We start from the raw sequence: 110,988 nt of genomic DNA, 5'->3' as shown, positions 1-110,988 counted from the left end.
GATTGAGGCGAATCCCAATACCGCCAGAATGAAAAGGGGAACCACCTCAGCGCTCGGCCAAGCAGTCAGCTCGCTTTTTGTGATGACTGTATTTCCAAATCTATCGCGAAACCTCATAAAGAAAATCTGGTGCCCAGCAGAAATGTCGATCGGTGTGGATTCGGCGCTGTAGCGGCTATTTCGAGACAATTCTTCAAAATCCACATTCGACCTAGCCGCAATAAAATCGAATTGTCCGTGAGGTAAACTTTTTGCAAGCGATCGATCGAGTTCTGTATCTACATATTTCGGGAGCAACTTATAGAACCCGCTCAGAAGCACATCTCCGCCGGACAATAGACTTGCAAATTGCTTCCACCTCTCTGCCGTGCTGGTTGCGTCAATGTTATAGCCAATTGAGACATTGGGGTATATCCTATATATTCCGCTATCTCCAACGATCCATAGAAGATCCCCAAATGATTTAAGTTGCGGTCTTGCAAGTTCGATGTTTGGGACGCGGTCAAATCTCTTTTCCTTAGCCGAGTATACGTAAACTGAAGTTTCTGTCGCAACCCAGACATCGTGACCATTTTTCAATATTTGGGTTGATTCGGACTGGCTTCGACTTAGGCTTGACTCGCCCGGAGATAGACCTTCCAGGGCCTGCCTCGGAGCATTCGTATCGATTTTTTCGAAGGCATCATTGGAGATTCGGTATACGCCTGACGCTAGAACGGCCAGAAACTCCTCCTCACCAGAGAGTTGGATTAGCAATACGTTTGTCTTCTTCGATAATTTCGCGTCGCCGTTAAGCTTGCGAATGGCGCCGTTGCGGATTCTATAAAAGCCTTCGCTACCAAACACAAATGCGTTGCAGGCTCTCCCGACGGCGTCAGGACTAAGAGCGGGCTTGGAAGCACTTCCACTTTCACTCGCATTGCTAATATGAAGTATCTCATCGTCATCGTAACCCGCGATCGTCAAAGAGCTGTTGACCCCAGGAACAGCCAGCGAATGTTTATTCGCCTTGACGTCCCAAATATAAACACCGTCAATATCGTCAAATATTTGAAGATTAACCCCCTCGGCGCATTGAGCCTGGGTGTTAACTGGTATAGCATTGGCATCCTCGATCACGAGCCGCCCGTTCCGATGAACCTCCAACGGCGATGGACGCGGACGATCCGTTTCAGTCGGCGGCGTTGATTCTGTTCGTTCCAATTCCGAGAATTCTGGCCTTTGCCGCTGAGAAGGATGCTCGGTGGTCGGGCTATCTTCCTGCGCTAGTGCTTGCCACACCTTCTTCTTATTTGCGTTGTCGGACTTTGCTACTTGCTTTAAATTTTCGGACGTAAGGCTAGAGTACTTCAAGAGTATGGCGAGGATGGACCTGTACTCCGTTGAATCTGCAAGGGCGGGCGTTTCAAGCATCTGGTCGGGTGCGAATGGGCCTGGAATATCGGTCTCCGCTGGATAAGGACTATCTTGGATCTTATAACCGATCATCCCAATAATGACATATATCCCGTCGCTTGCCACAACCCAGAGAATTCCATTAAGCCTCTTGGCCGAGAGAATTCTTCGTTCAGACTGATTTGGCTTATTATCCCAGCCGTTAAACACAACCCGCTCGGAATCTGGCAGCATTTTGTCAGAAGTTGCTGGCTCTAGGTCACTTAGTCTTATTAAGAAATCGCCATCTTTGTACCTCGTCACCACCCAGAGCGCTTGCTCTTCCATATCTGCAATTCCACTGTAAGTATAGGTATCGGTCCATCCATGGGCGGAATGGTCACTTCCCACTCGACCAAAGCCGTAGTCAGTTGCATTGAACCAGAGATGTGTTCCGAGTTTCCAAAGCTTATTTATGCCCCTTTCTTCGTTGGTGTCCGAGGCCTTCTCGTCTCGTTTCTTGCTTGGAAAGCATCTCTTCTCTGTCAGAACTGGACGTAGTCTCCCCATCCAAAGATAAAATAGACCATGGTCTGTGCCTACGTACCATCGATCGTTATATTCGACCAATGCAGTGACTTTATAGTCGGTCCGAGGCATTCGTATCATTTTGCCTTCATTGGCACCCTCGCACACGCCAAGATCTTGTTCGGTTGCTATAAAATTGTCTATTCGATATATTTTGTTGCTAACAATCCAATAATTTTTATTTTCCGCTATTATTTGAGTATCTTTATATTCGGTTCTATCGGGTATAAGATTCTTCGAGGACATTCGCGGCGGTTCGGTGTTATCAATTTTTATCGCAACATGTGCCATGGATGCCGAAGGCATACATAAAATTAAAAATGCCAAGTACAGTGCTTTATCCCGGATGATCGCCATCATGTCCCTTTGAGCGGTGAATTTTCGGCTTTCAAGGCCCTACAAAGCGAGTTTTCTTGCATGAGTGTCTTCGGCAGATGGGGTCACGCACATTTGGTGAAGGTGTTTTTGGGGTTTTATGCCGCGGACGAAGCTCGGAAGTTCAGGCATCGTCTAGCTTTAAAGCCCCTCATCGCCGGACGCCTGCGTTGGGATGTCGTTTTCTTGTGCCACGTATGACCGTGGGGAACTTGCAGGTCTCATAGTCAAGGGCATGAGCAAAGCAAAGGACTCAGTTCGATGGTGACCACACCGCTTTCGGCCGCGGTTTTAAGCAGCGAGCAAGGTGAGGGTCCAGCGATAAGCTGTCGGTCCACCTCTTGCTGGTCACCGTACAGCGGCAACCGGTGCGTCGGCGGCGCAGGCCTCAAAGGTCAGCGGGCCCGTCAGTGCGTCGCGGAGCTTCCCCGGGAACACCTTGTCGCTCTCAGCCATCGAGATCCCCTTGCATTGGCGAGGATGCGCAATGGTGGGCGCGTCAGCCGCCTTCGTCAACGTCGTGCGGTGGTCGGCATGCCACCCGCCGGTTTTGCTTTCCGATATGTGCCTCTGAACAATTCGCGCGGCGAGACCGCTATTGCAGGAGCCGAAGGAAGGCTGTGGGTCGAAACCGCTAGCTCGGGTCGCGCCGTTGGACGACCGGAGTCAGGTCTTGACCTGCCGCACGATTGGCGCGACCCAAGGACCGTTCATGGCCGACACCGCCATTCCAAGGTGGTTCCAGGAGGCTGCAGTTCGGCTGGGCCGCAGGGCAGCCCTGGGAGAACGGGCAATTCGACCGATCGCATCCCTGACCTCTGCGATCGACGGCATGCCCGATCGATTTCCGCCCGGATCAGATTTCGGTTTGCTCCGAGATTTCCAAGGCGTCGTCCACCTCGAAGCCGAGGTATCTCACCGTCGACTCCAGCTTGGCATGGCCAAGCAGCAACTGCACGGCCCGCAGGTTCTTGGTGCGGCGGTAGATGAGCGTCGCCTTGGTTCGCCGCATCGAATGCGTGCCGTACTCAGCCGGATCAAGACCAAGTTCCTCGACCCAGCCCTCGAGAATTCGAGCGTACTGCCGTGTGCCCAGATGCGATGAAGCGTGGACGCGGCTTTGAAACAGGAAATCCTCGGACCTCAGTCCGGATTGCTTGATCCACTTCTGCACAGCTTCGCGCGTCACCGGCGTGATCTCGAACTGTACGGGGCGCTGGGTCTTGTGTTGCATCACTACAGAGCGAGTTGCCACTTGGTCGCCGTGGCAGACGTCTCGAACCTTAAGACTGACGAGGTCGCAGCCACGCAACTTGCTGTCGATTCCCAGATTGAAGAGGGCAAGCTCGCGCACTCGGCTTTCCATTTGGAGGCGCACTCGGAGTGCCCAGATGTCCTTGATCCTGAACGGAGCCTTCTGCCCGACGATCTTGCCCTTGTTCCACGGCTCGCGATGAGGAACGTTGAGATTGGATGCCATGATGGACTCCCATCAAGTTGAGGGCCACCTAGGTTGCGCGTTCGGGAGCTCGAAGCAGTCGTCTCGGACGACCACGCACGGTCATGAGAGGCGGAGGCTTCATTCGAAGGACTGCTTCCTGGACCAGCTGCGCACTCACGGATCCGGCCCGGAGCCGCCAATTGACGGTGCTCCCGAAAGTGGCCCTTCCAGCATTCGCGACAGTCCTTCCAACTCATCGGCGAGCGCTTCCTGAGTCGGCTACGGCTTTCGTCTTCGCGTCTTGGTCGCGGCAGGTGGGCTGGCCTGCTTCAAGGTCTCCTGCGCCCAGAGGGTAATGGCACGTTCGGTGCTCCGTCCTTCCTCGACAAGCCACGCGCGGAATTCAGCGATCACCGCGTTATGAGCCGACGCAGGCGAAGTATTGGCGTAGTAGTGCCGATGCATCGCACCTTGCAAGCCAAAGGGCGCGCACAGCTTCCCTGCCACGATGTCGTCTGCGACCAGGAAAAGCGGCACCAACACCACACCAAGTCCCTCCGATGCAGCCTGCAAGGCGAAGTACATCTGTTCGAAGTGGAGCGTGCCGACTCCCTCGATCTTCTGTAGGCCCGCCGCCTCGAACCAGGTCGACCACGGGTAGGGCTCGGTGGTGTAGCGAATCAGCGTATGTCGTGACAGGTCCGCTGGGCTGTGCAAGCCTCCCGACTCCACGAAGTCCGTATGGCAGACCGGAACGATGGTCTCGGTCATGAAGGGCACGGAGTCGCAACCAGCCATCGGCTCCAACGCCCCCCGTATGGCGATGTCGTACTTGTTCTCCTGGAAGTGCACCGGTGCGATCGATGTGGTCAATCGCACTTCCACGCCAGGCCGCTTGCGCTGATAGGTCGATAGTCGCGGGATCAGCCAGCGCATCGTGAAAGTTGGCGGGGCACTCACGTTGATGGCCGACGCGGTCTGCGTGGCCTGCGCCGTTGCGACAGACAAGCGATCGAGAAGCGATGTGAGTTCCTGCGCATAGGCCCGGCCGCTGTCCGTCAGTCCAATCTGCGAGGCACTGCGCTGGAAGAGTGCGACGCCCAGCCAATCCTCCAGCAGCGTGACCTGCCTGCTGACCGCGCCGTGCGTGACATGCAACTCCTCCGCAGCCTTGGTGAAGCTGACATGGCGTGCGGCGGCCTCGAAGGCTTTCAAGGCGTTGAGCGGCGGGAGCTTTCTCATGATGGCACTCGCAAATGTCGCGGCGTCCGGGCGTGCGCAGCGCTGTGAGATTTTCTCACGCCGAGCCAGTTTTGATCGATTGCCCAAAAGGCGGTGGAAAAACAAAATTCTCCTACCGAAACGAGACAAACGAACAGACCAGCAGGAACGCAGCAGCACAGGAATGTGAGATTTCCTCGGGCCGCCACTGACCGTGCTGACCTGCTCCCCCATCCGAAGCAACCAACCCGCGTGAAAACATGAAAGCAGCACCCTTCGACTATGTCCGCGCGGAATCCCTGGAGCACGCGCTGGACTGCCTGAACCAGTACGGCATGGATGCCAAGGCGATCGCCGGTGGACAGAGCCTGGTTCCCATGATGGCGATGCGCCTTGCAAGGCCCACTGTGCTTCTGGACATCTACCGGCTTGCCGATCTGCGACAGGTCAGCATCGAGGTAGACAGGGTCCGGATGGGCGCCACCACCCGGCAACGGACGGTAGAGCACGGGACCGAACTTCATGCGGCGCTGCCGCTGGTTCGCGACGCCCTGCGCTGGGTGGGACATATCCAGACGCGCAACCGCGGGACGGTCGGCGGTAGCCTCGTTCACGCGGACCCATCGGCTGAGCTGCCGCTGGCGGCAACGGTGCTCAATGCGACGCTGCGGCTGCAAAGCCAAGCCGATGGCGAGCGCCAAATCTCCGCACAAGACTTCTTTCTCGGCCCCATGTTCACCGCGACCGGTGAAACCGAATGCCTTGTCGAGATCGAGTGGCCGGTGTGGCAAGGCACCGTCACCACAGCCTTCGATGAAACCGCGATGCGCAGTGGCGACTTCGCCATGGCCTCTGCGGCCTGCCAGATCGAACTGGATGCAGACGGCGTCTGCCGCCGCGTGGCCTTCGGCGTCGGCGGGGTGGACGGCACGCCAAGGGCATTTCCGGAGCTGGCCCAGCAGCTCGTCGGCTATCGCATCGATTCGGCCATGGCCAAAGAAATGGCCCAAGCCGCCCTGCAGCAGACCGAGCCGGGATCGGACCTGCATGCGAACGCCGACTACCGGCGTCATCTGGGCGTCGTGATGCTCACGCGCGTCCTGCTCAAAGCCGCCCAGGCGCAGAGCCCCGCATCCACCCTTCAACACTGAGACAAGAAAGCAATCGCCATGTCTTCCTCCCTTGTGACAGTAGAAATCAAGGTCAACGGCGTCATACAGCCGCGCGCCATCGAAGCGCGCACCACGCTGGTCGACTTCGTGCGTGACCATCTGGGCCTCACCGGGACCCACGTGGGGTGCGAACACGGCATCTGTGGTGCGTGTTCCGTCTTGCTGGACGGCGAGCCGGTGCGTTCCTGCTGCATGTTCGCCGTGCAGGCCGATGGCATGTCGGTGACCACTGTCGAGGGCCTGGCGCCGCAGCGCGGATGCCTGTCGAAGATTCAGGACGCCTTCTGCGAAACGCACGCGCTGCAGTGCGGCTACTGCACGCCGGGAATGCTGGTCGCCTGCCATGCACTGGTGGAGCGCACGCCGCAACCCAACGAAGCCCAGATCCGTGACGCGATAGGCGGCAACCTCTGCCGCTGCACCGGCTACCAGCAGATCGTCGACGCGGTGAAGTTGGCCACCTCGCCGGGATACGAGGCCAAGGAAGCCCAAGGCAAGCGCGAGGAGGTGGCCCATGGCTGATCCGAAGCACCCTGCCTACCAGGCTTTCAAGTACATCGGCCGTCATCGTCGGGCGGTGGAACACCGTCGCTTCGTCACGGGCAAGGGGCACTATGCGGCCGACGTGGTTCCGGCGGGACTGCTGCATGTGGCCATCGTTGCCAGTCCCTATGCGAGCGCCCGGATCCTGTCCATCGACACATCTGCCGCGCTGGCCCTGCCTGGAGTGCACGAGGCACTGACCGGCGAGGAACTCAATGACGCCATTGATCCCATGCTCCCTGGGGTCGACGCGCCCAAAGTGGCCCGCTATCCCCTGGCGCGCGGCGTGGTGCGCTATGCCGGCGAGTGGGTCGTCGCCGTCGTGGCAGAGTCCCGCGCCTTGGCCGAGGATGCCGCCGAACTGGTGAACGTCGAGTACGAGCCCGCGCCCCATGTGGTCGATCCCGAGAGGGCGATGGAACCCGATGCCCCCAGGGTGCACCCGGCACACGGCGACAACATCATCTGGAACCGCAAGTTCACCTGGGGCGAGGTCGAAGAGCACTTCGCCGCGGCCGAGCACCAGTTGAGCTACCGGGCGCGATGGGCGCGCAGCTCCACCGTGCCGATCGAGACCTTCGTTGCCACCTGCAGCTGGAACGATGCGACTCAGATCCTGGATGTCTGGGCCTCGATCCAGATGCCCAAGTATCCCGACCTGCTGGCCACGTGCCTGCGACTTCCCGGCAACGGGGTGCGCGTGCACTTCGACGTGGACGTGGGCGGCAGCTACGGCTTGAAGCGAGGACTCAAGCACACCATCCTGGTGGGCTTCCTCGCTCGCAAGCTGGGCCGGCCGGTGCGCTTCCTGGAAGACCGCCTGGAGAACATGCGCGGTGGCGACATGCAGGGGCCGGATCGAATCTTCGAGGTCAGCCTGGCCTTCAATGGCGATGGTGCAATCAAGTCGATGCGCATGCGCGCCATCGACGACATCGGCGCGTACTCCGGACGCTCCCCCTTGCAGCTCGGCAAGCCAGTGGGCGCCATCGTGGGGCCGTACAAGATCGCCAGCGTCGAGTACGACGCCTATTCGGTGATGACCAACAAGACGCCGCAGGAAGCGGTGCGTGGCTTCGGCCAGGCACCGACCAACTACGCCATCGAGACGGGCATCGACAGGGTTGCCCGCTACCTCGGCATGGACCGGGTGGAGCTTCGGCGCAAGAACCTGATCCACAAGGATTCGTTCCCCTACCTGATCCCGAGCGGTACCTACTACGACTCGGGCGACTTCGAGGCCGTGATGGACAAGGCGCTCGCAGCGGCAGGATACGACGAACTGGTCCAGCAACGGGACGCGCTGCGCGCCAATGGCTTGCTGGCGGGCATTGGCGTGTCCACCTGCCTGGAGCCTTCGGGCGGCAACTCCGCCTTCGAGCCCCTCTTCAATCCGAAGAACGAGACCACGACGTGGATGGATTCATGCCTCATCCGCATCGACCTCAACGGTGCGGTGACCGCCTTGATGGGCACGTCCACCTCAGGGCAGGCGCACGAGACGCTGGTGTCGACCGTGGTTGGCGAAGTGCTGCAGCGAGAGCCGGACAGCATCCGCGTCTTGCATGCGGATTCGCTCAACGCGCTGCCATCGAACAGCCCGGTGGGCAGCCGCATGGCCATCATGCTGGGGGGCGCAGCAGCCGGCGCCGCGAAGATCCTCAAGCACAAGCTGCTCACGATCGCTGCCCACAACCTGGAGGTGCCCGAGGAAGACCTGGCCTATGAGGACGGCAACGTCGTCGTGCAGGCCGATCCGGATCGCCGGATGACCTGGAACGAGCTCGTACAGATCGCGCACCGCAAATACCACTGCATGCCTCCGGGCATGGAGCCCGGACTGCAGGAGAAGTTCTGCTGGGAAGTGCCCACGGGCGGGAAGATGCCGACGGAGGATGGGCGCGTGCAGATGTACCCGTGCCACTCCTTCGAGTCGCATGTCGTCCTCGCCAGCATCGACCCGCAAACAGGCAAGACGCACCTGCATCGCTACGCCGTCGGCCACGACTGCGGCGTGATGATCAGCCCGGACGTGGTTCACGGCATGACCTACGGCGGTGTCGCCCACGGCCTGGGCGCAGCATTGCTTGAGAAGTTTGCCTTCTCCGAAGAAGGGCAACTGCTCTCGGGCACCTTCATGGACTACCTCCTGCCCAGTGCGGAAGAGGTGCCCTCGATCACCATCGTCGACCACTGCACGCCATCGCCGCTGACGGTGTTCGGCCAGAAGGGCTCGGGAGAAGCAGGCTATCTCGGCGGCCCGGCTGCGATCGCCAGTGCCATCAACGATGCGCTGGCACCTGTCGGCGCAAACATCAACGAACTGCCCATGACGCCGCAAGCCGTCTGGCGCGCCCTGCGCGCCGCCGGGGTGAAGGAATCCGAATGACGAACACAAACATCCAGCAGCGCCGTGTGCGCGGCCACCACGGAGAACTGTCCGTGCGTCTGCAAGGGGATCCGAAAGACCCGGCAATCGTCATGACCCACTCCATTCTTTCGTCCGGCGCCATGTGGGACGAGCAGGCGGCACTCCTCGCCGAGCAAGGGTGGTATGTGCTGCGCATCGATACCACGGGCCACGGGGATTCACCACCGCCGATGACTGAAGCCGTCACCATGGACGGCCTGGCCGCGGACACCATCGCGGTGCTGGATGCGCTGGGCATCGCGAGGGCGCACTACGTGGGGCTCTCTCTTGGCGGCATGAGCGGCTTCGGGCTGGGCATCCAGCATGGTGAGCGGATCCTGAGCCTCGTGTTGTGCGCCGCGAGAGCGGACGCACCGCCTGCAGTGGCTGCTCCCTGGGACGAGCGCATTGCGCTTGCCGATAAGCACGGGACTTGCGCACCGCTTGCCGGACCGACGATCGAACGCTGGTTCGGCAAGGAGTTCGTGGCAGCGAACCCCGAGACCACTGGGCGTCTTCAGGCCATCGCGGCCGCGACCTCGGTCAGGGGATTCGCCGGATGTGCCCGCGCCATCCAGGGCCTGGACTATCTCGCGGACGTGGCACGCATTGCAACGCCCACGACGCTGATCGTCGGCTCGAACGATGGCGTGCTGCCCGAGGCGATGCGCGGCCTGCAGCAGCGCATCGCGGGCGCAGCGCTCGAGACGATTCCTCACGCGGGGCACCTGCCCAACGTCGATCAACGCACGGCGTTCAACGCGGCGCTGCTGCGCCACTTCGAGCAGATCCGCAATCAACCCCTTACCCACTGACCCACGGAGACTTTCATGCACCCCCATCTCATCATCGAACAACAGGGCCGCCTGTTGTCAGTGACGCTCAACCGCACTGACGACAACGGCGTTTCGGACAGCATGGCATCGGCACTGTCGCAACTGCTGGCCACGGCCCACCAGACCTCCGATGCCGTCCTGCTGCGCAGCGCCGGCCCGGACTTCTGCACCGGCCGGATTCGCGACGCTGGTCCCACGCCCGCGGCCTCCGAGGCGTATACCCGCCGCGACGAATACGACGGCATCTTCGGAAGCTACCAGGCCATGCGTGGGGCGAAGGTGCCGATCATCGGTGTGATCAAGGGGCGTTGCATGGGCTTCGGCACGGCAATCGCCTCCTTGTGTGACGTCAGCTTTGCCAGTGACACCGCTACGTTCAACATTCCGGAGATCGGCCACAACGTGATGCCGACGATGGTGATGTCGGCGGTGTACGACCGCATGAACCGAAATGCCATTCTCTGGATGGCGTACTCCACTGATTTCGTGGACGCGCAGCGAGCCTTGGCCTACGGACTGGTGAGCCAAGTGGTACCGGCCGAAAGGCTCGACGCCGAAGTGGATCGCTTCGTTGGTGTGCTGTTGTCTCGCCCGCGCCCGGCGATCCTGGGCCTCAAGGAATACCTGCGCGTGGCGCCTCGCATGGATGAGCAAGGTGCCATCGACTATGCGCGCAGCCTGCATTCCATGGTGAATACGGCTGCTTCCATGAAGAAAAATACGCATTGAGGCAGTCATCATGGAAATCACCGGTACACAAACCATCGCAGCGCCGCGCCAGCGGGTCTGGGATGCACTGAACGATCCCCAGATCCTGAAGATGAGCCTGCCCGGCTGCGAGTCTGTCGAGCGGACATCCGCGGAGGAATTCAAGGTGATTGTCGCCGCCGCCATCGGCCCGCTGCGTGCGCGCTTCAAAGGGCTGCTCAAGATGTCGGATGTCGATGCGCCCGGGTCCTGCACCATGCTGTTCGAGGGGCAGGGAGGCGCGATCGGCTTCGGCAAGGGCAATTCCTCCGTCAAGCTGACCGAATCCAACGGCCAGACGGAGCTCACCTACACCGCCGAGGCGCAGGTGGGAGGCAAGCTCGCCCAAGTGGGTTCGCGGCTCATCGACAGCGTTGCGCGCAAGATGGCCGACGATTTCTTCAAGGCATTCAAGGCGCAATTGGGCGACGCGCCTGCAGCGACAAAGACCTCACTCGTGGCGGCGCCCACTGCGAAGACTTCCGCAGGTCAAGCAGGCAACCCTGCACCGAAGGCGCCAAACCTCGACGACGCCGGTGCTGTGCTGGCACCTGCAGTGCCAGCAGTCCCCATCGTCCAGCCGACGGCTAGTGTCCCTACGGGGGTGCTGGTGCCCGGTTGGTGGCTCGCCATTGCGGCAGCCATCGGCTCCTTCGCAACGCTGGCAGGCGTCTTGTTCGCACGCTGAGCGGCGACCGCTTCCACTACCCACTGACAGATCGAGATGGAGATAGACATGAAGAATGCTGGAATCAGTCGGCGCAGCCTCGTCCTTGCCGCTGCAGGCGTCAGCCTCGCCGGGGCAACACGCGCTCAGCTTTCCAATGGATCGCAGGTCGTGAAGATCCTCGTCGGATTTCCTGCCGGACAGGCCACCGACATCGTGGCCCGGCTGCTCGCAAACAAGCTGCCCGCCGTGACCGGTGCCAACTATATCGTCGACAACAAGCCGGGCCAAGGTGGAAGTCTCGCCATGGGGGCGCTTGCAAAATCCCCGGCAGATGGGAGCGTCATGATGCTCACGCACATGTCCGCCGTCGCGACCAATCCGCACATGTACAAGTCGGTGCCCTACGATTCGATGAAGGACTTCGAGCCGGTGGGACTGCTCGGCGACCTTCCTTTTGTGCTGGTATGCAATCCATCGATGCCGTTCAGCAGCGTGGAGCAGTTGGTGCGCTATGCCAAGGAGAATCCGGGCAAGTTGACGAACGCGTCGTCAGGCAACGGCACCGTGTCTCACCTGGCCATGGAAGACTTCAAGCGCCGTGCGGGCATCGATATCTTGCATGTGCCCTACAAGGGCAGTGGCCCCGGCCTGACCGACGTGGTCGCGGGTCAGGTGTCTCTGGCATTGGAGACGGCAGCGGCAGTGCAGCCGTTCGTCCAATCCGGTCGCCTCAAGGCGCTGGGCGTGGGCACGACCACGCGGCTGAGCACGATGCCGAGCGTGCCAACCATCGCGGAGCAAGGCTTCAAGGACTTCAGCGCAGTGACGTGGCTGATGCTCGTCTATCCTGCCGGCACAAACAGCCAGTTGGTGGCGAGCACGTTTGCAGCGATGAACAAGGCCATGCAGACGCCCGAGGTCGATGCGCGAATGCGGCAGATCGGCACTGTCCCGAGGTTCAGCAAGAGCCCGGCGGAAGCTACGGCTTTCATTCGGAGCGAGTACGCCCACTGGGGCGAGGCAGTGAAACGCAGCGGAGTTCAGCTCGACTAGATGCGAGGCACGTACCGGCGTTAGACGTCGATGCTTCGAACGAAGGCAGGTGTCTCCGTCCATGCTCCATGCTCGAGCTCGCGGATTCACGCCCCCGCAGCCCCGCAGCCCCGCAGCAGGTCGGATGAGGGGGATGCGGCGCGAGCGCAACCGGTCTCCGGGGTGGAGGAAAAGGACTTCCGTGACCGGCGCGAGTGGCCCAGGTGATGGCCGCGCTGGGTCCAACGCGCACTCGATTCTGGTGGAGTTGCGTCAGTCTTGGCGACAGACGTACTTGAGTTCTAAATAGTCCTCGATGCCGTGTCGCGAGCCTTCGCGGCCGATGCCCGACTGCTTCACGCCGCCGAAGGGTGCCACCTCGTTGGAGATCAGTCCGGTGTTGACCCCCACCATGCCACTCTCAAGCGCCTCGCTGACGCGCCGGATGCGACGCGAGTCCTCGGTGAAAAGATAGGCGGCGAGCCCGAACTCGGTCGCGTTGGCCATCGCAAGTGCCTCCGCCTCGCTCTCAAAACGGAACAGCGCGGCCACAGGACCAAAGGTCTCCTCGCGCGCGACCATCATTTCCTGCGTCATCCCGGTCAGCACCGTTGGCTCGAAGAAGCTGCCGCCGAGCGCGTGGCCGCTACCTCCAGCCTGCAATGTCGCGCCTCGGGCCAGTGCATCGTCGATCTGCTCGCGCACCTTGGCAACCGCGCGGGCATCGATCAACGGACCTTGCGTGACGCCGGGCTCCAGCCCGTGGCCCAGGCGCAACTGCTGAACCGCCTTGACCAGCCGACGCGTCAGTTCGTCGTAGACGCCCGCCTGCACGTAGATCCGGTTCGCGCAGACACACGTCTGGCCCATGTTGCGGAACTTCGAGGCCATGATGCCGTCGACGGTGCGGTCCAGGTCGGCGTCGTCGAAGACGATCAGAGGCGCGTTGCCCCCAAGTTCCAGCGAGAGCTTCTTGACGGTCGGTGCGCACTGCTGCATGAGCAGGCGACCGACGCCGGTCGAACCGGTGAAGCTGAGTTTGCGCACGGCAGCGCTCTCGCACAGTGCGTCGCCGATCGCGACGGCATCGCCCGCGAGGATCTGCAACACTCCCGCAGGAATGCCTGCCTCCTGCGCCAGCGCGCCGAGGGCGAGGGCACTGAGCGGCGTGAGCTCGGACGGCTTGACGATGATCGTGCAGCCGGCGGCAAGCGCCGGGCCAACCTTGCGCGTGATCATCGCCGCCGGAAAGTTCCACGGCGTGATCGCTGCACAGACGCCGATGGGCTGCTTCAACACCAGCATCTGCTGGCCATCGCGCTGCGGCTGAAGCAACTCGCCATCGACGCGCTTGCCTTCTTCCGCGAACCATTCGATGAAGGACGCCGCGTAGGCGATCTCGCCACGGGCCTCGTCCAGCGGCTTGCCCTGCTCGAACGTCATGAGTCGCGCCAGGTCTTCCTGGTGCGCCACCATCAGGTCCGACCAGCGGCGCAGGATCGTGGCCCGTTCGCGGGCCGTGCGCATGCGCCAGCCCGGCAGCGCGGCCTGCGCGCCGGTGATGGCACGCTCGGCTTCCGCGCGTCCCATGTGCGGCACCTGGCCGAGCAGTTCGCCGCTCGCGGGATCGCGGACCTCGAAGGTGCGTCCGTCGTCGGCGGCGATCCATTGGCCGTCGATGAGGCAGGCATCCTTCATCAATTGCGGGCGCGTGAGTCCGATGTCTCGTTGCGGGCACTGGGGAAGGAAGTCGCGCATCAGGCCAGCATCGCGAGGCGTGGCGGGCAGGCGTCGGGCAGAGAGTTCGCTATTGGGGCTCATGGCAGCTTCGGTGAAATGTGGATGCAAGGATCTGGTCGAATGCGGAACCGGCCTTCTGGGAGGATCCGCCTTGCTCGAACGGGTACAGCCGATTCACTCGGCCCCCTGAGTACCGGCTCGGCGACTGCCTGCGTGAGGCGATCCGTCGCGCCGCGACGCGCGAAATCGCGAGAGGCGAAATGCGTGGTGTCCGACCGTGGGCACGACCTCTCGCACCAGTTCGGCCAGCAGTTCGCCAGCGGCGGGACCGATGCCAAAGCCGTGCCCGCTGAAGCCGGTGCCAATGAAGAAGCCAGGGATGGCATCCACCGCCGAGATCACCGGCAGGGCGTCAGGTGTGACGTCCATCATGCCGCCCCAGGCATGGGCCACTTGCGCACCTTCGAAGGCCGGGAACGCCTGCTGCAGTTGCCGAAGCGCGGCGTGCACGGCGCCCACGTTGGGCCCGGGATCCAGGATGCGGGTCTTCTCGAACGGCGTGGGCCGGTCGAGTGCGAAGCGCGTGGGCGTCAGCAGCTCTTCGAAGAACCGCCGCCCGAAGCGGATCTTGAGATTTTGCCTCTGCGCCATCCACGCCGGCAGGAAGAGGCGCATCAGGCGAATGCTGTCGGGCGTGACGTCTGCCACCGAGGCGGCGAGCCTGGATACCGTGTAGCCACCGTCCGCGCGGGGGCGACAGGTGAATTGCTTGCCATTGATCGCCAGATCCAGGTCGTTGGGGAGGGCCGCCGTCCGCAGCGCCGATCCGTGCACCTTGAGTTGCGGCAGGAAGACGCCGGTGTTGCCGCACATCAGGCGGCTCCACGCGCCCCCGGCCAACACGACACGATCCGCGCCCACCCGGCCATGCTCGGTGATGACGCCAGCGGTCCTGCCGTCGACGATGTCCAGGCCCCGCACGGCGCACTGTTCAAATATCTGACAGCCGGCGGCCTGCGCCAATTGCGCGATGCCCGCGGTCGCCAGGTGGGGCTCGGCCACGCCGTCTTCGCCGCTGTGCAGCGCACTGGTCCAGGGGCGCTGGGATGGTTCGGCCAGGAGCTTGCGCACCGCGTCCCCCGTGAGCAGGCGCGCGCCCGTCGGATGTAGCCGCGCCGAATCGAGCCACTTTTGAAGCTCGACCTGGTCCGCCGCGTTTTCGCCCAGGTAGGCCAGGCCGGTCTGGCGGTAGCCGACGTTCACCTGCCGCTGGATCTCGCGCCACAGACTGTTGGCGCGGTGGGCCAGCGGCAACTCTGCCGGGTCGCGGCCGATGCTGCGGATCCAGCCCCAGTTGCGCGACGATTGTTCGCCTGCCACAACGCCTTTTTCAAAGACGGCGACCTTCAGGCCGGCCTTGGCCAGTGCCCAGGCGGTGCTGATGCCGATGATGCCGCCGCCGATGATGGCGACGTCGACTTGCTGCGGTAGTGAGGGGGACATGGTGCGAGCGATCCAAAAGAGAGGATTGAAGAAGGGGCGGCGGTGGGGGAGGGTGGTGCGGCGCGACGGCAAGGCGACGCTTGTCCTCGCCGCGCGCGCAACGCGGCGGCTCGTGTATCGGGTGTGGAAGTTCAAGACCCTGCCCGACGCCGCGTCAGCCGTGCAGCGGGCCCAGGCCGATCAGCCGGGGTCGCCCATCGCGTCGCGCAGCCGTTGCCAACGAAGTGCGGCCGAGGCACCGACCGAGAGGTCCCCGAACCGGGCGAACAACACGGTGTCCACGACCTTATCCAGCTTGCGTGACGCGGCGCAGGAAGTCCCGCATGCGCTCGTTGCGAGGCTGGGCCAAGACCTGCTCGGAGGGACCCTGCTCGGCGATGCGGCCACCATCGAGGAACAGCACGCGGTCAGATACCTCGCGGGCGAACTTCATTTCGTGGGTGACGATGACCATGGTCATGCCCTTCTCGGCGAGCTTGCGCATCACGCCGAGCACTTCGCCGACCAGTTCCGGATCGAGCGCCGATGTGGGCTCGTCAAACAGGATGGCGTCGGGCTGCATGGCCAGCGCCCGGGCGATCGCGACGCGTTGCTGCTGCCCACCCGACAGTTGGCTGGGGTAGTGAGCCATCTTTTCCGCGAGGCCGACCGATGCCAGGATGTCGCGCGCACGCTCCGTGGCCGCGGCGACGCTCTCCTTCTTGACGTAAATGGGCCCCTCGATCACGTTTTCCAACGCGGTGCGGTGCGGAAAGAGGTTGAAGCGCTGGAACACCATGGCCACGCGCTGGCGGATCTGCCGGATCCCGGCCGAACTCGCGTTCACGCGCTCACCGTCAATGGTGATGCTGCCGCCCTGGTACTGTTCGAGGCCATTGATACAGCGCAGCATTGTCGATTTGCCCGAGCCGGAAGGTCCAATCAGACAGACAACTTCACCGCGCCGGATCTCGGCGTCGATGTTCGACAGGACCTGGTGCGTGCCGTAGGCCTTGCTCAGTTGCTCGATCCTGATCATTTGCGGCTCCCGAGGCGACGCTCGAGCTTGCCCACGGCATACATCATGGGCAGGCTCATGGCGAGGTAGATCAGGGCCACCAGCGTGAAGATCGTGGCGCTCTTGAACGTGGCTGCGGCGATCAGCTTGCTTTGCATGGACAGTTCCACGACCGTGATCACGGCGGTCTGGGACGAGTCCTTGAGCATCATCACCAGGTTGTTGCCATACGGGGGCAGCGCGATCTTGAACGCTTGCGGCAGGATCACGCGGCGCATGAGGAGGGCGCGCGACATGCCCAGCGATTGGGCGGCCTCGTTCTGGCCGACGTCCACCGCGTCGATCCCGGCGCGGAAGACCTCGGCCATGTACGACGAGTAGGCGATACCCAAGCCCAGCGCACCGGCCTGGAATGCGTTCAAGCTGACGCCGAGTTCGGGCAGCACGAAGTACATGTAGAACAGCACGACGATGATCGGAACGCCCCGGATCAGGTTGGTGAGAATTCGGCTCGCGTGAGCCAGCGGGCCGATGCCCGAGACTCGGAGCAAGGCCCAGAACAGACCCAGGAGTGTGGCAATGAGGAGCGCCGCGACCGTGATGGCGATGGTCGTCAGCACCCCCTGCATGAGGACCGGAAGATACTCAACCGCATCGCTGAAAAAAGTGTCAAACATTTGTGAACCTCGGTGAATGCGAACGGGGTCTGTGCGTCCCGGGCTCCCGGAAGGGGAGGGACGCCCAGCGTCTGGGTGGTCGCATTTACTGCGGCACGCCCCATTTCTTCAGGATGTCCGCCAGCACGCCGTTCTGCTTGATCTTGGCTATGGCCGCATTGATCTTGGCCAGCGTCTCGGTGTCGCCCTTGCGCACGGCCAGGGCGATGTCGGTGGCCAGCAGGCTCTGATAGGTGTCGACGAGGCGTACCTGCTTCGAAGCGGACATGCGAACCTGGTAGGCCACGACCGGGCCATCGCCAAAGCCCGCTTCCACGCGGCCCAGCGCGATGTCGCGCACCAGGTCGGCCATGGTGTCGTACATCTTCAATTCCTTGAATCCCTGGACGGCCTTGAGCGGCTCGACATAGGAGGTGCCCATCTGTACGCCCACGATCTTGCCCTTGAGGTCGTCGTAGTTGCGGTAGGCCTTGGTGTCGTTCATGGGCACCAGAAGGGCCTCCTTGTAGGTCAGCACAATGTCCGAGAAGTCCACGGCTTCGGCCCGTGCCGGGGTCTTGGCGAAGGCCGACGAGATCAAGTCGATCTTTTTCGTCTGCAGCGACGGGATCAACGTGGCGAAAGGTATCCCGGCGATCTCCGGAGTGACGCCCAACTCCTTGCCGACCGCATGGGCCACATCCACCATCACGCCTTCCAAGGTGTTGGTCTTGGGATTGAGGAAGTTGAAGGGCACTGCGGTGGGCGTGGCACCTACTTTGATGACGGGCTGCTGCGCGTGGGCGGAAGACAGGGCGAAGGTCAGGCAAGTGGCGGCCGCCAGGGATTTCAGAGCGATCTTCAACATGGGAGCTTTCAGTGTTGGATCCGTCGCCGCCCGGAGTGACGACGCTGGATGCCTGGTTGGGAAAGACTGTTCGGGTGAGTGTTGGTATCGCTATACAATACAAGCAGATCGTATTGCGATGCACGTATATTAGGCGATCGTCGCTGACTAAGGTCCAGCACGTTTCGAGCGATTTCCTAGGGCTTTCCCTTGGTTTGGGCGACTTTTCCCGGATTTCGCGGCTGGCGCCACGGTGCCTTCACGTATTTCTATACAGTAGGCTCGTATCTTTAAACGATTTGATCTTTTGACTTGGCGGCCGCTGCGCCTGGTTCTGGATGTGACACGATGACCTCAGCAAACCCGGAATCTTCCACTCTGTACGTGCAGTCGCTGGCCACCGGCATGTCAGTGCTGAAGGCGTTCAACACTCAACGCTCCTCGATGAGCCTGCCCGAGATCGCCTCGGCCGTCGGAATCTCCAAGAGCGCGGCGCAGCGGTTTGCTTTCACGCTGGAAGCGCTGGGGATGCTGAAGAAGGATCCGTATTCGAAGCGGTATTCGCTTTCTTCGTCCAATCTGGAATCGGGCTACCACTATCTTCAGTCCCACCCTTTGCTCGAGCGCGCGAACCCCTATCTGTTGGACCTGAATCAGCGCACCGGCGAGACGGTGAATCTGGCGGAGCCCGCAGGCGACTGCATGGTGTACATCGGGCGCTTCTCGAGCTTGGTGCGGCTGATCATGCACATGCCCATCGGGCAACGTATTCCGATGTTCTGCGCCTCAACGGGGCGCGCGTATCTTTCTGGCCAGCCCGACGAAGCGGTGCGTGCAATCCTGGAAGGCAGCGACCGCGTGCGCTATACACCGCAAACCGTCACTGATGTGGACGCGCTGCTTGCGCTTGTGCGGCAGGCCCGCGAGGACGGATTCGCGTGCTGCAACGGTGAGTTTTATCGCGGCGATCTGGCCCTGGCGGTGCCGATACGGGACACGGCCGGCAACGTCATTGCGGGGCTCAACCTTTCCGTATCGTCGACGGCGTGGACCGTCAAACGCGCGATCAGCAAGTTCGTGCCTTCGATGCTGGAGACGGCGCGCTTGATCTCCACAACACCGCCCAATCCGGCGGCGCAGCGCCCGTTTCGCACCGAACTGCGAATGCCACGTGACGAGGCGGGCGGTGACTCGGTGGCGTTGCCTCAGCCTGGCAGCTGAGCACTGAACGGCGTTAGGGAATTCGCCCCGGCGCTACAGCAGAAATCCGGGTTCAAAGGATCGTCAACGCCCTTGCATTTGGTCAGGAGCCAGGGGGATGGTCCTGCCATCCCACGCCCAAAGCGCCGCCCGCGGGACAGCCTGATGCTCGTAGCAGAAGCGACGCGGTAGCCGACGTCGTGCAGGCCTACGACCACAGCAGTGGTGTAGTTGAAAAGCTCTGGGGTCTGCTTTCCTCGATCCCCATCTTCGACAGCGCGAACAGCGTGACATCGGCGCCGTGTTCTTCGCGAGCTTGCGGTACGCACCTTGTTGAAGCCGAACTGCGACGAAACTCAGGTACCGTTCGAAATGCAAGGGGCTGAAGGGAACGTCCGGTACTGAAGCACAGGCCCGTGTCAGCTCGCTGGGGCTGGGCCTGGCGGCGCGGGCTCAGCATGTTGCGCAGCCGGCGTTCCACACCTTCAGTTTGATTCGGTGGCAGCGTAGAGATGCCATTGCCCAGGGACCCCCTTCAGTGAATGGACGCCACGATCCTGAAAGGCCATTCCCGAGCCAGCCACGAGGTCCTTCACCGTGCTCGACACGAGCACTTCGTTCGGGCTTGCGTGGCTTGCGACTCGCGCGCCGATGTGCACAGCAATGCCGCCTATCTTGGTACCGATGACCTCGCACTCGCCCGCATGCACGCCAGCACGCACTTCCAGCCCGAGCAAGCGGACGCCGCTTCCGATGGCGGCGGCACATCGCACGGCCCGTGCGGGCCCGTCGAACGAGGCGAAAAGACCGTCTCCTGCGCTGTCGACTTCGTGCCCTCGAAAGCGCTCCAGTTGGCGGCGGGCAACGCTGTAAAACCTGTCGAGCAGGCCATGCCATCCCGCGTCACCCAGTCGTGCAGCCTTCTCGGTTGACCCGACGATGTCCACGAAGAGGATCGACGCCAGGATGCGATCCGTCTCGACCACATGGCGCTCACCAGTCAGGAACTCCTGAACATGATCGAGGTAGGCATCCGCATCCCCCACCCAGAAGAAATGATCCACGCCAGGCAATTCCAGGAGCTTGGCCCCAGGTATGTGTCTCGCGAAGTAGCGTGCGTGCTCGACCGACACCATCCGGTCGCCGGTGCGATGCAGGATGAGGGTTGGGACACGGACTGCAGGAAGGACGGAGCGGACGTCGATCTCGTAGGCCATTCGCGTTGCCGCCGCGGCCGCGCTCGGGCTGGCAGCCCTGCGCTGCAGCCGCGCCCACGCGTCACGCGCCACCGCATCCCCGGCCAGCGAGGGTGCAAAGGCGGTCAGCAGCACACCCTGGCCCCATCGCTGTTCCATCCGCTGGAGCATTCCTTCGTGCAGTTCGAGCGAGGCGCCAAACGGGTGGTCAGGTGCCCAGGCGATGCGTGCGAACGCGCCGATGAGCACGATGGCCGAGGTCCTTGCGGGGTGGCTGGCGGCGAACAGAAGACTCAGCGGTCCACCCTCCGAGACGCCGACGAGCGCCGCCTGCCGGGATCCCGCCGCGTCCATGACCGCCCGCACGTCGTCCATGCGCTGCTCCAGAGTGGGAAACTGGCGCACAGGCACCGGATCCGACATTCCGGTGCCGCGCTTGTCGAAGAGGATGACTCGCGCGAACGAGGCGAGGCGCCTGTAGAAGTGCGCCAGCTGGGGATTCTCCCAGCCCCCCTCGACGCTGGATACAAAACCTGGAATGAAGACTAGATCAAAGGGGCCTTTGCCGATGACTTGGTAGGCAATGTGGTACTCCCCGCTCCGGGCATAGTGAGTATCCGGCATGTCGTCCATGAACTCTCCCGGGTTGCATGCAAGTCGTTGTCGCGCGAAGAAATGCGCTTTCCGGAAATCGACGCCGTCTGAAGTCGGTGCAGCATCGGCTCGATCTTCACCGTGTTCAGCGCCGTCGTCCAGCGTTCCAGCGGATGCCGACAGCCTGCTGCAGTGCGCCAGTCAACGTTACGAGATCCGCTCCGACGGCAACCCCAGCGTCTCGGGCAAGGCCAGCGGCTTCATGATCTCGACGGAAGGCGGCAAGGCGTTTGCAGTGACCGAGCGCTGCAGCATCGAGCCGCAGGCACAACTGGCCTGGCAGCAAACGACTTCGACGACGTGCTCCTTGGCGGCGCGCGCGTGCAGCAGGCTTCACGCGAACATCGCGGCGATGCGACTCTTTTCATCGGGCCGGCCGCATCGACCGTCTTCGCGAGAGAGGCAGCTACGGCGCGAGCGAAGTCGCCGCGCGCGCGACCCTGGCGCTGACACCCGCGGCGAGCCTGTACTGCGAAATCGGCACCTTGTGGAATATCGGTGGCGGCAGGCGTGAGTCCTCCTTGCAGGGATCACTGGGCATCAAGGTGTGTTGGTAGCCACGCACTTGATGCCCGTCAAGCCGCAGGGCAGCGACCGTCGGTTCGGCCGTTCCGAGCCGGAGAGCAATCAACGACAGGTGTGCGGATGAGGCCGGTCGTAGCAGGCGGGCGTGCGAGACCGGATATGGCCGTTGAGAGCCGACTGAACCACGCCTACCCCTAACATTTGCTGCACCGCACACCCCCAAGAAATGGATGGACTCCGACAAGAACGGCCCGGCCTTGCCAGCCAGTTGGAATGCCCCGACCCCAGCCGTAGCGCTTTGCCGGAAACCAGTAATCGTGCTTGCGCAGCATGGAATCTCCAGAACGAATCTCCAAAAATCTTGACCGATCTGCATTGCAGCCAGACTTGGCAGCAACGAATCTGCCCGCAAGGCGTCGCTCTTGCCCACAGTGTCCCTCGCGCGGTTAGCCCGGCCCAAAACTTGCCACTAGCGCACAGCATCCCCCAGAATGGCGATGCGCCGCAAAAGCGAGGGCAGCAAGATGGGATCAACCAACGATGACGTCTCGTGGTCCGAGTTACGGGCTCGACGAATCATCGTGGTCGTGGATGTCGTCGAATCCGTTCGGCTCATGTCAGAGGGGAGCGGCAAGTCGGCCGGCGAAATCAGGAGCGCCATCAAGTTCGAGGTGAGAGGGTCAGAAGTCGCCACGGCACTCGTGAGCCGCCACGAAAGTAAGAAAGTAAGCGTGCGGCCGAGGTGCCCTGTTGAACGCGACGTACTGTATGAAGACGATCGTGTGATCGGCTGTGAGCGTGCAGTTCCTAGGATTTGGTCTCGTACGGCTCTTTCGTGGTCGACTGTCTTCAAGATCATCATCTCGAGGCGACTTTCGTACCAGACGAATTGTTCAGCCTGCGCCAACAGAAAGTAGCCAGGGACGTGTTTTTGATTGCGATGAGCTCCCGGTGTACGGACGTTCTTCAGCTTAGCTAGGTTGATTTTTCCAAGCAGTTCGAGCTCGCGGTCTACGATCCGCTGTCCTCTGCCTTCAGCTGCTGAAATGTGACTGAGGTTTAGGACGCTTTACTGAAAACTTCAATGATTCCCTACAACGAGCCGTAGAGCAAGCGCGCCTCGCTCTCGTAGTCGGGATACGAAGCCTTCATCACAGCCCCATTGAGGATCATCTCCGCCACCAGCTCGCGTGTGGCCGCGTCGTACACGCGGGTGCGCACCCAGACCGATTCGGTGCGCGCACTTTCGCTGAGCGCGATGATCTCGCGCTCGAGTTCGTAGTCCTGGTCGACGAAGAGCGGTCCATTCAGAAGGCGGATCTCCTGGCCGGCGAACAGGCCGACCGCCGGCTTGCGCCCGCTCAGCCCCGACTGCGCCGATGTCGAGCCGAGCAGCACGCTGATCATTTCCGTCGGAATGATCGGCCGGCCCCAGGGCGACTCGCCGCCCGACTCCCGCGTGTACCACGGGCTCGGTTCGGTGATGACCTTCAGCTTGTCGGCCAGCGTGAAGGGATAGTGGTCGCCCATGTGGGTGTCGAAGCCCATGCGGATCTTCTCGACCACCGCGCCGCGCTGCCCGACCCGGAGATCACGGTTGATGACCAGGCCCGTGGGCGGCCGGAGCTTGGCGATGCGCAGCTGCAGTTCGTGAGGAAGGCCCGTGGCGTCGCCGATGGACGCGGTGCCGATCAGCACCGGCGTGCCGTCGCGCTTCTCCGCGTGCAGACGCACGACGCGAGGCTGCAACGGATCCCGCTCGACGAAGGCCCGTACTTCCTCGCCTTCGACCACCATGTTCTGGTAATGCGCGCTGATGCATCCGGTCTCGAACCAGGCCGGGCCGAACACGTGGTAAAGCAGGGGGTCGAACTGGCTGAAGTGGGTCGGCCCCTCGATCGGACCGGCGCGCAGCCCCAGCCCTTCGGCCATGGCGTCGTCGTGGATCGACTTGTGGCCGTCGTAGCGCTGCTCGGCCAGCATCTGGCGCGGCTGGCGCAGCGGCCCGCAAAGGGTGGGTGCTTGGGGGAAGGCTTCGGTCATCGGGCGGGCCCTGGCTGGAGGTCGGCGATTCTAGGACGCCGAAACCCGAAGCCGAAGTCGCCCGCGAGACCGAGCCGGTCAGTCCTTGGCAGCGCGCGCTGCGTTGCGCAGGTCCCGGATCTGGTCGTGGTTGCGCTGCGCGCCCGCCGCCTGGCGTTCGACCAGGCTGCGCACGTCGGGCGGCAGGTTCTGCTTCAGCGCCTTGCGGTAGCGCGCGATGGCCGTGTCTTCGCCGCGTTCGCAGGACTCGAGGATCGACAACTCGCTGTTGGCGCCGAGCGATCCCTTCACGTGGACCCAGCCGCGGTGCAGGGCACCCGCGGCGGTGCCGCCATCGGCCGGCTTGCCGCCGTAGGCCGCGATCATTTGCAGCAGTTCCGCCTCGGCTTGGCGGCAACCCTCGGCGCGGCTTGCGAACAGTTGCTTTGCAGCCGGGGATTCGACCTCCTCGGCGCAGGCCAGGAATCCGTAGCCGCCATCCCGCGTGTTTTCCAGGAGATCGTTGAGGACATCGACGACCTCGTCGTTGGCCAGGGGTTCGCCGCGGGAGTCGCGGGGGTCGAGCATGTCTTTGTCGAGTGCCATGGTGTCAGTCCTTTCAAGAGCCTTCAGGCGAAGAAGGCCGGTTGAGAACTCGAGGAGACTTCCTCGAGACTTGGGCTCACCATCGCAGCGATGCCGGGCCCGGGCCGTCAGCCGCGGGGCACGCCGCGTGTAGAGCCTTCCCCTACAGCGTCTTGGTCAGGATCAGGATGAAGCGGGTCGCGTTGGGCGAGTAGGTGGTCTGGCCGATCGGAGCGATGGGCGACGGGATGCCGGGGCTGACGACCGCAGTGAAGGCGCTCTGCTCGTTGCCGCCCTGGACGTAGCCGCCGAGCGACAGGCCGCTGCCGAAGTCGTAGGCGGCGCCGACGTTGAAGTCGAGGTAGTCCTTGTAGCCAAGGCTCCTGATGTCGCTGCTGAAGAAGGTGTAGCCGACGGCCGCCTTCAGCGTCACCTTGGGAATGATCTCCTTGGTGTAGGCCAGGTTCAGATAGCCGGTGTTCGTGCCGTCGAGGCCCGAGCCGCCCCTGTTGCCGGCGTAGTTGAAGTAGTCCTTGGACACGGTCCAGGAGTACTTGGCCGTGAAGGCGCCGAAGGACTCGTTGCCCCAGGTGCCGGCGCCGTAGATCTCGGTCGTGTTGCCGGCGGTGTTGCCGGGGTAGACATAGGTCAGCACGCCGACGTCCCAGTCGATCGGGCCGCCCTTGAATTTGTAGCCGCCGTAGAAGTCCATCTCGATGGAATTGCCCTTGAGCCAGTTGACGCTGGAGTTCCAGTTGCCGACATAGAAGCCGCTGTCGCCGAAGGCGTAGTCGAGGCCGCCCTGGAGCGCCGGCTTGAAGTAGCTGTTCTTGGCGAAGTCGTCCTTGCCGAGCATGTCCTGGTCCTGGCCGCGGAACTTGTAGTTGGTCGTCAGCGCGACGTTGCCCGCGAGCTGGGCGCTCGCGAGCATCGGCAGGGTCGTCAGGGCGGCGATCGAGAGGGTCCTGGCTATCACGTGGTGCATGGGTCGAAGAGCGAAATGAAGAAGCGTCGAGCCTACGATCGCGTGCATAAACACCGCGTAAAGAACGAGGCACTCCGCGTAAGGAATCCATCGGGAAAATCCGGGTGTCTCAAACACGACGAACCGGCGGCGCCGCCTCGAAAGAAGGAGTACAAATACGTCGGGGGAAGAGGAACTTGCAGACGCCTCTTCAGCGCAGGGACCAGTGAAAGGAGGGCAGTCATGGCCAGACATCTAGCGGTCGGGGACTCATCCGGGCCGCTCGCGATCGCGAGCGCCAGCTACTACAACCCGACCGGCGTGCTGCTGGCGCCCGGCGAGACCTACGAGATCGCCGCCGACGACAGCCGATGGGTCGACTGGCACCTGGCGTCCAGCGCCGACGGCCGGATCGAGCCCAGCCTGATCCAGTCGATGGCGCATTGGGCGCTGCGCTGCAAGGAGGGCCGATGGTTCCAGCTGATCGGGGCCGTCGGGCGCTCCGACACCTGCATGTTCCCGATCGGCATGCATGCCGCCTGGACCTACACCGGGCAGAGCGGCGACGCCGATCCCGAGCTGTGCCTTTTCGCGAACGACGCCTGGTTCGCCTACCTCAACAACCACGGCTCGGTGAAGGTGACGATCAAGCGCGTCGGCTGAATCGCCAGGTCCGGCCCGGCGAGGGCTGATCGATAGAATCCAGCCGGTTTCTTTCCATTCACCGGACCGGAGGATTCGAACATGACCGTGCGCCAGGGGGGTAGATTGCTTGCGGTAGCCGTCGCGGTACTGGCCGCGGCTTCGGCGCAGGCGAGGCCGTTGAACCTGTTCAACGCGATGCGCGACACGCCGATCACCCGATTCAGCAGCGCCGATGTCGACCTCATGACCCGGACGGTCCACCAGGCGCTCGATAGCGGCGCGGACGGCGTGGCGGTCACGTGGGAGAACCCCCGCGGCACCAGCGGCGGCAGCGTCACGCCGGGCAAGGACCCGCAGGACAGGGCGAATTGCCGGACGGCGCGCATCGAGAACCGCCACCGCAGCCTGGAAAACGCCGGCAGCTATCTGTTCTGCAGAAGCAAGGGCCAGCCCAAGGGGGCTTGGCAGGTGATCGAACTCCTGCCCCGTTGAGCCATGGGGCGCGAGTTGCTTAAAGACGACTCCATTGCCAATTTTTCATCTGAATTGAGGATCGGCGTGCCGTTGCGTATTGCGCTCGGGCACGGGGCGTCTTAACTTGCAATCATGGCCGGCAATGCCGCCGGATGCGACAGTCACGTTTGCTGCGAGGCTCCGTCATGTTGATTGCAATGCTCGTCTTGATTGCCTTGGCCCTGCGCGCCATTTATCTGGAGGCCTGGCTGGCCAGGTCGGTCCCGATCCGCAAAGACCGACAGGGCTGGCTCGGTGTCGAGGTGCGGCGTCGGGTCGGCATGCAGGAGATACCGGGACACGTCTCGGAATTCCCGGTGCCTCGCGAAGAGCGAATTCGGGTGTTTCGCCTGCTCGGGGTCGCGATTTGGCACGACGAAATGAGCGTCGCCCTGCCGAACACGGCTTGCGAGTGCTTCGACAATATCGCGCCGCAGGACTTCGACCGGCAATTCCCGAACTGGCTGCGGCTGGCGGGGCATTCGACCTAGGCGCATACTGATGCGGCGTGGCGCCATGGCCGCCATGGCGCGCTTCGACCCGTCCGAGGACTCACATGCCGCTCTTCATCATCGAACGCAATTTCGCCGAGCAGCTCGAAATCGACAGTGATGGCGTGGTCGCCATCACGAGGATCAATGGCGACGTCGGCGTCAACTGGCTGTTCTCGTTCCTGAGCGCCGACAAGCGCAAGACCTACTGCCTCTACGAAGCCAAGGATCCCGAGGCGATCCGCGAGGCGGCGCGGCGGGCCAACGTGCCGGCCGACGTGATCGTCGAGGTCTCGCAGGCCTACGGTGCGGCGATCGACGGGCTGCGGGCCCAGGCATCGGCGGGCGCCTAGTCAATCCCGGCCGCTGGCCGATGGTCAGGTCTGACTATTTGCGTCCGGCCCGGCGGAGCCTACAACCGGGGCCGTGGTTCACGTTCTTCCGGACGTGCCACCCACCGGAGATCCGACATGCTGAACCCAGACCGACTGACCCAGTTTTCCGCCTCGCTGCGCGGGCGCATCGTGCAGCCCGGGGACGCCGACTACGATGCCTCGCGCCGCGTCTACAACGCGATGATCGATCGCCGTCCGCGCCTGATCGTCCATTGCCGCGACGTCGCCGACGTGATGCACAGCGTCGACTTCGCCCGCGAGCAGTCGCTGCTGCTGGCCGTGCGCGGCGGCGGCCACAACGGGGGCGGCCTGGGCACCTGCGACGACGGGCTGGTGATCGACCTGTCGGGGCTGAACGGCATCCGGGTCGATGCCGCGGCCCGAACCGTGCGGGTCGAGGGCGGCTGCACCTGGGCCGATGTGGATCACGCCACGCACGCCTTCGGCATGGCCACGCCCTCCGGCATCATCGGCACCACCGGCGTGGGCGGGCTGACGCTCGGCGGCGGCCTCGGCCACCTGACGCGCCGCTGCGGCCTGTCGATCGACAACCTGCTCGAAGCCGACGTGGTGCTGGCCGACGGCACGCTGGTCACCGCCAGTGCCGAGCAGCATCCTGAGCTCTATTGGGCGCTGCGCGGCGGCGGCGGCAACTTCGGCGTCGTGACCTCCTTCCTGTTCCGGCTGCACCCGATCGACACGGTGGTCGCCGGGCCGACCTTCTGGGCGCTGGAGCAGGCCGGCGACGTGATGCGCTGGTACCGCGATTTCATCCTCGCGGCGCCGGAGACCCTGAACGGCTTCTTCGCCTACCTGACGGTGCCGCCGGTCGATCCCTTCCCCGCCGCGCTGCAAGGCCGGAAGGTGTGCGGTGTCGTCTGGTGCTACACGGGCGAGCTGGCGGAGGCCGATGCCGTCTTCAAGCCGGTCGCCGAATTCGGGCCGCCGCTGATGCACGGCGTCCAGCCGATGCCGTTCCCGGCGCTGCAGGGGGCCTTCGACGCCTTGTTCCCGCCCGGCGACCAATGGTATTGGCGGGCCGACTTCGTCAATCAGCTGAGCGACGCGGCGATCGCCGAGCACCTGCGCTTCGGCCCCGAGATGCCGACCCCGCAGTCGACCATGCACCTCTATCCGATCGACGGTGCGGCGCATCGGCCGAAGGCCTCCGACACGCCGTTCGCCTACCGCGATGCGAACTGGGCCGAAGTGATCGTCGGGGTGAGCCCGGACCCGAAGGATGCCGCCCGCATCACGGCCTGGACCAAGGACTACTGGAACGCCCTGCATCCGCATTCGGCAGGCGGCGCCTACGTCAACATGATGATGGACGAAGGCGACGAGCGGATCCGCGCCTCGTACCGCGACAACTACCCGCGACTGGTGGCCGCCAAGCGCCGCTACGACCCGAAGAACCTGTTCCGGGTCAACCAGAACATCCGTCCCGAGTAGGCTACGGCTTCAGCAGGCCCTCGCGGTTGGCGAAGGCCGCCGCCTCGGTCCGGTTGGCGGTGTAGGTCTTCTCGAGGATGCTGCGCACGTGGTTGGCCACGGTGTTCGGACTGATCCCGAGCACCTGGCCGATCTCGCGGTTGTTGCGGCCCATCGCGATCAGGCGCAGCACGCCGACCTCGCGCTCGGTGAGCCCGCAGGGATGGCCGGCGGCCGGCGCGGCGACCGGTTCGTCCAGCGATTGCGCCAGCGCCTCGATGCGCGGCGTCAGCGCGTTCATGCCCAGGGCCACGCTGTCGGCGAGCGCATCCGCGAGCAGGGCGCGGGCCCGGGGCAGGTCGCCGGGCTCGGCCCGCCGATGCAGCATCAGCGCGTAGTCATGGCGGCTGTGGGCGAGCCAGACCCGCGAGCCGGTCTGGCGGTCCATCGACAGGGCCGCCTCGAAATGGAGCTGCGCGAGGTCCCACTGCCCGATCACCGAGGCCAGGGCGCCGAGCAGCCGGTCGGTCGACCCCATGCAGGGACCACTGGAGTCGCCGAGCAGGTTGGCGCCCGCGTGGCCGCGCAGCTGGCCGTACATCAGGGCCGCATGCTCGGCATGGCCCAGGTAGACGCAGAGCTCGGCCGCGAAGATGACCAGGGTCAGCGTGCCGCCATCGGTGGGCGGCCGGGACAGGCGGGTCCAGGGGAGGGTGTCGAACACGGCCTGGCACTCGTCGCGCATGCCGAGTTCGGCATACAGCAGCGCCAGGCCGGGCAGCCAGGTCTGCGCGGTCGGCGTTTCGCGCACGAACTGCTGCAGCATCGGCAGCGCTTCGCGCAGGCGCCCCTGTTCGCGCCGCAGGCAGAACATCTGCATGCCGAAGGCACCGACGGCCTTGTCCTCGGCGACCCGCCGGCCGACGTCCAGCGCCCGGTTCGCCCAGCGCTCGGCGTCCTCGAAGCGCCCTTCGTTGAGGGCGACCAGCACCTCGATGTGCCGGCAGAGCGACAGCCAGTAGTGGGCACGCCACTGCGCCGACAACCGCAGGCCCTGGTCGCGCACGCGGCTCAGCACGGCGACATCGCCGACCCGGACGAGATCGCACAGGTAGAAGGCCAGCAGGTTCGGGATGCGTTCCGGCATGGCGAGCTCTTCGGCGATCGCCCAGGCCTCGGCCGCCGCCGCGATGCGTTCGCCCAGCAGCTCGGGCCAGTAGCCGGCCGCAGCAATCGCGGAGAGCGCCAGGTAGAGGCTGCGCATGTCGTCGATCCGCCGTGCCAGTTCGACCGCACGCCGGTGCGCCTCCTTGGCCTCGGCGGAGCGATCGCAATAGATGTAGGCCACGCACAGCCGGCTCAGCAATTCGACCCGCTCGGCGTCGTTGCCCTGGTGCAGGGCGATGGCCTCCAGCAGGAGGGCCACGGCGGCTTCGCCCGATTGGCCGGCCTGCGTGCTGCTGCTGGAGAAGCCGATGGCGGCCCGGGCGAACTGGGCGCTCAAGCCGCACTGGCGCGCCAGTTCGGCCGCCTGCCGATAGGAGGCGACCGCCGTTTCCGGCACGTCGCACCAGAGCTCGGCATCGCCGAGCGCCGCCATCACGTCGCAGCGCTGCACCAGGTCGTTGGGAAAATGGCGGTCCAGCAGTTGCAGCGCCAGCCGGAGCAGGCGTGCCGCTTCCTCGAAGGCCAGCAGCCGCGCCGCATGGCCGGCCGCCCGCCGGGCATAGGCGAGGGCCTTGGTCGCCGCACTGCCCGGGCCGGCCTCGCTGAAGTGATAGGCCAGCTGCGACCACACCATGCCGTCGTCGCTGCCGTGGTGCTGCTCCAGCGTCTCGCCGATGCGCAGGTGCAGGCGCGCGCGGCGCATCCCCAGCATCTCGTCGTAGAGCGCGTCGCGAATCAGGGCATGGCCGAAGCGGAACTGCTGCGTGTCCGGCACCGCTTCGATGATCTGTTCGCCCATGGCCTCTTCGAGCGCCTGCAGCAGTTCGTCCTCGGACTTGTCGGCTTCGAGCCGCGCCAGCAGGGGCAGGTCGAAACTGCGCCCGATGCAGGCCGCGGTCGACAGCAGCCTGGCCGCCGGCGCCGACAGGCGGTTCAGTCGTCGGCCGATCACTTCGCGCACGCCGGTCGGGACCTTGGTCAGCAGCCGCGCATCGTCGATGGCCGCATGGCCTTCGTGCGGTGCCCGCGCCGAGATCATGTAGCGCAGCATTTCCTCGAGGAACAGCGGGTGCCCTTCGGTGCGGGTGTGCAGTGCATCCACCAGGTTGGCGCTGGCCGTGCCGCCGCTGGCGGCGACCGCGAACTCCGCGGTTTCGCGTGCGCTCAGGCCCTGCAGTTCGATGCGCTGGCACACCGGCGAGCGGGCGAGCTCGGCCAGGGTCTCGAACAGTGGATGCTGGCGCGACAGCTCGGTGTCCCGGTAGGTCCCGACCACCAGCATGGCGCAATCGTCCAGTTCGCCCGCCAGGAAGGAGAACAGCCGAAGCGAGGTGGCGTCGGCCCAGTGCAGGTCTTCGAAGATCAGCAGGACAGGCGCGCGCTGCGCCGCGCGGCGCCAGAACCCGGCGATCGCATCGAACAGCCGAAAGCGCGATTGGGCCGAATCGACGACCGAGGCGTCGCCCGGCGGGGTGGCGAATTGCTCGGCCACCTCGGGCGCGATGCTGCCGATGTCGGCCAGCCCGGCACCGAAGGTCTGGGCCATGGCCGGGTCGCCGCTGCCGCGCAGGTAGCTGCGGATCAGTTGCCGCCATGGCCAGTAGGGGGGCGCCCCGGCCTCCTCGAGACAGCGGCCCCAGAGCACCAGCGTGCCGCTGTCCTGGGCATGCAGGGCCAGTTGCTGCGTCAGGCTGGTCTTGCCCATGCCGCTGGAGCCGGCCAGCAGGACGATCCGGCCGAAACCTTTGCGAGCGCCCTGGAGCGCGCTCTTGAGCTGCGCCAGCTCGGCTCTTCGGCCCACGAACACGCCGGACGGCCGCGGGCTGGCGCGGGGCGGGGGAGCGGCCGCCGGTGCCTCCGCGTCGCGGCCCGGACGGACCACGAAGGCATGGATCGGGCGCGCGATGTTCTTGAGCGGCTGCTCGCCCTTGTCGGCGAAGCTCGCATCGACCCGGCTGCCGACGGCGCCGCGCACCGCGTCCGAGACGACGATGCCGCCGGGTTCGGCCAGCGCCTGGAGCCGGGCGGCGACGTTGACCCCGTCACCGTAGACCGTGCCGTCCTGCTTCTCGATGACGTCGCCCAGGTGGACGCCGATGCGAAACGGCATCCGCGGCCGGGAAGCAGTGTCGGTGGCGGCCTGCGCGAGGTCCTGCTGGATCGTGATCGCCGCGCTGACCGCGCCGGTGGCGGTTTCGAAGACGGCCAGGATGGAGTCGCCCGCCATGTCGATGACGCGGCCGTGGTTCGACTCGATCCGGCCCCTGAAGAGCTCGCGCGCGGCGTCGAGCGCCGCCAGCGTGGCGTGCTCGTCGCCGGCCATCAGCCGCGAAAAGCCGGCGGCATCGGCGCAGAGGATGGCGATGAGTCGCTGCCTGACCGAGGAATCGTCCATGGCTATGCGGCCTTCGTCGTTGCAAACGGGAACTGCGGTATTGAAGCACGTCGACCGGCGCTTGCGGCGGGGATTCCCCGGCCCCGTCCTTGTGAGAAGATTTCCTGCCTCGCCATTGCCCTACACGGCCCGCATCCCGAGGCTCACAGTCCGGGCCGCCGCGGGCATCGACAGTACAGGGAACGCAACAAAGGAGCGACGCCATGGAATCAGACAACGTCAAGACACCCGCCCAACTCGCGGAGGAAGCGCGCCAGGTCGGCCGCGATGCGGTCGAGGCGGCGCAGGGCTACGCCGCCGAGGCCCGGCGGGTCGGTGCCGACGCGATGCAGTCGATCCGGCCGAGCATCGAGGACGCGAAGGCCACGGGCCGCGAGGGGCTCGACACCATGCGGGGCATCGCGGGTGATGCGCGGGACATCGCGGGCGATGCGGCTGCCACCGGCCGTGCCTATGCCAAGGATGCGGTCAACGCCGCCGGCAAGAAGCTCCACGACGCCCAGGGGCGCATGCAGCGCACCCGGGATGCGTGCACGCAGTTCATTGCCGACGAGCCCGTGAAGGCGGCGCTGATCGCGGCCGCGTCCGGGGCGGTGCTGACCACCTTGCTGATGTCGGCGCTGCGCGGCCGGCGCCGCGACTGACCGATTGCCCTGGATTGCCCTATTGCACCGGCACCAGGATCGCGTCGCCGGTCGCCACCAGCTTGCGCGCGGCACCGGGTGCCTCTTCGGCGAACAGCTCGGCAGAGGTGAACATCTGAGTGCGCCCGGCCTTGACGACCCGCGCCCGGGCCACGAATCGCTGGCCGATCGCGGGCCGCAGGCAGTTCACCGAGAAGTGCGAAGCCAGCACGCGGCCGGCAAGGGTGCTGGCGGCGAAACCGCAGGCGGTGTCGATCAGCGCGCCGATCAGCCCCGCGTGCAGAAAGCCGCTGTATTGGCCGGCCTCCTCGCGCCAAGGCATCAGCAATTCGACGTCGCCGGGGCTGGCGCTGAGCACCTCGAAGCCGGCCCAGCGGTTGAATTTCGCGCTGGCGTTCACGGCCTGGATGGCGGCCAGCAGCGCCGGCCCGGTGGCCGGTGGGGGGATCGTGGCGTCGGTCATCGGCATACCTCTTGAATGCAGTGATTTGATGTAGACCAGTCTATATAATTCTGCATTCAAATCCAGACACCTCAGGGACACACGCGAATGGCTCAGGCGCCCAGACACCGGAAAGCAATCGTCGAGACGGCGGCCCGCCTGTTTCGCCAGCAGGGCTTCGCGGCGACCGGCTTGAACCAGATCGTCGAGGAGAGCGCGGCACCCAAGGGGTCGATCTACCACTACTTTCCCGAAGGCAAGGAGGCCATCGGCGCCGCCGCGGTGGCCTGGGCCGGTGAACGCGTGGTGCACACGCTGGCCGGCCTGGCCAACGAGAGCGACGGGCCTGGCGAACTGCTGCGCCGCTACGCGGCGCTGCTCGGCGGCTGGATGGCCGATTCGGACTTCAGGGATGGCTGCCCGATCGCGACGACCCTGCTGGAGACCGCGCCGCGCTCGGGTGCGATCCGCGACGCCGGCGCGGTGGCGCTGGCGGCCTGGGCGCGGGTGTTCAGCGATGCGCTGCAAGCCCGGGGCGCCGAGCCGCTGCGCGCGGCCCGATTGGCGGCGCTGGCGGTCGCCTCGATCGAGGGGGCGCTGCTGCAGGCCCGGGTGGCCGAGAGCCGGCAGCCGCTGGTCGACGCGGCCGAGGAACTGGCGCTGGCCTTCGAGGCCGCGATCAGGGCTTCACGAACTTGAGCACGAAGTCGTCTTTCGGCTGCGGCGGCTCGGGCGTGTTGCGATCGCGCGGGTCGTTCGGATTGCGCAGGAAGAAGCCTTCATCGGCAAACCTGAAGCCGGCCTGTTCGACCTCGGCGCGCAGGAACGATTCCTCGATCCGGTGCAGCGTGCCGGATTCGGAAATGCCGGTGCCGGGGCGGCCGGCATGGTCGGCCAGCACGTAGAGACCGCCCGGCTTCAGCGCCGCGAAGACGGCGCGGTTCAGCTGAGCGCGGTCGGCACCCAGGTGGCCGAGGTCGTGGTAGTTGAACATCAGCGTGACGAGGTCGAGGCTGCCCGGCGCGACGTCGGGTGGCACCGGCTGCTCGAACGGCTGGACCACCGCCACGATGTGTCCGCTGCGCAGCCGTTCGGCGCGGCCCGCCAGGCCCGCCGATGGCGGTCGCGGCGCGGGGGCGACAGCCATCGGCGGCGCGCCGCCTTCGGGTTGGGCCGGCGGCGGGCCGGTCCGGCGCGGCGGGGTCTGCCCATAGACACGCCCCGACGGGCCAGCCGCGCGGGCCAGCAGTTCGGTGGTGTAGCCGCCGGCGGCACTGATGTCCAGCGCTTGCATGCCGGGCTTGACGCCGATGAACATCAGCATCTCCTGGGGCTTGCGGCGCTGGTCGTTGGTGCGATCGGCTTCGCTGCGCTCCGGGTCGGCCACCAGGGCGGCGACCTGGTCGCGGGTTAAGGTCGGGGCGCGGGTTGCGCAGGCAGTCACGGCCATGGCGAGCGCGACGGCCGCTACGGTGATCAGTGGCCGAACAATGCCCGAAGGGCGGGGCAGGGGCAGGTGGAACGCCATGTCAGGACTCCTCGCAACGCGCGAAACATGCAGTCTGCCACTGCTGCACCGCGCTAGAATCCTCGATGAAATTCATTGAACTATTCATTGAACAATTCATTTACATCCAAAGTGCAGGGCGAAGCCGAGCGGGTTGCGCTGGTGCGCAGCGCACTTTCCCAGGGACCGCGGTCATCGGTGGAACTCCTGGCGATGCTCCAGGCCAGTCAGCCGACCTTCTCTCGAACTATTCAAAAGCTGGGGCCCGAGGTCATCCGTTTCCGGGAGCCGGGGGTGCGGACGCCGCGCTACGCCCTGCTTCGCGCGGAGCCGGTTGCCTCGCCGCAACCGATGTTCCGGGTCGATGCGGAGGGCCGGGTCGCCGAGATCGGCTCGGTCAGCTTCCTGCGCGGGGGCGGCACGTGGGTGGACGCGCCTCGTGGGACCACTTCTTTCCATGAGGGTCTTCCTCCGGCGATGGCGTTCGCCGCGCCGTCGGGCTATCTGGGTGCCCGCCTGGCAAGGGCCGTGGCGGCTGCGTTGGGGGTGCCACCGTCGCTGCGGGACTGGTCGGACGATCATCGCGCGACCTTCCTGTGCCGCCTCGGCGCGGACGTCGGCGGGGCGCTGATCTGGGGCGCCGATTCCTTTGCCTTGCACATGGCATCGCGCCGAGCCGCGGCCGTGCCGGCGCCGGACATTCCGCGTGTGTATCGCGACCTGGCGACCGGGACCGCACAGACCGGTGCAGGCAGCAGTGCCGGAGGGGAGCAGCCGAAGTTCACCTGCGAGACCGAGGCGCGCGGCCACCTGATCGTGAAGTTCGCGCGCCGTGCGAGCCGCTCGGCCGAGTTGCTCGTCCTGGAGGAACTGGCGCTGCGGTCCTTGTCGAAGGCGGGCATCGCGGCGGCCCGCGCCCATTACCTGGAACTGGACGACTACGGCTACCTGGAAGTCGAGCGGTTCGACCGAGTGGGCCGTTTCGGCCGGCGCGGGTTGATCTCCGCAGGGGCGGTCGACGACGAACGGTTCGGGATGAGAGACAACTGGCCGGCCTTCGCGCAGCGATGCGAAGAGGCCCGGATCCTCGATGCCGACGCCCTGCGTTGCGTCCTCGTCCTCGCCGCCTTCTCGGAACTCATCGGCAACGGCGACCGTCACTTCGAGAACTTGTCGTTGCTGACCGATGACCACGATCGGCCGAACGCGCTCGCGCCGGCCTACGACATGCTGCCGATGGTCTATGCGCCGGTGGGCGGCGGCATCGAGCCGGAGCTCCGCCGCGTCGCCCCTTCGTTCCTCGGCCTGGGCGCGAGGACCGACGTCTGGCAGCCGGCGTTCGAGGCCGCCCGCAGCTTCTGGGCCGCGGCGGCCGCCGATCGCAGGCTGTCCGCGCCGATGCGCGCCATCAGCGGCGCCAATGGCATGCATGTGGCCGAGGTGGTCGCCCCGTTGCTGCCTGCCGCGCCGACGCGCTGAACGTCTTTGCGCAGGGTCTTGCGCAATGCCGCCCGGCCTCTATGATCGAGTGGCGCGAAATAGATACTTTTAGATACATCTAAAGTTCTCTTTTTCGACCGACTCCCTCCGACAGGCTTCCAGAGGAATGCAAGTCCGATGAGATCCCGCCTGCGATCCTGCACAGCGTCGGCCCTGCTCGGGGCCTGCGCCGCCCTGGCGCTGCCGGGCTGCGCGCTGGTCGTGCGCGGCACCCAGCAGGACATCCAGGTCGACGCGGTGTCCGCCGACGGCAAGGCGCTCGACGGCGTCGAGTGCCGCGCAGGCGACGCCGTGGCGGCGGCACCGGCGGGCATCTCCGCGCCGCGGCTCACGGTCAGGCGCTCGGGCGACGACCTCTCGGTTCGCTGCCTGTCGCAAGGCCGCGTGGTGGCGTCCGCCAAGGTGATCTCGCGCTCCGACATGGGGCTCATCAGCCTGGCGGTGGGTGGCGTGCTCAGCGCGACCATCGACCATCTGTCCGGCGCGGCCTTCGCGTACCCGGGCTGGATCACGCTGGTGGCCGGCGAGGAGCGCAGCTACGACCGCCGGGACAGTGCCGATGGGCCTTCGGGCGGCATCTTCGTCAGCCGGCTCGGTGCCGGTGCGCCTGGTGCGTCCGGTGCCGTGGCCCTGACGGTCGCTCCCGTCATGCAGGGCCCCAACTACTACCGCGCCAACTACAGCGTCACGGCCAGCCAGTTGCTGCGCCCCGGTGCCCGCCGCACCGGCCGCGATACCTACAACGCCGAGAAGCTCGCGCTGGCGATGCAATGCAGCGCGACGCCGCGCGCGGTGCTGATCGAGCGCGGGGCCGGATTCGAGGTCCACCGGGTGCCGTGCACGGCCAGGGTCGAACTGTCGGTGCGCTGCGAGTTCGGCAACTGCCGGGTGCAGCCCGCCGCCTTGCCGCCGGCCGGCGCGATCGCCGGCCTGTCGCCGGATCAACACCTGCCAGGGCCTTGACGCCAGGCGGTCGAAGACCTGCCGGGTGGCGTCCGTTGGATTTCAGCCCGGCCTGTGGTCCCTGGCCGCCTCGTCGAGCAGTTGCCTGATCACCTGTTCCGACTTCGCGTACTCGCCTTCGCCGAAGTGGTGGAAGCGCACGCGCCCCTGTGCGTCGACGAAGTACAGCGCCGGCCAGTAGGTGTTGCCGAACGCCCGCCAGATCGCGAAGTCGTTGTCGATCGCCACCGGGAACTCGATGTCCAGGTCGGCGACGGCCTTCTTCACGTTCGCGATGTTCTTCTCGTAGGCGAACTCGGGCGCATGCACGCTGAGCACCACCAGGCCCTGGTCCTTGTATTTGCGATGCCATTCGCGCACGTGCGGCAATGCGTTTCGGCAGTTGATGCAGCCGAAGGTCCAGAAGTCGACCAGCACCACCTTGCCGCGCAGCCCTTCAGCACTCAGCGGCGGCGAGTTGAGCCAGTCGACGGCGCCGGCGAGCCGCGGCAGCGTGCCCTCGACCGGCAGTTCGAGCCGCGCCGCGCTGCCGCGCTCCGGCGTCGGCGCGTCGGCAGCGGCGAGCGTCGGTGCGATGCCGGCGAGCAGCGACAAGCCGCCGATGGCGAGAATGCGGCCGACGCGCGCGAAGAGAAAGAGCAGCATGGCAGGCCTCTGCGACGGCGCGGTGGCGGCTACTTCTTCATCTCGTCCTTGCCCATCGCGTCCTTGGACATCGCATCCTTGGACATCGCATCCTTCTTCATGGCGTCCTTCGCCATCGTGTCCTTCTTCATGCCGCCCTTGGCCATGGCGTCCTTGGACATGCTGTCCTTGGCCATCGAATCCTTGGCCATGTCGTCCTTCTTCATCTCGTCGGCGGCGAAGGCCGAGACCGAGCCGATGGCCAGGCAGGTGGCGAGCAGTGTGGCGGAGAGCGCATTCATGTCAGTGGTCCTTCAAGAGAGTCGTTTGCGGAAAAAAAGGGCTCGGTTCCGAATGAACACGGCCGCGCGTTCCAGCAGCGCCGGGTCGCCTGAGGCGACTCAGCTGCCGCCGAACCAGTTGTAGCCCTGGTCTTCCCAGTAGCCGCCAGGGTAGGTGTTGGTGACGAAGATGGCCTGGATGTGCTTCGGGTTCTTGTAGCCCAGCTTGGTCGGCATCCGCAGCTTCATCGGGAAGCCGTACTTCGGCGGCAGCGGCTGGCCGTCGTAGCTCAGCGTCAGCAGCGTCTGCGGATGCAGGGCGGTCGGCATGTCGATGCTGGTGTAGTAGTCGTCGGCGCACTTGAAGCCGACATACCTGGCGCCGGTGTCAGCGCCGACGCGGTGCAGGAAGTCCGCAAAGCGCACGCCGCCCCACTTGCCGATCGCGCTCCAGCCCTCGACGCAGATGTGGCGCGTGACCTGGTCCTGCTGCGGCATCGCGCGCAACTCGGCCAGCGTCCAGCGCCGCCGGTCGGCCACCAGGCCGGTCACCTCGAGCGTGAAGCCTTCTTCCGCGACCGTGCGAACCTCGTCCTCGCCGTAGTAGGCGTTGAAGGGGAAGGGCCGCGTGATCATCGACTCGGGGTAGGTCGGCGCCAGCCGCGCCGGATCGAAGATCAGACCCTGCACCCTGTCGTTGAAGCGCGAGACCGCGCCGAGCGCGGCTTCGACGCTGTCGTTGTCGCTGATGCTGCAGCCGGTCAACAGCGACAGGCCGCCGAGCGTGAGCGAGCGCTGCAGGAAGGCGCGGCGCGCCGGCTGCGCGACGCGGCGGCCGATCAGCACGCGCGCCTCGGCCAGGGCCGCCTCGGCGTCGACGGTGTCCAGGGCAGGGCGCTTGAAGAGCTTCATGATTCGACTCCGGAACGGCTGCCGAGCATGGCGAGCAGCGAGCGCGGCACCAGCGCGACCATCACCAGGTGCACGGCGACGAAGGCCACCAGCGCCGCCATCGCGAAGAAGTGGATGCGGCGGGCGAATTCGTAGCCGCCGAGCAGATCGCGCAGCAGGCCGAACTGCACCGACTTCCACAGCACCAGCCCGGACAGCACCAGCAGCACGATGTCGCAGATCACGAACAGGTAGGCGAAGCGCTGCACGCTGTTGTAGTGGCGCGGGTCGGCGTGCGAGAGCCGACCGCGCAGCGCCGCCAGCGCGTCGTGCCAGATGCCGGAGATCGACAGCGGGAAGAACTTGCGCCACAGGCGGCCGCTCGCCAGGTTCAGCGCCAGGTAGACCAGGCCGTTGGCGGCCAGCAGCCACATCGCGGCGAAGTGCCATTGCAGCGCCCCGCCGAGCCAGCCGCCGAGGGTCAGCGCGGCGGGGAACTCGAACGGGAACAACGGCGAGGCATCGTAGATCCGCCAGCCGCTGGCCACCATCACCAGCACCGCCAGGGCGTTGAGCCAGTGCGTGATGCGCAGCCACAGCGGATGGATCGGGGTGTCGCGGTTCATGAGGCCGGATTGTTGGGCGCACCCGGTGACCGTTTCATCACGAAAAGTTCAATTAATCGTGATAACTCGGGCCCCGCGGAAGCGGGAGAATGGGCCATGGATACCGCCAAGCGCGTTCTGATCGTCGAGGACGATGCCCATATCGCAGAGTTGCTGCGCATGCACCTCCACGACGAGGGCTACGCGGTCACGCACGCCGCCGACGGTCACGCCGGCCTGCGCGAACTGGAGCGCGGCAGCTGGGATGCGCTGGTGCTCGACCTGATGCTGCCGGGCATCGACGGCCTGGAAATCTGCCGCCGCGCCCGTGCCATGACGCGCTACACCCCGATCATCATCACCAGCGCGCGCTCGAGCGAGGTCCACCGCATCCTGGGCCTGGAGCTGGGCGCCGACGACTACCTGGCCAAGCCCTTCTCGGTGCTGGAGCTGGTGGCCCGCGTGCGTGCCCTGCTGCGGCGCACCGAGGCCATGGCGCGCAACGCCCGCATCGACTCCGGCCGGCTCGCGCTGGCCGGGATGGGCATCGATCCGATCGCGCGCGAGGTCGAGGTCGACGGCAAACCGATCGAGCTCACGCCGCGCGAATTCGACCTGCTCTATTTCCTTGCCCGCCATCCCGGGCGCGTGTTCTCGCGGCTCGACCTGCTGAACCAGGTGTGGGGCTACCAGCACGACGGCTACGAGCACACGGTCAACACCCACATCAACCGCCTGCGCATGAAGGTCGAGCCCGACCCGGCCGCGCCGCGCCGCATCCTGACCGTCTGGGGGCGCGGCTACAAGCTGGCGGCGGGCGACCTCGAGGAGGCAACAGGATGAGGCTGCGCGGCACGCTCTCGCAACGCCTGTCGCTGGTGTTCGCCGTGCTGCTGCTGGCCTGCTGCGGGGCTTCGGCCTGGCTTCAGTTGCAGGCCAGCGGACGCCACGAGCAGGAGGTGACCCAGCGCCTGTCGGCTGGCCTGGCGGCCCATATCGCCGCGAGCAACCCGATCCTCGGTGAGAGCGGCGCGCTCGATCGTGCCGAGGTGCACGCGCTGTTCGACAAGCTCATGGCGGTCAATCCCAGTGTCGAGGTCTACCTGCTGGCGCCCGACGGGCGCATTGAGGCCCAGGCCGCGCCGCCGGGCCACCTCAAGCTGGACCGGGTCGACCTGGCGCCGATCCACCGGCTGCTGGGCGGCGCCGACCTGCCGGTGCTGGGCGACGATCCGCGCGCCCAGGGCGTGCGCAAGACCTTCAGCGCCGCGCCGCTCAAGGTCGACGGCCGTGATGCCGGCTACGTGTACGTGGTGCTGTCGGGCGAGGAGCGCGAGGCGCTGGTGGCCAACGTGGCGGCCGGCAGCGTGCTGCGCACCATGCTGTGGTCGATCGCGCTGGTGGCCCTGCTGGGCCTGCTGGCGGGGCTGGCGGCGTTTCACCTCATCACGCGGCCGCTGCGACGGCTGACTTCGGCGGTGCGGCAGTTCGACAGCGAAGGGTCGGCCGCGCTGGAGAGCGGCGTGCCCATGCTGGGCGATGCGGGGCAGGGCGGGGGCGACGAGATCGCGACGCTGCGCGACGCCTTCGCCCAGATGACCCGGCGCATCGCCGGCCAGTGGCGCGAGCTGCGCACGCAGGACCAGCAGCGGCGCGAGCTGTTCGCCAACATCTCGCACGACCTGCGCACGCCGCTGACCTCGCTGCACGGCTACCTCGAGACGCTGCTCATGAAGTCCGACACGCTGGCGCCGGCCGAACGCCGGCACTACCTCGAGATCGCGCTCGGGCAGAGCCGCAAGGTGGGGCGGCTGGCGCAAGAGCTGTTCGAGCTGGCGCGGCTCGAATACGGCGTCGTCAAGCCCGAAAAGGAGCGCTTCGCGCTGGCCGACCTGGTGCAGGACGTGTTCCAGAAGTTCGAGCTGGCGGCCGAGGCGCGGCGGCAGCGGCTGGTAGCCGACATTCCGCCGGGCCTGCCGGTGGTGACGGCCGACCTCGGGCTGATCGAGCGGGTGCTGACCAACCTGCTCGACAACGCGATCCGCCACACGCCCGAAGGCGGCGAGATCGCCGTGGTGCTGCGCGCCGACGGCGAGGGGGTCGCGGTCGAGGTCAGCGACACCGGCCCGGGCATCCCGGGCGAGCTGCGCCAGAGCCTGTTCACGCGGCCGCTGTTCTCGTCGTCGACCGGTCGCAGCGGCGGGCTCGGGCTGGTCATCGTGCAGCGCATCCTGCAGCTGCACGGCAGCGACATCCGGCTGCAGCAGCGGGCCGAGAAGGGCGCCGTGTTCTGCTTCGCGCTGCGCTGAGGTGGCAGGGTGCCCATGCGACCGCCGCTTGATCCCGAAGGCCTGCAGCGCTTCGTCGAAGCCCAGGCGCCGGTCTACGACGCCGTGTGCCGCGAGCTGAGGGCAGGGCGCAAGACCAGCCACTGGATGTGGTTCGTCTTTCCCCAGTTGCGCGTGCTGGGGCGCAGCGCCACCGCCCGCTTCTTCGGCCTTGCGGACCTTGCCGAGGCACAGGCCTACGCCGCGCATCCGGTGCTCGGCCCGCGCCTGGTCGACTGCAGCGAGCTCGTGCTCGCCGCCTCGGGCCGCAGCGCGCACGAGATCTTCGGCACGCCGGACGATCTCAAGCTTCGTTCCTGCATGACGCTGTTCGAGGTGGCCGCGGCCGCGCCCGTCTTCGCGCGGGTGCTCCAGCGCCTGTATGCCGGCGAGCGGGACCCGCTCACGCTCGCCGCGCTGAGGGACGGCGGCGGTCCATGAAGATCGCCACCTTCAATGTCAATGGCGTCAACGGCCGCCTGGCGGCGCTGCTCGAATGGCTGGCCGAGTCGAAGCCCGACGTGGCCTGCCTGCAGGAGCTGAAATCGCCGGACGCCAGGTTTCCGGCGGCGGCGATCCGTGCGGCCGGCTACGGCGTGGTCTTCCACGGCCAGCCGGCCTGGAACGGCGTCGCGATCCTGGCACGCGGGCGCGAGCCGATCGAGACCGGCCGCGGCCTGCCCGGCATGGCCGACGACCCGCAAAGCCGCTACCTCGAGGCCGTGGTCGACGGCGTGGTGATCGGCTGCCTCTACTTGCCCAACGGCAATCCGCAGCCGGGCCCGAAGTTCGACTACAAGCTGGCCTGGTTCGATCGCCTCGACGCGCATGCCAAGGCGCTCTTCGGCTGCGGCCTGCCGGTGGTGCTGGCCGGCGACTACAACGTGGTGCCGACCGATGCCGACATCTACAACCCGGCCTCCTGGCGCGACGACGCGCTGCTGCAGCCCGAAAGCCGGGCGGCCTTCAAGGCGCTGCTCGATCAGGGCTGGACCGATGCGATCCGCGCGCTGCACCCGCAGGAACGCATCTACACCTTCTGGGACTACTGGCGCCAGCGCTGGCCGCGCAACGCGGGCCTGCGCATCGACCACCTGCTGCTGAACGAGGAAGCAGCGCCGCTGCTGCGGGCGGCCGGCGTGGACCGGGAGGTGCGTGGCCGGCCCGGTGCCAGCGACCACGCGCCGGCGTGGGTCGATCTCGCGCTGCCGCGCTGAAGGCGCCGGCGCCGTGGCGGAGTTGCGATGCTCCGCCGCGGCCGAATGGCGCCAATCGGCCGGAGATCAGCGGTAGCCGGTGTCGGTCGCGTTGTGGATGATCCAGACCAGGTTGCCGCCGGAGATGTTGCCCAGGTTGCCGCCGGCGAAGATCAGCCGGCCCTGGCCCTTGTAGGCGAGTTCGATCCGGGTGCGGTCGCCGCCGAAATAGAACGGAATGAAGGCCTTGCCGGTGACGTAGGCGCCCGAGTCGGTCGGCTGGCCCGCGAGGTCGGTGACCTGCTTCAGGCTCATGCCGATCTGCAGCTGGGTGAACTTGGAGTTCGGCGCCGGGTTGCCGGTGATCTCGCCCTCGTAGTCGTTCATGCCCTTCACGGTGCGGCCGCTGCCGGCTTCGATCTTGCTCGAATCGATCACGTTGCCCTGGGCGTCCATGCCGGGCCTGGCGCCGGCGCGGGCGGCGGGCGCGGCCGCCGGTGCAGCCGCGGCCGGCGCGGGTGCCGCGGCGGCGGGCGCGGCCTTCGGTGCCGGTGCGGCCGCCACGGCCGGTGCCGGGCCGCAGCGATCGAGCTGCAGCAGGGCGCGCTTGGTGTCGGCCGACCAGTCGACGCCGACGATGCGGGACGACACCTGGCCACCCGCGAAGGACTCGCCCTCGTCGCAACGGAAGCGGACCGGATCGGCCGGCCGCACCGCGAAGTCGTCGCCGGCGCCCTTGACCTTGGCGATGCGCGCGCTCAGGTCCTTGCCGACCAGGGCCTTGTCGAGCTTGGCCTCGTCGCCGCGCGCACCGCGAACCAGCTTCAGCACCTGGTCGTAGGTGGTCTTGCCGGTGCTCGGCACCTCGGGCTTGGCCGGAGCGGGCGCCGGGGCGGCGGCGACGGGCTCGGGCTTGGCTGCGGCCGCGGGCTCGGCCTGGTTCTTGGACTGTCCGGCGCAACCGGCCAGGACGGAGAGGGCAGCCAGAACGGCCAGGGCGGTCGAAGAGGTTCTCGAGATCACGAAATAAGACTCCTGTAACTAAGTGTTCATTATTTCAGGTCTTGCAGCTGCCGCCCCGCGCCCCCAGCTGCCTCTCATCCGCCCGCCACCGATGGAGATTCCATGACCGACAAGCTGCACATCGTCTGCCCGCACTGCCACACCACGAACCGCGTGCAGACGTCGCAGCTGGCGAGCGCGCCCGACTGCGGCCACTGCCACCAGCCGCTGTTCGCCGGCCGATCGACCGCCCTGGACGAGGCCGCCTTCGATCGCCACATCGCGCGCAACGAGATTCCGGTGCTGGTCGACTTCTGGGCGCCCTGGTGCGGCCCGTGCCGCCAGATGGCGCCGGGTTTCGAGCAGGCGGCGGCGCGGCTGGAACCCCGGGTGCGGCTTGCCAAGGTCGATACGGAGGCGGTTCCGGCCCTGGGCGCGCGATTCGGCATCCGCAGCATTCCGACCCTGGCGTTGTTCAAGGGCGGGCGCGAAGTGGCACGCCAGGCCGGGGCCATGGGCGCGGCCGACATCGTTCGCTGGGCCGAGGCGCACAGCCGCTGAGCGGGCGGCCGGCCGCGGCCGCGAGTGCCGCCGGCGACAGCCCGGGGCCGTCCAAGCCTTGAAAGCCGGATGGCGCCGAGTACAGTTCGGTCACGGCCACCGTCTCCATTCATGACATTCCAGCGTTTGCACTTGACCGGCCCGGAGGGCCGTCCCTATGTCCTGGGCGAGCGCATCGAGGTGTATGACGGGGCGGCGCTGATCGGGCGGGTCCAGTCGGTCACCCGGAGCTCGGCCGGCGATGAAGTTCGGCTCGAGAACTTCCTGACCACCGACTTCGCCGATTTCCGCGCCAAGGCGCTGCCGAAGCTGGTGCTGGCCGAGGTGGTGAGTTTCATCGCCGAGCGCTATCCGTCGATCCACGCCATCGGCATCGAGCTCAGCCGCGACATCGAGGGCTACGAAGGGCGGGAGGCGACGCTGGCCAGCGCCCGCGCCGAGATTCTGCAAAGCATCGGCACGAGCGGTGTGCGGATCCATCCCAAGCCGCATCCCGGCCAAGCCGGCCATTTCGCGGTGACAGGCGTGTGGCGCTACGACAAGGCCAGCGTCTCGGCACTCGCTTCTGTGCTGCAGGCCCAGCGCGACGCCTATCGCGAGCGGACGGAGGCCGGGGCCAAGTCGGCGGCGCGTCCGACCTTGAGGCAACTGCTGCGCAGGGATCGCTGAGCGCCACCCGCGAGGCGGCCGCGCAAGTCGCAGTCTTCCATGGCGTCCGCGAGGGTGTCACGCAGGTCCTGGGCGTCGAGGTCCAGCAAGGCCTCGATGCAGGTGGCTTGCGGCGGTGAGCATCGCGAGGGGGTCCAGTCGCGGAGGACCTGCGTCGCGCGGCTTCGGTCGCGGGCACCCAGCTTGTGCAGCGCGAGGATCCACTCGGCCTGCTCTTGCGTGAACGGCGCCGGGATGTCGAAAGCAGCGGCGGTGGAGACCGCCGGGGACGGTTCGACCCGGTGCGGCCGGCCAAGGATTCCGAAGCCGAAGAGACTGCTGCGCGAAGAGAGGTTGGAGGTGATCTGCATGCCTTGATCGTAGGGAACCCGGCCGATCCGGGCCATGAGAGCAGTCTCAAAAAAGCGTGTCCTCAATCCGGGCGCCCGCTGGTGAGTTGCAGGACCACCGCGTCGCGACTGAAGCGCTCGGCCGCCATGGCGGGATTGATCCAGTCGGGCAGGGGAAGCAGCAGGTAGGCGGCAAGGCCCTGGAGCCGGGGCTCGTAGGTGGCTCGCAGGAGCCGGATGGCCCTGAGTGCGCCGTCATCGTCGTGCCAGCGAGGAATGATCCTGCGGATCGTGGCCACGAGAACGCACATCGCCTCCGCGTCCAGCCGGCGCGGGGGCGTGCCGTGCGCCGGTGCCACCTGCAGCGATTCGCTGGCTTCGTCGAGGATGCGTCGCAGTGCCGCGAAGGTCGCGGTGGCCTGGTGGCGCTGCGCGTCGTCGGCGCCTGCGATCAGCAGGGTGCAGACGTCGAGCACCACGGCCAGCGAGCCGAGCCAGGAGTGGCCTTCGTGCTGGGAGCGGTAGAACGCGAGCATCGGATAGACGGCGTGGCTCTCGATCAGGTCGCTGGCCCAGATCTCCCAGTCCCTCAGCCAGCGCTCGAGTTCCTCCGTAGTGCCGTGCGCGTGCCATCCGAGCAATGTCGCGGCGGTCGGGGGCGACCCCGCGCGGGCGGAGAACTCGATGAGTTGCAGGTCGCGGCGGGTGAAGTGCTGATAGAGCACCGGCAGGTAGCCGATGTTCAGCGCGATGAAGCCGAAGCCGGTGCCGGCCTCCAGGATGACCAGCAGGCGAGCCAGCGTATGTTGCGGCACGATGTCGCCGTAGCCGAGCGTGAAGAAGGCGTCGCCGCTGACGATCACCTGGCTGACCAGGGTGTCGAAGCGCGCGCCGGGCGCCAGGCCCTGCATCGCCCACTGCATCAAGCCGAAGCCGACCACCAGCGACCCGGCCCAGAGCACGAAAAGCATGACCATCGAGAACGGACCATAGACGCCGAGGAAGTCCTCTCGCCGGCGGCCGGCGGGCCACAGGCCGGCGCACCAGGCCCAGGCATCCCAGGTGACCTTGAAGAAGTAGCTGTTCAGCCGGATCCGGCGGCGCACCGGGCGTGGCAGCAGCACCACTTCGAAAGCGTCGATCAGGGTCGCCATCACGAGCACGGCCCCGGCCAGGAAGGCGATCACCGGCATGGGGTTCGGCTCGCGTCGTCGCGCATCGGCGAAGCTCAGGCGGGGGCGAGCCTGCCGGTCGGTGGCTCCACGGGGGGGCTGGTGCCGTCGAACTCGTCGATGGCATCGGCGACCGAGGTCCTGCGTCCGAAGTAGCCCAGGCGCTCTTCCAGGCCTTCGGCTCGCAGGAGGTCGCGCACCGGCGCGTGCGCCGCGACCAGGCGCAGGCGGATGCCCGCCTGGGCCAGTTCCTGATGCAGCTTCGACAGCATCTTCGCCGCCGCCAGGTCGACCTGGGGCGAGGTCGACAGGTCGCAGATCACCAGCTTCGGCTTGTCCGGTGCCGACCGAACCATGTGACGCACGGCTTCGTACACGTGATCGACGTTGAAATAGAGCATGCCGGAGTCGACGCGGACGATCAAGACGCCAGGCGTCGCCGTGTTGTCGGGGTTGCGTTCGATGTCGGAGAACTTGCGCGTGCCCGGTATCCGTCCGAGGACCGCCACGTGCGGTCGCGCGACCCGGCCGATCAGCAAGGTCAGCGAAGCCAGGACCGCAACGATCACGCCGTTGAGAATGCCCAGCAGCAGCACCGCGGCGAACGCGATCATGGAGACCGCGAACTCATAGCGGCTGACACGCCAGAGACGCTTCATCTCGCCGATGTTCACGAGTCCCTTGACGGCCATGAGGACGATGGCGGCGAGCACGACATTGGGCAGGTTCTTCAGTCCGCCGGTCAGGAACAGCAGGCACAGGCCGATCGTGATCGATGCGAAGACCAGCGCCAGTGGCGTCTTGGCGCCGGCCTTGTCGTTGACCGACGACTGCGACAGACCGCCGGCCACCGGATAGGCCTGGAACAGCGCCGCGCCGAGGTTGGCCGCGCCGAGGCCGAGGAATTCCTGGCGCGGGTCGATCTCGTAGTTGTGGGCGTCGGCCAGCGCGCGCGCGGCCGAGACGCTTTCCACATAGGACAGCAGCAGGCAGGCGAACGCGAGCGGCACCACGCCTTGCACGTCGCGCACCCGAAGGCCGGGCAATTGGAAGCTCGGCAGGCCCTCGGGCAGCGCGCCGACGACCTTGAAGCCGAGGTCGCCCAGCGAGGTGACCGACAGCACGATGGTCGAGGCGATCACCACGAAGAGCGCCGCCGGCCGGCCCGGCAGGTACTTTTCGGCCAGCAGCAGAAGAGCGAGCGCGACCAGGCCGAAGCCGAGCACGGCGAGGTTCGTGTCGGGGATCTGCCCGCCCAGGATGACCAGGCGCTCGAAGAAGTCCTCGCCACCTCCCTTGACGCCGAAAAGCTTGGGCAGCTGGGTCAGGGCGATCGTGAACGCCGCCCCGGCCTTGAAGCCGAGCAGGATGGTCTCGCTGATGAAGTTGACCAGTGAACTGAGGCGCAGGAGCCATGCCACGACGCACATGGCCGCGATGAGCAGCGCGGTCAGCGCGGCGATGCCGGCCCAGCGCTGCGGATCGCCTCCCGCCATGCCGGCGACGGTGACGCCGACGAGCATCGAGATCGCCGAAGTGGGGCCGATCGCCAGTTGGCGCGACGATCCCAGCAGCGCATAGAAGAGGCCGCCGACCAGGTAGCAGTAGATGCCGTATTGCGGTGGCAGCCCGGCGAGCGATGCGTAGGCCAAGGACACCGGGATGCCGTAGGCGGCCAGGGTCACGCCCGCAATGGCGTCTTTCGCCAGCCACCTGGGCTCATAGGTCCGTAGCCACCGGGCCGGCGGAAACGCCGCGCGCCAGCCCTGCTCGGACGCATCTGCCTGGAATGTGCCTGCCGGTTGTGCTTCCTGAGTCATTTGGAACCCCGCCGGGGTGAAGAGCAGATCGCAGTATCCGCCGGGTCGGCGGCGGCCGATTGATTTTCGTCAATCGAGCATCCAGCGGGCGCGCGCAACATGGGTCGCCACGAGTGCCGATGAAGGAGCTCACATGCTGAAGACTTCGAACAAGACAGCCCCATCGATGGACACGCGATCCGACGCGGACGACGTGCGGGCGGGGTCGGCGCAGGCCGATCTGCGCGCCATGGGAAAGGGCCTGCGCGACACATGCCCCCGCGAGTCGCACGCCGACTGGAAGCCGTTGTCCGACCGGCCGGATCCGATGCACCTGCTGGAGCATTCGAACAAGCGACGCATGGCGGAGCTCATTCCGATTCGCTTCGGCCGCATGGTGCGAACGTCGTTCACCTTCTACCGCGGCGCCGCGCTCAACATGGCGGCCGACCTGGCGGTGACGCCGACCACCGGACTCCGGGTGCAGGCCTGCGGCGACTGCCACCTGATGAACTTCGGCGGTTTCGCCACGCCGGAGCGGCGGGTGGTCTTCGACATCAACGACATGGACGAGACCTTGCCGGCGCCCTGGGAGTGGGACGTCAAGCGGCTGGCGGCGAGCTTCGTCCTGGCCTGTCGCAACAACGGCTTCAGCGCGGATGCCGCACGCGACGCCGTGCTCGCATGCGTGCGTTCCTATCGCGAACGCATGGCGGAGTACAGCAGGATGCCGGTCCTCCAGGTCTGGTACTCGAGCATCGACGTCAAGAAGGTGCTGGACAGCCTGACGGACGAGGAAGCACGAAAGCGCGTCCAGAAGCGGGTCGCCGCGGCGCAGGAGCGCACGGTGCTCGAACACGATTTTCCAAAGCTCGCCATGATGGCCGGAGAACAGCCGCGGATCCAGGACCACCCGCCACTGATCTACCACTTGCACGGCAAGGGACGGGAAGAGCTGGGCGAGCGCGTCAAGGAGGCGTTCGTCGGCTATCGGGAATCCTTGCAGGAGGACCGGCGCTCGCTGCTGGACCGCTACGAACCCAAGGACATCGCGGTCAAGGTCGTGGGCGTCGGCAGCGTCGGCACCTATTGCGCCGTCCTGCTGCTGATGGCCGGCGAGCGGGATCCGCTGTTCCTGCAGGTGAAGGAGGCACGCGCGTCCGTGCTGGAGCCCTATGCCGGCAAGAGCCGGCACGCCAACCATGGCCAGCGGGTCGTGAACGGATACCGGATGATCCAGTCCGCCAGCGACATCTTTCTTGGCTGGACCCTGGGCAGGGGCGGCCGCCATTTCTCTATATGCGCCAGTTGCGGGACATGAAGCTCGGCCCGATGGTGGAGGTGTTCACGCCCAGCCAGATGAACGACTACGCCATGCTGACCGGATGGACACTGGCGCGTGCCCATGCGCGATCGGGCGAACCTGCGGCGATCAGCGGCTATCTGGGCAAGAGCGACGTCTTCGACAAAGCCATCGCCAAGGTCGCTGTCGCCTACGCCGACCAGAGCGAGCGCGACCACGACGTCCTCAGGAAGGAAGTCCAGGCCGGCCGAGTGGATGTGGTGATGGAGCCCGACTAGGGCGGCAGTGCTGCGGGTCGCTACGCGAGCATCGCCTTCAGCTCGCCGCTGCCGATCAGCTGCTGCAAGTCGTTTGCGCCGCCGATCAGCACGCCCTTGACGAAGATCATCGGGAAGGTCGGCCAGCCGGTCCACATCTTGAGCGCGTTGCGATCGCGCCATCGGCTCAGGTAGCTGCCGTACTCGAGATAGCGGTGCGGCAGCTTCGCGTCTTCGAGGAGCTTGCGCGCCTTGCGCGGGAACGGGTTCATTGCCATGCCGACCACCACGATGTCGCTGGCAGCGATCGCAGCCATGACCTCGCGCACGATGGCCTGCCGGCTTTCGGCCAGCCGGGTGCGGATGGCGGGATGGATGTGGGCTTCGTCTAGGACGGGACGGGGCATGGAGGGAGTTCTTCCGGGGTTGGCGAAGGGCGACCGATTCTGCGTCATCCGGCCGCGGGCGGCGGCCCGACGCAGCCCAGCTGGAGGCTCGTGGCATGCGCCTCGCGGCACACGGCGATGGCGATCCTGCCGTCGACCGAGGGATCGAAGCCGCCGCTGGCGCCCAGCGCAGTGATCACCGCGCAGACGCGGCCGGTGAAGTCGAACACCGGCGCGGCCACCGCGCTGATGCCGCGCAGGTAGGTATCGCGCACGCTGGCGCAGCCCGCGGCCCGGACTTCTCGCTGCAGCGTGCCGATCGGGTCGGGCGAAGGCAGCAGCGCGCGCATGTCGTCGGTGGCGGCGGCCAGTTCGCCCTCGGCCATCTGGCGCACGCTGGCTTCGTCGAGCAGGCCCAGGAAGACGCGCCCGGTGGCGGACCACAGCATCGACATCACCGAGCCGGCGCGCACGTTCACGGTGACCGGCAGGCCCGGTTCCTCGATCCGCATGATGGTCGGCCCCCGATTGCCCATGACGGCGACGAAGCAGGTGACCTCGAGGCTCTCGCGCAGCCGGATCAGCGCCGGTTCCGCATGCCGGATCGGTTCGGCCTGGCGCATCGCGGCCAGGCCGATCCGGATCAGCTCGGGCCCGAGGAAGTAGCGCTGGGTCGCCGGATCCTGGTCGACCAGGCCCTCCTGCATCAGGCTCACCAGGTAGCGGTGCACCTTGGCCGGGCTTTCGCCGACATGGGCCGCCAGCGCGGTCAGGCTGGCATCGCCGCCGATGTTGGCCAACCCCTTGAGCACCACCATCCCGGTCTGCGCCGACTGCACGCTCTGGCGGCGGTCGGGCAGGCGCGGCAAGGCCGCTTCGGCGGAAGGCAGGGACGGGGCTGGGCTTGGTTTCATGGCGGGACGATCGTAACCATCGCGGTCGGCCTGGGAAAACCCGAAGTCGATGATTACGCATAGCGTATAACAATTACGCAATATTTTGGAGATCCCCGCATGAAGCATTTCCTCGCCGTGGCCCTGGCCGCGCTGTCGCTGGTGGCGACCCCGTCGATCGCCCAGCAGGCCTTCCCGACCAAGCCGATCCGCTGGCTGGTGCCGTATGCGGCCGGGGGCGGTTCGGACTTCCTGGCCCGCACGATCGGCCAACGGCTGTCGACCCAGGTCGGCCAGCCGGTGCTGGTCGACAACAAGCCCGGTGGCAACACGGCCCTCGCGGCGGCCGAAGCAGCGCGCGCCGCGGCCGACGGCTATACCGTGCTGTCGGCCGACAACGGCACCATGGTCTTCAACCCGGCGCTGTACAAGAGCCTCTCCTACAGCCCCGCCAAGGACCTCGCGCCGGTGACGCTGATGGGACGCTTCCCGATGATTCTGGTGGTCGGTCCGGCCAGCGACGCGACCAGCGCCCGGGACTTCATCGCCAAGGCCAAGGCCAAGCCCGGCGGCACCAATTTCGCGTCGGCGGGTGCCGGCAGTCCGCACCACCTGGCGATGGAACTGCTCAAGGTCGAAGCCGGCCTGTTCATGGTCCATGTGCCGTACCGGGGGGCCGCGCCCGCTTTGGCCGACGTGGTCGGCGGACAGGTGCCGGCGATGATGGTCGACCTGGCGGCGGGTGCCGGCTTCATCAAGGGCGGGAAGGTCAGGCCGCTGGCAGTGGCCAACCCGACCCGGCTGCCGCAACTGCCCGACGTGCCGACCTTCGCCGAACTGGGCTTCAAGAATGTCGAGGCGGCCGCGCTGGTCGGCATGGTGGTGCCGGCGGCGACCTCGCCAGAGGTGATCGGCACGCTCAACAAGCAGGTGGTGGCCGCCATCCACGATCCGGCGGTCCACCAGCGGATGGTCGATTTCGGCGTCGAGCCGGTCGGCAACACGCCGGCCCAGTTCGCCGCGCTGCTGCAGAGCGAGACGGCGCGCTGGCAGAAGCTGATCCGCGACCTCAAGATCACGCTGGACTGAGGACCCGCCCGATGAACACCCCGCCCTCCGCCGGGCCCGCGACCGGCTGCCCCTTCGCATCGCCGCCGCTGTCGACGCACACCACGCCGACCGGCTGCCCGGTCAGCCAGCGCGCCGCCGATTTCGATCCGTTCGAGGACGCCTACCAGCAGGATCCGCCCGAGTCGCTGCGCTGGGCGCGCGAGCAGGAGCCGATCTTCTGGAGCCCGCGCCTGGGCTACTGGGTGGTCACGCGTTACGAGGACATCAAGGCGATCTTTCGCGACAACATCACCTTCAGCCCCTCGATCGCGCTCGAGAAGATCACGCCGACCGGTGAAGAGGCCAACGCGGTGCTGGCCTCCTACGGCTTCGCGCTGAACCGCACGCTGGTCAACGAGGACGAGCCGGCCCACATGCCGCGCCGGCGGCTGCTGATGGAGCCGTTCACGCCCGACGAACTGCGCCACCACGAGCCGCTGGTGCGCCGGCTGGCACGCGAATACGTCGACCGCTTCATCGACGACGGCCGCGCCGACCTGGTCGACCAGATGCTCTGGGAGGTCCCGCTGACAGTGGCGCTGCACTTCCTCGGCGTGCCCGAGGAGGACATGGACACGCTGCGCAAGTACTCGATCGCCCACACCGTCAACACCTGGGGCCGGCCGAAGCCGGAAGAGCAGGTGGCGGTGGCGCATGCGGTCGGCAACTTTTGGCAGTTCGCCGGCCAGGTGCTCGACAAGATGCGCCAGGACCCGTCGGGCCCGGGCTGGATGCGCTACGGCATCCGCAAGCAGGTCGACCATCCCGAGGTTGTGACCGACTCGTACCTGCATTCGATGATGATGGCCGGCATCGTGGCGGCGCACGAGACCACCGCCAACGCCACGGCCAATGCCATGAAGCTGCTGCTGCAGCACCCCGACACCTGGCGCGAGATCTGCGAGGACCCGAGCCTGATCCCCAATGCGGTCGAGGAATGCCTGCGCCACAACGGCTCGGTGGCGGCCTGGCGGCGGCTGGTCACGAAGGAGGTCGAGGTTGGCGGCACGCGGCTGCCGGCGGGCTCGAAGCTGTTGATCGTGACCTCGTCGGCCAATCACGACCCGCAGCAGTTCGCCGATGCCGACCTGTTCGACATCCGGCGCGACAACGCCAGCGAACATCTCACCTTCGGCTACGGCTCGCACCAGTGCATGGGCAAGAACCTGGCACGCATGGAGATGCAGATCTTCCTCGAGGAGTTCACGCGCCGGCTGCCGCACCTGCGGCTCGCCGAGCAGGACTTCAGCTATGTGCCGAACACCTCTTTCCGGGGGCCGGAGCACTTGTGGGTCGAGTGGGATCCTTCGCTCAACCCGGAGCGAGCCCGCCCGGCATTGCTGGAAGCGCAGACGCCGGTGCGCATCGGCGAGCCGTCGCGCCACGCCGGGGCCCGCACGGTGATCGTCCACAGCGTGACGCCGGTGGCCGAAGGCATCGTCAGGCTGCGCCTGGTCGCACCCGACGGCAAGGCACTGCCGCGCTGGACGCCCGGTGCGCACATCGATGTCGAATGCGGCGACCCCGCGCTGTCGCGCCAGTACTCGCTGTGCGGCGACCCGGACGACACGCAGGCGCTGGAGGTCGCGGTGCTGCGCGAGGCCGAAGGTCGTGGCGGTTCGGCCTGGATCCACGGTCAGCTGCAGGCCGGCGACCGGCTGCGCATCCGCGGGCCGCGCAACCACTTCCGGCTCGACGAATCGGCGCGCCGGCTGATCCTGATCGCCGGCGGCATCGGCATCACGCCGGTGAGCGCCATGGCGCGCCGGGCCCGCGCGCTCGGGCTCGACTACGCGCTGCACTACAGCGGGCGCCGGCGCGGCACCATGGCGTTCGTCGACGAGCTGGCTGCCCTGCACGGCGAGCGGCTCCATCTGCATGTCGGCGACGAAGGCGGGCGCTGCGATTTCGACGCTTTGCTGGCGCCGCCGGCGCCCGGGACCCTGGTCTATGCCTGCGGCCCGCAGCGCATGCTCGACGCGCTCGAGGCCTGCTGCGCCGGGTGGCTCGAGGACGCGCTGCGCGTCGAGCATTTCGAATCGAGCATGGGCACGCTCGACCCGGCGCGCGAGCACGCGTTCGAGGTCGAGCTCAAGGATTCGGGCATCACGGTGAACGTCCGGGCCGACCAGACCGTGCTCGGCGCCCTGCGGGCCGCCAACGTCGACATCCCCAGCGACTGCGAGGAGGGCCTGTGCGGCACCTGCGAAGTGCGCGTGCTCGGCGGCGAGGTCGACCATCGCGACCTGGTGCTGACCCGTGCCGAACGCGAGGCGCAGTCGCGCATGATGGCCTGCTGCTCGCGGGCGCGCGGGGGGAGGCTGGTGCTGGAGCTCTGAGTGCGTCGCCGGGCTCGGTCATCGTCCAGCTCTCAGATCCGCTTGCGCCGTGGAACCACGTTGAGCTGGAGCGTGGCCTTCGCGGGCCCGTCACCCAGCATGACCTGCAGCGGCGCGATGTCGATCAGCTGGTCCGCGTGCCACACCTTGATCGACGCGGAACCGTCCGGAACATCGAGCATGGCGAGGCCGTCCGGGCCCGTGAGCGCCGCCCAGGGTGAATCGCTCACGTAGACATGCCCGCGCATCGAGCTGTGCAAGTGGCAGCCGAGCAGCACGGCACCAGGCTTGTCGAAGATGGCGTCGGCGGTCTTGCCTGGTTTGCCTTCGGGCTTGCCCGAGATCATCAGTTCGAAGCTGCCTCCGGGACCGGCGTCGAACTGTGCGACACCGGCGGCGGAAGCGCGCACGTGGTGGTCCCACGGGTCGTTGTTGACGAAGTGCGCCTTCGCCCCGGGGGCCACCAGACTCACGGCTGGAACGAAGCGCATCTTTTCCTGGCTGATCGTCACTTCCTTGGGCAGTGGCCGAGATGGCGCGGCCTTCGAAGCGGTGATCACGACGACCACTGCATCGACGACGGGCTGTCCATCCTTGTCGAGGACGCCAACCTGCAGAGGGGTCGCCGCACAGAGCGTGCAAAGAAGCGCGCTGGCAAATGCGACGAATGAACCGCGCATGCCTGGCATGCGAAAGGGCGGAGGGTTGCGCATGTGATCAGAGCTGGCTCGTCTTGATGACGTGCCAGACCTTGTCGTAGTCGTCGCCGTAGACGTCACCGGGCTCCTGGTCCTCGGGCCAGGTGTAGAGCGGTTGACCCTTGAATGCCCACTGCTTGGCGCCGTCGTCGCGGGTGATCACCGACAGACCGCCGCTCGGCTTGGTGCCTTCGGCGGCCAAGACCGGTGGCCACGTCACCGCACAGTTGCCATAGCAGGTCGAGCGGCCACTGTTCGGTGCGTCCTTGTCGAACGTGTAGAGCGTGAACCCCTTGTCGTTGACGAGCATGCCGTTGACAAGGTTCACGGTCGAGAACTCCTTGGTGGGCGCATGCGTTGCGCAACCGGTGAGCAGGGTCAGGGTGATGGCGAGACTGGCGGCAATACGCACGAAAGGCTCCTTTGAAATCGCGAAACACAATTAGATACAGATTCGCCCAGTGCACCCAATGCAATAAGTCACGGCCTGAACGCTTTCGTTTTCGTGGAAACCCTTGATCGGTCCATCCCCCGAGCGCAGACCCAACCGCGCCACCGCCAAAGCCTATGATGCGCGCGGCCCCTGGCAAACCCATGCCGCCGGCCGCGCGTCTCAACCATCGGCTTGACGGACACATCGAGCCACCAGGACTGGAAGCCGATGTCGCACAAGCCTGCCGGGCTCATCTACGGCGTCGAGGAGACGCCGCCGCTGGGCATCAACATCCTCAGCGGACTGCAGCATGTAGGGCTGATGTCGATCTACCTGGTCTACCCGGTGTTGATCGCGCAGGCAGCCGGCGCCTCGGCCGAGGTCGCGGCCTCGCTGGTCAGCGCCACCTTGATCGCGCTGGCCGTCGCGACCTTGCTGCAGGTCATCACGATCGGGCCGATCGGCTCGGGCTTCCTGTGCCAACCGACCTCCAGCGTGGTCTACATCGTGCCTTCGCTGGTGGCGGCGCGCAGCGGCAACCTCGCTGCGGTCTTCGGCATGACCATGCTGGCCGGCCTGTTCGAGGTCGCGCTGGCGCGCGTGCTGCCGCGCCTGCGTCCGATCTTCACGCCCGAGATCACCGGCCTGGTGGTGCTGCTGACCGGCATCTCGGTGGGCGTGGTCGGCCTGCGCACCGCGCTCGGTGGGGGCGCATCGGTCGCTCAGCCGGCCGAAGTCGACTTGCTGCTGGGCCTGGGCACGCTCGGCCTGATGGTGGCGCTGAACGTGTGGGGCCGGGGCGCGCTGCGGGTCTTCAGCGTGCTGATCGGGCTGGTGGCGGGCTGCGCGGCCGGCTGGCTGCTGGGGCGTTTCGATGCCGAGGAAGTCGCCCGCCTGTCCGCGGCGCCCGCGTTCGCGGCACCCCTGCTGGGCCACGTGGGCTGGTCCTTCGATGCCGGCCTGCTGTTGCCGTTCCTGATCGGCGCGGTCGCCGCGGTGCTGAAGGTGATCGGCAATGTGACGACCTCGCAGAAGGCCAATCAGGTGGGCTGGGTGCGCGCCGACATGCGCTCCATCAGCCGCGGCGTGCTGGCCGACGGGCTCGGCTCGGTCGTCGCCGGTGCGATCGGCGCGCCGGGCATCAATTCATCGAGCAGCGCGGTCGGCCTGGCGACGGCCACCGGCGTGGCCAGCCGGCGCGTCGGCTGGTCGGTGGCCGCCATCCTGCTGGTCTTCGCCTTCGTGCCGAAGCTGGGCATGCTCTTCAACCTCGTGCCGCGGTCGGTGCTCGGCGCGGCGCTGGTGTTCTCGTCGACCTTCATCGTCACCAACGGCCTGGTCATCATGACCTCGCGCCTGCTCGACGCGCGCAAGACGCTGGTGATCGGGCTGGCGATCGTGTTCGGCCTGGCGGTGGAGATCTTCCCGGGCCTGCTGGTGGTGCTGCCGCCGGCGCTGCGGCCATCCTTCGGCAATTCGCTGGTGTTCGGCACGCTGGTGGGGCTCGGCCTCAATCTGTTGTTCCGCATCGGGCTGCGGCGCAGCGTCTCGATGAGCGTCGCGCCCGAAGCGATCGACCCCGAGGCGCTGGAGGAGTTCCTCGACGGCCAGGGCGCGGCCTGGGGCGCGCGCGCCGACGTGATCGAGCGGGCCAAGTTCAATCTCGTGCAATCGATCGAGACCCTGGCGGGGAGCGGCGTCGCCTCGGGGCCGCTGCACGTCGAGGCATCGTTCGACGAGTTCAACCTGGAGCTGAGGGTGTCCTATGTCGGCGAGCAGCTCGAACTGCCGGAACAGCGGCCCTCGATCGAGGAGATCATCGAGTCCGACCATGGCGAGCGCCGGCTGGCCGGCTTCCTCTTGCGGCGCTTCGCCGACCGCGTGACCTCCAGGCGCGCGGGCGAGCGGGCGACGGTGGGGTTTCACTTCGATCACTAGGGCGTGCTCGCGTTGCATGCGCGCATGCTTGGCGCGCCCCGGCGCTCAATCCAGCTTGATGTTGGCCTCGCGGATCACCTTGCCCCACATCGCGCGGTCGGCCTCGATGAAGGCGGTGAACTCGGCCGGCGTGTTGCAGCGCAGCGCGCCGCCGTACTCGGTCCATCGCTTCGCCAGCTCCGGCGACTGGCAGGCCTTCTGCATGGCGGCGCTGAGCTTGTCGAGGATCGGCTTCGGCGTGCCGGCCGGTGCCAGGATGCCCTGCCAGGCGATCGGCGCGTAGTCGGGCAGGCCGGCCTCGGCGAAGGTCGGCACGTCCGGGAAGCTCGGGTGGCGCTGCTTGCCGGTGATGGCCAGCAGCTTGAGCTTGCCGGCGCGGATGTTGCTGGCCGCCGCCGGCAGGCCGTCGAACATGGCCTGCACCTGGCCTCCCATCAGGTCGGTGTAGGGGCTGTTGCTGTTGTAGGGCACCAGGTTGGTCTTGACACCCGCGGCGTTGTTGAACCACACGCCCGACAGGTGCGAGTAGCTGCCGATGCCGGCGGTCGCGACGGTCACGGAATCGGGCCTGGCCTTGAGCTCGGCGATGAGCGCGCGGGCGTCCTTGGCCGGCAGGTTCGGGTTGGCGATGAGGCCGGTGTTGAGCACGCCCAGCAGGCTCACCGGCGCGAAGTCCTTCTCGGCGTTGAAGGGCAGCTTGGCATAGAGATGCGGCACGACCGACAGCGAACTGGTGGTGCCGATGTAGAGCGAATAGCCGTCCGCGGGCGCCTTGGCGGCGACTTCGGTGCCGATGATGTTCGAGGCCCCGGGGCGGTTCTCGACGAAGAAGGACTGACCCAGGATCTTCGTCAGCTCGGCCGCGATCTCGCGCGCATTGGCGTCGGGCCCGCTGCCGGCCGGGAAGGGCGCGATGATCCGCACCGGCTTGGTGGGGTAGTCCTGCGCGTGGGCCGCGAGCGCGGCGACGGCAGCCGTGCCAGCGAGCAGGCGGCGGCTCCAGGTCTTCAAATCGGTCATCCAATGTCTCCTTGTGATAGCGGCGCGTCTGCACCACGTCACGATGGTACATAAAATACGTTGATTGTCAAAATACGATAATAAGAATAGTAAATTTCTTCGGGGACCGGCGGATCGGCCGGGCCGGATCGATATATCGTCGGAGCCGCGCGCGCCCCTGGCGGTCGCGCCATGAACCAACGAATGAATGAACGAAGGACTCCGGTGGCGGAAAAATCAACATCCAGCCTGGGACGCATGCTCGATGTGCTCGACCTGTTCGACGACAACCGCCTGACGCGGACCGCGGAGGACATCGCGACCGAGTTGGAGGTGTCGCTGCCGACCGGCTACCGCTATGTGCGGATGCTGGTCGAAGCCGGCCTGCTGCAGCGGGTCGAGAACTCCCACTACACCCTCGGGCCGCGCATCATCCTGCTCGACCACTACATCCGCAAGGCCGACCCCGTGCTGCGCGAAGGCATTCCGGTGATGCGCGAACTGGTCCAGCAGACCGGCTTCGACTGTGTCAGCTCGGGCCTGTTCGGCACCCAGCTGCTCGACACCCACCGGGAAGCCGGCAGCACGCCCGCCGCGCTGGCCTACGGCCGCGGCCGGCCGCGGCCGCTGTTCCAGGGCGCGGCGCCCAAGGTCATCGTCGCCAGCTTCGCGCCGGCGCCCCTGCACAAGCTCTTCGATGCCCGGCATGCGGAAATCGTCCGCTGCGGGCTGCCCTCGGAGTGGAGCGATTTCAGGCGCTACTACGCGGCGATCCGCAAGGCCGGGCACTATCTCTCCGTGGGCGAACTCGAACCTCAGCTGGCGGCGCTGGCGGCGCCGATCGAGAAGTCCGAGGGCGGCGTCTGGGGTGCGATCTCGCTGGTGCTCGACACCGCCCGGCTGGCCATCGTCGACACCGACCGGCTGGCGCACCTCGTCAAGGACGCCGCCCGGCGCATCGGCGACCGGCTGGCCTGAGCACGGGGCAACCCCCGGTCGACGGCCAGCGGGGCTCGTGCTTCAATCGCGCCAAGGCGGATCACACGCCGCTGGAGACCTCGATGCCCGTGCGCAGCCCGCTCTACCTGTTGGAACGATTCGACCCCGGCGTGGTCGAGCTCGACCGCGAGCTGCGGGTCGTCGCCATGAACAGCCTGGCCCGGCGCGTGCTGCCGGTCGAGGACAAGGAACCGTTCGAGAAGATGGTGCTGTCGTTCCACCCGGAGCGTTCGGTGGCCAAGGTCAAGTTCCTGCTCGACCAGGCCGAATGCCCGGTCAGCAACCCGCCGCCCATGACGATGATCATCAACATCCCCGAACGGGTGCTGCTGATCAAGGTGACCAAGCTGTCCGACTTGCGCGGCGACACCACCGGCTACACGCTGATCTTCTACGACATCACCGAACTGGTGAGCGGCGAGGCGCCGGTGCAGCCGCTGACCGCGGCCAGCCTGCTGGCCGAGAAGCCGGCGCCGGTCAAGCGGCAGCTGCACAAGATCCCGACCGTGTCGCAGAACCGGATCGTGCTGGTCGACGTCGAGACCGTGACCTACATCCGCTCCGAGGGCCACTACACCTGGGTCAGCACGGCGCAGGGCTCCAGCTTCTGCAACCTCAACATCAGCGACCTGGCGGAGCGGCTCGACGGTGCGTCCTTCCTGCGGATCCATCGCAGCTACCTTGCGAACCTCGACTTCGCCGAGCAGATCCTGCGCGACGAAGGCAAGGTCAGCCTCAAGCTGCGTGGCGAGACCACGCCGTTGCCGGTGGCGCGCACCAGCGTGTCGCGGCTGCTCGAGCAGTTGGGCATCGGCGAGGCCGACCCGCTCAGGATCTAGATGACACTCGTCCGCGCCCTTGAAGAGCGCAGCTTCAATGCCTGGCCGGCGCGCCAGACCGTCTTCTTCGACGGCTGGCTGTTTCGGCTGTCGGGCGGCTATACGAAGCGGGCCAACTCGGTCAATGCCGCACAGCCCGGTGCCTCTTTCGAAGGGGTGCGCCGCGCCGCCGAGGCCTTCTACGGGCGGCACGGCCTGCCGGCCGTGTTCCGCCTTTCGCCGCTGGCGCCGCCCGAGGCGGACCGGGAACTCGCGCAGGCGGGTTATGTCCTCTTCGACCCGAGCCAGGTCGCCTGCGCGTCGCTGGCCGGCGCGGCCCCGCAGCCTGGCGTGCGCATCGACACCGTGCCGTCATCGGCCTGGCTGGAAGGCATCGCCGCGGCCAACGGCGTGGCGCCGCCGCACGACCAACTGCACCATGGCATGGTGCGCGCCATCGCCTGGCCGGCCGCCTTCGCCACGCTCCACGACGAGGGCCAAGCGATCGGCTTCGGGCTCGCCGTGCTGGAGCGCGGCGCGGTGGGTCTCTACGACATCGTGGTGAGCCCGGGCCGGCGCAGTCGCGGCCATGGTCGTGCCCTGACGCAGGCGCTGATGCACTGGGGCCGCGAAGCGGGCGCGACATCCGCGTACCTGCAGGTGCGGGAGCAGAACCAGGCGGCGCGCCGCCTGTACGCCGCGCTGGGCTTCGAAGATCGCTATCGCTACCACTACCGGGTGCCGGGCGAAGCGCCCTGACTCAGGGCTTTGCCGCCGCGACGCTCGGCGTGCGCCCCAGGTGCATTCCCGAATCGAGCAGGATCAGTTCACCCGTGACCGTGCGGGCCCCGTCGACCAGCCAGACGATCGCCTCCGCCACGTCTTCGGCGGTGCAGGCGCGCGCCAGCGGCGTCGTCTGTTCGTACTGGGCCTTGAGCTTCTGGAAGTTGGCCTCGCCCAGGCCATCGGCGAACCAGCGGGTCGTGATCATGCCGGGGCAGACCGCGTTCACGCGCACCGCCGGCGCCAGCGAGCGCGCCAGGTGCAGCGTGAGCGAATTGATCGCGCCCTTGGACGCGATGTAGGCCACCGACGAGCCGATGCCCAGCGAGCCGGCGGTCGACGACACGTTGACGATCGCCCCGTTCGCTGCCTTCAGGTGGGCCACGCAGGCGCGGACCATCTGGAACATGCCGATCACGTTGACGTCGAAGATCCGGTGGAAGGTCGGCGTGTCGAGCGCGTCCCAGTTGGACGCGCCGGCGAACGAGGTCACGCCCGCGTTGTTGACCAGCGCATCGATGCGCTGCCAGCGCGCCATCGCGGCGTCGACCATCGCGCGGCAGGCGGCATCGTCGGCCACGTCGGCGCGCACCAGCAGCGTGTCGGCGCCGACTTCGCGGCAGGCGGCGGCGGAAGCCGTGGCTTCGCTTTCGCTGCGCGAATAGTTGATCAGCAGGTCGTAGCCCCGGCGGGCCAGCCCGAGCGCCGTCGCCGCGCCGACCCCGGTCGCGGAGCCGGTCACGATGGCCACCTTGCGTTCAGTCATGTGCTTTCCCCAGTGTGTGGAGCCCCATTCTGAGCTTGCCGACGGGGTCGGGGATAACCCGGGGCGGCGTTCCGGCCCCCGCCGTTCATGCACGCGGCGCCGCGCTTCGTGCACGCCAAGGCTGCGTTCGTGCGACCGGCCGGACTGGCGGATCGGCTCGACTTATGTTCGGCTGGTGCCCCTATGACTGGAGACAAGAACGATGATCCCATCCGGATTCGACTACCACGCGCCCCGTTCCGTGGGCGACGCGATCGCGCTGCTCGGGCAGTACGGCGGCGACGCCAAGCTGCTGGCCGGCGGCCACAGCCTGCTGCCGATGATGAAGCTGCGCTTCGCCCAGCCGGCGCACCTGATCGACCTGAACCGCATCGACAGCCTGCGCGGCATCCGCGAGGAGGGCGCGACGATCGTGATCGGCGCGATGACGGTCGAGAACGAGCTCATCCGTTCGGCGCTGCTGCAGCAGAAGCTGCCGCTGCTGCCCGAGGCCGCGAAGCAGATCGCCGACCCGCAGGTGCGCAACCGCGGCACCATCGGCGGCGACATCGCGCACGGCGACCCGGGCAACGACCACCCGGCGCTGTCGATCGCCCTGGACGCGGAGTTCGTGCTCGAAGGCCCCAACGGCACGCGCCAGGTCCGGGCCGACGGCTTCTTCCAGGGCACCTACATGACCGCCATGGCCGAGGACGAGGTGCTGACCGCGATCCGCATGCCGGCCTTCGCGCCCGGCACCGGCTACGCCTACCAGAAGCTCAAGCGCAAGACCGGCGACTGGGCCACCGCCGCGGCCGCGGTGGTGCTGCGGGTGGACGGCGGCAACGTGAGTCACGTGCGCATCGCGCTGACCAACCTGGCGCCGACCGCCTTGCGTGCCGCCGACGCCGAAACCGCCTTGCTCGGCAAGCCGCCGACCGACGCCGCGATCGCCGATGCCGCCACCCGGGCGATGGCCATCTGCGACCCGGCCGAAGACCTGCGCGGCGACCGTGACTACAAGATCGCGATGGCCGGCCAGATGGTGCAGCGCGCGCTGCGCCTGGCGCTGTCGCGCTGCCAATGAGAACCAAGAAGGAGCAGACCCCATGGGCAAGCAGATCATCCGTCTCAGCATCAACGGACAGCGCGTGGAGAAGGCGGTCGAGCCGCGCACGCTGCTGGTTCATTTCCTGCGCGAGGACTGCCACCTGACCGGCACCCACATCGGCTGCGAGACCAGCCATTGCGGTGCCTGCACGGTCGACCTCGACGGCCAGTCGGTCAAGAGCTGCACCCACCTGGCGGTCCAGTGCGACGGTTCGGAGGTGCTGACGGTCGAGGGGCTGGCCAAGGGGCCGCTGCTGCACGCGGTACAGGAGGGCTTCTACAAGGAGCACGGGCTCCAGTGCGGCTTCTGCACGCCCGGGATGCTGATGCGCAGCTACCGCTTCCTGCAGGAGACCCCGAACCCGACCGAAGAGGAAGTGCGGGCCGGCATCGGCGGCAACCTGTGCCGCTGCACCGGCTACCAGAACATCGTTAAGGCGGTGCTGCATGCGGCGGCCACGCTGCAGCAGACCGAGAAGGTGGCCGCATGAACGCCCCGATCAACCCCGACCTGCTCGAACGCGCCGCGGCGCTGCAGGGCCTGGGCGACAGCCGCCTGCGCAAGGAAGACGCCCGCTTCATCCAGGGCAAGGGCCACTACGTCGACGACATCCAGATGCCCGGCATGCTGCACATGGACATCGTGCGCTCGCCGGTGGCGCATGCGCGCATCAGGAAGATCGACAAGAGCGAGGCGCTCAAGGTGCCGGGCGTGATCGCGGTGCTGACCGCCGACGACCTGAAGCCGCTCAAGCTGCACTGGATGCCGACCCTGGCCGGCGACGTGCAGGCGGTGCTGGCCGACGAGAAGGTGCACTTCCAGATGCAGGAGGTCGCGGTCGTGATCGCCGAGGACCGCTACGCGGCCGCCGACGGCGTCGAGGCCGTGATCGTCGAGTACGACGAGCTGCCGGTGGTGCTCGATCCCTACGCCGCGCTGGCGCCCGATGCGCCGGTGCTGCGCGAAGACCTCGCGGGCAAGACCGAGGGCGCGCACGGCAAGCGCGACCACCCGAACCACATCTTCACCTGGGAGGCGGGCGACAAGGCGGCCGCCGATGCGGCCTTCGACGCCGCGCCGGTGAAGGTGGCCGAGCGCATCTTCTATCCGCGCGTGCATCCGTGCCCGCTGGAGACCTGCGGCTGCGTGGCCTCGTTCGACCCGGTGCGCGGCGAGCTCACGACCTGGATGACCTCGCAGGCGCCGCACGTGGTGCGCACCGTGGTGTCACTGCTGTCGGGCATCCCGGAGTCGAAGGTACGGATCGTCTCGCCGGACATCGGCGGCGGATTCGGCAACAAGGTCGGCGTCTATCCGGGCTATGTCTGCGCGATCGTCGCCAGCATCGTGCTGGGCAAGCCGGTGAAGTGGATCGAGGACCGGATCGAGAACATCTCGAGCACCGCCTTCGCCCGCGACTACCACATGGACGGCGAGCTCGCCGCCACGCAAGACGGCAGGATTCTCGGCCTGCGGGTCAACGTGGTCGCCGACCATGGCGCCTTCGACGCCTGCGCCGACCCGACCAAGTACCCGGCCGGCATGTTCCACATCTGCTCGGGTTCCTACGACATCCCGGCCGCGTGGTGCAGCGTCAAGGGCGTCTACACCAACAAGGCGCCCGGCGGCGTGGCCTACCGCTGCTCGTTCCGGGTCACCGAGGCGGTCTACGTGATCGAGCGCATGGTCGACATCCTGGCCCAGCAGCTGGGCATGGACAAGGCCGAGATCCGGGCCAAGAACTTCATCCGCAAGGAGCAGTTCCCCTACACCTCGGCCTTCGGCTTCGAGTACGACTCGGGCGACTACCAGGGCGCGCTCGACAAGGTGCTGGCCGCCTGCGACTACAAGGGCCTGCGTGCCGAGCAGGCCGCCAAGCGGGCCGACCCGAACTGCCCGACGTTGATGGGCATCGGGCTGGTCGCCTTCACCGAGGTGGTCGGCGCCGGGCCCAGCAAGATGTGCGACATCCTCGGTGTCGGCATGTTCGACAGCTGCGAGATCCGGGTCCACCCGACCGGCAGCGCGATCGCGCGCATGGGCACGATCACGCAGGGGCAGGGTCACCAGACCACCTATGCGCAGATCATCGCGACCGAGCTGGGCATCCCGTCGGAAGTGATCCAGGTCGAAGAAGGCGACACCAGCACCGCGCCCTACGGCCTCGGCACCTACGGCTCGCGCTCGACGCCGGTGGCCGGCGCCGCGATCGCACTGGCGGCGCGGAAGATCCATGCCAAGGCGCGCAAGATCGCGGCCCACCTGCTGGAGGTCGGCGAGAACGACCTCGACTGGGAGATCGACCGCTTCAAGGTGAAGGGCGACGACGCCCGCTTCAAGTCGATGAAGGACATCGCCTGGGCCGCCTACCACCAGGCGCCGCCGGGGCTCGAACCGGGGCTGGAAGCGGTGCACTACTACGATCCGCCGAACTTCACCTTCCCTTTCGGGATCTACCTGTGCGTGGTCGATATCGACCGAGGAACCGGCGAGACCAAGGTGCGGCGCTTCTATGCGCTGGACGACTGCGGAACGCGCATCAATCCGATGATCATCGAAGGCCAGATCCATGGCGGGCTCACCGAGGGCTATGCGGTCGCGATGGGCCAGCAGATGCCCTTCGACGCCCAGGGCAACCTGCTGGGCAACACGCTGATGGACTATTTCCTGCCGACCGCGGTCGAGACGCCGAAGTGGGAGACCGACCACACGGTGACGCCGTCGCCGCACCATCCGCTGGGCGCCAAGGGCGTGGCCGAGTCGCCGCACGTCGGCTCGATCCCGACCTTCACCTCGGCGGTGGTCGATGCCTTCGCGCACCTCGGTGTCAGGCACATGGTGATGCCGCACAGCGCTTACCGCGTGTGGCAGCAATTGAAGCAAAGCGGCCTTGCGCTCTGAGAGACACGATGGAAGTCAAACTCGACAAACGCTATCCGCTCGACGTCGATGCCGGGCGCGCCTGGACCTTGCTGGCCGACGTGCCGGCCACGGCCGGCTGCATGCCGGGCGCGGCCATCACCGAGAAGGTCGATGACACCCACTACAAGGGCACGGTCAAGGTCAAGGTCGGTCCGGCCAATGCCGCCTTCGCGGGCGAGATCGAGGTGCTGGCGCTCGACCCGCCGAGCCGCACGCTGCAGCTGCTGGGCAAGGGCTCGGACCGCGGCGGCTCGTCGGCATCGATGAACCTGAAGGCCACGATCGAAGACGGGGAGACCGCCGGCAGCGCGGTGCTGGTGGGCCATGCCGAAGTCATCGTCAACGGCAAGTTCGCCCAGTTCGGCGGCCGGCTGATGGTGCAGGTGTCGGACATGCTGCTCGGCCAGTTCGTCGACAACTTCCGCGTCGCGGCGGCGGCCCTGCCGGTGCCACAGGCCGCGCAGGCCGCAGTCGATGCAAACCCGGTCGAGCCCGCCGCGGCGGCCCCCGCGTCAGCCTCCGTGGCCGCCCCGGCCCAGGCCAGCGAGATCAATGCGCTCGCGATCTTCTGGCAGCTGCTCAAGGGCTGGGTGGCCGGCCTCTTCGGCAAGCGTGCCTGAGTCCTCCATGACCGAAGCCGAGCTGCGCGAGTCGCTGCACCGGGCCGGCTACATCGCCGACGAGAGCCTCGCGACCACCTTGTGGCTGGCCGGCGAACTGCAGCGGCCGCTGCTGGTCGAAGGCGATGCCGGCGTCGGCAAGACCGCGCTCGCCGGTGCGCTGGCGCGGGCCCGGGGCCAGTCGCTGGTGCGGCTCCAGTGCCACGAGGGGCTGGACCTGTCGCAGGCCGCCTACGAGTGGAACTACGGTCGGCAGCTGCTGGCGATCCGCCTCGGCGAGACGCAGGACCGGGGCCTGACGGAGTCGGACCTGTTCGGGCGCGACTACCTGCTCGAGCGGCCGCTGCTGCAGGCCATCTCGAGCGACGCGCCCTGCGTGCTGCTGATCGACGAGATCGATCGCGCCGACGAGGCCTTCGAGGCCTTCCTGCTCGAAGTGCTGGCCGACTACCAGATCACCGTGCCCGAGCTGGGCACCGTCCATGCGAAGCACGTGCCGCAGGTCGTGCTGACCAGCAACGGCACGCGCGAGCTCTCGGATGCGCTGCGCCGGCGCTGCCTGTACCACTACCTCGACTATCCGAGCCTGGCCCGCGAGATCGCGATCGTGCGCGCGACCCTGCCGGATGCCGAGGGCGCGCTGGTCGAGCAGGCGGTCGCCTTCGTGCAGCGGCTGCGGCGGGAGGACCTGGCCAAGACGCCCGGCGTTGCCGAGACGCTCGACTGGGTGCGGGCGCTGCACCGGCTGTCCTTCAAGGCGCTGCCCGACGATGGCCAGGCGCTCGCCGCCACGTTGGCCTGCCTGGTCAAGACGCGCGAAGACCGGTTCCAGCTCGGCGAGGACCGCGTGCGCCAGCTGCTCGAGGGCCGGCGCGCGGTCGGCGTCGCCGAGAAGGCGCCGCAACCGACGACTGCATCGTCATGAACACCGTGGCCCGCCCGCTCGAGAGCATCGCCGGCTTCGCGGCGCTGCTGCGCGACCACGGCATGAAGGTCGGCATCGCCGAGCAGCAGGCCTTCGTGCAGGCGGCGCTGCGGCTGCCGGTGGAGCGTGCGGCCCGGCTCGACCCGGCCTGGCGCGCGATCGCCTGCCACGACGTGCGCGACTGGCAGCGCTGGCCCGAGCTGTTTTCCAGCTACTGGTACCCGGATCGCACCCGGGGCCGCACCCGGGTCGGCGGCCAGACCCGGCCGAGCCGGAACCTGCAGCAGCTGGTGCAGAGCCTGCACGAGCGCATGGCGGGCGAGCCGCCGTCGTCCCGGCCCGGCCAGGCCGACACCGCGCTCGGCGCGGCGCCCGTGGCCGAGGACGATGGGGCCCTGCAGCGCGCCCAGGGCGGCGCCAGCCGCACCGAGGCGCTGCACGACCGCTCGCTCGCCCAATGGCTGCCGCAGGACCTCGCGCTGCTGCAGGGCCTGGCCGAGCAGATCGCCCGCCGCCTGCGCAAGCGGCTCACACGGCGCTGGCACGACGACGCGCACGGCCGCCGGCTCGACGTGCGGCGCACGCTGCGCGCCAGCCTGCGCACCGGCGGACTGCCGATCCATCCGGTGTGGCGCGCGCCGCGGCGCGAGTGGCCGCGGCTGTTCATCCTGGTCGATGTCAGCCGCTCGATGGAGACCCACGCGCAGCTGTTCCTGCGCATCGCGCGGGCCTTTGTCGCCGCCATGAATGCGCGGGTGTTCGTGTTCCACACGCGGCTGGCCGAAGTCACGCCGCTGCTGCGCAGCGATTCGGCGACGGTGCAGGAGAAGGTCAATGCGGTGACGGCCGGCTTCGGCGGCGGCACCCGCATCGCCACCAGCGTGGCCGATTTCCATGCGGTGCATGCGCGCGCGCAGCTGCAGCGCAATGCGCGCGTCTGGGTGCTGTCCGACGGCTTCGACGCCGATCCGCCCGAGCGGCTGGCCGCGGAGCTGGCCCGGGTGCGGGCCCGTGGCGCGCGGCTGCACTGGTTCCATCCGTCCGAGGCGGCCCCGGCATCGCAGGCCATGCAGGCGGTGATCGGGCAACGCACCCTGGTCGACGGCTTCTCGCGGCTCAACAGCCTGCGCGATCTCGCCGATCTCGCGAAGCACCTGCGCTGATTCGCAGGCCATCGCACGAAGGAGAACGACATGAGCAACGCAGACACCGTCTTCGAGGCTGCGCGCCGGCTGCAGCAGGCCGGCACGCCCTGTGCCCTGGTGAGCGTCGTCAAGGCGCTGGCGCCCGCGTCCGCGCATGCGGGCGACAAGGCGATCGTCACCGCCGATGGCGAGATGCACGGCTGGGTCGGCGGCGGCTGCGCGCAGCCGGCCGTGGTGCGCACGGTGCGCCAGGCGCTGGCCGACGGCAGGGCCCGCCTGATCCGCATCGCGCCCGCCGAGCAGGGCCACGAGCGCGAGCTCGACGACGTGCTCGAGTTCGGCATGGCCTGCCATTCGGGAGGCACGTTGGAGCTGTTCGTCGACCCGCTGCTGCCGCGCGCCGAGCTGGTGGTGATCGGCGGCTCGCCGGTCGCAGCCAGCCTGGTGCAGCTGGCGCCGCGCGTCGGTTTCGCGGTGACCCTGGTCGCGCAGGGCGCGCGGGCGGCGGACCATCCGGATGCCTGCAGGGTCATCGACCGCGACGACGCCGCTACCGTGCTGCCGCAGGTCGGCACCGGGGCCTGGGTGGTGATCGCGACCCAGGGCCGCCGCGACCTGCAGGCGCTGGGGCTGGCGCTCTCGCTGAAGGCCAGGCAGGTGTCCTTCGTGGCGAGCGCGCGCAAGGCACAGGTGCTCAAGGACTCGTTGGTCACCGCCGGCGCCGACCCGAAGGCGGTGGCCGAGATCGTCGCGCCCGCGGGCTATCCGATCTCGGCCTCGACGCCGGAGGAGATCGCGCTGTCGGTGCTGGCGGCGGTGGTCGCGAACCGGCGCCAGTCGGCGGCGCTGCCCGCGGTGCAGGTCGAGCCCGGGGCCGGGCCGGCGCCGGCAGGGGCCGCACCGCTGCCGGCCAGGCCGGCCTGCTGCGGAGGCTGACATGGGCTGCATCCTCAAGGGCGGCGGGGGGCTCTATTCGCGCCTCGTGGTGGGCGCCGTGCTGCTGGCCGCGGGCTCGGGCAGCCGGCTCGGCGGGCGGCCCAAGTCGCTGCTCGAACTCGGCGGCGTGCCGCTGATCCGGCGCCAGCTGATCGCGCTGTCGGGCGCCGGCGTCGACGAGGTGGTGGTGGTGCTCGGCCACCATGCGGAGGCGATCGAGGCGGCCGTGCGCGAGTTTCCGGTCACCCTGGCGCGCAACCCGTCGCCCGACGACGGCCAGCCCTCGTCGGTGCGCATCGGCCTGCAGGCCCTGACCGGAAAGCTCGACGCGGTGGTGGTGGCGCTGGCCGACCAGCCGATGATCAACGCGCAAGACATCACGGCCCTGATCGGCGCCTTCAAGAAGCGCGGCGATGCGTCGATGGTGGTGCCGCGGGTGGCGGGTGAGCCCGGCAACCCGGTCATCTTCGAGGCCGCCCTGCGCGACCAGTGGCTGGCCGGGGACGTCAATGGCGCCTGCCGGCGCTGGCGCGAAGCCAACCCCGGGCGGGTGTGCTGGCTCGACACCGACAACCAGCGCTTTCGGGTCGACATCGACACGCCGGAGGACCTCGAACGCTTCGCCGAACGCACGGGGCATGTGCTGCGCTGGCCCGCGGCGCCGGCGACGGCCTGACGCCGACGATGCCGCCGCTCGCCGGAGGCTTCGACGCGAGGGCGCTGCGGCTGGCCTGCGCGACCGCCCTGACCTGGGCATTGCTGCTCGTGGGCTGGATCGGCCTGGGAAGCCTGTCGCAGCGGCTGGGGCCGGGGCCCTGGCCCACCTTCGCGCTGCTCGCGGGCTGGGTGCTCGTGCTCGGCGTCCTGCGGGTGGCCCTGGCGTCGACGGCGATCGGCGCCTGCGGCCCCGGTGGACGGCCGGGCAGGGCGGTCGCGCCGGCGGCGGCCGGGGCGCTGCTGGCCTGGCTGCTGCTGGGCGACATCGGCGACCGCCAGGCCCTGGCTGCGCGACTGATGGTCGGCGTACCGGTCGCGGGCGTGCTGCTGGCGGTCGTGCTGCCGCGCCGCGCCACGGCGGCCCTGCAGGCCCGCACCCTAATCGGCGATTGCGCGCTGCCGGCCGGTTCCCTGGCTGCGTGGCGCACGCCCCGGGAATGGCCGATGCTGCTGGCCTCGGCCGCGATGCTGCCGATGATGTGCGGGCTGCCCTGGATGGTCGACCTGTGCCGCGAGGACGGCCTGTCGGCGCAAGGCGTGCTGGGCGTCCATCTGCTGGCGATGTTCGGGCCGTCGCTGGTGCTCGCGCTGCTGCGCATCGAGACCACGCGCATGGCGCCGCTGCTGTGCGCCGTGCTGCTGGTGGCCGGTGCAACGGCGCTGGACGGGTGGGGCCAGACGCTGGCCCACGGCGCCGCGTGGAGCGTGGCCTGGCACGCGCGGACGACGGCGCCGCGCGAGGACGGCGGAAAGGCGTCGGCGGTGCTTGCCGCCAGCGGCCTGGGCGCCGCGCTGGTGCTCCTGCTCGGCCTGGGGGTGTCGCTGGCGGGCCCGCAGGCGTTCGGTGCCTGGCATATGGCGTCGGCAGCCGCGGCGGCGGCCGGTGGGTGCGCCATGCTGGTGCGCGTGTTGCGACCGCACGATTCGAAAAAGCGGCGCCGCATTGTTCAAGCCAGGGAAGCCGGCGTGCCTTAGTCTCGGGGGCCGCAGACCTGCTCTCCCTCCACCAAGGACACCGCCATGCCCATCACCGCCAAGCCCGCGCCCGGCGCCAAGCTGCTCACCCCCACCGACCACACCCTGGTCATGATCGACTTCCAGTCGCAGATGGCGTTCGCGACGCACTCGATCGAGGCCGTCACGCTGCGCAACAACGCGGCGCTGGTGGCGCATGCGGCGGCCGGCTTCGGCGCCTCGACCATCCTCACGACGGTGGCCGAGAAGAGCTTCTCGGGCCCGATGTTCGACGAGATCAAGGCCGCCTTCCCGGGCCAGGCGATGCTCGACCGCACCTCGATGAACACCTGGGAGGACGCCGCCGTCATCAAGCGGGTCAACGAGATCGGCAAGTCGCGCATCGTGCTGTGCGGGCTCTGGACCGGCGTCTGCATCGTCGGCCCGGCCCTGTCCGCGCTCGACCAGGGCTTCGAGGTGTATGTCATCGCCGACGCCTGCGGCGACGTCTCGGCCGAGGCCCACGACCGTGCCATGGACCGCATGGTGCAGGCCGGCGCCCAGCCCATGACCTCGCTGCAGTACCTGCTGGAACTGCAGCGCGACTGGGCCCGCACCGACACCTACGAGATGACCACCGGCATTGCCAAGAAGTTCGGCGGCGCCTACGGGCTCGGGATCATCTACGCCCAGTCGATGTTCGGCGCCCACGAAGGCTGAGCGGGCGGGCCGGGCCATGAAGGCTTACCTCGTTTCGCTGGCGCTCGGCATCCTGGTCGGCGTGATCTATGCGCTGTTCAGCGTGCGCTCGCCGGCCCCGCCGATCATCGCGCTGGTGGGCCTGCTCGGCATCCTGGCCGGCGAGCAGCTGCCGCCGCTGGTCAAGCGCCTGCTCGAGCCGTCCCACGCCGCCGGCTCGTGGCTGCAGCACCAGGTCAAGCCCCACATGTTCGGGGAACTGCCTCAATGCGCGAAGTCCGTGGACGTCGCGGCGGCCGACTCCGCGGCGGCGCACCGCGACACCCCATGACGGCCGAATTCGATCCTCGACGCCGCCGGCTGTTCCTCGGCACGCTCGGCGCAGCGCTCGGCGGCCAGGCGACGGCCCAGCAACTCTCTCCCAGGAAATCCGACATGGTCGACACCGGTGCCCCCGAGCTCATCCTGCACAACGGCCGCTTCACGACATTGGCGCGCAGCAACCCGACGGCCAGCGCGGTCGCGATCCGCGACGGCCGCTTCACCCATGTGGGCCGCAGCGAGGACATCCTGCCGCTGGCCGCCGCCGGCACCCGGGTCGTCGACCTCCACGGCCGCCCGGTGCTGCCCGGGCTGATCGACAACCACCTGCACATCATCCGCGGCGGCCTCAACTACAACCTCGAGCTGCGCTGGGACGGCGTGCGCAGCCTGGCCGACGCCATGGCCATGCTCAAGCGCCAGGTGGCGATCACGCCGGCACCGCAATGGGTGCGGGTGGTGGGCGGCTTCACCGAGCACCAGTTCGCCGAGAAGCGGCTGCCGACCATCGCCGAGCTCAACGCCGTGGCGCCCGACACCCCGGTGTTCCTGCTGCACCTGTACGACCGGGCGCTGCTCAACGGCGCCGCGCTGCGGGCCGTCGGCTACACCAAGGAAACGCCGGCCCCGCCCGGCGGCGAGATCGTGCGCGACAGCGCCGGCAACCCGACCGGGCTGCTGCTGGCCAAGCCGAACGCGAGCATCCTCTATGCGACCTTGGCCAAGGGCCCGAAGCTGCCGTTCGATTACCAGCTCAATTCGACCCGGCACTTCATGCGCGAGCTGAACCGGCTCGGCGTCACCGGCGCGATCGACGCCGGCGGCGGCTTCCAGAACTTCCCCGAGGACTACCAGGTGATCCAGCAGCTGGCCGACGCCGGCCAGCTCACGATCCGGCTGGCCTACAACCTGTTCACGCAGAAGCCCAAGCAGGAGAAGCAGGACTTCCTCAACTGGACCGCGACCTCGAAATACAAGCAGGGCGACGACTACTTCCGCCACAACGGCGCCGGCGAGATGCTGGTGTTCTCGGCCGCCGACTTCGAGGACTTCCGCCAGCCGCGCCCCGACATGGCGCCCGAGATGGAGGGCGAGCTGGAGGAGGTGGTGCGGGTGCTGGTGCAGAACAAGTGGCCCTGGCGGCTGCACGCGACCTACGACGAGACCATCGAGCGCGCGCTCGACGTCTTCGAGAAGGTGAACCGCGACACGCCGCTGGCCGGGCTGAACTGGTTCTTCGACCACTGCGAGACGATCTCCGAGAAGTCGATCGACCGCATCGCGGCGCTCGGCGGCGGCATCGCGGTGCAGCATCGCATGGCCTACCAGGGCGAGTATTTCGTCGAGCGCTACGGCGCCGCCGCGGCCGAGGCGACGCCGCCCGTGAAGCGGATGCTCGAGAAGGGCGTCAAGGTGTCGGCCGGCACCGACGCGACCCGCGTCGCCTCGTACAACCCGTGGGTGTCGCTGTCGTGGCTGGTCACCGGCAAGACCGTCGGCGGCCTGCGGATCACGCCCCAGCGCAACTGCCTGGACCGCGAAGCGGCGCTGCGGATGTGGACCGAGAACGTGACCTGGTTCTCCAACGAAGTGGGCAAGAAGGGCCGCATCGAGGTCGGCCAGCTGGCCGACCTGGTGGTGCCCGACCGCGACTTCTTCGCCTGCCCCGAATCCGAGATCGCCGATACCACGGCCTTGCTCACGATGGTCGGCGGCAAGGTGGTCTGGGGCGCCGGCGAGTTCGCCGGGCAGGACGAGGGCGCCCCGCCGCCGGCCATGCCCGACTGGTCGCCGGTGCGCAGCTTCGGCGGCTACGCGGGCTGGGGCGACAAGGAAGGCCGGCCGCTGCAGGCGACCGTGCGCCGCCTGGCAGCCGACTGCGCCTGCGCCAACGACTGCAACCTGCACGGCCACCAGCACGCGACCGCGTGGTCGAGCCGGCTGCCGGTGGCCGATCTCAAGAGCTTCTGGGGCGCTTTGGGTTGCGCCTGCTGGGCGGTCTGATGCGCCGGATCTTCACGCATCCGGCCGTGCACTGGCTGGCACTGCTGTTCCTGTGCGCCGCCTATCTCCAGGGCGGCTTCAACAAGGCGACGGATTTCGCGTCGGCCATTGCCGAGATGAACCATTTCGGCCTGTCGCCGGCCGGGCCGCTGGCGGCGGCCGTAATCGTCTTCGAGTTCGGTGCCGCGCTGATGATCCTGACGGGCTTCTACCGCTGGCTCGGGGCCCTGGGCCTGGCCGGCTTCACGCTGATGGCCACCTTCGTTGCCAACCGCTTCTGGGAGCTCGCGATGCCCGAGCGCTTCATGGTCGCCAATGCCTTTTTCGAGCACTGGGGACTGGTCGGCGGCTTCCTGCTGGTCGCCTGGCACGACCTGAGCGAGCGCCATGAGCGCTGAACAAGCGCCGGCAGTGCCGGCAGCGTCCGGCAGCTTCGCGCCGCTGCGCCAGCCGGTGTTCGCGGTCCTGTGGGCAGCCACCGTGCTCGGCAATGTCGGCAGCTTCATGCGCGACGTCGCCAGCGCCTGGATGGTCACCGAGCTGTCGGCCAGCCCGACCGCCGTGGCGCTGGTCCAGACCGCGGCGACCTTGCCGATCTTCCTGCTCGCGATCCCGGCCGGCGTGCTGTCGGACATCCTCGACCGGCGCCGCTTCCTGATCTTCATCCAGCTGATGCTGGCGGCGGTCAGCGGCACGCTGCTGCTGCTCGCCAGCACCAAGTCGCTGACGGTCGAGTACCTGATCGCGCTGACCTTCGTCGGCGGCATCGGCGCCGCGCTGATGGGGCCGACCTGGCAGTCGATCGTGCCCGAGCTGGTGCCGCGCGCCGACCTCAAGAACGCGGTGGCGCTGAACTCGCTCGGCATCAACATCGCGCGCGCCATCGGGCCGGCGGCCGGCGGCCTGCTGCTGGCGAGCTTCGGCGCCGCCACGGCCTACGGCGCCGACGTGCTGAGCTATGTGTTCGTGGTCGCTGCGCTGCTGTGGTGGAAGCGTCCGGCGACGCCCGACACCGGCCTGTCGGAGCAGTTCTTCGGCGCCTTCCGGGCCGGCCTGCGCTATGCCCGCGCCAGCCGCGAGCTGCACGTGGTCCTGCTGCGTGCGGCGGTGTTCTTCCTGTTTGCGAGTTCGGTCTGGGCGCTGCTGCCGCTGGTGGCCCGCCGGATGCTCGGCGGCACGGCGGGCTTCTACGGCCTGATGCTGGGCGCGGTGGGCGTCGGGGCGATCCTCGGCGCCTTGCTGCTGCCGCGGCTGCGTGCCAAGCTCGACGCCGATGGCCTGGTGCTGCTGGCCTCGCTGCTGTCGGCGGGGGTGATGGCGGTGCTCGCCGGCGCGCCGCCGCAATGGGCGGCGGTGCTGCTCATGCTGGTGCTGGGCGGCGGCTGGATCATCGCGCTCACCACGCTCAACGGCGTCGCCCAGGGCGTGCTGCCGAACTGGGTGCGCGGCCGCGGCTTGGCGATCTATTTGACCGTCTTCAACGGCGCCATGGCTGCGGGCAGCCTCGGCTGGGGCCTGGTGGCGCAGAAGATGGGCGTGCCGGCCACCTTGCTGGTCGGCGCGGCGGGCCTCACGGTGGTGGCCTTCGTCTTCCATCGCGTGCGGCTGCCGACCGGCGAAGCCGACCTGCAGGCCTCCAACCACTGGCCCGAACCCTTGCTCGACGCGCCGGTCGCGAACGACCGCGGGCCGGTCATGGTGCAGATCGAATACCGCATCCGCAAGGAAGACCGGCCCGCGTTCCTGCGGGCCCTGAAGGCGATGTCGATGGAACGTCGCCGCGACGGCGCCTACGCCTGGGGCATCACCGAGCACACCCGCGAGCCCGAGCGCCTGATGGAGTGGTTCCTGGTCGAGTCGTGGGCCGAGCACCTGCGCCAGCACCAGCGGGTGTCGAAGGCCGACGCCGACCTGCAGCACGAGGCGGTGCGCTTTCACATCGGGCCGGAGGCGCCGGTGGTGCACCATTTCCTGGCGCTGGAGCTGGACAGCCCGCCGCCTCACTGAGGACCGCCGCCTACGTCAGCCGTCGCGCGAGGTACCACAGGGCCGCCAGCGCGCCGACCGCCACCGCGATGGTGGTGCCCGTGCCCGGGCCGGACTCCGGCTGGATGGCTGGATCCGCCACGGCCGCCGCGGTGCCCACTTGGGCCAGCGGGTTGAAGATCGCGCCGCCCGGACCCGGTCCGGCATCGCGCTGCGGCTCCGGCGGCGCCGCAGGCGACGGCGTTCGACGCGCCGGCGTGTCCTCCATCGCGACATTGGCGGTCTGTTCCTCGCCGTTCTCGCCGGCCCGGGCGAGCGGGCCGGCGAGAACTGCCGCCAGCAGCAAGCCAGGCAGCAGCAGTCGCTTCACCGCTGGGGAGCGGGCCAGCGGCCGATCAATCCTCATCGTCGTCATGGTCGCGCCCGTGGTCACGGTCGCGCTCGTCGTTGATCCTCTGCGGCACGTAGCGTGGCAGGTCGTGATCGTCGAAGGAGAAGACGTAGAACTGGTTCGGATTGGGAACCATCGTCCGCGTGGCATCGGACGGCAGCTTGAGCGGATCGGCGATCGTCGCCAGGAAGTCGTTGTCGTTGGCGACGAAGAGCGTGTGCTTGGTGACGCCCTTGATGCTGACGTCCGGGCCGAACGCGATGCCTTCGATCTTGGACGGGATCAGTCGCGGATCGGTGCCCGCGGCTGTCAGCTTGGCCACCACGTCGAGGAAGGGCGCGGCGCTCTTGGTCACGGCATAGGCCGACAGGTCGCCCGACAGGTCGCTCACGTCCCGGGCGCCATCGAGGTCGATCACGTAGAGCTTCTTCACCTTGGCGGCCGATGCGGTATCGGTCAGCAGGGGCGTGTCGGCCATGCCCGAGCCGTCCCGCTCGTCAACCAGGAATTCGTGGTTGTTGATGGCCAGGATTTCGCTGACGCCCGAGCCGTCGGTGAGCTTGTAAGCGTACTGCCGCGTGGCGCCGGTGTAGGTGTCGATGGTCACGATGCGCAGGCTGCCCTTCTTGTCCTGCTCGAGGTTGGCCTGCATGAAGCCCACGAGCAACCGGCCGTCGGGTGTGATGGCCAGCCCTTCCATGCCCTTGTTGGTCACCCGTCCGACCGTGTTGTCCGCGATCTCGACGGCACTCTGCGCGCTGAGCCGGGTGATCGCCAGGTTGGCCGGCAGCTTGAAACTGCGAATACGCTTGCCGGTCGAGCGCTCGAACTCGTGCACATAGGGTCCGTACTCGTCGGACACATACACGCGCTCGCCGTCGTTGGACACCCGGATGCTTTCCGGGTCCAGGCGTGCATTGAGCGTGTTGGTCGACGGCCGCGTCGGATCGAAGTTGTCCGAGCGGCCGGTGAAGTAGTAGCGATGGCGCGCCGCGTTCAGTGCCGGCGCGCCGCTGCCGATCGGCGTCACGCCGTCGATCCTGTTGCCGAGGCCGGCGCCGCTGCCGTAGACCAGCGGCGTCGGGCTCGACAACAAGGTCGTCTTCCTCAGGGTCGGCGTCAAGGTGAACGGCAATGCCGAACCGGCGTCGCTCGGCGAGAGCGCGAGCCGAAGGGTCTGGAAACGCACGATGTACGAGACCGTGTCGTCGACCAGCGGGTTGTAAGGCTTGGCATTCGGGCCGCGGTCCGGCAACGCCAGGAATGTGTTGCCCCCGGCATAGGCCAGGCCCGAGCCCAGTCCGCCGAGGCGGTTGCCGGGCACGCCGTTCTCGAGTGGCGCGGCAGTGCGGGTGGACAGGTCCTCGTAGCTGCCGCTGATGCTGCCGATGGCGATCAGATCGACACCGGCATGGGCTGCGGGGACCAGAGCCGCAGCGGCGAGCGCGTGCAGCATCGATTTCTTGAACATGAGCTTCTCCTGAACGCCTTGATCAGCGTGCCCGCATGCTCTGCGCCCGGTATGACACCGGCGTGAACATCGGTGGCGTGATCAGCGCGGGGCCGGGTCTGGCGTCGAGGGGGCCGTGAGCTGCTCCGTGACACGGATGCGGCGAACCACGAGTTCGTCGATCTCCAGCCGCCGGATGCGAGCCCGGCCGACGAAGAGCCGGCCGATGGACAAAGCGCCGATGGCCAGGGCACCGAAGGCCAGGGCGCCGACAGCGATCGAGCCCAAGGCGGCGGTGCCGATGGCCTGCGCGCCCGTCGCGGCTGCCGGGACGGTCCGGGCGCGTGCGAACTTGCGCTTCATTGCAATTCGCCTTCCGACAACGGCGCTGGGGGGCATCGAATCCATGGCAACTCCTGGAGCAAGCGTGGGTCGACCCGCATTCTGACGTGCGCGCACGGCGGCGGCCGTCAGGTCGCGAAGCGCCGCCGGTATTCCACCAGGCTCACACCCAGGCGCCGGCCGAAGGCGCGCCTGAAGCCGTCGACATTGGCATAGCCCACGGCGTCCGCGAGCCGCTTGGCGGGCAGGTCCGACGCTTCGGCCAGGCGGCGGGCGGCGTCGATGCGCGCGTTCTCGACGAACTCCGCGGGCGTGGTCCCGGCCTCGCTGCGGAAGGTCCGCGCGAAGCTTCTTTCGCTCATGCCGGCGTGGCGGGCCAGGGCGGGCACGGACAGGTCGTCCTTCAGGTTCGCCAGCACATGCGCCTGCACCTCGCGCACGCTGGAGCGCTCGGCCGTCTGCGCCGCCAGGTGGGCGCTGAACTGGCTCTGGCCACCGGGGCGCTTGAGGAACATCACCAGCTCGCGCGCCACGCGCAGCGCGAGTTCGCGGCCGTGATCCTCCTCCACCATCGCCAGGGCCAGGTCCATGCCGGCCGTCACGCCGGCGGAAGTGAAGAGCTTGCCGTCCTTCACATAGATGGCGTCGGGCTCGACGCTGGCCAGCGGGCAGGCCACCGCCAGCCGGGCCGTGGCGTTCCAGTGGGTCGCCACCCGCTTGCCATCGAGCAGCCCGGCGGCCGCCAGCACGAAGGCACCGCTGCAGACCGAGCCATAGCGCCGCACGGTACGGGACTGGCGGCGCAGCCAGTCGTACAACGCCGGGTCGCCGGCCATGTCCTCGATGTCGGGGCTGCCCGCGACCAGCAAGGTGTCGATGCGCCCGCGCTGGGTCGCCACGGTCGCGTCAACGGCCAGGCGCAGGCCGTTGCTGCTCCTGAGCAGGCCGGCGCCGGTGCCGATCACCTGCACCCGGTAGGCGGCGGGCCGGCCGAGCTGGCGCCCGGCCTCGGCGAACACGTCCGCCGGCCCGGCCACGTCGAGCAGCTGGACCCGGGGAAAAGCGAGGATGGCGATGCGCATGGCCGAGAAAGCCCAAGGATTGGCAGGAAAGGCCCGCAGCGGGGCATGAAGCACGGCGGAGTTTGGCAGAAACTAACTGCACCTGCAAATTCTGCCAAAGGAGCCCCATGCAAGCCCCATCGATGAACCCGTCCCGCCCGATCGTCGAACCGTCCGGAAAGTCATCGGTACGGAACCTGCCCGTCAACCTGTTCGCCTCGGTCATGGGCCTCTCGGGGCTGGCCCTGGCCTGGCGACTGGCGCACGACCGGTTCGGCGCGCCGGCCTTCGTCGGCGAGGCCATCGGCGCGTTCGCGCTGGGCGTCTTCGTGCTCGTCGCGCTCGGCTACCTGACGAAACTCGCGCAGCATCCGCAGGCCGTGCGGGCGGAGTTCCATCACCCGGTGGCGGGCAATTTCTTCGGCACCATCGCGATCTCGGTGCTGTTGCTGTCGGCGGTCGTCGAGCCCTACAGCGCGCCGGCGGCGCGGGCGACCTGGACCGTCGGCGTGCTGGCGGCCTTCGCGCTCAGCTTCGTCGCCGTGTCGCGCCTGCTCAAGGGCCAGGTCGACGCCTCGCACGCGATGCCGGCCTGGCTGATCCCGGGCGTTGCGACGCTGGACATCGCCGTCACCGGCGGCCACATGCCCATGGCCTGGGCCCCCGAGATCAACCTGTTCGCGGGCGCCGTCGGCGCCGTGCTGGCGCTGGTGCTGTTCGCGATGATCGTCAGCCGGCTGGTGCATCGCGACCCGCTGGTGCCGGCCATGACGCCGTCGCTGATGATCCTGGTGGCGCCCTTCGCGGTCGGCTTCCTGGCCTACGTCAACATCGTCGGCGGCATCGACCGGTTCGCCGCGCTGCTCTTCTACTTCGCGCTGTTCATGTTCGCGGTGGTAGCGCCCAAGGTGTTCCGCCGCGGCATCGGGTTTTCTGCGGCCTGGTGGGCGATCGGCTTCCCGATGGCCGCGCTGGTCAACGCGGCCCTGAAGTACGCGGACTTCCGCGCCAGCGGGCCGCACGGGGTGCTCGCCGCGGTGCTGCTGGGCTTGCTGAGCGTCGCCTTGGCGGTTCTCACGGTGCGCACCGTGCGCAGCGCGCTCGACGGTGCGCTGTTCAGCTGAGGCGGGCTTGCATGGCGGCCGGGATGGGGCGCAGCATAGCGGCGGCCTTGTTCGCCACCGGGCCGTCTCGCGCCTCGCTGGCCGTCTTTCACCCAAGGAGCCCCGCATGATCACCAACGCCACCGCCGGCACCAACGTGCAGGAAATCGCCACCGGCATCTACCGCATCAACACCCCCGTGCCGCTGCCCGATGGCCAGCGCTTCAGCTTCAACCAGTACCTGCTGGTGGACGACGAACCGCTGCTGTTCCACACCGGTCCGCGCCAGCTGTTCCCGCTGGTGAGCGAGGCGATCGGGCGCGTGATGCCGATCGAGCGGCTGCGCTACCTGGCGCTGTCGCACGTGGAGGCCGACGAATGCGGCGCGATCAACCTGCTGCTGGCCGCCGCGCCGCACGCCGTGCCGCTGTGCGGGCAGGTCGCGGCCATGGTCTCGATGGGCGACCTGGCCGACCGGCCGCCGCGTGCGCTGGCCGATGGCGAAGAACTGGCGCTGGGCGCCCACACGGTGCGCTGGTTCGACATGCCCCATGTGCCGCACGGCTGGGAATGCGGGCTGATGATGGACACCCGCACCCGGACCCTGTTCTGCGGCGACCTGTTCACGCAGTCGGGGCCGAGCGAGCAGGCCTTGACCGAGGCCGACATCCTCGGCCCCAGCGAGGCCTTCCGCCAGCAGATGGACTATTTCGCCCACGCACCGCAGACGGCGGCGCTGCTGACCGGCCTGGCCGCGCACGCGCCGCAGGTGCTGGCCTGCATGCATGGCAGCGCCTGGCGGGGCGACGGTGGCGCGCTGCTGCGCCAGTTGGCGGAAGCGGTGTCGCCGCATTGAGCCATTTCAGGCGTCCGTCGATCCCATCGCCGGGTCACTGATGGAGTGCCTTCCGGTTTCGATCCGGCCGGCGAAGCGGCGCGAATAGCCGGGGTCGGCGTCGCACTTGACCTCGAAGTCGTACCACTGGCCGCTGTCGTCCAGCGACCAGCGCCGGCCGGCGTCTTCGCCGCCCTTGACCTTGACCCGCCAGGAACGGTCGTCGCGGCCGAACGGGTAGGCCTTGGCGGTGACGAGGAAGGTGCAAGCCCGCTCGCCGTCGTTGCGCACCTTCAGGTGGAGGTCGCCGCGCCGCGGCTCGTAGCCGACCCGGATCTCGGGCTGCGCCGCGCCGGCCGCCCTGAGCGCGTTCAGGTCGCCGGTGAAATGGCGATGGAAGCCGTTCGGCCCGAGCACCCACAGGTCGTACTTGCCGGCGTTGTCGGCCATCGCCAGCCAGTCGTCGTCCAGCCGCGCATCCTTCTGCACCATGTAGCGCCGGGGCAGGCGCGCCAGGTTGAGCTTGTCGTAGACATGGAAGACGGCGGCGGCGTCGCCGCTGTTGGCGAAGATGAGCTTGACCCGTCCGCGCCCCGCATCGCAACGCGCGCTCACGTGCAGTTCATAGGGCAGGGCGCGGGAAGGGCGCGTCCCGGTGGCCTGCCGCGGCAGCAAGGGGTTGGCCGGCGGCAGCACCTGGGCCAGTTGCTCCTGGGCTGCGCGCGCGGCGTCGGCCTGGGCCTTCGATTGCCGGCCGGCGAGCCGCGGCAGGCGTTCGTCGTTGGGGCGTTCGAAGTTGAAGGCGCTGCTGAGATCGCCGCAGACGGCGCGCCGGAACGGGCTGATGTTCGGCTCCTTCACGCCGAAGCGCTTCTCGATGAAGCGGATCACCGAGGTGTGGTCGAACACCTGCGAATTCACCCAGCCGCCGCGGCTCCACGGGGAGATGACGTACATCGGCACCCGGATGCCCGGGCCGAACACCCGCCCGTCCGATGGCGGCTGGCTCGTCGTGCCGGGGGGCGCCGGGTAGGTGAAGCGCTCGAAGGCGACATCCGCGTCGCTCAGGGTGGTCTTGCCCGCCGGCGTGCCGTCCGGGTTGAGCGAGGGCGCGGCCGGCGAGGGAAGATGGTCGAAGTAGCCGTCGTTCTCGTCGAAGTTGACGAACAGCACTGTCTTGCTCCAGACCTCGGGCACCGCGGTCAGCGCGTCCAGCGTCTCCTGGATGTACCAGGCGCCCTGCACCGGACTCGACGGACCCGGGTGCTCGGAGTAGGTCGCGGGCGCCACCAGCCAGGACACCTGCGGCAGCTTGCCGTTGCGGATGTCCTGGCGAAAGCGTTCGAAGTACGTTTCTGCATCGGGGTAGGTCCCCGGCATCGTGTTGGCGATGCCCTTGTAGAGCGGGTTGCCGGCATCGTCGCTGGCCGGATCGTAGGCCGGCGACAGCGCGTCGTTGCTCACCGGCTTGCCCGACGCCTCGTTGGCCTTGCGGTACTGCTTGAAGCCGGCCAGTGGGTTGTCGCCGTAGTTGTCCGGCATGTTCTGGTAGACGATCCAGCTCACCTTGGCTTCCTGCAGCCGCTCCGGGTAGGTCTTCCACTCGTAGCCGAGCGCCGAGGCGTCGATCGAGTCCCATTCGTTGTTCACCGAGGCGACGCCGGCGCCGGTCGGTCCGTTGGTGCCGGTCCACAGGAACATCCGGTTCGAGTTGGTGCCGGTGTGCATCGCGCAGTGGTAGGCGTCGCACAGCGTGAACGCGTTGGCGAGGGCGAACTGGAACGGCAGCTCGGCTTCCTTGTAGTAGCTCATCGCGTTGACGCCCTTGAAGCGCGCCCACTGGTAGGTGCGGCCGCCGTCCCAGGCGTTCTCGCCGTCGACCCAGGTGTGGGGCGTGCCCTTGACGCGCTGCGCATTGCCCTTGGTGCTGTCGAGGTGGTAGGGCAGCACCGGGTTGCCGTCGGCGTCGTCCTGCTGCCACACGCTGCGCCCGTCCGGCAGCGGAATCGTGAAGCGGTCGCCAAAGCCGCGCACGCCGCGCAGCGTGCCGAAGTAGTGGTCGAAGGACCGGTTCTCCTGCATCAGGATGACGATGTGCTCGACGTCCTTGATGGTGCCGGTCGCGTTGTGCGCGGGGATGGCCAGTGCGCGCCGGATGCTGGGCGGAAACGATGCCAGCGTGGCCGCTGCGATGCCGGCGGTCGCGCCGCCCTGGATGAACTTTCTGCGTGAGGTCATGTGTTCTTCTCCTCGTTTGTTGTTCAGGGGGCGAAGCGGACTTCGCCCGCGGTGCCGGACGTCGAATCGCTGGCGGCGGTGGCCGCCGGGTCCGTCTTCGCGGCGGCCGCGCTGCCGGCGGTCGAGGCCGGCGTGCCGCCGAGGCCGCTGCTGCCGCTGCCGCCCCCGCATGCGGACAGGGCCAGCGCCAGCAGCAACGGCGGCAGGCGCCGGGTGAAATTGAGTTCCTGCATCGAATCTCCTCGGTTGATCGAGCTTGCGGAGGGCCTCGCGCCTTGCGAGGCTGCGTTGGAGGGCTTGGACACGATCGCGAGCGCGCCCATGCCCCCGCCGCAGGCTAGGCCTCGGCAATGACAACGAAATGAATGGGTGTGGACGCCTACGGCGCCCGGTGCAGCAGCACCGGCACGGGCACCTGGGCCGCGCGCGCCCGCAACTGGCCGCAGCCGCCATCGACATCCTGGCCGGCCGAGTAGCGCAGCTTGGTGAGGATGCCGCGCTCGTGCAGCGTGCGGGCGATCTGCTTGCAGCGCTCCCACGACGGACGACCGAAGGGCACGCCGTCGACCGCGTTGAACGGGATCAGGTTCAGCACGCCGTACTTGCCGGCGAGCAGGCGGACGATGCCTTCCAGCTCGTCTTCCCCGTCGTTGATGCCTTCCAGCAGCGTCCATTGGTACTGGATCGGGTAGCCGGTCGCCCGGGCATAGCGCTCGCCGGCGGTGACCAGTTCCTCGGGCGTCAGGTTCGGCGCCCGTGGCAGGAGCTTCCGGCGCAGCGCGGCCTTGGTCGTGTGCAGCGAAAGGGCCAGCGCCGGCCTCACGCGTTCCTGCTGCAGCCGCTCGAACACGCGCGGATCGCCGACGGTGGAGAACACCAGGTTCTTGTGGCCGATGTCGCCGGCAGTGCCGAGCAGGTCGATCGCCTCGATCACGTTGTCCAGGTTGTGGGCCGGCTCGCCCATGCCCATGAACACCACCTTGCGGACCGGGCGCCGCGCGCGCGCGAGGGCGACCTGGGCGACGATCTCGGCGCTACCGACCTGGCGCAGCAAGCCGTCGCGGCCGGTCATGCAGAACTGGCAGCCGACAGCACACCCGACCTGCGACGAGACGCACAGGCCGTCCCGCGGCAGCAGCACGCTCTCGACGGTCTGGCCGTCGGCCAGGGCGACGAGCAGCCGCTCGGAGCCATCGGCGCCGGGATGGACCGCGTGGATGCGCGCCAGTCCCGCCAGTTCGGCTTCGATGGCCGGCAGGGCGGCCAGCAGTGACGACGGGAAAAAAGTGTCCGGCCGGCGCCGGCCGCTGTCCCTGGGCAATGCATGGGACCAGAGCCGCAGGATCCGGTGTTCGTGGAGGGGGCCGGCGCCGGCGTCCCGCATTCGCCGTCTGAGTTCGTGGATTCGCATGCGCTGCCCGGAAGAAATTGACAGATTGTGCAATGGGATTCAGCGATCCCTTCCCGCCCCGGCTCGAAGCTCATAGACTCGCCGCCATGCATATTGACAAGCAGGAACTTCTCACACGGCCGCGCAAGCTGCCGGCGTTTTCGGTAGAGCTTCGCGCCCCGGTGGGCTTCGAATTCAAGATCGGGCAACGCTTCATGCTGGGCCTGCCGGACATCGACAAGCATCTGGAGGCGCCCGGCGAAGACGTGCCCCTCAAGCCGATGGACGGCGTCGAAGTCCGTGCCGTCACCGCGGCGACCCAGCGCAAGGTGCTGCTTCGGGCGCACTACAGTGGCGCCACCGTCAACGTGCTGGTCGTCGCGGTCGCGCCGGCGCCGACCTATTCGGGCAATCGCGACGCGGTCTGGAAAGAAGCCGCCGCCACGGCCCGCATCGTGTTCGGCGAGGCGGCGTAGCCGGCGGTCGACGACCCACGGCGTCAGACCGTGGCCCGCTGCTCGAATCCTTCGGGCGCCCCGGCCTGATCGCGCGGCGCCAGGACCTCCACCCGATCGACCCGCGCCTCCGGCGGTCCGCGGTGCGCCCACCGCACCAGCGCCTCCACCGCCGCGGCATCGCCGACGGCCAGGGCCTCGACCGTGCCGTCGCGGCGATTGCGCACCCAGCCGCGCACGCCCAGCGCCTCGGCGGCCTGGGCCATCGACCAGCGGTAGCCCACGCCCTGCACGGCGCCGTGGATGACAAGGTGCTTCTGGACCGGTGACATCCCCGCACTGTAGTGCGATGTCCGGCTACATCGAAGGCCGTTCGCGCGGCCGCAGGTCGAACACCAGCACCTCGGCCTGGTCGCCCTTCGCGAACCTGAGGGTGCGCTCGTCGCGGATCCGGGCGCCGTCGCCCTGGCCGAGGCGCTCGCCGTTGACCTCGACGCTGCCGCGCGCCACGTGCACGTAGGCATAGCGGTCGGGATCGAGCTGCAAGCTGGCGCTCTCGGCGCCGTCGAAGAGTCCGGCGTAGACGCGGGCGTTCTGGTGCACCGACAGCGAGCCTTGCGCGCTGTCGGGCGAGACGATCAGGCGCAGCTTGCCGCGCTTCTCGGCGGCGCCGAAGTGCACCTGCTGGTAGCGCGGCACCGCGCCGCGGACCGAGGGCACCAGCCAGATCTGCAGGAAGTGCACCGGCTCGCTTTTCGAATGGTTGAACTCGCTGTGGCGCACGCCGGTGCCGGCCGTCATCAGCTGCACGTCGCCGGGGCGGATGACCGAGCCCGTGCCCATCGAGTCGCGATGCTCCAGGGCACCGTCGAGCACGTACGACATGATCTCCATGTCCCGGTGCGGGTGGGTGCCGAAACCCTGTTCGGGCGCCACCCGGTCGTCGTTGATCACCAGCAGGTCGGAGAAGCCCTGCTGCTTCGGGTCATGGTAGTGGCCGAAAGAGAAGGTGTGGCGCGACTTGAGCCAGCCGTGGTCGGCGAGGCCGCGTTGGTCTGCCTTGCGGAGTTCGATCATGGGCGTTCCTTTCGGGTTTTTCGTTCGATTAAATTCACGATTCAGTACGCTTAGTATCTCGCTCGGATATGGCCATATGCTGACAATTTTCGGCTTCAATGATCGATAATTTCGATCATTCAAAGCGAAGGAACCCGCCGTGCTGAAACTCAGCCTCGAAGCCATCGAACTGGTGGATGCGATCGCCCGCCACGGCTCGTTCGCCGCTGCGTCCGAGCGTCTGCACAAGGTGCCCTCGACCATCTCGTACGCCATCGGCCGCCTCGAGGAGCAGCTGGGCATCGCGCTGTTCGTGCGGCAGGGTCCGCGCGTCAGCCTCACGGCCGCGGGACACGAGATGCTGCGCGAAGGGCGCTGGCTGGTGGCGGCCGCCGCCGACCTGGAATCGCGCATGCGCCAGATCGCCACCGGGTTCGAGGCCGAGCTGCGGCTGGTGCACGACTCGCTCATCCCGACCTCGGCATTCAGTCACGACATCCGGGCCTTCGAGGACCTGAACTGCGGCACCCGCCTGCGGATCGCCTGCGAGACGCTGACCGGCACCTGGGAGGCGCTGCGCGACGGCCGCGCCGACCTGATCGTCGCCGCCGGCGACGGGCCCGGGGGCGGCGGCTACAAGGCGGTGTCGGTGGGCAGCCTCGACTTCGTCTTCTGCGTCGCACCCACCCATCCGCTGGCGATGCTGCAGCGGCCGCTGACCCGCGCCGACCTGCTCGACCACACGGCGGTGGTGGTCGGCGACGGCGCCCGCTCGATGTCCGACCGGACCATCGGCCTCCTGGCCGGGCAGCGGCGCATCACCGTGCCGTCGATGGCGGCCAAGATCGCCCTCCAGGCCGAGGGACTGGGCCACGGCTTCCTGCCGCGCGCCTGCGTGCGGGCGGCGCTGGTGCGCGGCGAGCTGGTCGAGCTGTCGCTCGAAGAGGCGCGGCCCGAAGAAGGCTTCTGGCTGGCCTGGAAGACCGGCACCGCCGTGGGGGAGGCGCTCAAGTGGTGGCGGGCCCGCCTGCAGCGGCCGCTGCTGCCGGACATCCTGCCGGCGGCCTGAGAGCCTGTTCGGTCAGTGGCGGCGCATCCGCCGCCATTGCGCGGGCGAACTGCCCATGCGGGCGCCGAAGACGCGCGTCAGGTGGCTCTGGTCGGCGAAGCCGCAGGCGATCGCGATCTCCGACAGCGAGGCGGTCGACGCCTGCAGCATCTGCCGCGCCGCCTCGATCCGGCGCTCGATCAGCCAGGCATGCGGCGAGTGCCCGGTGGTCGCCTTGAAGGCCTTGCTGAAGTGGCCGCGCGACAGCGCGCACTCTGCCGCCACCTCGGCCAGCGAAACTTGGCGCGCCAGGTTTCCGGACAACAGCTCCTTGGCGCGCCGTTCCTGCCAGGGCGCCAGGCCGGCCACGGTCGCCGGCCGCCTGCGGGCGCCGCCGTAGGTGCTGGCGAGGTGCGCGCACAGCGCCAGCGCCATGTGGTCGAGGAACAGCCTGCAGGCCTCGGCCGGCCGCTCCAGCGCCGGCAGCAGCGCCGCCGCGATGCCGGCCAGCACCGGGTCGGTCACGCCCGGCGTGCAGTCCAGCGAGGCGATCGCGAGGCTGCCGCTTTCGCGCGCGAAGTCGTCCATCGCGGCGCGCGGCAGGCGGAACAGCACCGAATGGAAGGGACTGCACACATAGGCCGATGGCCGCTCGGCGAGGTCGGAGATATGGACCGCGCCGCGCTCCAGCAGGCCGAGGTAGGTCTGGGCATTGCCCTGGAAGAAGCGCCGGCTGCCGGCCCGTGCCAGTTCCACGCTGACGACGAAGGCGTCCTCGGCCGGCAGCGGGTCCAGCACGAACAGATGCGGCTGCGCGTGGTGCATGCTGGCCATGTCGAGCGACAGGCCGGGCGAGCGCGAGGCCGGCACGTCGTCGAGCCCGTACTGGTGCGCGAGCTGGCGCGCGAACGGGGTGGGCGCGGCGTCGGGCGAGGCCATCAGATCCGCGGCGCCACGCCGTCGAAGGCATCCTGCAGCAGTTGCCGCAGGGCCTGCGCCTCGACCGGGCGCGGGTTGGCGTAGGCGTTCTGCAGCGCCAGCTCGCAGGCGCGGTCGAGGTCCTGCTCGCGCATGCCGATCTGCTTCAGCCCGACCGGTGCGCCATTGGCCAGCGCCAGCGCATGGACCGCCTGGGGCGCGCTGGCGGCGTTCAGCGCCGCGGCGATGCGCTGCATCGCGCCGGCCGCGGCCGCGGCGTTGTAGGCCAGCACGTGCGGCAGCACGATGGTGTGGGTCTCGGCATGCGGCAGGTTGAAGCTGCCGCCCAGCGTATGGCAGAGCTTGTGGTGCAGCGCCATGCCGACGCTGCCCAGCACGGTGCCGCACAGCCAGGCGCCGTACAGCGCGTCGCGGCGGGCCTGGGTGTCGGCCGGATTGGCATGGATGCCGGGCAGGGCGCGACCGAGCGCGGCGATGCCCTCGACCGCCATCAGGTCGCAGACCGGGTTGCCGTCCACCGCGTAGAGCCCTTCGGCCGCGTGCGCGATGGCGTTGATCCCGCTGACCACCGACAGGCCGACCGGCAGCCCCAGCGTCAGGGCCGGGTCGTAGATGACGGTGCGCGGCAGCACGCGCGGATCTTTGCCGGTGCGCTTGAGCCCGTTCTCGGTCAGGCCGTAGATCGGTGTCATCTCGGAGCCCGCGTAGGTGGTCGGGATGGCCAGGATCGGCAGCCCCGATTCGAGCGCGATGGCCTTGCCCAGTCCGACGGTGGAGCCGCCGCCGATCGCCACCGCGGCGTCGGCGCCGAGGCGCGCGGCCGCCTCTCGCGCGGCGCGTGCGCTTTCGATCGGCACGTGCATCACGGCACCATCGAAGATGCCCGCCGCGCTGGCGCCGAGCAGGTCGGCCACGCGCTCGGCCTGGGCGCGCTGGGGCGGCGTGCACAGCACCAGCGCCTTGCGTGCGCCCATCCGGGCGAGTTCGTCGGCGACCTGCGCCAGGCAGCCATGGCCGAACAGGACGCGCTGCGCGCGGCTTTCGAAGCTGAAGGACTGGAGACGGCCAGCACCCGCATCGGTGGTCATTCGGCGACTATCTTACGAGCCTGGATCAGGCGGCCCCAGCGTTCGCTTTCGCTCTTGATCAGCTGGTTCATCGCGTCGCGGCCCCCGGCCACCACTTCGAAGCCGCCGTCCGCGAGCCGCTTCGCGACTTCCGGCTCGCGCAGGGTGGCGGTCATGTCGGCGGACAGCTTGTCGAGCACCGGTGCCGGCGTCTTCGCGGGGGCCACCATCCCGACCCAGGAATAGACCTCGAAGCCCTTGTAGGTCTCGGCCACCGCCGGCACCTCGGGCAGCGCCGGGTTGCGCTTCGGCGAGGTCACGGCGAGCGCCCGCAGCTTGCCGCTCTGCACCTGCTGCAGCACCAGCGGCAGGCTGGCGATCATCGAATCGACATGGCCGCCCATGAGGTCGGTCAGCGCCGGGCCGCCGCCCTTGAAGGGCACGTGCAGCCCCTGGCTGCCCGCGGTTTCGTGGAACAGTTCGGCCGCCAGGTGGTTCGAGCTGCCGGCGCCGACCGAGGCGTACGACACCGCGCCCTTCGCCTTGGCCGCCGCCACGTAGTCCTGCAGCGTCTTGTAGGGCGAGGCGGCCGGCACCACCAGCACCATCGGCGAGCGGGCGACGTAGCTGACGCCGCTGAAGTCGCGCAAGGTCGCGTAGGGCAGCTTCGGGTAGATGTGCTGTTCGGTCGCGTAGGAGTCGAACACCAGGGCGACCGTGTAGCCGTCGGGCGCGCTCTTGGCCAGCGCCGCCATGCCGATGGTGCCGCCGGCACCGCCCCGGTTGTCGATCAGCACCTGCTGGCCGAGCCGGGCCCGCAACGGCTCCTGGACCTGCCGCGCCACCTTGTCGACCGTGCCGCCGGCCGCGAAAGGCACGATCACCGTGACCAGCCGGGAGGGAAAAGTCTCCGCCCGTGCCGGGCCGGCCAAAGCCAGGGCCAGGCCAAGCAGCAGGCCGGCGGAAATGAGGGAGCGGCGGGGCGTTGTCTCTGGTCGGGTCATGCAGCAGGTCCTTGTGATGGTGGCGCCTGTCGATGCTATTCTTTGCGCTTCGTCATGGGAATCCGGCATGAAGGCCAAATGCCTTTGCGCCAGTCGCACAAATCGCACCAATGGAATCCATCCGCTTTGCCGAAAGCCTCTCCATGTTCGTCGACGTGGCGCAGGCGAAGAGCTTCTCGGCCGTGGCCCGGCGCAAGGGCCTGGTCGCGTCCTCGGTGGCGCGCCAGATCGACGCCCTCGAGCAGGACCTGAACGTGCCCTTGTTCACGCGCTCGACCCGGGCCCTGGTGATGACCGAGGCCGGTTCGCTGCTGTTCGAGCGGGCGGTGAAGATCCTGCACGACATGACCGATGCGCGCAGCGAGGTCGTCTCGCTCGATGGCAGCGTGCAGGGGCTGCTGCGGGTGAGCTGCGTGCCGGCCTTCGGCCGCCGCCACGTGGCGCCGCACCTGGGCTCGCTGTTCGAGAAGCATCCGGCGCTCAACGTCGAGCTGGAACTCACCGAGCGGGTGGTCGATCCGGTGCTGGAGCGCTTCGACATCGTGATCCGCATCGGCGACCAGCCCGACAGCAGCCTGATCTGCCAGCGCATCGGCAGCCAGCGCTACATCATGGGCGCCTCGCCCGCCTACCTTGAGCGCCACGGCCGCCCGCGGACTTTCGAAGAGCTGTCGGGGCACCGGCTGATCGACCGCCAGCACAGCACCAGTGCGCGCGGCTGGCGCGAGCTCGACGGCTTCGACTGGCGTCGCCCGCCGCAGTTCGCGCTGGAAAGCAACGATTGCGACGCCCGCCGCATGTGCGCCGCCCAGGGCCTGGGCATCGCGCTGATGCCGAACTGGGCCATCGGCGAAGACCTGGCCGCGGGCCGCATCGTCGAACTCGACCTCGAAGGCACGCCGCGACAGGAGCCGAGCGGCATCTTCCTGGTGCGGGCCGCGCCGCGTGCCAGCGTCAAGGTCCGGGCCTTCACCGAGCACCTGCTCGAGAGCATCGGCCGCTCGGCCAGCTGGGTCAGCGACGCGGCGACGGCGGGGGAGTGAGGGTGCGCGCCGGCGGTGGCTACGATGCCGGCGCCAGGCCGGCAGACTCGTCCAGCGACCACCCCAGCACCGCATTGGCCCGCATCGGCCGCGCGTAGAAGAAGCCCTGGAGCTCGTCGCAGCCGAGCCGCAGCAGCACGTCGCGTTGCCCCTGGGTCTCGACCCCTTCCGCCACCACCGTGAGCCGCAGCGCGTGCGCCAGCTTGATGACCGCCTCGACCACGGCGCGCGCATCCTCCTTGGACTCGATGTCCTTGACGAAGCTGCGGTCGATCTTGAGCTGCCGCGCCGGCAGGTCGCGCAGCTGGCTGAGGCTCGAGTAGCCGGTGCCGAAATCGTCGATCGACAGGTGGACGCCGATGCGCGCCAGGCCTTCGAAGGTCCGGGTCGTGACTTCGCGCTCCTGGATCGCGACCGACTCGGTGATCTCGCAGATCAGCTGCGAGCCGAGCAGGCCGTAGCGCCTGAGCGCCTCTTCGACCGAATCGACCAGCGAGGTTTCGCGCAGCTGGTGCACCGACAGGTTCACCGCCACGCGCATGTGGCGGCCCTCGGCGCTCCAGGCCGCAACCTGCCGGCAGGCCTCGTTGATGACCCAGTGGCCGAGCCGCACGATCAGTCCGAAGCGCTCGGCCAGCGGAATGAAGGTGTCGGGGCCGACGATGCCCAGCCGCGGGTGGTTCCATCGCACCAGGGCCTCGAGGCCGCTCATGCGATGGCGCCGGCCGTGGATCTTCGGCTGGTAGTAGAGCTCGAACTGGTTGTCTTCCAGCGCCTGGCGCAGGTCGCTCTGCAACTGCAGGTGGTCGGCCGTGTCGATGGCCATGTGCGGCTCGAAGAACGCCAGGCTGGAGCCGCCCGTGCGCTTGGCCGTGTACATCGCGGCGTCGGCGTGGGCGACCAGCTTCTCGGGGTCGCCCCGAAGGGAATGCGTCGCGATCCCGATCGAGCACGAGATGCGCAGCTGCCGGTCGGCCAGTTCGAAAGGTTGGGCGAAGGCGCGCAGGATCCGGTTGGCCACCTGGACGCAGTCCTCGATGGCGTCCAGGCCTTCGAGCAGCAGCAGGAACTCGTCGCCTCCGACCCGGGCCACCGTGTCGCCCGCGCGGGCCTCGGTGATCAGCCGCTGCGCGGTGGCGATCAGGATCTGGTCGCCGGCGCCGTGGCCGAAGGTGTCGTTGACCGGCTTGAAGCCGTCGAGGTCGACGAACATCACGGCCAGATGTTCGACCACCGTCTTCTGGTTGACGCGCTCGAGGCGGTGCACGGCCTGGCGCAGCCGGTCTTCGAACAGCTTGCGGTTCGGCAGCCCCGTGAGCGGGTCGGACAGGGCGCGCTGGAGCAGTTCATCGTTGGCGGTCTGCAGCCGCGCGTTCGACTCCTGGAGCGACTGCGACAGCAGACGCGCGACCCGCTGCAGCCGGGCCTCGAGCATGGACGCGAGCAGCGTGCCCAGCAGCAGCACCAGGGTCGCGATGGCCACCGCGGCGCCCAGGCTTCGCCCGCCCAGCGCGTCGGCGCTCAGGCAGACCGAATCGGCCGGAAAGCCGGCCGCGGCCATGGCGGTGTAGTGCATGCCGCAGATCGCGGCACCCATCAGGGTGGCGGACAGCAGCTGCATCGCGAAGCGCCGCCGCGCATGCACGCGCTGCAGCAGCCGGAAGATCAGCAAGGCGGCGGCCGAGGCGGCCACGGCGATCGCCGCCGAAGCCGCGACCAGGCGCCAGTCCCAGACGATGCCGGGCTGCAAGTCCAGGGCCGCCATGCCGATGTAGTGCATGGCGCAGATGCCGGCGCCCATCGCGAGCGACGCCAGCGCGATCGAGCGGCGGCTGTACCTGCCGTGGCTCGCCACGCCGAGCGCGATCACCGAAGCGCCGACCCCGGCGAGCCAGGAGACGAAGGTCAGCAGGGTGGTGAAGCCGATGTCCATCGGCAGCATGAGGGCCAGCATGCCGACGAAATGCATCGACCAGACACCGGTGCCCATGACCAGCGCACCGGCGATCCACCACATTCGGTTGACGCCGCCCTCGGGGGTGCGGACCTTCAGCGACAGGTCGAGCGTCACATAGGACGCCAGGATCGCCACCGCCACCGAAGCGAGGACGACCCACGGATCGTGATCCGCGGCAAGGAGGCTGAGATCGTTCATGGAGGCGCGCCGGAAATGAATCCCGGTCTATCGGCAATTCGCGGCAAAAGTTGAGGGCGGGCGGCAATTTTTGTGGGTTGGCGACAGATGCAACTGATACGCTTGTTCACCACCTGACTTCACGACCCAGGATACCCCGCCATGAACGCCGACGATCTCCCCCGAAGTTCCCGACGCTCCGGTTCGGGCCGCTGGCGCATCCACCGTTCGCGGCGGGCGCGCAGGAGGGGCCTGTGGATCTTCTTCGCCACCCTGGTGGTGGTGGCCGCGGTGGTCGGCGCCGGCCTGTACCAACTCTTGGCCTCCGAGCCGGCGCCGCTGGCCGCATCGGGCGCGGCCGCCGCCGCCGGGCCCGGACAGCCGGTCGAACGCACCGCCGCCCTGGCACCCCTGAACCTGCCGGCCGACGACCGGGCGCACGGCTCGGGCATGGAGTGGTGGTACTACAGCGGCATCCTCAACGCCACGTCGGGCGAGCGTTATGCCTTCCACGTCGCGGTCTTCGTGGCCAACGGACTGATCAAGCACACGGTCCTGCATGCCGCGCTGACCGATCTTCAATCCGGCCGGCGTTTCACCAGCCAGAGCCGCACCGGCGGCATGCCCTCGAATGCCGTCGAGAAGGGCTTCGATTTCAGGCCGGAGGGGTGGCAGGTCGCCGGCTCGGGTCCGGCCCACGTGGTGCGCGCGGCGCTCGACGGCGCGTGGTTCACGCTCGACCTCAAGGACAGTCACCCGGTGGTCGCCCACCGCGCCGCCGATTCCCGCACGCCGGGCCTGCTCGATTTCGGCCAGAGCGGCATCAGCTACTACTACTCGCGTCCGCGCATGGAGGCGCAGGGCGAGGTCTCGATCGCCGGCAAGCAGGTGCCGGTGCGCGGCGAGGTCTGGTTCGATCACCAGTGGGGCGAGTTCGATGTCCTGACCCTGGGCTGGAACTGGTTCGCGCTGCACCTGGCGGACGGCTCCGACGTCATGCTCTATGCGCTGTTCGACATGGAAGGCCGAAACGTCCTGACCGCCGGCACGGTCTCGGATGGCAACGGGGCGGCGGTGCCGCTGAAGGCCGGCGAGACCGTGTTGACGCCCGGCAGCACCTGGACCAGTCCGCGGACCCGGATCAGCTATGTCGTCGAATGGGACCTGAAGCTGCCTTCGGGGGTCTTCCACCTCAAGCCGTATTTCGCCGACGCGGAGTTCGATGCCGCCCAGACCACCGCCAATGTCTACTGGGAAGGTCCGGTCAAGGTCACCGGCGGCGCGGGCGGCGAGGGTTTCATGGAGCTGAGCGGCTACGACCGGGTCGACCCGGCCAAACTGGCGCGCAAATGAAGGCCTCAAGGCATCGTGCGCCGCGGCAGCAGCGCCGCGAAACGCGCCAGGAAGTCCCCCACGGCCTGCTCCAGGCGCGCGATGGCGTCGTCGTCGAGCGGTAGCGACAGCACGATGAAGCCGCGCGGCGACGCATAGATGCCTTGCGCGAGCAGGTGGAAGAACAAGAGCTGGCGCAGGCGCGCGTCGACCGCTGCCAGGTCTTCCGGGCGCCGGATCTCGCCCGCCGCGAAGTGGGCGTTCATCACCGAACCGATGCCGGTGAACTGGAGCGCCACGCCGGCTGCTGCGCAGCGGCCATTGAGCCGATCGCGCAGCGCCGCGCCGCGCGCCGCCAGGGCCGCGGCGGCTTCGGGCGGAAAGAGCCGGCTCAGGCCTGCGTGGCCCGCGGCCATGGTGACCACGTTGTTGTTGAAGGTGCCCGAATGGGCGAGCGGCCCGCTGCGCGGATCGAACAGCGCCATGATGTCGGCGCGCCCGCCGAAGGCGCCGAAGGGCATGCCGCCGCCGATGTACTTGCCCAGCGTGGTCAGGTCCGGCCGGATGCCGTGCTGCGCCGCCAGTCCGTGCGGCGCCAGGCGCGAGGTCATCACCTCGTCGACGATCAGCAGGGCGCCGGCGTCGGTGGCCAGCGTTCGCAAGGCTTGCAGGAAGGCGGGCCGCCCCGGGATGCAGCCGCTGGCGCCGAGCATGGGCTCGACCAGCACCGCGGCGATGTCCGGCCCCTCGCGTGCGAAGGCGGCGCGCGCGGCCGTTTCGTCGTTGTAGGGCAGCACCAGGAAGTCGAAGGGCACGGTGGTCGGCGCCGGCTGCGCACCGAAGCCCAGCACGCCGCCGTGGTAGCCGCCCGAGAAGACCACGATCCGCCGCCGCCCGGTGAAATGCAGCGCTGCGGTGATGGCCATCAGGTTGGCCTCGGTGCCGGAGTTCGTGAAGCGCACCCGTTCGATCTGCGCAAAGCGTTCGCAGATCAGCTGCGCGAGCCGGCCTTCGCGCAGGTTGTGGCCGGTGAGGTTGATGCCGCCTTCCATGGCCTCGATCACGGCCGCGCGGATCTCCGGGGCCGAGTGGCCGTAGACACCGGCCGTGTACTCGGCGATGAAGTCGTCGTAGCGGTGGCCGTCCAGGTCCCACAGCACGGCACCTTCGCCGCGCGCCATCGTGAGCGGGAAGGGCGCGTAGAACAGCACCGAACGGCTGTTGGCGCCGGGCAGGTAACGCGCATGGATGTCGAAGCACTCGCGGCTGGCGGGGTTGGACGCGGAGAACGCGTCCAGCATTTGCGCCAGCGCCTGGTCGAGCGCCTGGGAGGTGGGCGAGGAAGTCGTCATGGCTCTTTCTTGTGTCTCCGTGCATTCATCCTAGACCACCGACGTGGCGCTACCGCCGGCAAAGCCGGGCTCGCGCCAGTTCGCTGGTGGCGGCGCGGTGACGATCGAGTCCAGCGCCGGCTCCGGCATCCGCAGCGCGGAGAGGTTCGGGCGCGGTCGGCGCAGCACCGGGTCGGCGGCGAAGGCCTGCTCCAGCGCGAGCGCGGCCGAGAGCACCTGCAGGTCGCCGCGGAACGGCCCGACCACCTGCAGGCCGAACGGCATGCCCCTGGCATCGGTACCGCAGGGCAGCGTCAGCGCGGGGTGGGTGGTCAGCGTGGTGACGTAGGTGAGGGCCAGCCACCGGTAGTAGTTGGACTGCGCCTTGCCGTCGATCACCTGGGCATGGGATTGCGTCCATGGGAAGGGCGAGACCGGCGTGGTCGGCGCCAGCACCAGGTCGTAGTCGGCGAAGGTGGCCTGGAAGCGCTGCAGGATGCGGGTCTGCTCGGCCTGCGCCCAGGCGCTGTCGAGCAGGCTCATGCCGGCGCCCATCTCGTAGTTGGCGCGCGGGTTCTCGCCCAGGCTCGCAGGGTCCTTCTCGTAGGCCTCGCGCATGCCGGCGACGAAGGCTTCGGCGCGCAGCACGTCGAAGCAGCGGTGGACGTCGCCGAGCTCGAAGCGCACCTCGTCGCAGCGGGCGAACAGGTGCCGCATCGCCGCGATCCGGCCGGCGAAGGTGGCGCGGATCTCCGGGTCGACGTCGCAGCTGCCGAAGTCGGTGGTCCAGGCGACCCGCAGGCGGCCCAGCTCGGCGGCCCGCGGCTGCAGGAACGCGAGCGGGTCGAGCGGATAGCTGAGCGGGTCGCCGGCATGCATGCCGGCCGTCGCGGCCAGCTGCAGGCAGGCATCCCCGACGCTGCGCCCCATGGGGCCGACGACCGAGATCGGCGTCCAGCCCAGCAGCTTGCGCACGCTCGGCACCACGCCGGGGGAGGGGCGGAAGCCCACCACGCCGCACTTCGATGCCGGGATCCGCAGCGAGCCACCGGTGTCGGAGCCGGTGCACACGGGCAGCATGTCGCAGGCCAGCGCGGCGGCCGAGCCGCCCGAGGAGCCCCCGGCATTGAGGTGGGGGTCGAAGGGGTTGCCGGTGGCGCCCCACACGGGGTTGCGCGAATTGGCGCCGGCGCCCATCTCGGGCACGTTGGTCTTGCCGGCGACGATGGCACCGGCGCGGCGCAGGCGGGCCACCAGTTCGATGTCCTGGGTCGGCACGTGGCCGCGAAAGGCCGGCGAGCCGAAGGTGGTCAGCAGGCCGGCCGTGGGCTCCAGATCCTTGACGCCGAGCGGCAGTCCGTGCAGCAGGCCGAGAGCATCGCCTTTCAGCACCGCCCGCTCGGCGGCGCGAGCCTCGTCGCGGGCGCGGTCGAAGCAAGTCGCCGTGACGGCGTTGACGAAGGGGTTGACGGCTTCGATGCGTTCGATGCAGGCCGCCAGCAGTTCGACCGGCGAGATCTCGCGGGTGGCGATCATCTGCCGCAGCGCGACCGCCGAGTACTCGACCAGCGCGGCGGGACGGGTTCCTTCGCTCATCGGCTCACTCCGGCTGGATGTTGGCGCGCACGGCGACGGCGCGCATCAGCGGCAGCTCGGCCTCGAGCTGGGCGGCGGCCTGGGCCGAGCCGATGAAGCCGGGCTCGACACCCTGCTCGGCGAAGCCCTTGCGCACCGCCGGATCGGCCACCGTCTCGGCCAGCGCCTTCTCGAGCCGGGCATGCACCGCCGGAGGCAGTCCGCGCGGCGCGACCACCATGCCCCAGCTGTCGAGCACGGCCGATGGGAAGCCCGACTCGGCAAAGGTCGGCACGCCCGGCATCAGCGCCGAACGCCTGGCCGTCGTGACCGCGATTGCCTTGACCTTGCCGGCCTTGATCTGCGGCAGCGCGGCGGTCACGGTGTCGAAGGAGAAGGGCACCTGCCCGCCGATCAGGTCGGTCATGGCCGGGCCGCTGCCCTTGTAGGGCACGTGGACCAGGCGGATGCCCATCGCCTGCAACGCCATCTCGGCCGCGAAGTGCGAGCTGGTGCCGGCGCCGAAGGAGGCATAGGCGTACTTGTCGGGCGCAGTCTTGGCGGCCGCCACCAGCTCCTTCGGGTTGTTCACGGGCACGTTCGGGTTGGCCAGCATCACGAGCCCGACACGGCTCACGATGCCGATCGGCTCGAAGCTCTTGACCGGGTCGTAGGGCAGCGTCTTGCGGATCGCCGGGTTCAGCGTGAAGGTGGAGGCCGAGCTCATCAGCAGCGTGTAGCCGTCGGCCTTGGCGTTGGCGACGTAGGCGGCGCCGATGGCGGTGCCGGCCCCGGGCCGGTTGTCGACGATCACGTTCTGGCCCAGCTTTTCGGCCAGCTTCAGGGCCAGCAGGCGGCCCTGGGCGTCGCCGCCGCCACCCGGCGGGAACGGCACCACCATCGTGATCGGCCGCGACGGCCAGGCGTCCTCCGCCATCGCGTGGGGGGCGTGCAGACAGAGTGTGCAAAGGGCGGCGATGCCGAGGGCGCGCAGGGGTTGGATGTGCATGGCGGGGTGGGGGCGACGGGGCGGGAGGGGCAGCGAGACCTCATCGTAGAAAGGCGAATGCCCTGCAGCAATATCAATGTTAGAAACCTTTCATTGCGATAATGGCAATCTTCATCAGGGTCATCCCGTGTCCAGGAACATCAGTCAACGCGTGTTGCAGGAAAGCTCCTTGCGCCATTTCCTCGAGGTGGTGCGCACCGGCTCGGTCACGGCGGCGGCCGAGCGGCTGAACGTGGCGCCGTCGGCGGTCAGCCGGCATATCGCGCGGCTGGAGAGCGAACTCGACACCCTGCTGTTCGAACGCCGGGCGCGCGGCATGGTGCCCAATGCCGCAGGCGAACTGCTGGCCGCGCACGCCAAGCGCGCCTGGCAGGACATCGAGCGCGTCACCGACGACATCCTGGCGCTGCGCGGTCTGCAGACGGGGCAGGTGCGGGTGGCCAGCACCGAGGGCTTCGCGTCCGAGTTCCTGCCGAACCTGATCGCCGATTTCCAGCGCGACTATGCGGGCATCCGCTTCGCGCTCGATGTCCGCATGCAAGCCGAGATCCCGCAGCTGGTGCGCGACGGCGATGTCGACATCGGCGTCACGCTCAGCACCAGCTCCGAGCGCCACATCAACGTCGAGCTGCGCCACCCCTCGCCGATCCTGGCGATCATGGCGAAGGACCACCCGCTCGCATCGCGGCGCCAGCTGGCGCTGTCGCAGCTGGTCGGCTACCCGATGGCGCTGCCCGGCCCCTATTCCACCCTGCGCCAGCTGTTCGACATCAGCTGCAGCCGGCAGGGCCTGCAGTGCGAGCCGGTGTTCCTGAGCAACCGGCTCGACGCCATGATCGCCTTCGCCGCCGCCGGCGGCGGCATCGCGCTCAGCGGCGAAGCGGCGCTGCGCACCCGGCTGAAGGCCGGCCTGGTGATCGGCGTCCCGCTGCGCGACCGCGAGATGAACGAGCGCCACTTCGAGGTCCAGACGATGGCCGGGCGGACCTTGCCAGGGTCTTGCCGGGCCTTTCTCGATCACCTCAGAGAGGTGCTGCGCCGGGAGGGATGACCGCCTGGTGCGTTGTGATTCACGCAACGAATCGTTCAACAGATTGCCACGCCTGCATATCCTCGGCCACCCATAATCAACCGCATTTCAAAGCCGCCACATGACAGCACCCGCACTTCCGTTCTCCAAGCTTCGCCAGGCCAGGGGCCTGGTCTTCCTGTCGGGCGAGATGCCCTTTGCCGACGACGGCGGCATTCCCGAGGGGATCGCGGCTCAGACCGCGCTGGTGCTGCGGCGCATCGGCGCCACGCTCGCCACGGTGGGCCTGGGGCTGGACGACGTGGTGCAGGTGGCCGTGCACCTGGTCGACGGCGCTGACTTCGCCGCCTTCAACGCCGAGTACCGCCAGCACTTCCGCGACCCGCTGCCGGTGCGCACGACGGTGGTCGCGAGCCTTCTGGCGCCCGGCGCGCGGCTCGAAGTCACGGTCACCGCGGCCCGGCCCGACTGAAAGGCGAGGCGCAGATGGCGTGCGATGTCCTGGTCCTGGGTGCCGGCATGGTCGGCACCTGCACGGCGCTGCAGCTCGCGCGGCGCGGGCACGCGGTGGCCCTGGTCGACCGGCGCCCGCCCGGCCGCGAGACCTCCTACGGCAATGCCGGGATCATCCAGCGCGAGGCGGTCGAGCCCTATGCCTTTCCGCGCGAGTGGGCGACCGTGTTCGATGTCGCGTTCAAGCGCGGCATCGACGTCAACTACCACTTCAGCGCGCTGCCCGCGGTGCTGCCGCGCCTGGCCCGCTACTGGCACGCCTCGGCCCCGGCGCGCTATGCACCGATCGCCCAGGCGTACAGCCGGCTGATCGAACACTGCCTGACGGAGCACCAGGCCCTGATGGACGAATCGGGCGCCGGCGACCTGGTGCGCAAGGAGGGCTACCACTTCGCCTTTCGCACGCCGGCGGCGATGGACCAGGCCGTGGCGCGCGCCGCCGAGCTGGCGCGGCGCTACGGCGTGCGGCATGCGCTGCTCGACAGCGACGCGCTGGCGCGCGCCGAGCCGGGGCTGCGCCGGCCCATGGCGGGTGCGCTGCATTGGCTGGATCCATGGTCGGTCAACGATCCGGGCGCGCTGGTGGCGCGCTATGCCCGGCGCTTTGCCGAACTCGGCGGGGAGGTGGTCGAGGCCGACGCCAGCGGCTTGCGCCCGGTGGGCGGCGGCTGGCAGGTGCAGACGGCGGCCGGGCCGCTGGCCGCGCGCCACGCGGTGGTGGCGCTCGGGCCCTGGGCCGACCCGCTCATCGCGCCGCTCGGCTATCGGCTTCCGCTGTTCGTCAAGCGCGGCTATCACCGCCATTACCGCGGCGGCCCCGGGCTGCGGCTGCCGCTGCTGGATGCGGAGCGCGGCCTGGTGCTGGCGCCGATGGCGCAGGGCATGCGGATCACCACCGGCGCCGAGTTCGCGCGCATCGGCGCGCCGGCCACGCCGGTGCAACTCGACAAGGCGGAAGCCGCGGCCCGCGAACTGCTCGATCTGCCGCAGCCGGTCGAGCCCGAGCCCTGGATGGGCAATCGGCCCTGCACGGTCGACATGAAGCCGGTGATCGGGCCGGCGCCGAAGCATCCGGGCCTGTGGTTCAACTTCGGCCATGCGCACCAGGGCTTCACGCTGGGGCCGGTGAGCGGCCGGCTGCTGGCCGAGATGATCGAGGGCAGCCCGCCGGTGGTCGACCCCGCGCCCTATTCGGCGGCGCGGTTCTGACCGGCTGCTTGCAGCTGAAGCTGGCCGCGTCGTCCGGATTGCTGCCCTTGTAGGCGGCCACCTCAGGATTTCGCAGTTCCTGGTGCGCGGAGGCGGCGGTCGGCTATGCTGAACGCAACATGAACGCGATCACCTGCATCGAAGACCTGCGCCTGCTGGCGCAGAAGCGGGTGCCCCGGATGTTCTACGACTACGTCGACGGCGGGTCATGGACCGAGAGCACCTACCGCGCCAACGAGCGCGACTTCCAGCGGATCCTGTTGCGCCAGCGGGTGGCGGTGAATCTCGCGCATCGCAGCACCCGCACCACAATGCTGGGCCAGGAGGCCGCGATGCCGGTCGCCATCGCCCCGACCGGCCTGACCGGCATGCAGCGCGCGGACGGCGAAATTCTGGCGGCGCGTGCGGCGAAGGCCTTCGGCGTGCCGTTCACGCTGTCCACGGTGAGCATCTGCTCGATCGAAGACGTCGCCGAGGCCACCGGCGGCCACCCGTTCTGGTTCCAGCTCTATGTCATGCGCGATCGCAGGTTCGTCGAGCGCCTGATCCGCCGGGCGCACGACGCGAACTGCTCGGCCCTGGTGCTCACGCTCGACCTGCAGATCAGCGGACAGCGCCACAAGGATCTCAAGAACGGTCTCTCGGCACCTCCGCGGCTCACGCTGAGCAACCTGATCGACATGGCGAGCAAGCCGCGCTGGGCCCTGGGCATGCTCGGCACCCGGCGGCATGGCTTCGGCAACATCCTCGGCCATGTGAAGGGGGTCGAGGACATGGCGTCCGTGTCGGCCTGGACCTTCGGGCAATACGACCCGACCCTCGACTGGGACGATGTCGCCTGGATCCGCCGGCTGTGGAAGCGCAAGCTCGTGCTCAAGGGCATCCAGGATGTCGAAGACGCCCGGCATGCGGTGGCCGCCGGCGCCGACGCGCTCATCGTCTCCAACCATGGCGGCCGGCAGCTCGATGGCGCGCAGTCGTCCATCCGTGCGCTGCCTGCCATCGTGGAGGCCGTGGGCGACCGCATCGAGGTCCACATGGACGGCGGCATCCGCTCGGGCCAGGACGTGTTCAAGGCCGTGGCGCTGGGTGCCAAGGGCACCTACATCGGGCGCTCGATGCTCTATGGCCTGGGCGCGCTGGGCGAAGCGGGCGTCAGCCGCGCGCTCCAGATCATCCACAACGAACTCGACCTCACGATGGCTTTCTGCGGGCGCACCGACGTCCGCGATGTCGATAGCGGTGTGCTGCTGCCGGGCACCTGGTGACGGCGTCCGGCGGCTCGCTCAGGAAGGGTCCAGGGACCCGTCGTCGGCGCGGGTCTGCGCACCGCGCCGGGACCGTGCACGCTGCACCAGCAGCCCGATCAGCAGGGCCGCCGCCGCTGAACCCGCCAGTGCGCCCGAGGTGGTGAGCTGCTGCACCAGGCCGTCGACGGTCTCGACGCTGACCTGCTGCGCGTGGTGGACCAGCGCCACCATGTCGGCGGCGCCGACGTTCTGAAGATCGTCGATGCGCACCCCCGGATCCTGGCCCGCGTTGCGGAACCTGATCTTCGCGAAGATGCCATTCGCGATCGCCACCAGCGACAGCACGCCCAGGGGGCGCAGCAGCGTCTCGACCAGGCGGCAGCGCTCTTCCGCGGGCGCCGACTCGTAGACCTGCGCCACCAGCGCAGGGATCGCCGTCTCGGCGGTGGCTTCGGGGGATTCGGGTGTGGGGTCGTCAGGCCACGATGCGAGGGTTGCCATGTGTCTGCTTCCTTTCTCTGCATCCAGCATATTGGCGCGGCGATGCGGCAATTTGATGAAGGAACCGTAAAGCCGCGATGACTTTGCGCAACCGGGTGTGGCGGGTCAGCCCTTGGTCAGCAGCCGCGCCGTGGCGCGCGCGATCGGCTCGTCGTCCTCGGCGTCGTAGAAGGTGAATCCGGGCGAGGGATTGACTTCGAAGCAGACCCACTCGCCCTGCGCGCTGCGACGCAGGTCGATCCCGGCCATGACCAGCCCCAGCGATGCCGCCAGTTTGCGCACCCGGGGCCGGAGTTCGTCGGGCACCCGCCAGGGCTGCAGTCGAACGCCGGCGGACCCCGCATAGCGGTAGTCGTCGGCGTCCGAGTCGATCGCGTGGCCGTGGATCTCTTCGCCGATCACATGCACGCGGTAGTCGGTGCCCGGCACGTATTCCTGGAACTGGGTCGGGCAGGTGGCGAGCCGGGCCAGCCGGTCCGCATCGTCCGCCGCCAGGCGCGAGACGATGCTGCGAACGCCGCTGCAGGACTTGTAGACGATGCTGCCGTGGCGCCGCCAGAACCCGCGCAGCGCATCGGGGTCGTTGGTCACGAGCGTGTCGGGCACCGCGAACCCGGCCTTCGCGATCAATGCCGCCTGGTAGGGCTTGGAACTGTTCGATCCCATTGCGGACAGCCGATTGACGACCAGCGCCGGCGTGAGTTCGAGCCAGCAGGCCAGCGCTTCGTCGACCGCGCCGGCCGCGTCCTGCGGCCGCGCATAGGCCGAGCGGACGCGGTCCAGCGCGCAGCGCTGGTCGCCGACCTGGATCCAGCCGCCGAGGACGCCATCGATCTCGATGTCGATGGAAGTCTCGCCGGCGCGTGTCTGGTCGACCAGGAACATCGGCGTCCCGAGACGGCTCAGCGCGGTGCAGACGGCGGCGATGGGCAGGTCCAGCGGCGAGCCCCACAGCAGCACGGGCCCGGACGGGCGGAGGCTCATGACAGGCGCTCCATCACGGCATCGCCGATCGCCCGGTCGGACAGGTCGGGCCAGCGGTCGGCGCCGACGAAGCGTGCCTGGCCGTCGTCCGCATCGAAGAACACGCCGAGCAGCGCCATGCCGGCGCCATCGGCCAGCCGCCGGGCATGGTCGCGCAGCCGCGGATGCGCGTGGCCGATGACCGCCCCGCCGATGACGTCGAGGCGAACGCAGGGCTCGCCCGCGGGCGGCAGCGCCGGCATCGGCGAGCCGGGCCGCAGCGTGAGCCGGATCGGCACGACGGGAATGTCGAGGTCGAGCGCCAGCCGGGCCCACTGTTCCCGGCGCCACACCGGCCCCGAGAGCGAGGGAACGACGGGGCGGTTCATCACCGGGCATGCCAGCGCCGACAGCCAGGCACTGAGAAAAGCGCTCATCTCGCTGGCCACGTAGTCGCGATCGGCCTCGGCCACGTGCGGCAACTGCGCGGGCGCGATGGCGGCGAGCCGCGTGATCACGCCGCGCAGCGCCGACGCGGGGATGGCGCCGTCTTCCGCCACGGCGACGGAGGCGCCCGGATCGCCGACGCGAAGGCACCAGCCGGGGCGCGAGAGATCCGAAGGTATCAAGAGCCGCGCGCCCTCCGCGCGATGATGGGCGACGAAAGCATGCGCCACGCCATCCCGTTCGTCGGCGAGCACCAGCAGCGGCCGATCAGCCACCTTTTTTGCTCTTGCCCTTGGTCTTGCCGGGCGCCTTGGACGGCGCGGGGGGGGCGGGCGGTTCCGGCGTGGCCGGCGGCGGCGGCCCGACCTCCGGCCGCTGTGCGGGCGCGATGAAGGAGCGCTGCAGGATCACCGGCGAAGAGATCACCGCCGGGCTGGCGATGACCGGGCTGACCACCGCCGGGCGCACCACCACGTCGCTGACCTTCTCGGCCAGCACCGCCTTGTCGAGGCGCACGGTCTTGTCGGCGGCGGCCTCCTTGTCCTTGTCCTTGTCCTTGCCCTTGACGCGCACGGTCACCGTGGCCTGGGCGCTGCGCCGCGGGTCGGCGACGCTGGTCGCGACCACGGCGAACACGCCGGCCGCGCCCGGTGCGACGTAGTTCCCCGAGGCGCTGACCGAGCCGCCGCTGCAGCTCCAGCTCACGCCCGTGTCGACACCCCCCGGGATCGCGACCCCGCTGCTGCCGACGCTGGCCGTGAACTGCTGCGAGGTGCCGGCGAGCAGCAGCGCCGTCGGCGGCGACACGCCGACGGCCAGGACCACCACGGTGAAGTTGGTGGTCAGCGTGGTCGTCAGCTGCGAATTGGGAATTGCGGCCACGCTGGCCGTCACGTTGACCACGCTGCTCGAGGGCGGCGCCGCGACCGTGATCGGGAAGCTGGCGTTGGTCTGCCCGGCCGGGATCGTGAGCGGGTTGCCGCCGTTCAGCACGACCGGGATCGCCGGCGCGCTGCTGGCCGACAGCGTCACCGTGACCGCCGACTGGGCGACGCTGGCCAGCACCACCTGGCCGGTCAACGCGCCGTCGCCGAGCAGCACCGCCGCGTTCAGGCCGAAGCCGCGCAGCGAGACCGGCGTGGCCGCGAGCTGGAGGGTGAACCAGCTCTCGAAGTCGCTGTAGCGGCGCCCGCAGCCCGAGGGAAAGGCCAGGTCGGTGCGCAGGCTGTTGGTGCGCGATGCGCTCAGTCCGGGCTGGCCGCGGACTTCGCCGTCGAGGTAGAGCCGCTGCTGCCCGAGGTCGCCCCAGATGAAATTGCCCTTCATCCGCACGCGCACGCGCGCCTGCCCGCCGCTCAGTGCATTGACCACGCTCTGGGCCGTCGGGCTGGGCACCCACAGCAGCGTGTTCGATTTCGCCTGCCAGCTGATCGGGTTGCCGGGCAGCACCACCGGCACGGGCATCGTCAACGCCGGCTGGGCGTTGGCGGGCTGGTTCGGCACCGGTGTCGGAATTTCGACGGTGACAACCATCGAATTGTCGGAAACCGTCATCAGCGCCACGTTCGTCGGCACCGGCGTGCCCGTGCCCGGGTCGAGGTTGACCGTGTATTGCCCGATCGGCGCCCCGTCCATCGAGATCGACAGCCCGGCGACGAACTGCGACAGCTGCAGCACGTCGTCGTTCTGCCAGCTGATGCCGGTGACGTGGAGCGCCGGCGGGATGTCGGTCAGCGGCGCAAAGGTGCGCCGGCAGTCCGTGAGCAGGCTGCCGGCCGGGGCGCCGGCCCAGCGCAGCAGCCCGATGCGGGCGAAGTGGTGCACGATGCCGGCCGGCGGCTGGGGGGCCGCATGGTGCCATTCGACGCTGGCCGTGGCGCCCGAGCGGGCAGGAATGAGCCAGTGGTCGCCGGTCGCGTACTGGCCGGCGGTGAACTGCACCTGCACGCCGAGCTCCAGGTCCAGCCAGCCGCCGCCGCCCGCCGGCACCACGGTCGCGGCACCGTCCCAGCGGCGCATCTTCGGATTCAGCGAAGCGTCGATGGGCGTCGGCGACGCGGCGAAGCTCACGGTCGAGGTGGCCGGCTGCACGGTGGCGATCTGGATCAGCTGCCCGGGCCGGCCGTGCAGTTCGTCGGCGGCGCCGATGATCTCGACCCACTGGCCGTTTGCCAGTCCCAGCGCGTCGTCGGGTCCGGTGCTGTCGACCGTCAGCGTGCTGCCATTGAAGCCCCGGATGCGCGTGACCACGCTGCCGTTGTCGCGCGACCATTTGAAGGTCGCGCTGCCGTCGGCGCCGGCGTCGTGGATCTCGACCCGGTAGAGCTGGTTGTCGAGTCCGCGGTAGCCCCCGCCGGGCGGGATCAGGCAAGGGCCGCTCTGACCGAGCGACGGTGCCGCGCGGGCGGACAGCGCGCCGCTGGTGCCGCCGGTCAGCGCATCCCATTCGGGGAAGGCCGTGCCGCAGGCCGGCGCATCGGTGGCGGGCGGCGTGACCGCGAGCAGCTTCAGCTGGCGGATGGTCCTGGTGCGCACGGCCGTGTCGGGGCCGCCGAGCGCGCTCTCGCGGATGTCCGGATCGTCGAGCGCGGTGACCAGGCGCTGCCAGACGTCGAGGTAGGCCACGTACAGGCCCTTGGGCAGCGCCAGGGTGGCCGGATTGGCACCGGCTGCGGCGCTGGCGAAGTCGGGATTCGGAAAATCGGGCTGCGTCAGGTAGGTCGTGATCCGGCGCAGCACGCCGTTGAAGCTGCCGCTGGCCGGCGTCGGCGGCCGGGTGACGGCCCCCGCCAGGGTCAGCGTGAAGCCGCCGTCCGCGGGCGCCACGGCGGTGATGCGCAGCATCTGCGACGCGTCCGCCGTGACGTTCAGCAGCACCCACTGGCCGGCGCGGAAGTCGGCCAGATCGGCGCGCGGCAGGGCCACCAGCGCCTTGTTGTCGCCGCTGCTGCTGAAGGCCAGGCGCTGGCCCGGTTCGGCATCGCAGGCGATCCCGTCGACGTAGTAGCGGCCCGAGGCGATCGTCAGGTCGCTGCCGTCGGCGGTGAGGGCCAGGCCGAAGCCCGGGTCGTCCTGCGGCGCGCCGCTCGGGCCGACGACATCGATGCCGAGGCGCTCGCGCCGATGGGCGTTGATCGACTGCTGCTCGTTCCAGTCGGCGTCGAGTTGCACCCGTCCCTGCTGAAGCAGCACGTCGCTGTAGTGCTTGCGCGGATTGAAGGTGTTTCGGCTGAAGTCGGCGGTCATGTCGTTTCTCCCTCGGAGGCTCAGTCGGCGAAGAGCAGGCCGCCGTCGAGTCCGACGCGCAGGTACTCCGCCAGGCGCAGGCGCAGGTTGCTCTCGCGCTGCTGGGCCATCTGTTCGTGGTGGACGCCCATTTCGGCGCCGTCTTCGGCGCCGGTGCGGATCTCGATCGCCGAGCGCCGGGCCAGCTGACAGTAGGACGGGTCGCCGTAGCGCAGCGAATCGAAGAGCGGCACGACGCGGCTGGCGTCCGCTGCTGTCGCCGGCTGGCAGCGGTAGCGGCGCGGCACGATCGATTCGAGCGGCAGGCAGGAGAAGCGCAGGCAGCCCTCCTGCCGCCGCTCGGACCACACCGGCGCCGGCCAGGGCGGGGCAGCGCCGCCTGCAAGGCTGGCGCGTGCATGGAAGATGCAGTTCGAGGCCGCCTCGATCACTACGCTGTGGACGCGGCCGACCAGCGTGCAGTCGGTCGCCTGCAGTGCGCCGCCCGCCGCGTTGCCGTCGACCGCCGCGAAGGCCACCGAGGCCGGATCCCCGGCGTCGACGATGCAGTGGCTCAGGCTCACCTGGCACTCGGCGGCGATGCGCAGTGCGCCGACCACGCAATGGTCGAGCTCGACCCGCGTGCCCTTCGTCTCGACGATCAGGCTGGGCGCGCCGGGCTGGGCGGCGCTGCCGTCGCCCTTCAGCGTCGACCCTGGCACCAGCGTGCAATGCACCAGCCGCAGCGTGTTCGGGCCCTGTCCGTTGGCGGTGGCCGCCAGATGCAGCGCCCCGCCGCTGATGACCAGCCCGTTGAGCGTCAGCTCGGAACCGGCCGCGCCGCTGATCTTCAGTTCGCCGGCCAGCTGCAGGACCGGCCGCGTCTGGTCGGCGGCCCGCAGTTCGACGACCGCGTCGGCCGCCAGCGCGACCGACGGCGTCTCGGCCCAGGTCGCGCTGCTCGGGAACTGCACTGCGCCGCCGGCGCTGACGGCGGTGAACGCGGCCTGCACGCTGCCGTTCGCGGCCTGGACCTCGACCACCGGTTGAAGGCCGAGCGAGAGCGTCGACAAGCGCTCGTATTCGCCGCCGCCGAGGTCGGCCTCGCTGGCGCGATGGAACCATACCGCCAGCGGCCTGGCCGGCGCGGCGGCGAAGGCGATGCGGCCGCGCTGCGGATCGATCAGCACGCTGCCCGCGGCCGGCACGTGCGCCCACTGGGTGCCGGCGGCATCGAGGTCCGACAGATCGGCCGCCAGCAGCGTCGTGCCGGTGGGCAGGCCGCCGATGAAGAGCGACGCGTCCGGTCCGTGGAAGCGGTCCAGGCCGGCGGCCAGCGCGCGGCGGCTGATGGCCACCGGCAGGTTCGATTCGCGGGCCAGCGGCGCATCGGCCGGCAGCGGCTGCGGGCGGTTGAACAGCTGCGTGTCGGCGCCGAGCGGATCGAAGAAGAAGCGCAGGTTGTCGCGCGCGAAGGCCGTGGCCTGCGACAAGCCGGCGCTGCGCTGGGACCACAGGTGGATGCCGACGTTCGGCAGGTTCCAGCGGCCGCCGCATCCGGGCCCGCGCACCTCGACCCCGTGCGCCGCGCCGTCGAATGGCGAGCCGATGCGTTCGAGCAGCGGCTGGCTGCGCAGGTCGACCGTGCCGCCGGCGCCCGGCCGGACGTGCTTCACGCACTGCGTGGCCGCCAGCCCGAGGAAGTACTCGACGACATGCGCATCCCAGCCCGTGACGTCGCGGGCCAGCCGCTCGAGCACGGTGACCGTGCCCTTGCCGCGCCGCAGGTTGATGGTGTTGGCCACCTCGGCGCGCGGGCTGCTGACGGTGGCGGCCACGCCGTTGAGCTGGCGGTAGCCGATCAGGTCGCCGATGTAGGGCACGACCCAGTCGGCGCAGGTCTCGATGAACTGATCGTCGTAGAGCTGCGCCAGGTCTTCCTGCAGCACCTGCACCTGCTCCGCCAGCACGTCGAGCAGGCGCCCGAGCGCACCGCCCTGGTCGGCGTCGCGCAGCCGGTAGATCGCGGGCAGCAACTGGAGGAGGGCGGCGCCGTCGAGTGTCATGGAGGTGCCTCCGCCCAGGTTGCGACCAGGTCCAGCGGCCTCGGATCCAGCGTCAGCAATTCGGCTGCCAGGACGCTCGCGTCGGAGCCGACC

At 68.3% G+C, this 110,988-nt stretch carries 106 protein-coding genes and 1 pseudogene (2 of these 107 only partly in view); 56 read left to right on the top strand and 51 right to left on the bottom strand.

What is annotated here, in order from left to right; translation table 11 throughout:
- From QTI68_RS32190 to gcvA, 3 genes are all read right to left on the bottom strand, one after another.
- Positions 1 to 2,322, bottom strand: the 5' portion of a protein-coding gene (locus QTI68_RS32190; RefSeq protein ID WP_286527481.1) for an NACHT domain-containing protein. It extends 1,338 nt beyond the left edge of the window; only the first 2,322 of its 3,660 coding nucleotides appear in the window; the start codon lies at positions 2,320 to 2,322; its stop codon lies beyond the left edge, outside the window.
- A gap of 871 nt (positions 2,323 to 3,193) precedes the next feature.
- A complete protein-coding gene (locus QTI68_RS32185) occupies positions 3,194 to 3,817 on the bottom strand; it encodes a tyrosine-type recombinase/integrase (protein WP_286527480.1) in 624 nt (207 codons plus the stop codon).
- A gap of 240 nt (positions 3,818 to 4,057) precedes the next feature.
- Positions 4,058 to 5,020, bottom strand: coding sequence for a transcriptional regulator GcvA (gcvA, locus tag QTI68_RS32180; protein WP_286527479.1), 963 nt, complete (start codon positions 5,018 to 5,020; stop codon positions 4,058 to 4,060).
- 239 nt (positions 5,021 to 5,259) lie between these two features.
- On the opposite strand from gcvA, the gene QTI68_RS32175 reads away from it, so the two are divergent.
- Genes QTI68_RS32175 through QTI68_RS32145 form a run of 7 tightly spaced genes read left to right on the top strand, consistent with a single transcriptional unit; the run spans position 5,260 to position 12,430 of the window.
- On the top strand, positions 5,260 to 6,150 hold the full coding sequence (locus QTI68_RS32175) for an FAD binding domain-containing protein (protein ID WP_286527478.1): 891 nt from the start codon (positions 5,260 to 5,262) through the stop codon (positions 6,148 to 6,150).
- An 18-nt stretch (positions 6,151 to 6,168) separates the two neighbouring features.
- Positions 6,169 to 6,693: a (2Fe-2S)-binding protein gene (locus tag QTI68_RS32170; protein ID WP_286527477.1), complete on the top strand. Its 525-nt coding sequence runs from the start codon at positions 6,169 to 6,171 to the stop codon at positions 6,691 to 6,693.
- Entirely contained in the window at positions 6,686 to 9,103 is a 2,418-nt protein-coding gene (locus QTI68_RS32165; RefSeq protein WP_286527476.1) for a xanthine dehydrogenase family protein molybdopterin-binding subunit, read from the top strand. Before QTI68_RS32170 ends, QTI68_RS32165 begins: the two co-directional genes overlap by 8 nt.
- Positions 9,100 to 9,939: an alpha/beta fold hydrolase gene (locus tag QTI68_RS32160; protein WP_286527475.1), complete on the top strand. Its 840-nt coding sequence runs from the start codon at positions 9,100 to 9,102 to the stop codon at positions 9,937 to 9,939. The genes QTI68_RS32165 and QTI68_RS32160 overlap by 4 nt, the downstream gene beginning before the upstream one ends.
- Before the next feature lie 15 nt (positions 9,940 to 9,954).
- A complete protein-coding gene (locus tag QTI68_RS32155) occupies positions 9,955 to 10,689 on the top strand; it encodes an enoyl-CoA hydratase/isomerase family protein (protein ID WP_286527474.1) in 735 nt (244 codons plus the stop codon).
- Positions 10,690 to 10,699: 10 nt separating this feature from the next.
- On the top strand, positions 10,700 to 11,395 hold the full coding sequence (locus QTI68_RS32150) for an SRPBCC family protein (RefSeq protein ID WP_286527473.1): 696 nt from the start codon (positions 10,700 to 10,702) through the stop codon (positions 11,393 to 11,395).
- 48 nt (positions 11,396 to 11,443) lie between these two features.
- The gene (locus tag QTI68_RS32145; RefSeq protein ID WP_286527471.1) at positions 11,444 to 12,430 is read left to right on the top strand and encodes a Bug family tripartite tricarboxylate transporter substrate binding protein; all 987 of its coding nucleotides are present in this window, start codon (positions 11,444 to 11,446) and stop codon (positions 12,428 to 12,430) included.
- Between the two features lie 252 nt (positions 12,431 to 12,682).
- Here QTI68_RS32145 and QTI68_RS32140 read toward each other — a convergent pair whose 3' ends face one another.
- The 5 genes from QTI68_RS32140 to QTI68_RS32120 all read right to left on the bottom strand — a co-directional run bounded on the left by QTI68_RS32140 (position 12,683) and on the right by QTI68_RS32120 (position 18,173).
- On the bottom strand, positions 12,683 to 14,107 hold the full coding sequence (locus QTI68_RS32140) for an NAD-dependent succinate-semialdehyde dehydrogenase (RefSeq protein WP_503011771.1): 1,425 nt from the start codon (positions 14,105 to 14,107) through the stop codon (positions 12,683 to 12,685).
- 216 nt (positions 14,108 to 14,323) lie between these two features.
- Entirely contained in the window at positions 14,324 to 15,652 is a 1,329-nt protein-coding gene (locus tag QTI68_RS32135; protein WP_286527468.1) for an NAD(P)/FAD-dependent oxidoreductase, read from the bottom strand.
- Positions 15,653 to 15,938: 286 nt separating this feature from the next.
- Positions 15,939 to 16,670 (bottom strand): amino acid ABC transporter ATP-binding protein, encoded by a 732-nt coding sequence (locus tag QTI68_RS32130; protein ID WP_286527465.1) that lies wholly within the window; start codon positions 16,668 to 16,670, stop codon positions 15,939 to 15,941.
- Entirely contained in the window at positions 16,667 to 17,326 is a 660-nt protein-coding gene (locus QTI68_RS32125; RefSeq protein ID WP_286527462.1) for an amino acid ABC transporter permease, read from the bottom strand. The genes QTI68_RS32130 and QTI68_RS32125 overlap by 4 nt, the downstream gene beginning before the upstream one ends.
- Before the next feature lie 85 nt (positions 17,327 to 17,411).
- Complete coding sequence (locus QTI68_RS32120; RefSeq protein WP_286527459.1) at positions 17,412 to 18,173, bottom strand: substrate-binding periplasmic protein; 762 nt, start codon at positions 18,171 to 18,173, stop codon at positions 17,412 to 17,414.
- Positions 18,174 to 18,500: 327 nt separating this feature from the next.
- Between QTI68_RS32120 and QTI68_RS32115 the strand changes: the two genes are divergently transcribed.
- Positions 18,501 to 19,373 (top strand): IclR family transcriptional regulator, encoded by an 873-nt coding sequence (locus QTI68_RS32115; RefSeq protein ID WP_286527457.1) that lies wholly within the window; start codon positions 18,501 to 18,503, stop codon positions 19,371 to 19,373.
- Positions 19,374 to 19,837: 464 nt separating this feature from the next.
- Here QTI68_RS32115 and QTI68_RS32110 read toward each other — a convergent pair whose 3' ends face one another.
- Positions 19,838 to 21,181: an adenylate/guanylate cyclase domain-containing protein gene (locus QTI68_RS32110; RefSeq protein WP_286527454.1), complete on the bottom strand. Its 1,344-nt coding sequence runs from the start codon at positions 21,179 to 21,181 to the stop codon at positions 19,838 to 19,840.
- Between QTI68_RS32110 and QTI68_RS40205 the strand changes: the two genes are divergently transcribed.
- On the top strand, positions 21,171 to 21,716 hold the full coding sequence (locus tag QTI68_RS40205) for an autotransporter outer membrane beta-barrel domain-containing protein (RefSeq protein WP_353506455.1): 546 nt from the start codon (positions 21,171 to 21,173) through the stop codon (positions 21,714 to 21,716). The genes QTI68_RS32110 and QTI68_RS40205 overlap by 11 nt on opposite strands.
- 1,103 nt (positions 21,717 to 22,819) lie before the next feature.
- Here the strand turns inward: QTI68_RS40205 and QTI68_RS32105 are convergent.
- The 3 genes from QTI68_RS32105 to QTI68_RS32095 all read right to left on the bottom strand — a co-directional run bounded on the left by QTI68_RS32105 (position 22,820) and on the right by QTI68_RS32095 (position 25,319).
- Positions 22,820 to 23,770 (bottom strand): hypothetical protein, encoded by a 951-nt coding sequence (locus QTI68_RS32105; protein WP_286527453.1) that lies wholly within the window; start codon positions 23,768 to 23,770, stop codon positions 22,820 to 22,822.
- Between the two features lie 78 nt (positions 23,771 to 23,848).
- The gene (locus tag QTI68_RS32100; protein WP_286527451.1) at positions 23,849 to 24,355 is read right to left on the bottom strand and encodes a ferritin-like domain-containing protein; all 507 of its coding nucleotides are present in this window, start codon (positions 24,353 to 24,355) and stop codon (positions 23,849 to 23,851) included.
- A 142-nt stretch (positions 24,356 to 24,497) separates the two neighbouring features.
- On the bottom strand, positions 24,498 to 25,319 hold the full coding sequence (locus tag QTI68_RS32095) for a TorF family putative porin (RefSeq protein ID WP_286527450.1): 822 nt from the start codon (positions 25,317 to 25,319) through the stop codon (positions 24,498 to 24,500).
- A 222-nt stretch (positions 25,320 to 25,541) separates the two neighbouring features.
- Here QTI68_RS32095 and QTI68_RS32090 point away from each other — a divergent pair, with 222 nt between their 5' ends.
- The 5 genes from QTI68_RS32090 to QTI68_RS32070 all read left to right on the top strand — a co-directional run bounded on the left by QTI68_RS32090 (position 25,542) and on the right by QTI68_RS32070 (position 28,794).
- Positions 25,542 to 25,961 carry a hypothetical protein gene (locus QTI68_RS32090; RefSeq protein WP_286527449.1) on the top strand — a complete coding sequence of 140 codons (420 nt, stop codon included), beginning with the start codon at positions 25,542 to 25,544 and terminating at the stop codon, positions 25,959 to 25,961.
- An 81-nt stretch (positions 25,962 to 26,042) separates the two neighbouring features.
- Entirely contained in the window at positions 26,043 to 26,435 is a 393-nt protein-coding gene (locus QTI68_RS32085) for a hypothetical protein (protein WP_286527444.1), read from the top strand.
- A 167-nt stretch (positions 26,436 to 26,602) separates the two neighbouring features.
- Entirely contained in the window at positions 26,603 to 26,947 is a 345-nt protein-coding gene (locus QTI68_RS32080) for a hypothetical protein (protein ID WP_286527441.1), read from the top strand.
- A gap of 65 nt (positions 26,948 to 27,012) precedes the next feature.
- Positions 27,013 to 27,300, top strand: coding sequence for a DUF4242 domain-containing protein (locus QTI68_RS32075; RefSeq protein WP_286527438.1), 288 nt, complete (start codon positions 27,013 to 27,015; stop codon positions 27,298 to 27,300).
- Positions 27,301 to 27,417: 117 nt separating this feature from the next.
- A complete protein-coding gene (locus QTI68_RS32070; RefSeq protein ID WP_286527436.1) occupies positions 27,418 to 28,794 on the top strand; it encodes an FAD-binding oxidoreductase in 1,377 nt (458 codons plus the stop codon).
- Between the two features lies 1 nt (position 28,795).
- On the opposite strand, the gene QTI68_RS32065 is transcribed toward QTI68_RS32070, so the two are convergent.
- A complete protein-coding gene (locus tag QTI68_RS32065; protein WP_286527433.1) occupies positions 28,796 to 32,335 on the bottom strand; it encodes a helix-turn-helix transcriptional regulator in 3,540 nt (1,179 codons plus the stop codon).
- A gap of 203 nt (positions 32,336 to 32,538) precedes the next feature.
- Here QTI68_RS32065 and QTI68_RS32060 point away from each other — a divergent pair, with 203 nt between their 5' ends.
- Positions 32,539 to 32,979, top strand: a complete 441-nt coding sequence (locus QTI68_RS32060; protein ID WP_286527431.1) for a hypothetical protein — start codon at positions 32,539 to 32,541, stop codon at positions 32,977 to 32,979.
- Between the two features lie 19 nt (positions 32,980 to 32,998).
- Here QTI68_RS32060 and QTI68_RS32055 read toward each other — a convergent pair whose 3' ends face one another.
- Positions 32,999 to 33,442 (bottom strand): PaaI family thioesterase, encoded by a 444-nt coding sequence (locus QTI68_RS32055; protein ID WP_286527428.1) that lies wholly within the window; start codon positions 33,440 to 33,442, stop codon positions 32,999 to 33,001.
- 87 nt (positions 33,443 to 33,529) lie between these two features.
- Here QTI68_RS32055 and QTI68_RS32050 point away from each other — a divergent pair, with 87 nt between their 5' ends.
- A complete protein-coding gene (locus tag QTI68_RS32050) occupies positions 33,530 to 34,120 on the top strand; it encodes a TetR/AcrR family transcriptional regulator (protein ID WP_286527425.1) in 591 nt (196 codons plus the stop codon).
- Here QTI68_RS32050 and QTI68_RS32045 read toward each other — a convergent pair.
- Positions 34,101 to 34,949, bottom strand: a complete 849-nt coding sequence (locus tag QTI68_RS32045; RefSeq protein ID WP_286527422.1) for a class I SAM-dependent methyltransferase — start codon at positions 34,947 to 34,949, stop codon at positions 34,101 to 34,103. The two genes, QTI68_RS32050 and QTI68_RS32045, sit on opposite strands and share 20 nt — an antisense overlap.
- A gap of 75 nt (positions 34,950 to 35,024) precedes the next feature.
- Here QTI68_RS32045 and QTI68_RS32040 point away from each other — a divergent pair, with 75 nt between their 5' ends.
- A complete protein-coding gene (locus tag QTI68_RS32040) occupies positions 35,025 to 36,407 on the top strand; it encodes a HipA domain-containing protein (RefSeq protein WP_286527421.1) in 1,383 nt (460 codons plus the stop codon).
- Positions 36,408 to 36,545: 138 nt separating this feature from the next.
- A complete protein-coding gene (locus tag QTI68_RS32035; RefSeq protein ID WP_286527419.1) occupies positions 36,546 to 37,391 on the top strand; it encodes a hypothetical protein in 846 nt (281 codons plus the stop codon).
- 42 nt (positions 37,392 to 37,433) lie between these two features.
- Here QTI68_RS32035 and QTI68_RS32030 read toward each other — a convergent pair.
- The 4 genes and pseudogenes from QTI68_RS32030 to QTI68_RS32015 all read right to left on the bottom strand — a co-directional run.
- Positions 37,434 to 37,907 (bottom strand): annotated as a pseudogene (locus QTI68_RS32030) (thioredoxin family protein); the annotation flags it as partial.
- A 158-nt stretch (positions 37,908 to 38,065) separates the two neighbouring features.
- Positions 38,066 to 38,317 (bottom strand): pentapeptide MXKDX repeat protein, encoded by a 252-nt coding sequence (locus QTI68_RS32025; protein WP_286527417.1) that lies wholly within the window; start codon positions 38,315 to 38,317, stop codon positions 38,066 to 38,068.
- 99 nt (positions 38,318 to 38,416) lie between these two features.
- Positions 38,417 to 39,208 (bottom strand): molybdopterin-dependent oxidoreductase, encoded by a 792-nt coding sequence (locus tag QTI68_RS32020; protein WP_286527414.1) that lies wholly within the window; start codon positions 39,206 to 39,208, stop codon positions 38,417 to 38,419.
- Positions 39,205 to 39,813, bottom strand: coding sequence for a cytochrome b/b6 domain-containing protein (locus tag QTI68_RS32015; RefSeq protein ID WP_286527412.1), 609 nt, complete (start codon positions 39,811 to 39,813; stop codon positions 39,205 to 39,207). The genes QTI68_RS32020 and QTI68_RS32015 overlap by 4 nt, the downstream gene beginning before the upstream one ends.
- Before the next feature lie 96 nt (positions 39,814 to 39,909).
- Here QTI68_RS32015 and QTI68_RS32010 point away from each other — a divergent pair, with 96 nt between their 5' ends.
- From QTI68_RS32010 to QTI68_RS31995, 4 genes are read left to right on the top strand one after another with little or no spacing between them, the layout of a single operon-like run.
- Complete coding sequence (locus QTI68_RS32010; RefSeq protein ID WP_286527410.1) at positions 39,910 to 40,635, top strand: response regulator transcription factor; 726 nt, start codon at positions 39,910 to 39,912, stop codon at positions 40,633 to 40,635.
- Positions 40,632 to 42,101: a sensor histidine kinase gene (locus QTI68_RS32005; RefSeq protein ID WP_286527408.1), complete on the top strand. Its 1,470-nt coding sequence runs from the start codon at positions 40,632 to 40,634 to the stop codon at positions 42,099 to 42,101. The genes QTI68_RS32010 and QTI68_RS32005 overlap by 4 nt, the downstream gene beginning before the upstream one ends.
- Before the next feature lie 15 nt (positions 42,102 to 42,116).
- Positions 42,117 to 42,560: a DUF1810 domain-containing protein gene (locus QTI68_RS32000; RefSeq protein WP_286527406.1), complete on the top strand. Its 444-nt coding sequence runs from the start codon at positions 42,117 to 42,119 to the stop codon at positions 42,558 to 42,560.
- On the top strand, positions 42,557 to 43,336 hold the full coding sequence (locus QTI68_RS31995) for an exodeoxyribonuclease III (protein ID WP_286527402.1): 780 nt from the start codon (positions 42,557 to 42,559) through the stop codon (positions 43,334 to 43,336). Before QTI68_RS32000 ends, QTI68_RS31995 begins: the two co-directional genes overlap by 4 nt.
- 66 nt (positions 43,337 to 43,402) lie before the next feature.
- On the opposite strand, the gene QTI68_RS31990 is transcribed toward QTI68_RS31995, so the two are convergent.
- Positions 43,403 to 44,338: a hypothetical protein gene (locus tag QTI68_RS31990; protein ID WP_286527400.1), complete on the bottom strand. Its 936-nt coding sequence runs from the start codon at positions 44,336 to 44,338 to the stop codon at positions 43,403 to 43,405.
- Between the two features lie 102 nt (positions 44,339 to 44,440).
- Here QTI68_RS31990 and trxC point away from each other — a divergent pair, with 102 nt between their 5' ends.
- A complete protein-coding gene (gene trxC / locus QTI68_RS31985) occupies positions 44,441 to 44,878 on the top strand; it encodes a thioredoxin TrxC (protein ID WP_286527398.1) in 438 nt (145 codons plus the stop codon).
- Positions 44,879 to 44,989: 111 nt separating this feature from the next.
- The gene (locus QTI68_RS31980; RefSeq protein WP_286527396.1) at positions 44,990 to 45,547 is read left to right on the top strand and encodes a hypothetical protein; all 558 of its coding nucleotides are present in this window, start codon (positions 44,990 to 44,992) and stop codon (positions 45,545 to 45,547) included.
- Here the strand turns inward: QTI68_RS31980 and QTI68_RS31975 are convergent.
- From QTI68_RS31975 to QTI68_RS31965, 3 genes are all read right to left on the bottom strand, one after another.
- Positions 45,469 to 45,897, bottom strand: coding sequence for a hypothetical protein (locus tag QTI68_RS31975; protein WP_286527394.1), 429 nt, complete (start codon positions 45,895 to 45,897; stop codon positions 45,469 to 45,471). The genes QTI68_RS31980 and QTI68_RS31975 overlap by 79 nt on opposite strands.
- 62 nt (positions 45,898 to 45,959) lie before the next feature.
- The gene (locus tag QTI68_RS31970; RefSeq protein WP_286527392.1) at positions 45,960 to 47,069 is read right to left on the bottom strand and encodes a potassium channel family protein; all 1,110 of its coding nucleotides are present in this window, start codon (positions 47,067 to 47,069) and stop codon (positions 45,960 to 45,962) included.
- Positions 47,070 to 47,104: 35 nt separating this feature from the next.
- Positions 47,105 to 48,868, bottom strand: coding sequence for a SulP family inorganic anion transporter (locus tag QTI68_RS31965; RefSeq protein WP_286527390.1), 1,764 nt, complete (start codon positions 48,866 to 48,868; stop codon positions 47,105 to 47,107).
- 133 nt (positions 48,869 to 49,001) lie between these two features.
- Here QTI68_RS31965 and QTI68_RS31960 point away from each other — a divergent pair, with 133 nt between their 5' ends.
- A complete protein-coding gene (locus QTI68_RS31960; RefSeq protein WP_286527388.1) occupies positions 49,002 to 50,168 on the top strand; it encodes a DUF2252 domain-containing protein in 1,167 nt (388 codons plus the stop codon).
- Positions 50,165 to 50,428, top strand: coding sequence for a DUF2252 family protein (locus QTI68_RS31955; RefSeq protein ID WP_286527384.1), 264 nt, complete (start codon positions 50,165 to 50,167; stop codon positions 50,426 to 50,428). The genes QTI68_RS31960 and QTI68_RS31955 overlap by 4 nt, the downstream gene beginning before the upstream one ends.
- Before the next feature lie 20 nt (positions 50,429 to 50,448).
- Here QTI68_RS31955 and QTI68_RS31950 read toward each other — a convergent pair whose 3' ends face one another.
- Positions 50,449 to 50,814 carry a glutaredoxin domain-containing protein gene (locus QTI68_RS31950; RefSeq protein ID WP_286527381.1) on the bottom strand — a complete coding sequence of 122 codons (366 nt, stop codon included), beginning with the start codon at positions 50,812 to 50,814 and terminating at the stop codon, positions 50,449 to 50,451.
- Positions 50,815 to 50,858: 44 nt separating this feature from the next.
- Positions 50,859 to 51,707: an IclR family transcriptional regulator gene (locus QTI68_RS31945; protein ID WP_286527378.1), complete on the bottom strand. Its 849-nt coding sequence runs from the start codon at positions 51,705 to 51,707 to the stop codon at positions 50,859 to 50,861.
- Positions 51,708 to 51,806: 99 nt separating this feature from the next.
- Between QTI68_RS31945 and QTI68_RS31940 the strand changes: the two genes are divergently transcribed.
- A complete protein-coding gene (locus QTI68_RS31940; protein WP_286527375.1) occupies positions 51,807 to 52,775 on the top strand; it encodes a Bug family tripartite tricarboxylate transporter substrate binding protein in 969 nt (322 codons plus the stop codon).
- A gap of 11 nt (positions 52,776 to 52,786) precedes the next feature.
- A complete protein-coding gene (locus tag QTI68_RS31935) occupies positions 52,787 to 55,135 on the top strand; it encodes a cytochrome P450/oxidoreductase (RefSeq protein WP_286527373.1) in 2,349 nt (782 codons plus the stop codon).
- Between the two features lie 32 nt (positions 55,136 to 55,167).
- On the opposite strand, the gene QTI68_RS31930 is transcribed toward QTI68_RS31935, so the two are convergent.
- A complete protein-coding gene (locus QTI68_RS31930; RefSeq protein ID WP_286527370.1) occupies positions 55,168 to 55,815 on the bottom strand; it encodes a cupredoxin domain-containing protein in 648 nt (215 codons plus the stop codon).
- Between the two features lie 37 nt (positions 55,816 to 55,852).
- A complete protein-coding gene (locus QTI68_RS31925; protein WP_286527367.1) occupies positions 55,853 to 56,245 on the bottom strand; it encodes a COG4315 family predicted lipoprotein in 393 nt (130 codons plus the stop codon).
- Between the two features lie 249 nt (positions 56,246 to 56,494).
- Here QTI68_RS31925 and QTI68_RS31920 point away from each other — a divergent pair, with 249 nt between their 5' ends.
- Complete coding sequence (locus QTI68_RS31920; RefSeq protein ID WP_286527364.1) at positions 56,495 to 58,204, top strand: uracil-xanthine permease family protein; 1,710 nt, start codon at positions 56,495 to 56,497, stop codon at positions 58,202 to 58,204.
- 45 nt (positions 58,205 to 58,249) lie between these two features.
- Here the strand turns inward: QTI68_RS31920 and QTI68_RS31915 are convergent, their stop codons facing one another.
- Entirely contained in the window at positions 58,250 to 59,224 is a 975-nt protein-coding gene (locus QTI68_RS31915) for a Bug family tripartite tricarboxylate transporter substrate binding protein (protein WP_286527363.1), read from the bottom strand.
- A gap of 183 nt (positions 59,225 to 59,407) precedes the next feature.
- Here QTI68_RS31915 and QTI68_RS31910 point away from each other — a divergent pair, with 183 nt between their 5' ends.
- The 3 genes from QTI68_RS31910 (at position 59,408) to QTI68_RS31900 (ending at position 61,779) form a co-directional block, all read left to right on the top strand.
- A complete protein-coding gene (locus QTI68_RS31910; RefSeq protein ID WP_286527360.1) occupies positions 59,408 to 60,181 on the top strand; it encodes an IclR family transcriptional regulator in 774 nt (257 codons plus the stop codon).
- An 83-nt stretch (positions 60,182 to 60,264) separates the two neighbouring features.
- Positions 60,265 to 61,041 (top strand): PAS domain-containing transcriptional regulator, encoded by a 777-nt coding sequence (locus tag QTI68_RS31905; RefSeq protein WP_286527359.1) that lies wholly within the window; start codon positions 60,265 to 60,267, stop codon positions 61,039 to 61,041.
- A complete protein-coding gene (locus tag QTI68_RS31900) occupies positions 61,042 to 61,779 on the top strand; it encodes a GNAT family N-acetyltransferase (RefSeq protein WP_286527357.1) in 738 nt (245 codons plus the stop codon).
- A 1-nt stretch (position 61,780) separates the two neighbouring features.
- Here the strand turns inward: QTI68_RS31900 and QTI68_RS31895 are convergent, their stop codons facing one another.
- Complete coding sequence (locus QTI68_RS31895) at positions 61,781 to 62,569, bottom strand: SDR family NAD(P)-dependent oxidoreductase (RefSeq protein WP_286527355.1); 789 nt, start codon at positions 62,567 to 62,569, stop codon at positions 61,781 to 61,783.
- Between the two features lie 202 nt (positions 62,570 to 62,771).
- On the opposite strand from QTI68_RS31895, the gene QTI68_RS31890 reads away from it, so the two are divergent.
- From QTI68_RS31890 to QTI68_RS31825, 14 genes are all read left to right on the top strand, one after another.
- Positions 62,772 to 63,635: an FAD binding domain-containing protein gene (locus QTI68_RS31890; RefSeq protein ID WP_286527353.1), complete on the top strand. Its 864-nt coding sequence runs from the start codon at positions 62,772 to 62,774 to the stop codon at positions 63,633 to 63,635.
- A 22-nt stretch (positions 63,636 to 63,657) separates the two neighbouring features.
- The gene (locus QTI68_RS31885; protein WP_286527350.1) at positions 63,658 to 64,149 is read left to right on the top strand and encodes a (2Fe-2S)-binding protein; all 492 of its coding nucleotides are present in this window, start codon (positions 63,658 to 63,660) and stop codon (positions 64,147 to 64,149) included.
- Positions 64,146 to 66,560 carry an aerobic carbon-monoxide dehydrogenase large subunit gene (locus QTI68_RS31880; RefSeq protein WP_286527348.1) on the top strand — a complete coding sequence of 805 codons (2,415 nt, stop codon included), beginning with the start codon at positions 64,146 to 64,148 and terminating at the stop codon, positions 66,558 to 66,560. The genes QTI68_RS31885 and QTI68_RS31880 overlap by 4 nt, the downstream gene beginning before the upstream one ends.
- 8 nt (positions 66,561 to 66,568) lie before the next feature.
- On the top strand, positions 66,569 to 67,201 hold the full coding sequence (locus QTI68_RS31875; protein ID WP_286527346.1) for an SRPBCC family protein: 633 nt from the start codon (positions 66,569 to 66,571) through the stop codon (positions 67,199 to 67,201).
- A 7-nt stretch (positions 67,202 to 67,208) separates the two neighbouring features.
- A complete protein-coding gene (locus tag QTI68_RS31870; RefSeq protein ID WP_286527345.1) occupies positions 67,209 to 68,126 on the top strand; it encodes an AAA family ATPase in 918 nt (305 codons plus the stop codon).
- On the top strand, positions 68,123 to 69,289 hold the full coding sequence (locus tag QTI68_RS31865) for a vWA domain-containing protein (RefSeq protein WP_286527341.1): 1,167 nt from the start codon (positions 68,123 to 68,125) through the stop codon (positions 69,287 to 69,289). The genes QTI68_RS31870 and QTI68_RS31865 overlap by 4 nt, the downstream gene beginning before the upstream one ends.
- 30 nt (positions 69,290 to 69,319) lie before the next feature.
- On the top strand, positions 69,320 to 70,207 hold the full coding sequence (locus QTI68_RS31860; RefSeq protein ID WP_286527339.1) for an XdhC family protein: 888 nt from the start codon (positions 69,320 to 69,322) through the stop codon (positions 70,205 to 70,207).
- Between the two features lies 1 nt (position 70,208).
- Positions 70,209 to 70,883, top strand: coding sequence for a nucleotidyltransferase family protein (locus QTI68_RS31855; protein ID WP_286527337.1), 675 nt, complete (start codon positions 70,209 to 70,211; stop codon positions 70,881 to 70,883).
- Positions 70,884 to 70,891: 8 nt separating this feature from the next.
- Entirely contained in the window at positions 70,892 to 71,899 is a 1,008-nt protein-coding gene (locus QTI68_RS31850; protein ID WP_286527335.1) for a hypothetical protein, read from the top strand.
- A 45-nt stretch (positions 71,900 to 71,944) separates the two neighbouring features.
- A complete protein-coding gene (locus tag QTI68_RS31845; RefSeq protein ID WP_286527333.1) occupies positions 71,945 to 72,598 on the top strand; it encodes a hydrolase in 654 nt (217 codons plus the stop codon).
- 16 nt (positions 72,599 to 72,614) lie between these two features.
- Positions 72,615 to 72,908 (top strand): XapX domain-containing protein, encoded by a 294-nt coding sequence (locus tag QTI68_RS31840; protein WP_286527330.1) that lies wholly within the window; start codon positions 72,615 to 72,617, stop codon positions 72,906 to 72,908.
- Between the two features lie 104 nt (positions 72,909 to 73,012).
- On the top strand, positions 73,013 to 74,902 hold the full coding sequence (locus QTI68_RS31835) for an amidohydrolase (protein WP_286527514.1): 1,890 nt from the start codon (positions 73,013 to 73,015) through the stop codon (positions 74,900 to 74,902).
- Entirely contained in the window at positions 74,902 to 75,300 is a 399-nt protein-coding gene (locus QTI68_RS31830) for a DoxX family protein (protein ID WP_286527328.1), read from the top strand. Before QTI68_RS31835 ends, QTI68_RS31830 begins: the two co-directional genes overlap by 1 nt.
- The gene (locus QTI68_RS31825) at positions 75,290 to 76,909 is read left to right on the top strand and encodes an MFS transporter (RefSeq protein ID WP_286527326.1); all 1,620 of its coding nucleotides are present in this window, start codon (positions 75,290 to 75,292) and stop codon (positions 76,907 to 76,909) included. Before QTI68_RS31830 ends, QTI68_RS31825 begins: the two co-directional genes overlap by 11 nt.
- A 10-nt stretch (positions 76,910 to 76,919) precedes the next feature.
- Here the strand turns inward: QTI68_RS31825 and QTI68_RS31820 are convergent, their stop codons facing one another.
- From QTI68_RS31820 to QTI68_RS31805, 4 genes are all read right to left on the bottom strand, one after another.
- Positions 76,920 to 77,303 (bottom strand): hypothetical protein, encoded by a 384-nt coding sequence (locus tag QTI68_RS31820; RefSeq protein ID WP_286527324.1) that lies wholly within the window; start codon positions 77,301 to 77,303, stop codon positions 76,920 to 76,922.
- Complete coding sequence (locus tag QTI68_RS31815; protein WP_286527323.1) at positions 77,284 to 78,750, bottom strand: esterase-like activity of phytase family protein; 1,467 nt, start codon at positions 78,748 to 78,750, stop codon at positions 77,284 to 77,286. The genes QTI68_RS31820 and QTI68_RS31815 overlap by 20 nt, the downstream gene beginning before the upstream one ends.
- A gap of 81 nt (positions 78,751 to 78,831) precedes the next feature.
- Positions 78,832 to 79,092, bottom strand: coding sequence for a hypothetical protein (locus QTI68_RS31810; protein ID WP_286527321.1), 261 nt, complete (start codon positions 79,090 to 79,092; stop codon positions 78,832 to 78,834).
- A gap of 107 nt (positions 79,093 to 79,199) precedes the next feature.
- Entirely contained in the window at positions 79,200 to 80,153 is a 954-nt protein-coding gene (locus QTI68_RS31805) for a GlxA family transcriptional regulator (RefSeq protein ID WP_286527319.1), read from the bottom strand.
- Positions 80,154 to 80,260: 107 nt separating this feature from the next.
- Here QTI68_RS31805 and QTI68_RS31800 point away from each other — a divergent pair, with 107 nt between their 5' ends.
- Positions 80,261 to 81,256, top strand: a complete 996-nt coding sequence (locus tag QTI68_RS31800; RefSeq protein WP_286527318.1) for an SLAC1 anion channel family protein — start codon at positions 80,261 to 80,263, stop codon at positions 81,254 to 81,256.
- A 106-nt stretch (positions 81,257 to 81,362) separates the two neighbouring features.
- Entirely contained in the window at positions 81,363 to 82,091 is a 729-nt protein-coding gene (locus QTI68_RS31795; RefSeq protein ID WP_286527315.1) for an oxygen-binding di-iron domain-containing protein, read from the top strand.
- Between the two features lie 6 nt (positions 82,092 to 82,097).
- On the opposite strand, the gene QTI68_RS31790 is transcribed toward QTI68_RS31795, so the two are convergent.
- The 3 genes from QTI68_RS31790 to QTI68_RS31780 all read right to left on the bottom strand — a co-directional run bounded on the left by QTI68_RS31790 (position 82,098) and on the right by QTI68_RS31780 (position 85,719).
- Entirely contained in the window at positions 82,098 to 84,308 is a 2,211-nt protein-coding gene (locus QTI68_RS31790) for a phosphocholine-specific phospholipase C (protein WP_286527312.1), read from the bottom strand.
- A gap of 23 nt (positions 84,309 to 84,331) precedes the next feature.
- Positions 84,332 to 84,541, bottom strand: coding sequence for a hypothetical protein (locus tag QTI68_RS31785; protein WP_286527310.1), 210 nt, complete (start codon positions 84,539 to 84,541; stop codon positions 84,332 to 84,334).
- Between the two features lie 146 nt (positions 84,542 to 84,687).
- Positions 84,688 to 85,719: an RNA methyltransferase gene (locus tag QTI68_RS31780; RefSeq protein ID WP_286527308.1), complete on the bottom strand. Its 1,032-nt coding sequence runs from the start codon at positions 85,717 to 85,719 to the stop codon at positions 84,688 to 84,690.
- 86 nt (positions 85,720 to 85,805) lie between these two features.
- Between QTI68_RS31780 and QTI68_RS31775 the strand changes: the two genes are divergently transcribed.
- Positions 85,806 to 86,174, top strand: coding sequence for a hypothetical protein (locus QTI68_RS31775; protein WP_286527306.1), 369 nt, complete (start codon positions 85,806 to 85,808; stop codon positions 86,172 to 86,174).
- A 23-nt stretch (positions 86,175 to 86,197) separates the two neighbouring features.
- On the opposite strand, the gene QTI68_RS31770 is transcribed toward QTI68_RS31775, so the two are convergent.
- Both QTI68_RS31770 and QTI68_RS31765 read right to left on the bottom strand, forming a co-directional pair.
- Positions 86,198 to 86,485, bottom strand: coding sequence for an acylphosphatase (locus QTI68_RS31770; protein ID WP_286527305.1), 288 nt, complete (start codon positions 86,483 to 86,485; stop codon positions 86,198 to 86,200).
- A gap of 25 nt (positions 86,486 to 86,510) precedes the next feature.
- On the bottom strand, positions 86,511 to 87,230 hold the full coding sequence (locus tag QTI68_RS31765; RefSeq protein ID WP_286527303.1) for a pirin family protein: 720 nt from the start codon (positions 87,228 to 87,230) through the stop codon (positions 86,511 to 86,513).
- Positions 87,231 to 87,369: 139 nt separating this feature from the next.
- Between QTI68_RS31765 and QTI68_RS31760 the strand changes: the two genes are divergently transcribed.
- Complete coding sequence (locus tag QTI68_RS31760) at positions 87,370 to 88,278, top strand: LysR family transcriptional regulator (protein ID WP_286527302.1); 909 nt, start codon at positions 87,370 to 87,372, stop codon at positions 88,276 to 88,278.
- 12 nt (positions 88,279 to 88,290) lie between these two features.
- Here QTI68_RS31760 and QTI68_RS31755 read toward each other — a convergent pair whose 3' ends face one another.
- Genes QTI68_RS31755 through QTI68_RS31745 form a run of 3 tightly spaced genes read right to left on the bottom strand, consistent with a single transcriptional unit; the run spans position 88,291 to position 91,267 of the window.
- On the bottom strand, positions 88,291 to 89,196 hold the full coding sequence (locus tag QTI68_RS31755) for an AraC family transcriptional regulator (RefSeq protein WP_286527299.1): 906 nt from the start codon (positions 89,194 to 89,196) through the stop codon (positions 88,291 to 88,293).
- Entirely contained in the window at positions 89,196 to 90,284 is a 1,089-nt protein-coding gene (locus QTI68_RS31750) for a maleylacetate reductase (RefSeq protein WP_286527297.1), read from the bottom strand. The genes QTI68_RS31755 and QTI68_RS31750 overlap by 1 nt, the downstream gene beginning before the upstream one ends.
- Positions 90,281 to 91,267, bottom strand: coding sequence for a tripartite tricarboxylate transporter substrate binding protein (locus QTI68_RS31745; protein ID WP_286527295.1), 987 nt, complete (start codon positions 91,265 to 91,267; stop codon positions 90,281 to 90,283). Before QTI68_RS31745 ends, QTI68_RS31750 begins: the two co-directional genes overlap by 4 nt.
- Before the next feature lie 110 nt (positions 91,268 to 91,377).
- On the opposite strand from QTI68_RS31745, the gene QTI68_RS31740 reads away from it, so the two are divergent.
- A complete protein-coding gene (locus QTI68_RS31740) occupies positions 91,378 to 92,310 on the top strand; it encodes a LysR family transcriptional regulator (RefSeq protein ID WP_286527293.1) in 933 nt (310 codons plus the stop codon).
- Between the two features lie 19 nt (positions 92,311 to 92,329).
- Here the strand turns inward: QTI68_RS31740 and QTI68_RS31735 are convergent, their stop codons facing one another.
- A complete protein-coding gene (locus tag QTI68_RS31735) occupies positions 92,330 to 94,465 on the bottom strand; it encodes a putative bifunctional diguanylate cyclase/phosphodiesterase (RefSeq protein ID WP_286527291.1) in 2,136 nt (711 codons plus the stop codon).
- 141 nt (positions 94,466 to 94,606) lie between these two features.
- On the opposite strand from QTI68_RS31735, the gene QTI68_RS31730 reads away from it, so the two are divergent.
- A complete protein-coding gene (locus QTI68_RS31730) occupies positions 94,607 to 95,797 on the top strand; it encodes a lipocalin-like domain-containing protein (protein ID WP_286527290.1) in 1,191 nt (396 codons plus the stop codon).
- A 5-nt stretch (positions 95,798 to 95,802) separates the two neighbouring features.
- Here the strand turns inward: QTI68_RS31730 and QTI68_RS31725 are convergent, their stop codons facing one another.
- Genes QTI68_RS31725 through QTI68_RS31715 form a run of 3 tightly spaced genes read right to left on the bottom strand, consistent with a single transcriptional unit; the run spans position 95,803 to position 99,691 of the window.
- Positions 95,803 to 97,128, bottom strand: coding sequence for an aspartate aminotransferase family protein (locus QTI68_RS31725; RefSeq protein ID WP_286527286.1), 1,326 nt, complete (start codon positions 97,126 to 97,128; stop codon positions 95,803 to 95,805).
- A gap of 30 nt (positions 97,129 to 97,158) precedes the next feature.
- The gene (locus tag QTI68_RS31720; protein ID WP_286527284.1) at positions 97,159 to 98,703 is read right to left on the bottom strand and encodes an amidase; all 1,545 of its coding nucleotides are present in this window, start codon (positions 98,701 to 98,703) and stop codon (positions 97,159 to 97,161) included.
- Positions 98,704 to 98,707: 4 nt separating this feature from the next.
- Positions 98,708 to 99,691, bottom strand: coding sequence for a Bug family tripartite tricarboxylate transporter substrate binding protein (locus tag QTI68_RS31715; protein ID WP_286527281.1), 984 nt, complete (start codon positions 99,689 to 99,691; stop codon positions 98,708 to 98,710).
- A 139-nt stretch (positions 99,692 to 99,830) separates the two neighbouring features.
- On the opposite strand from QTI68_RS31715, the gene QTI68_RS31710 reads away from it, so the two are divergent.
- From QTI68_RS31710 to QTI68_RS31695, 4 genes are all read left to right on the top strand, one after another.
- The gene (locus QTI68_RS31710; protein ID WP_286527511.1) at positions 99,831 to 100,742 is read left to right on the top strand and encodes a LysR family transcriptional regulator; all 912 of its coding nucleotides are present in this window, start codon (positions 99,831 to 99,833) and stop codon (positions 100,740 to 100,742) included.
- Between the two features lie 100 nt (positions 100,743 to 100,842).
- Complete coding sequence (locus tag QTI68_RS31705; protein WP_286527280.1) at positions 100,843 to 101,193, top strand: RidA family protein; 351 nt, start codon at positions 100,843 to 100,845, stop codon at positions 101,191 to 101,193.
- A gap of 14 nt (positions 101,194 to 101,207) precedes the next feature.
- Positions 101,208 to 102,443, top strand: a complete 1,236-nt coding sequence (locus tag QTI68_RS31700; RefSeq protein ID WP_286527278.1) for an NAD(P)/FAD-dependent oxidoreductase — start codon at positions 101,208 to 101,210, stop codon at positions 102,441 to 102,443.
- 119 nt (positions 102,444 to 102,562) lie between these two features.
- Positions 102,563 to 103,711 (top strand): alpha-hydroxy acid oxidase, encoded by a 1,149-nt coding sequence (locus QTI68_RS31695; protein WP_286527276.1) that lies wholly within the window; start codon positions 102,563 to 102,565, stop codon positions 103,709 to 103,711.
- An 18-nt stretch (positions 103,712 to 103,729) separates the two neighbouring features.
- Here QTI68_RS31695 and QTI68_RS31690 read toward each other — a convergent pair whose 3' ends face one another.
- The 6 genes from QTI68_RS31690 to QTI68_RS31665 form a co-directional block, all read right to left on the bottom strand.
- Positions 103,730 to 104,194 (bottom strand): hypothetical protein, encoded by a 465-nt coding sequence (locus tag QTI68_RS31690; RefSeq protein ID WP_286527275.1) that lies wholly within the window; start codon positions 104,192 to 104,194, stop codon positions 103,730 to 103,732.
- Between the two features lie 105 nt (positions 104,195 to 104,299).
- Entirely contained in the window at positions 104,300 to 105,178 is an 879-nt protein-coding gene (locus QTI68_RS31685; protein WP_286527273.1) for an MvdC/MvdD family ATP grasp protein, read from the bottom strand.
- Positions 105,175 to 105,879, bottom strand: a complete 705-nt coding sequence (locus tag QTI68_RS31680) for a hypothetical protein (RefSeq protein WP_286527268.1) — start codon at positions 105,877 to 105,879, stop codon at positions 105,175 to 105,177. The genes QTI68_RS31685 and QTI68_RS31680 overlap by 4 nt, the downstream gene beginning before the upstream one ends.
- The gene (locus tag QTI68_RS31675; RefSeq protein ID WP_286527266.1) at positions 105,872 to 108,850 is read right to left on the bottom strand and encodes a DUF6519 domain-containing protein; all 2,979 of its coding nucleotides are present in this window, start codon (positions 108,848 to 108,850) and stop codon (positions 105,872 to 105,874) included. Before QTI68_RS31675 ends, QTI68_RS31680 begins: the two co-directional genes overlap by 8 nt.
- 20 nt (positions 108,851 to 108,870) lie before the next feature.
- Positions 108,871 to 110,895 carry a hypothetical protein gene (locus QTI68_RS31670; RefSeq protein ID WP_286527264.1) on the bottom strand — a complete coding sequence of 675 codons (2,025 nt, stop codon included), beginning with the start codon at positions 110,893 to 110,895 and terminating at the stop codon, positions 108,871 to 108,873.
- A protein-coding gene (locus QTI68_RS31665) for a putative baseplate assembly protein (RefSeq protein ID WP_286527262.1) crosses the window boundary here: on the bottom strand, positions 110,892 to 110,988 show its end. Its footprint extends 2,690 nt past the window's final position; the window shows 97 of its 2,787 coding nt (coding positions 2,691-2,787); its start codon lies beyond the right edge, outside the window; it ends in the stop codon at positions 110,892 to 110,894. The genes QTI68_RS31670 and QTI68_RS31665 overlap by 4 nt, the downstream gene beginning before the upstream one ends.

This window comes from Variovorax sp. J31P207 (genome assembly GCF_030316965.1).
Classification (GTDB): domain Bacteria; phylum Pseudomonadota; class Gammaproteobacteria; order Burkholderiales; family Burkholderiaceae_C; genus Variovorax; species Variovorax ginsengisoli_B.
Note: the sequence above shows the minus strand (reverse complement) of the source record. Positions and strands in the feature narration are given on the sequence as shown.

Bases quoted from the DNA above. Each gene is read 5' to 3' on its own strand.
- QTI68_RS32185 (WP_286527480.1), bottom strand. From the start codon at position 3,817: ATGGCATCCAATCTCAACGTTCCTCATCGCGAGCCGTGGAACAAGGGC.
- gcvA (WP_286527479.1), bottom strand. From the start codon at position 5,020: ATGAGAAAGCTCCCGCCGCTCAACGCCTTGAAAGCCTTCGAGGCCGCC.
- QTI68_RS32175 (WP_286527478.1), top strand. From the start codon at position 5,260: ATGAAAGCAGCACCCTTCGACTATGTCCGCGCGGAATCCCTGGAGCAC.
- QTI68_RS32170 (WP_286527477.1), top strand. From the start codon at position 6,169: ATGTCTTCCTCCCTTGTGACAGTAGAAATCAAGGTCAACGGCGTCATA.
- QTI68_RS32165 (WP_286527476.1), top strand. From the start codon at position 6,686: ATGGCTGATCCGAAGCACCCTGCCTACCAGGCTTTCAAGTACATCGGC.
- QTI68_RS32160 (WP_286527475.1), top strand. From the start codon at position 9,100: ATGACGAACACAAACATCCAGCAGCGCCGTGTGCGCGGCCACCACGGA.
- QTI68_RS32155 (WP_286527474.1), top strand. From the start codon at position 9,955: ATGCACCCCCATCTCATCATCGAACAACAGGGCCGCCTGTTGTCAGTG.
- QTI68_RS32150 (WP_286527473.1), top strand. From the start codon at position 10,700: ATGGAAATCACCGGTACACAAACCATCGCAGCGCCGCGCCAGCGGGTC.
- QTI68_RS32145 (WP_286527471.1), top strand. From the start codon at position 11,444: ATGAAGAATGCTGGAATCAGTCGGCGCAGCCTCGTCCTTGCCGCTGCA.
- QTI68_RS32140 (WP_503011771.1), bottom strand. From the start codon at position 14,107: ATGAAGGATGCCTGCCTCATCGACGGCCAATGGATCGCCGCCGACGAC.
- QTI68_RS32135 (WP_286527468.1), bottom strand. From the start codon at position 15,652: ATGTCCCCCTCACTACCGCAGCAAGTCGACGTCGCCATCATCGGCGGC.
- QTI68_RS32130 (WP_286527465.1), bottom strand. From the start codon at position 16,670: ATGATCAGGATCGAGCAACTGAGCAAGGCCTACGGCACGCACCAGGTC.
- QTI68_RS32125 (WP_286527462.1), bottom strand. From the start codon at position 17,326: ATGTTTGACACTTTTTTCAGCGATGCGGTTGAGTATCTTCCGGTCCTC.
- QTI68_RS32120 (WP_286527459.1), bottom strand. From the start codon at position 18,173: ATGTTGAAGATCGCTCTGAAATCCCTGGCGGCCGCCACTTGCCTGACC.
- QTI68_RS32115 (WP_286527457.1), top strand. From the start codon at position 18,501: ATGACCTCAGCAAACCCGGAATCTTCCACTCTGTACGTGCAGTCGCTG.
- QTI68_RS40205 (WP_353506455.1), top strand. From the start codon at position 21,171: ATGTCGTCCATGAACTCTCCCGGGTTGCATGCAAGTCGTTGTCGCGCG.
- QTI68_RS32110 (WP_286527454.1), bottom strand. From the start codon at position 21,181: ATGGACGACATGCCGGATACTCACTATGCCCGGAGCGGGGAGTACCAC.
- QTI68_RS32105 (WP_286527453.1), bottom strand. From the start codon at position 23,770: ATGACCGAAGCCTTCCCCCAAGCACCCACCCTTTGCGGGCCGCTGCGC.
- QTI68_RS32100 (WP_286527451.1), bottom strand. From the start codon at position 24,355: ATGGCACTCGACAAAGACATGCTCGACCCCCGCGACTCCCGCGGCGAA.
- QTI68_RS32095 (WP_286527450.1), bottom strand. From the start codon at position 25,319: ATGCACCACGTGATAGCCAGGACCCTCTCGATCGCCGCCCTGACGACC.
- QTI68_RS32090 (WP_286527449.1), top strand. From the start codon at position 25,542: ATGGCCAGACATCTAGCGGTCGGGGACTCATCCGGGCCGCTCGCGATC.
- QTI68_RS32085 (WP_286527444.1), top strand. From the start codon at position 26,043: ATGACCGTGCGCCAGGGGGGTAGATTGCTTGCGGTAGCCGTCGCGGTA.
- QTI68_RS32080 (WP_286527441.1), top strand. From the start codon at position 26,603: ATGTTGATTGCAATGCTCGTCTTGATTGCCTTGGCCCTGCGCGCCATT.
- QTI68_RS32075 (WP_286527438.1), top strand. From the start codon at position 27,013: ATGCCGCTCTTCATCATCGAACGCAATTTCGCCGAGCAGCTCGAAATC.
- QTI68_RS32070 (WP_286527436.1), top strand. From the start codon at position 27,418: ATGCTGAACCCAGACCGACTGACCCAGTTTTCCGCCTCGCTGCGCGGG.
- QTI68_RS32065 (WP_286527433.1), bottom strand. From the start codon at position 32,335: ATGGACGATTCCTCGGTCAGGCAGCGACTCATCGCCATCCTCTGCGCC.
- QTI68_RS32060 (WP_286527431.1), top strand. From the start codon at position 32,539: ATGGAATCAGACAACGTCAAGACACCCGCCCAACTCGCGGAGGAAGCG.
- QTI68_RS32055 (WP_286527428.1), bottom strand. From the start codon at position 33,442: ATGACCGACGCCACGATCCCCCCACCGGCCACCGGGCCGGCGCTGCTG.
- QTI68_RS32050 (WP_286527425.1), top strand. From the start codon at position 33,530: ATGGCTCAGGCGCCCAGACACCGGAAAGCAATCGTCGAGACGGCGGCC.
- QTI68_RS32045 (WP_286527422.1), bottom strand. From the start codon at position 34,949: ATGGCGTTCCACCTGCCCCTGCCCCGCCCTTCGGGCATTGTTCGGCCA.
- QTI68_RS32035 (WP_286527419.1), top strand. From the start codon at position 36,546: ATGAGATCCCGCCTGCGATCCTGCACAGCGTCGGCCCTGCTCGGGGCC.
- QTI68_RS32025 (WP_286527417.1), bottom strand. From the start codon at position 38,317: ATGAATGCGCTCTCCGCCACACTGCTCGCCACCTGCCTGGCCATCGGC.
- QTI68_RS32020 (WP_286527414.1), bottom strand. From the start codon at position 39,208: ATGAAGCTCTTCAAGCGCCCTGCCCTGGACACCGTCGACGCCGAGGCG.
- QTI68_RS32015 (WP_286527412.1), bottom strand. From the start codon at position 39,813: ATGAACCGCGACACCCCGATCCATCCGCTGTGGCTGCGCATCACGCAC.
- QTI68_RS32010 (WP_286527410.1), top strand. From the start codon at position 39,910: ATGGATACCGCCAAGCGCGTTCTGATCGTCGAGGACGATGCCCATATC.
- QTI68_RS32005 (WP_286527408.1), top strand. From the start codon at position 40,632: ATGAGGCTGCGCGGCACGCTCTCGCAACGCCTGTCGCTGGTGTTCGCC.
- QTI68_RS32000 (WP_286527406.1), top strand. From the start codon at position 42,117: ATGCGACCGCCGCTTGATCCCGAAGGCCTGCAGCGCTTCGTCGAAGCC.
- QTI68_RS31995 (WP_286527402.1), top strand. From the start codon at position 42,557: ATGAAGATCGCCACCTTCAATGTCAATGGCGTCAACGGCCGCCTGGCG.
- trxC (WP_286527398.1), top strand. From the start codon at position 44,441: ATGACCGACAAGCTGCACATCGTCTGCCCGCACTGCCACACCACGAAC.
- QTI68_RS31980 (WP_286527396.1), top strand. From the start codon at position 44,990: ATGACATTCCAGCGTTTGCACTTGACCGGCCCGGAGGGCCGTCCCTAT.
- QTI68_RS31975 (WP_286527394.1), bottom strand. From the start codon at position 45,897: ATGCAGATCACCTCCAACCTCTCTTCGCGCAGCAGTCTCTTCGGCTTC.
- QTI68_RS31970 (WP_286527392.1), bottom strand. From the start codon at position 47,069: ATGCCGGTGATCGCCTTCCTGGCCGGGGCCGTGCTCGTGATGGCGACC.
- QTI68_RS31965 (WP_286527390.1), bottom strand. From the start codon at position 48,868: ATGACTCAGGAAGCACAACCGGCAGGCACATTCCAGGCAGATGCGTCC.
- QTI68_RS31960 (WP_286527388.1), top strand. From the start codon at position 49,002: ATGCTGAAGACTTCGAACAAGACAGCCCCATCGATGGACACGCGATCC.
- QTI68_RS31955 (WP_286527384.1), top strand. From the start codon at position 50,165: ATGAAGCTCGGCCCGATGGTGGAGGTGTTCACGCCCAGCCAGATGAAC.
- QTI68_RS31950 (WP_286527381.1), bottom strand. From the start codon at position 50,814: ATGCCCCGTCCCGTCCTAGACGAAGCCCACATCCATCCCGCCATCCGC.
- QTI68_RS31945 (WP_286527378.1), bottom strand. From the start codon at position 51,707: ATGAAACCAAGCCCAGCCCCGTCCCTGCCTTCCGCCGAAGCGGCCTTG.
- QTI68_RS31940 (WP_286527375.1), top strand. From the start codon at position 51,807: ATGAAGCATTTCCTCGCCGTGGCCCTGGCCGCGCTGTCGCTGGTGGCG.
- QTI68_RS31935 (WP_286527373.1), top strand. From the start codon at position 52,787: ATGAACACCCCGCCCTCCGCCGGGCCCGCGACCGGCTGCCCCTTCGCA.
- QTI68_RS31930 (WP_286527370.1), bottom strand. From the start codon at position 55,815: ATGCGCGGTTCATTCGTCGCATTTGCCAGCGCGCTTCTTTGCACGCTC.
- QTI68_RS31920 (WP_286527364.1), top strand. From the start codon at position 56,495: ATGTCGCACAAGCCTGCCGGGCTCATCTACGGCGTCGAGGAGACGCCG.
- QTI68_RS31915 (WP_286527363.1), bottom strand. From the start codon at position 59,224: ATGACCGATTTGAAGACCTGGAGCCGCCGCCTGCTCGCTGGCACGGCT.
- QTI68_RS31910 (WP_286527360.1), top strand. From the start codon at position 59,408: ATGAATGAACGAAGGACTCCGGTGGCGGAAAAATCAACATCCAGCCTG.
- QTI68_RS31905 (WP_286527359.1), top strand. From the start codon at position 60,265: ATGCCCGTGCGCAGCCCGCTCTACCTGTTGGAACGATTCGACCCCGGC.
- QTI68_RS31900 (WP_286527357.1), top strand. From the start codon at position 61,042: ATGACACTCGTCCGCGCCCTTGAAGAGCGCAGCTTCAATGCCTGGCCG.
- QTI68_RS31895 (WP_286527355.1), bottom strand. From the start codon at position 62,569: ATGACTGAACGCAAGGTGGCCATCGTGACCGGCTCCGCGACCGGGGTC.
- QTI68_RS31890 (WP_286527353.1), top strand. From the start codon at position 62,772: ATGATCCCATCCGGATTCGACTACCACGCGCCCCGTTCCGTGGGCGAC.
- QTI68_RS31885 (WP_286527350.1), top strand. From the start codon at position 63,658: ATGGGCAAGCAGATCATCCGTCTCAGCATCAACGGACAGCGCGTGGAG.
- QTI68_RS31880 (WP_286527348.1), top strand. From the start codon at position 64,146: ATGAACGCCCCGATCAACCCCGACCTGCTCGAACGCGCCGCGGCGCTG.
- QTI68_RS31875 (WP_286527346.1), top strand. From the start codon at position 66,569: ATGGAAGTCAAACTCGACAAACGCTATCCGCTCGACGTCGATGCCGGG.
- QTI68_RS31870 (WP_286527345.1), top strand. From the start codon at position 67,209: ATGACCGAAGCCGAGCTGCGCGAGTCGCTGCACCGGGCCGGCTACATC.
- QTI68_RS31865 (WP_286527341.1), top strand. From the start codon at position 68,123: ATGAACACCGTGGCCCGCCCGCTCGAGAGCATCGCCGGCTTCGCGGCG.
- QTI68_RS31860 (WP_286527339.1), top strand. From the start codon at position 69,320: ATGAGCAACGCAGACACCGTCTTCGAGGCTGCGCGCCGGCTGCAGCAG.
- QTI68_RS31855 (WP_286527337.1), top strand. From the start codon at position 70,209: ATGGGCTGCATCCTCAAGGGCGGCGGGGGGCTCTATTCGCGCCTCGTG.
- QTI68_RS31850 (WP_286527335.1), top strand. From the start codon at position 70,892: ATGCCGCCGCTCGCCGGAGGCTTCGACGCGAGGGCGCTGCGGCTGGCC.
- QTI68_RS31845 (WP_286527333.1), top strand. From the start codon at position 71,945: ATGCCCATCACCGCCAAGCCCGCGCCCGGCGCCAAGCTGCTCACCCCC.
- QTI68_RS31840 (WP_286527330.1), top strand. From the start codon at position 72,615: ATGAAGGCTTACCTCGTTTCGCTGGCGCTCGGCATCCTGGTCGGCGTG.
- QTI68_RS31835 (WP_286527514.1), top strand. From the start codon at position 73,013: ATGGTCGACACCGGTGCCCCCGAGCTCATCCTGCACAACGGCCGCTTC.
- QTI68_RS31830 (WP_286527328.1), top strand. From the start codon at position 74,902: ATGCGCCGGATCTTCACGCATCCGGCCGTGCACTGGCTGGCACTGCTG.
- QTI68_RS31825 (WP_286527326.1), top strand. From the start codon at position 75,290: ATGAGCGCTGAACAAGCGCCGGCAGTGCCGGCAGCGTCCGGCAGCTTC.
- QTI68_RS31820 (WP_286527324.1), bottom strand. From the start codon at position 77,303: ATGACGACGATGAGGATTGATCGGCCGCTGGCCCGCTCCCCAGCGGTG.
- QTI68_RS31815 (WP_286527323.1), bottom strand. From the start codon at position 78,750: ATGTTCAAGAAATCGATGCTGCACGCGCTCGCCGCTGCGGCTCTGGTC.
- QTI68_RS31810 (WP_286527321.1), bottom strand. From the start codon at position 79,092: ATGAAGCGCAAGTTCGCACGCGCCCGGACCGTCCCGGCAGCCGCGACG.
- QTI68_RS31805 (WP_286527319.1), bottom strand. From the start codon at position 80,153: ATGCGCATCGCCATCCTCGCTTTTCCCCGGGTCCAGCTGCTCGACGTG.
- QTI68_RS31800 (WP_286527318.1), top strand. From the start codon at position 80,261: ATGCAAGCCCCATCGATGAACCCGTCCCGCCCGATCGTCGAACCGTCC.
- QTI68_RS31795 (WP_286527315.1), top strand. From the start codon at position 81,363: ATGATCACCAACGCCACCGCCGGCACCAACGTGCAGGAAATCGCCACC.
- QTI68_RS31790 (WP_286527312.1), bottom strand. From the start codon at position 84,308: ATGACCTCACGCAGAAAGTTCATCCAGGGCGGCGCGACCGCCGGCATC.
- QTI68_RS31785 (WP_286527310.1), bottom strand. From the start codon at position 84,541: ATGCAGGAACTCAATTTCACCCGGCGCCTGCCGCCGTTGCTGCTGGCG.
- QTI68_RS31780 (WP_286527308.1), bottom strand. From the start codon at position 85,719: ATGCGAATCCACGAACTCAGACGGCGAATGCGGGACGCCGGCGCCGGC.
- QTI68_RS31775 (WP_286527306.1), top strand. From the start codon at position 85,806: ATGCATATTGACAAGCAGGAACTTCTCACACGGCCGCGCAAGCTGCCG.
- QTI68_RS31770 (WP_286527305.1), bottom strand. From the start codon at position 86,485: ATGTCACCGGTCCAGAAGCACCTTGTCATCCACGGCGCCGTGCAGGGC.
- QTI68_RS31765 (WP_286527303.1), bottom strand. From the start codon at position 87,230: ATGATCGAACTCCGCAAGGCAGACCAACGCGGCCTCGCCGACCACGGC.
- QTI68_RS31755 (WP_286527299.1), bottom strand. From the start codon at position 89,196: ATGGCCTCGCCCGACGCCGCGCCCACCCCGTTCGCGCGCCAGCTCGCG.
- QTI68_RS31750 (WP_286527297.1), bottom strand. From the start codon at position 90,284: ATGACCACCGATGCGGGTGCTGGCCGTCTCCAGTCCTTCAGCTTCGAA.
- QTI68_RS31745 (WP_286527295.1), bottom strand. From the start codon at position 91,267: ATGACCCGACCAGAGACAACGCCCCGCCGCTCCCTCATTTCCGCCGGC.
- QTI68_RS31740 (WP_286527293.1), top strand. From the start codon at position 91,378: ATGGAATCCATCCGCTTTGCCGAAAGCCTCTCCATGTTCGTCGACGTG.
- QTI68_RS31735 (WP_286527291.1), bottom strand. From the start codon at position 94,465: ATGAACGATCTCAGCCTCCTTGCCGCGGATCACGATCCGTGGGTCGTC.
- QTI68_RS31730 (WP_286527290.1), top strand. From the start codon at position 94,607: ATGAACGCCGACGATCTCCCCCGAAGTTCCCGACGCTCCGGTTCGGGC.
- QTI68_RS31725 (WP_286527286.1), bottom strand. From the start codon at position 97,128: ATGACGACTTCCTCGCCCACCTCCCAGGCGCTCGACCAGGCGCTGGCG.
- QTI68_RS31720 (WP_286527284.1), bottom strand. From the start codon at position 98,703: ATGAGCGAAGGAACCCGTCCCGCCGCGCTGGTCGAGTACTCGGCGGTC.
- QTI68_RS31715 (WP_286527281.1), bottom strand. From the start codon at position 99,691: ATGCACATCCAACCCCTGCGCGCCCTCGGCATCGCCGCCCTTTGCACA.
- QTI68_RS31705 (WP_286527280.1), top strand. From the start codon at position 100,843: ATGACAGCACCCGCACTTCCGTTCTCCAAGCTTCGCCAGGCCAGGGGC.
- QTI68_RS31700 (WP_286527278.1), top strand. From the start codon at position 101,208: ATGGCGTGCGATGTCCTGGTCCTGGGTGCCGGCATGGTCGGCACCTGC.
- QTI68_RS31695 (WP_286527276.1), top strand. From the start codon at position 102,563: ATGAACGCGATCACCTGCATCGAAGACCTGCGCCTGCTGGCGCAGAAG.
- QTI68_RS31690 (WP_286527275.1), bottom strand. From the start codon at position 104,194: ATGGCAACCCTCGCATCGTGGCCTGACGACCCCACACCCGAATCCCCC.
- QTI68_RS31685 (WP_286527273.1), bottom strand. From the start codon at position 105,178: ATGAGCCTCCGCCCGTCCGGGCCCGTGCTGCTGTGGGGCTCGCCGCTG.
- QTI68_RS31675 (WP_286527266.1), bottom strand. From the start codon at position 108,850: ATGACCGCCGACTTCAGCCGAAACACCTTCAATCCGCGCAAGCACTAC.
- QTI68_RS31670 (WP_286527264.1), bottom strand. From the start codon at position 110,895: ATGACACTCGACGGCGCCGCCCTCCTCCAGTTGCTGCCCGCGATCTAC.